The sequence below is a fragment of the Mariniflexile soesokkakense genome, from assembly GCF_039650365.1.
GTDB classification, from domain to species: Bacteria; Bacteroidota; Bacteroidia; order Flavobacteriales; family Flavobacteriaceae; genus Mariniflexile; species Mariniflexile soesokkakense.
Genome location: NZ_JAZHYP010000006.1, coordinates 57,672 through 173,014 on the forward strand (window position 1 = coordinate 57,672; position 115,343 = coordinate 173,014).

Sequence of the window (115,343 nt, forward strand, 5' to 3'; positions counted from 1 at the left end):
AAAAAAATCATTAAAAAACTTAACAGACTAATGCAGTAATAATGATTTAAGTAGGTGGTTTTATCCATGAGTTCGATGTACGTAAAACTCAAGAAAAAGACGGTGATAGCGAGTCTGTATTTTAATCCTAACGCTACTAGAAACGCCGAAATACCACAAATTGTAAAAATAAGATAGGTGTATGCACCTAATGGCTTCACCCATTCGAAACCGTAATACGAAAAATGGAATTTAGGTTTAATGTATAAGGTTTCAATCCAACCATATGCCCAAAACCGAATGAGGCTAAACAGCATCATAACACCAAACAAGATACGGAATACCGCCAAAGGTGCTGCATCGGTTTTTTGAGCTAGATATGTTTTTAAATTGAAATCCATATAAAAACGAAAAGATTCCCTAACACATTAGAGAATCTTTAATTGCTTTATTTTTTATTATTACTAATCGCCATCAGCATCTACATAATCTACACTAATGTTCATAGCTTGTACCATATCAACTTTAAATAACACGACTGCTTTTTGTAATTCATCAAAAGCAATAGTCATTTTAGAATTATCGGTATTTATTTGATTGGTAAAATTAGCATCCAAAACCTCTAACTTCGTACGTGCTAAATTTAATTGATTATTAATTAAAGTGCTTAAATCTTCGCCTCCTTTGGCAATATTCAAATAATCTAAATAAGCATTAAAACTATTGGTAGTTGAAGTTGAATTATAAGCTTTTCCGTTAAAGAAATTTTGAACTGCATTTATCGCTTCTAAAGCCAAAACCTTAGATAACCCTTGATTGTAAAAAGCCTCCACTTTATCAGGTAGCGGACTTGTAGAAAAATTACCAGCAGGAATTCCTATTTTATTGGCTCGTAAGCCTTTTTCGTAATAGTAAATAAAATCGTTTGTTAATTTGTTTGTAGAACTGGTTGCTGTATTTGAAGTGCTATTTACAAACGTGTCTCTATAACCTGAAGTCCAATCGTTTAAAACGGTTTGAGTTTGTGATTTCATTTGATTTACCAAATCAGACACATATTTTTTATAACCAGCAGCATTGTCATTAGCGGTATAAACATTTAAGATGGCTGCATCACCCGAAGCAACACCGTACAACAAATAATCTAAAGCAGGAAAACCTACCGCATCGTTATTATTGGCGTGTGTCAAATCGTAAGTACCACTTGCTATATTGGCTTCAACATCGGCCACCGTCGTTGGGTACACATTCATTTGATACCCATAATTGATAGCTTCAGCTTTACCAATGTTAAACAGTTCGGCATATTGCCATACTTTATAAGCATTTAACCATGCGGTACGTAACGCATCTAAATTGGTTTGGTTTGGTGTTACCACAAAATCATCTTTAGCGGTTACCAAACTTTCCAATTTAGTATTCAAATCTTGATAAACGGGAATGATGATGTTATCTGCCCAATTGATAAGCATGGTTTGTCTATCAAAATTATCGGCTGCTTTTTTATCACCATCAGCTTCTGAACTACTACACGCAGCAATTACCAAAGCTAAAACGACTATCGAAACAATTTTTTTAATCATATTCCTATTACTTTAAATAGTTTGCAAATATAAATAAGCAGATGAACTATTTAATACATCCATCTGCTTTAGTTTAATAAAACTAAAATATAGCTTTATTCAACTGTAGCAGCTTGTGCGGTTGTAAAACCAAACTTAGCAGCTATAGCATTAGATATGTTATCTATAGTGGTTTCTGTGATATCCCAAAAACCGTTTCCAGCCATAAGTTGTGCTAAATAACCATCAACTTCTGCTTTAGTTACATAAGGCTCTATTGAATTTGGTTTTCTTGTGAATTGTAAGCTATAAATAAATCCGTAAGCTTCTGATAACGCATGAAATGCACTAGCTTTATTAGTTTCTAAATTTGCTTTTGAAACTTGTAAATAAAATACACCTCTTACCGCTGGTATTTTTGATATGTTTTCTCTAATAATTTCTGCTTGTTGGTCGCGAATTGTATAATTTTTTGCAACAATGGCAGCTCTTCCTAATTTGAAAGCATTGAAAATATCATCCGCTAAGGCTGAAAAGTCTGAATCGGCAGAAACTCTATCAATATATTCACTTAAAAATTGATCTGCATCCAATACTGGCTCAGCAGGATTAGCTTCACTACCGTATAAATATCCGTAAGCTTCATCCCATTTATGTTCCATAGACGTATAGTTTTTACCAGTTTCCAAAACACCATTATTATTATCTGCAATGTTTGAACCTGCATCTAAAACTGCTGGACTTAGGTAGTTGTTCAATATTTGGTCCATCATTAAAGCACCAATCAATCCTTTAGCTAAGGCTTGGTTATACTCCAATCCTTTTCCATTTATGTAGCGTATGGTTCCCCCACCGGCTTGTTGTAATTGACCTGCATTTCCTGCAGTTGCAACGGTATTCCAATTAGGAAAAACATTTGTTACTTGTGATGTAATCCACCCTTCAAAATCAGCTTTTATGGCGTTTGAAACTGTCGTGTTAGCTGAAAAATAATCGGTTGAAGCAGCTACTTTACTACGAACATTTTTATCTGAAGCATTTAAAGTAGTATTAGCAAAATCATTATCATTTTGCGCATGTGCAAACATTGCTTGTAATGCTACATCTGTTTTTGTGTTATCTTTTAAAGCATTTACCAACTCATCTGCCATTTGTATTCTCGTAGTTTGTCCTTCAAAATTAACTGTTGAAGTATTGCTGCGTGTAAATACGTAAGTTGATGGCGTTTCTATTGGGTTTGAATTATCGTCATCATTTGAACATGATGTGATTAAAGCAGTAGCGACGGCAATTAGTGATAAGATTTTCTTCATTTTATTTAGACTTGATATAAATAATAAATTAATTCTCGTGCAAAAATAAAATACAAAATGAGAATCACAAAGTTTATTTAGATTAAATTTAAATAAAAATTACAAATGTTTAATTATTAGATTTTTAGAACCCGTAAATTTAGTGGTACATACTAAAAATCTTAGTAGCTTCGTTGTGAGCGCTTTCAAAACTAAGCGCATTTAAGCTATTATTTTTTTGAGAAGTGAAGTATGATAATAGTTTTTCGGTAGGCATATTACCCGTAAGTTCGTCCTTTGCCATAGGGCAACCGCCATAACCTTGTATGGCTCCATCAAATCGTTTACAGCCTGCTTTATAAGCGGCATCTATTTTTTCAAACCACGTAGAAGGTGTGGTATGTAAATGGGCTCCAAATTCGATATTCGTGTATTGAGATATTAGATTGGAAAATAAATAATGTATGCTTTCGGGATTAGAACTACCTACGGTATCACTCAAAGACAATATTTTAATCCCCATATTGCTCAATCGCTCAGTCCACTCGCCTACAATATCAACATTCCAAGGGTCACCATACGGATTTCCAAACCCCATAGAAATATAAACCACCACTTCTTTATTGGTTTTATTTGCAATTTCTAGAATTTCAGAAAGCGTTACTATAGATTGTGCAATAGTTTTATGTGTATTTCGCATTTGAAAATTTTCGGATATTGAAAACGGATAGCCTAAATATGCTATTTCGGCGTGTTTACTGGCATCATCAGCGCCACGGGTATTTGCAATAATTGCTAATAACTTACTACTTGTTTTACTTAAATCTAATTGGGCTAATACCTCTGCAGTATCTACCATTTGTGGGATGGCTTTTGGAGACACAAAGCTACCAAAATCAATAGTATCAAAACCAACACGCAATAAAGATTGGATATATTGCACTTTCTTCTCTGTGGGAATAAACTGCCTGATGCCTTGCATAGCGTCTCGTGGGCACTCTATAATCTTTATTTGGCTTGACATTATTTTAATTAAAATACGATGCTAAAAATACTATTATTTTTATAAAAGCTTATTCAAAAAAACAAGTAAAACATTTCAATTTGTAAGCATCTACAAAAGTAGTCGACTTAAATTAAAAAAACAGATTGCGCTATGAAAAACTTTACTTCAATTTTATTTTTCGGACTTATACTTTCAATAAGTGGTTTTTGTCAAAGTACAGCTGATTATAATATATCTCTCACGACTATTTGGAATGAAACCAACCATACTTCGGTTCCCGGAGGTGCACATTGGTCAGCCCTTGTTGGAGCTACTCATAACACCGCTAACGATTTTTTTGAATTAGGTGTAGTTTCACCAATAACTAACGGCATTAAAGATGTAGCCGAATTAGGCAACAACACCAATTTTATGAATGAAGTTAACACCGCCATTTCTGCTAATAAAGCTAACCAATGGATAAATGCTGGTGGTTTAGGTAGTGCTATTGGAACATTTACAATTAATAACCTGCAAGTAACAGAAAACTTTCCTTTAGTAACTTTAGTGTCTATGGTTGCACCAAGTCCAGATTGGTTTATTGCTGTAAACAGCATCAATTTAAGGTCTGGTAATGATGCTTTTAACAACGGCTGGAAAGATACATTCACTCTAGACGTTTTTGCTTATGATGCGGGAACTGATGATGGTGACGATTATACCTCTGCAAACACCATAAGCAACCCACGGGTAGGTGTTTTTAAAATCACAACAGCTCCCATAAATGGTAATAAAATGGGCACTATTACTTTTACTTATAATTCTTCAGTATTAAGTACACCTAGCGCTAACCCTATTGAAAACATAAAAATATTTCCAAATCCAACCACAGGACGTATTACGGTTTCAAACATTCAAAATATTAACTTAAAATCGATTCAACTCTATAATGTCTTAGGTCATTTGGTTAAAGACATTCCGATAGGCAATATCCTCACTAAAACAGACATAAATTTAACTAACTTAAACAAAGGTATGTATATGATAAAATTGAATAGTTTTGATGGAAAAAGTAGAACCAACAAACTTATTGCCGAATAGTCGATAAATCTTACAGTTCAACGTTTTTATTATTGACAACCTCTATTAAGGAATATATTTGAAAAAATGTTTTCCCCAAATGCATATTTTAAAACCTACATTACCTTCTTTTTTATTCTTGATATTTTTATCATTTGGCGTAAATACCTTCGCTCAAAATGAAGCAAATTCATGTGGAAACCTTAGCACAAAAGAATCTTTAGATTATTATAACAGTTTAAAACCGCAACTTAAAAACTTCGAGCAGGTTTTTATGCAAAAAAAGCTGTCTAAAAACGCTTCAAAAACAAATCAAATTAACGCCATTCCTGTTAAAGCGCACGTTATTAGAAATTCTAACGGTACTGGAGGAATGTGTGAAGCAGACCTTAATACAGCTATTGCCAATTTAAACAGTATTTATGCCGACGCCTTTATGGAGTTCTTTTTATGTGAGGGCATCAATTATATAAATGAAGATAGCTTATGCCATTTGAAAAAAGGCGATGAAAGGAACTTAATAGAAACCAACAACGTTCCCGGATTAATCAATATTTATTTTACTGATTATATTGACAATGATTCAGATGAAAGTATTTGCGGTTACACCGACAACCAAGGTAGAAACGATGTTATTGTAATCAAAAACAGTTGTGTTGCCAACGATTCTACATTAGCCCACGAAATGGGACACTTCTTTTCGTTAGTACACACCCACGGTGCAGATGACAACAAAACCACTGAATTAGTAGATGGAAGCAATTGTGACACCGATGGTGATGGTATTTGCGACACACCTGCTGACCCAAAATTAACGACCAAAAACATAAATAATTTTTGCCAATATTTTGGGACAGAAACCGATGTTCATGGCAATAGTTATACGCCTGATGCCTCCAACATCATGTCATATTCTATGAAAGGTTGCCGTTCGCATTTTTCACAACAGCAACTAGCGCGTATGTATGCCTTTTACCTTACTGCTAAAAACTATTTAGCGTGTTCAACTTTCAATGCCAATTTTACTGCAGATGTGAGTCAAACTTGTAATGATAGTTTAACAGTGAATTTTGAAAGCAATTGTGAAAACGTTACTAAATGGGCTTGGGATATAGATAATGATGGTATTGTTGATTATACCATACAAAACCCAATACATACTTTTACAACTGGTGTTTACGATGTAACCTTAACCGTTACAAACAAATCGAAATCCATAAAAAAAACGTATTCAAAATTTATAAAGGTTGGCAATGTAACACCTCTTTTTAATGAAGATTTTGAATCATACCAATTACAAAGTGATGTGAATTGGACAGTAAACGACATTACAAAACATGGGTATAATTGGTTGTTAAACAAAGGAGAAACTGCTTCTGGAAATACGGGACCCATTTTATCTAAAACAACAAATGGTAAAGCAAATACCTATATGTATGCGGAAGCTTCTGGGGCTAAACCTGGTGATGTCGCCGAATTAATTTCAACATGTATAAATGTTAGTAACCCAAATTCTGAATTGGAATTTTCATACCACATGTTTGGAAAAAATATTGGTGAATTGCACGTAGATATTAAAACTGAAGACGGTTATATAAACGATGTGATTCCTGCGCTTATTGGCAGCCAACAAAAACGTCAAGAGGATGCTTTTTTAATTCGAGATATCGATTTATCGGTATACACCAACCAAACTATTCACGTGCGTTTTAGAGCTGTAAGGGGTGTTAGTTGGGATGGTGATATTGCTATTGACAATATCTTTATTAAAACTATTGATGTACCAATTTCTGACCCTACGGTTAAAGTGTACCCAAACCCTATTTCTGGCGACATTCTTTTTGTGGACACACCTAATCCAAAAGACAATGTTAGTTATTATGTTTCAAACTTAACAGGAAATATTGTGATGTCTGGTAATTTGGTAAATAACCAAATACAAGTAGGCAAACTGAATTCGGGCATGTATTTGCTAACCATTAGAAATAATGGTGCGACGATTACAAAAAAGATTGTAAAATAATTTCTTATTTTTTAGCTAGAATCGCTTTGTTAATAGCTTTTATCAAACTGGGACCTTCATAAATAAATCCCGTGTAAACTTGCACCAAATCGGCACCAGCTGCTATCTTTTCCAAAGCATCTTCGGCGGAATGAATACCCCCAACTCCTATTATTGGGAATGTCTTGTTACTTTTATCGGCTAGATATTTAATAACATTTGTGCTTTTATCCTTAATAGGTTGTCCACTTAATCCTCCGTTTCCAATTGCTTTCAATAGTTCGCTAGGCGCTTTTAACCCCGTTCTATCGGTTGATGTGTTGCTGGCAATAACGCCATTTAATTTAGTTGTGGCAACCAGTTCTACAATTTCATCTAATTGGTTGTTATTTAAATCTGGAGCAATTTTTAAAAGAATGGGCTTTTGCTTTTCAAATGTCTTGTTTACTTTTTGCACAGCACCAATTAGCTCTTCTAAATATTCTTTGTCATTTAGTTTGGCATGACTTCCCACATTTGGACAACTTACGTTTAATACAAAATAATCTACATACGGGTGCAGTGCATTAAAACACTCTAGGTAATCTTTAGTATAATCTTCTGGCTTGGTGTTGGTATTTTTACCAATATTTCCACCTATAATCAGTTTACCTTTGTTTTTCTTAAGCGCTTCAATAGCAGCCGTAAGGCCCTCATTATTAAACCCCATACGGTTAATAATGCCTTGATCGTCTTTCAAACGGAACAAACGCTTTTTTGGGTTTCCTACTTGCGCTTTGGGTGTTACAGTGCCTATTTCTATAAAACCAAATCCGAAATTTGCCAATTCATTATACAGCACCGCATTCTTATCAAATCCTGCCGCTAAACCAACTGGGTTTTTAAAAGTAATTCCGAATAGGTTTCGTTCCAACCGTTTATCATTTACAACATATAAACTTCTAAAAAGGGCAGTAAAACCTGGTATTTTAGAAGCTGTTTTTATTAATGAAAATGTAAAATAGTGAATCTTTTCGGGGTCGAACGAGAAAAATAACGGGCGAAGTAATAGTTTGTACATCTGTATTATTTATGCAAAAGTACTCTTAAATATTCTAAATAAAAAATCATCCTTTTCAAAAGCCAAAAAAATTAATAATCGTACTTTTAAACCTTATAAGTTTTTTGTTTATCACAATCAATCTCTTAAATTTTTTACCATAAAACTGTAAAATTCATTTCAAAATGATTTCAAAAGAACACATTATCAAACGTTTTATAAGTTATGTTACTATCGACACCGAATCAGACCCTACATCAAATACTACTCCAAGTACTGATAAACAATGGGATTTAGCAAATAAGTTAGCCGAAGAACTAGAAGCTATTGGCTTGCAAGATGTTAGCATTGACAAAAACGCCTATATTATGGCGACGTTGCCAAGTAATGTAAGCCACAAGACACCAACTATTGGATTTATTTCGCATTTTGACACATCGCCAGATTTTACCGGTGCCAATATAAAACCTCAAATTATTGAGCATTACAATGGAAAGGATATTGTTTTAAATGAAACTGAAAACATAGTATTATCTCCTGATTATTTTGATGATTTACATCAATACAAAGGGCAAACCCTTATTACTACCGATGGCACTACCCTATTGGGTGCCGATGATAAAGCAGGCATTACCGAAATTGTTTCAGCTATGGAATATTTAATTAACCACCCCGAAATTAAGCACGGCACTATACGTATAGGTTTTACACCCGATGAAGAAATTGGCAGAGGTGCTCATAAATTTGATGTTGAGAAATTTGGGGCCGATTGGGCTTACACCATGGACGGTAGCCAAATAGGCGAACTGGAATACGAAAATTTTAATGCCGCTAGTGCTGTTGTAAAAGTAAAGGGTAAAATTGTACACCCAGGATATGCCAAAGGTAAAATGATAAACTCTATGTACATAGCCCAAGAGTTTATAAACTCGTTACCACGCTTGGAAACACCCGAACATACCGATGCGTACCAAGGCTTTTTCCATTTATCTTCCATAAAAGGCGAAGTAGAAGAAACTGTTTTGGAATACATTATTCGTGACCACGATTTCGGGCATTTTGAAGCTCGTAAAGCAGTTATGGAAAAATTAACCGAAGAATTAAACGAGCAATACGGCTGGGAAGTAATAAGTGTTGAAATAAAAGACCAATATTTTAATATGCGCGAAAAGATTGAACCCGTAATGTACATTGTAGATATTGCCGAAGAAGCCATGAAACAACTTCATATTGAACCGCTTATAAAACCCATTCGCGGTGGTACCGATGGTTCGCAATTAAGCTATAAAGGTTTGCCCTGCCCTAATATATTTGCTGGCGGACATAATTTTCATGGGCGCTACGAGTATGTCCCTGTTGAAAGCATGATAAAAGCCACCGAGGTTATTTGTAAAATTGCTGAATTAACGGCTTTAAAAAAAGACTAATTTATTAGTTTAAAAAATAGTGTAAACCATGTAAATACATTTTATTTTTTTTTCATGTGTCCACGCAATGGATAAATATTAGTAAAAAATCTCTTGCAACGTTTCTCAAATTTTAAAAACACCATTTATAGTTGTAAGTGAATATTTAATATATTCCGAAGTTTATATTATTTTTACATACACAGTTACAAAACTCAAATATGACAAAAATAGTTATTGTATCAATTCTTTCCTTTTTTAGTTTGGAAATTTTCGGTCAAGATTTGTTCTTAAAAGATGTTAGTCAAACTCAAGAAACTTCAAAAAAGATAGTTTACTTGTTTATGGATAATAATATTTCTAAAGCATTTGACGAATTAACGCCCTATTGGCCAATGCCTCAAAATGAATTAGAATCAATAGAGGAAAAAACCATTAAATACCTAAACTTAATTAACCAAAGATTTGGTAAATCAATAGGGACACTAAAAGTAAGAAATGAGACCATATCAGATATTGCAATAAGAGAAACTTACATAATCCGATATGCAAATAGTGCAATTCGTCTGATTTTTACTTATTACAAAAATGACAATGGCTGGATTGTGAATGCTTTTAAATGGGACGATTCGTTTGAAGATGAGTTCAACTAAAAACGACATACAACAAAGACTATATCACATATAAATCATCCCTTGTTCTTTCGTCCTTCTGAAAATCCTAACGGATTTCCGGTTTTGTTTTTACTTGCAAAGTTAAACGCTACTCCATACGACTAATCATAGACTAAATGTAAAAGGCACTTCTGACCCCATCCTGAAGAAATCTATACAATTTTAAACATTATGTATAAAAATCACTAAGTAATTAGACGAAATTAGTACTGTAAAACTTAATAAAAACCAATTAGGCAAACTTTATGGCATTACACCCATCACCCATTAAGAATGGATTAGAAAGTAAAACCGTAAAGACCTCATGAGCTCCAGGGAACGAGCAGAAACAAATGGCGGGATAACAGGTGCTTAAAAAAAAATCAAAAATAGACTGACAACTTAAAAGTTATTGCTTAAAAAGGATCTCGATACTATTGTAGTGGAATCTTACCTAGAGTAGCTGCCAAAAAACTAGGCTACAAGACACTTCCAAAACCCTACTTAGGATACTGCTTCTTAATATTCCGTATCAATTCTTCCAGCCCGTTTAATTTTAGTTCGTACACTTGTTTAAGCATATCGCCTAATTTTCCTTTAGGAAACCCTTTTTGGTGGTACCAAACTACGTAATATTCGGGTAAATCTATTAAATAGCGGTCTTTATACTTCCCAAATGGCATTTTGGTATGCGCTAAATCTATTAAGAACTGTTTGTTGAACACCTGGGCTATTTTACCTCGACTATTTCTAAATCTTTATACTTAACTATATAAGTAGCATCGTTATAATAACCTCCCATGAGTTTCTTTTTGTAGGCAAATTTATTTTCAACATATTCAGTAAGTGGCGCACTGTTTACAGACATGTATAAATCTTTAGCTGAGGCCAAACGCAATACTACATCCATAGTTAAATCGAATCCTTTTACGGCACGCTTGCTTGGTGTTGTGCTATAAGTTTGTGTGTAACGCTTCACAAAAGAATTACTTTCGGTATCGCTATACGATTTTGAAGCTGTAGCAAAATGAAGCTGTAGTTTAGATAAATGGTCGTTTGAAACCTGATCGCCCTCAAAAGCCGCATTAAAATTGCTTGTTACCAAAATAATTTCGGTACTGGAGCTATTTAAAGACGCTAAAATACTTACAACGTTTGATGCAAACCCTTCGCTTTGCGTTTCTAAAAACACATAGTTTCTTCCTGGTTTTAAAGTACTTCGTATATCTTCTACATAAAGAAAATTTAAATCGTTACCCGTTTTCCCTTTTCTAGAGTAAACCGATTTTGCATAACTAAACATCGTTTTAATACTATTTGCAACTGCTTCATTTTTTGTATCTGAAACAACAACAATGTTTTTTTCTAACGAATCTGCTTTTATAAAATTTACCATTCTGTCTTTCAACAAATCGTCTGAAGGTCGTGATTGAAACACATTATCATACAATGTTAAATTGGTACCAATTGGCGATATTACGGGTATATTGTATTGGCGCAACTCGGTAGCGACCTTATCAAAGGTTTCAGTTGTTAACGGTCCAATAACCGCATCAACATCTTTAAAATTGTTTTCGTTAATAATTTTAATGACTTCACTTACTTGATATTTTGTATCGTAAACATCAACTTTAAGTGAAACACCTAATATTCTTAGAGAATCTAGTGCAGTTAAAACTCCAGTGTAAAAATCGAGTGATGCATCTAAATACGGATCCTTTTTTATACTACTTTTTATATCTGTAATAGAATCGAAATCTACACGATTTAACCTAAAAGGTAACATAACCGCAATATGCTTGGTATCGAAATTAGTTATTTTAGTTTCTAAATGTGATTTTTTAGAAATGGTTTCACCCGCTACGTTCATATTATTTGTATACGGAATTTTCAAAACCATACCTTCTTTTAAACCAGTGTTTTTTAACTCTGGGTTTAAAGCCTCCAATTCGTCTTGTTCTAAGCCCAATTTAAGTTTCAAACGGTAAAAACCTTCCTTAGGCAAAACGTTGTAATAGCTGTATTTTTCATCAACTTCTTTAACAGCATCACCACCAATATTTGGCACATAAATTTGTTGCCCTTCCTGTAGTGTTTCTCCCATACCTGGGTTTAAATCTTCAAGTTCTTGTACCGTAATGCCAAATTTATAAGCGATGCGCCATTTGCCTTCTTTAGCCTTTACTAAATAAACTTTGGTAGCTGCTTTAGGTTCTTCTTTTGTTATTTTGAAAACAGGTATTTGAAGTTTATCTCCCTTTTGCAAAGTGTTGGCATATAAAAAAATATTGTGCTTTTTTATCTCATCTTCAGTAACATCATAACGTTTTGCTATACTGTATAAGGTCTCCTTTTTACTAGTTCTATGTTCTTTAAAACCTTGTAACTCTTTTGTTGTAGTAACCGTAGGTTTTGTTGCTTTAGAAATAGGAATTATTAAAATAGTATTGGCTTTTAATTCTTTTTTAGCGTCTGGGTTTAAAGCGTATATATCAGATATTCCTACACCATAACGCATAGCAATACCGTTAATAGTTTCTCCTTTTTTAACTTGGTGGGTGCTAAAGTTTTGAGCTGTTACAGCATTTAAGTTGAACACTAATGCGAAACATAAAACGGAAAAGAATTTAATCATGTAAATCTATTTTTTTAAATTGCGTTAAGAACAAAATGGTGTTTTACTATATACATATAACATGCCAAAAATAAAGGCATAGCCAACAAGCATCTAGTCCTACTTAATTATATACGTTTCGTTTATATAACTAAGTCATTTAATACACTAAATATAACTTATAAATATTGTAACGACAACTTTATCAAAATGTTAGGGATTCAATTTTAACAAAACTTACTCCCATTCGATAGTTGCAGGTGGTTTCGAACTGATATCGTAAACTACTCTATTAACGCCCTTAACTTTATTTATTATGTCGTTTGATGTTTTTTGAAGGAACTCGTAAGGTAAATTTACCCAATCGGCTGTCATACCATCAGTACTTTCTACAGCTCTAAGTGCTACACATTTTTCGTAGGTACGCTCATCGCCCATTACCCCAACACTATTTACTGGTAATAACATGGCGCCTGCTTGCCACACTTTATCGTACAGTCCCCACTCTTTTAATCCGTTTATAAAAATAGCATCAACTTCTTGTAGAATACGTACTTTTTCGGCAGTAATATCGCCTAAAATGCGAATCCCCAATCCTGGACCTGGAAATGGATGACGCCCTAAAAGTTCTGGATCAATCCCTAAAGTAGCTCCAACACGTCTTACTTCATCTTTAAAAATAGCGCGTAATGGTTCTACAATTTTAAGTTTCATAAAATCGGGTAACCCACCTACGTTATGGTGACTTTTTATAGTTGCTGAAGGACCACCAGTTGCGGAAACACTTTCAATAACATCTGGATAAATTGTCCCTTGTGCTAACCATTTTACATCGGTAAGTTTGTGCGCTTCATCATCAAAAACCTCAATAAACGCATTACCAATGGCTTTACGTTTTAATTCTGGGTCTTCAATACCTGCTAAAGCATCCATAAAACGTTGTGAAGCATCAACTCCTTTTACGTTAAGTCCCATGCCTTCGTATTGATTTAATACACTTTCAAATTCATTTTTACGAAGCAATCCGTTATTAACGAAAATGCAATATAGGTTTTTGCCAATAGCTTTATTTAATAAAACAGCAGCTACGGTAGAATCTACACCACCTGACAAACCTAAAACCACTTTATCATTCCCTACTTTTTCTTGAATAGCCGCTACTGTTTCTTCAACAAAAGAATCTGGCGTCCAATCTTGATTTAAGCCTGCAATTTCTACTAAAAAGTTTTCTAATAGTTGCTTTCCATCAGTAGAGTGATATACTTCTGGATGAAATTGAATGGCATACGTATCTTCACCTTCAATTCTGTAAGCTGCATTGGTTACATCATGGGTACTAGCAATTAAAACACCGTTTGTTGGCAATGTTTTAATGGTATCACTATGACTCATCCATACTTGACTTCCAACATTTATGTCTTTAAAGAAAGCTTCATTTTCTTTAATAAAAGCTAATTTAGCACGACCATATTCTCTAGTATTAGAAGGAGCGACTTCACCACCCGAAAAATGCGCTAAATACTGCGCACCGTAACAAACCGCTAGTAACGGTTTTTCACCTCTAATATTAGTTAAATCGGGGTGTAAAGCCTGTTCGCCTCTTACTGAAAAAGGGCTACCAGAAAGTATAACGGCTTTATACTCTTGAAAATTAGTTGGAATTTTGTTGAATGGATGTATTTCGGAATAAATGTTGAGTTCTCGAACTCTACGGGCAATAAGCTGAGTGTATTGCGATCCGAAGTCTAAAATAAGTACCTTGTCATGTTGCATGCGCAAAAATAGTAATTGATTTTAGAATGACGAATTACGAATTACAATTTTTTTATTTAATTTTCAACAGAACGAATTCGCACTTTAAAGGTTCTAAATTTTCAATTAATTCCGGTATCAACTGCTTACCATATTCTAAATAAAATTCAGAGAAATTGGTGTTTCGCTCTTGCAAACTTTGGTTGGGAAACAACTCGTTTTGTAAATCGGTCATTCTTAAAACTTGGTCTGACAGTTTTCTTTTTTGGGCTTTAAGCAGTCGTTTTTCTAAAGCATCCAAGCCTTTTAACTGCTTCACTTCTTGTGCTTTTACGGCTCCTAAGAATGACTTGTCGGTTTGTTCTGCAAGTTTATATAAAGTTTCAAATTGTTGCTTTAATTGTTGTTTTTGTTCCGTAAAATCAATATCAACATTCGAAATTTCTCTTACTTTTTTATTGATGAAGGCATGACGCTTTAAAAAAATATCTTCGTTTAAAATGTTTAACTTTTGAAGTTTTTCAGCTTGAATCTCAGATTGAATTAACACCGAATTACGCAAAAGCAATACAGGAAAAGGCACATTTACCTGATTGAAATATTTCTTTAATTGAAACCAATATGCCAACTCTCCACCACCACCTATGTAGCATAAATTGGGTAAAACAACCTCTTGGTACAAAGGACGCATAATTACATTGGGCGAAAACCGTTCGGGGTGCTCTAAAAGCACTTTTTGTATCTCAGCCTTGCTCCATGATATACCAGTATTGATTACTTTGTAAACACCTTCTTCTAAAACAATACGTTCTCTTAAATTATCGATTAAATAGAACAAATTAATCTCTCGTGGGTTTACTTGAATACCATACGGTTGATTCTCTAATTCGTTTATTTGCTTATTTGTTTCGGAAACATTTTTAAAAGACGTTTGGTTAAGCAATTCATCTTCCATAAAAGGAATAAATTGTTTTTTTAATGAGGCATCATTGGCATCAATAATTACCAAACCGTATTCCTTAAACAATTCATTAGCTAAAAAACGAGTGGCATTAGCCAAATTTTGATGCTTTACATAAGTTTCTTTGAAAAGTATTTTTAAATATTGGGCGTTCTTGCTCATTCCTAGCTCTAAAGAAAACAAATCAAACACAGCTTCTAACCCATCGGTAGAAAGTTCTCCAACTGCTCCACTAGCTTCTTTATTCCAATGGACTTTTTTACCTTTAAAATTGAAATAGTTTATTTCTTCAAAATCGTGGTCTTCAGTTGCCATCCAATAAACTGGTACAAAATTATACTCTGGGTATGTATACTTTAATTTGTTTGAAAGATTGATAGCCGACACTATTTTATACAGAAAATAAAGTGGTCCCGTGAACAGGTTTAATTGATGCCCCGTTGCAATGGTAAAAGTGTTTTCAGAATTTAAACTTTCAATGTTTTTTAAGGTAGCTTCGGAAGTTTCAATGTTTTGGTATTGCTTTTTTAAAGTTTCAACTAAAACGGTTCTCGATTGCACTTGGACTGACGATTGCTTCTCTTCAATCTGTTCCTTAAAATTTTCAAGCTTTGGAAATCTATTATAAAAAGGTTGCAATTCTGGGTTTTCATCTAAATAATCACAAATAAGTGAAGAAAAGTATCCTGTTTTTTTAAATGAAATACAATCGGTTGGCATATAAATAGTAAGATTTAAAGTGTAAATATACAGTTATTCTAATTTGAGAAATCTAAAAAATAAGTTAAGAATTCTATTGATTTCTTTAAAATGAAACACCATAGCCTAATTCTGCTCTTATAATTACATTTTCCCAACCTTAATTTTCATATAACATTAGGTACATAAAAGCTACTGCAGGTAATATACAAGTAACCTTCTTTACATTACAATAACCCTAAATTAATTAAACCACAGTGTTGCCTTAACAAACTTAAAACCCTCTAATAATACCTTTGACATCAAAATAACAACCAAAAAAATATTAGATTATGAACAAATTACTAAAACTATTTTTATTCTTATTTGTCGTTACTTCAACAAGCGCTTTACTAATTAGCTGCGAAGGTGAAGATGGCATAAACGGTATTAACGGAAAAGATGGTGCCGATGGGCAAGACGGTTTAGATGGAGAAGATTTTACACCTGCTGAATTTCCTCCTTTAACAGCATCAAAAACTCCAAACTTATTAAAAGTAAGTTCTGCTTTCTCTTCAATTGTAGTAACGCCTTTACTTTCTTCTGAAGATAAAATAGAAGGTACTCCAAACTTTGTTTACGGCTCTATGGCAGATGGTGCTGGTTTACTTGCTGAAAGTAACGGTACTTTTACTTTAATAAACAATATTGAAGCAGATTACTCGATTGCTAGAATTAAATTAAATAAAGATTTAAAGCCTATTCACGGTGAGTATATTGTAAATGCATTTTCTACTGCTTTTACTGCACAATGTTCAGGTACTTTAATTACTCCTCAAGAACACGGTTTTGGTCCACTATACCTTTCTGGTGGCGAATGGGGTGGTTCTTCAAAAGGTGTGTTTGCAACAAACCCTTACAAATCGGCTGATAATGCAGATTCTGCTATGATGCTACCTAAATTAGGACAATGGTCTACCGAAAACGCTGTGCCAATTGGAAAAGATGCTTATCCAAACAAAACAGTGGTTTTTATTGGTGATGATGAATCCAACAACTCTGTTCCTTCTGGTCAATTAGGTATGTATGTTGGTAGTAGAGGTAATTTTGATGATGGAAAGTTATATGGCTTAAAAGTAACTTCGGCCGGTGTTAACTTTGAAATGGATATGGTTGAAGGAACCGAGTATTCAGCCGAATTTGTTCAACTACAAGAAACACAAATCGATTTATTGGATGCTGAAGCTAAAGCCAAAGGCGTTATGGGCTTCTCTAGATTAGAAGATATTGATTGGAGACGTGGTTCTGCAGCAAACCAAAGAGAAATTTACTTTTGTGTTACTGGTCGTAGCAGCAGCGGTTTAGCTGGAAAAGGAAGCTTTTTAGGCAGAATTTATAAAGTAGTTTTAAATGATACAAACCCAACTGGTCCTGCAAAAATAACCTGTGTGTTAGACGGTGATAAAGTAGGTGGAAAAGCAGATGGCTTCCATTCTCCAGACAACATTTTAGTTACTGAAAACTATGCTTACATTCAGGAAGACCCGAACGGATATGCTCATTTAAACACTGCAATTACAGGGTATGCCAAATTATACCAATACAACCTAACAACAGGTGAAATAAAAACTGTTCTAGAATGCGATCAAGATAGAGCAGCAACATTAGGTTACGGTACAACTTCAAATACTTGGGAAATTACTGGTATGATTGATGTTACCGATGTAGTAAAAAATGGCAAAAACACCTTTATATTAATTACACAAAATCATGGTTGGGTACCTGCCGATGGTTCATCATTTACAGATCCAAAAGCAAATTATACCGATAGCTCAAGTAAAGAGGGTTCAATGCTATACGTAATTACAGGTTTAGATAGATAATATAAAATGAATAACACCTTATTGATTATAAGAGCTAAGACATATACTTTTGGTATATGTCTTTTGCTTTTAACAGGATTTTCTTGTGAAAAAGAAAAAAATAACACACAACCTATTTCAACAGACAAAAGAATTGAAACGTTTTACCTTTCAGAATTAAGCAAATGTATAAACACTATAGATTCTTTGTCAACTTTAAAAAATTCACAAGATAAGATAGCGTGTTATAAAATAGCACGCATGCATTTTAAAACTATAGAACCTATTTTGGCTTTTATAGATCAGAACAACTACAAATCATTAAATGCACCTAATATTTTACAGGTTAAGGAAGAAGACTTAACCGATGTAAAAATAAACAATCCTTTTGGTTTTCAGGTTATTGAAGAACTTATCCACGAAACACCTATTGATATTAGCGAGCTGCAAAGCGTGGTGAACATTACAAGTAGCCGACTAAAACTGGTTAAACAAAACACTTTTATAAATTTGAAAGACCATCATATCATTTGGCTGTTACGAAACCAAATAGTTAGGGTAGCTACTACCGGTATTACAGGTTTTGATTCTTCGGTGTTATCACAATCTTTAAAAGAAAGTCAATTTACTTATGAAACCTTAATTAAATTAATTCAAATATTTAAAGACAAGTTCACTTCAAAGCAATTGTATAAAGCTTTATTAGGGCAATTTCAATCTTCTATAAAACAATTAAATGATGATTTTGTTGATTTTGACAGATATACTTTCATCAAAACCAGCACCGATCCCCAATTAAAATTATTGGTTGAAACACAAGACGATTGGGGTGTGGAATTTCCTTTTGAAATGGCGCTTTCAAACACCATGTTGTCCCTTTTTGCTCCAAATGCTTTAAATACTTCCTATTTTACCGATTACAAGAGCGACACTACCCATTTAAAACAAAAAGAACTTTTAGGTAAGCAGTTGTTTAATGATGTTAGACTTTCAAAAAATAACACGATGGCGTGTGCTACCTGCCATATAAAAGACCTAGCTTTTACCGATGGTAGAACCACATTTGACAATAAACAAAAAAGAAACACCCCAACATTAACCTATTCTGGCTATCAACAATTATATTTTCTAGATGCCCGTGCTGGGAGTTTAGAGGGGCAAATAGTAGGTGTTGCCAATAATCATGATGAATTTAACTTGCCAATGGATTCTATTGTAAAACGTGTTAAAAACGATAAACAATACAAAAAATTAATGGATTCATTATATAATAATACCAGAGACGATTTTAATGTAAGGCATGCCATTTCTTCATATATTAGAACACTTAATCTTTTCAATTCTAAATTTGATAACAACATAAATGGTAAAGAAAACTCATTAACAGAATCTGAGAAAAAAGGGTTTAACATTTTTATGGGAAAAGCAGCTTGTGCCACTTGCCATTTTCCACCAGTATTCAATGGCACGGTTCCTCCTAATTTTACCGATACGGAATTAGAAATTATAGGTGTTCCAGACACAAAACAAAATAAAAAACTAGATGACGATTTAGGGCGCTTCTACTTTTTTAATACCAAAGAAAGAAAAGGTGCTTTTAAAACAACAACCGTACGAAACGTTGAAAAAACAGCACCATACATGCACAACGGTGTTTATGAAACTCTAGAAGAAGTAGTAAGTTTTTACAATAAAGGCGGTGGTAACGGCCTAGGTTTTAATATAGAACACCAGACTTTGCCTTTTGATGAATTAAATCTTACTGATGAGGAACAAGCTCATATTGTTGCCTTTATGAAGACACTTACCGATAGCAACGGTAACAAAAAGTAACAAATCGAATATTAAGCGTTTAAAAACAAGAGCTTATAACAAATAAATATTGCGTAAACAATCTAAATAAGCGTTTTTTTTTGTATTTTAATACTAACTAATTTATTGGTTAGCAATATATCATGAAAAAGAAACGCTTACTACTTTTTATACTTACCTGCCTCTTTTTTGTTAATGGCATGAAGGACATTAATGCGCAAACTTCAACATCTTTTATAGAGATAAAAGGAAAAATTTTAGATGATGCTTCTAACGACGCTTTAATATTTGCTGATATCATTATAAAAGATACAAATATTAGTACCATTACAAACTCAGATGGTGAGTTTGCTTTAAAAATACCAGATTCGCTTGCCGCTAAATCTGTTACGTTTTCTCATTTAGGTTATCAAAAAAAAGAAATGAAAATTTCTGAATTAAACACCAATACAAAAATCAAACTGCTACCCGCTATTACTGAATTGAATATAGTAGAGATCAAAACCTTTAAAGATGCTGAAACCCTATTACGAGAAACCTTAAAAAACAGAAGTAATGCCTATAACAACGATAATGCATTAATGACTGCTTTTTATAGAGAAACTATTAAAAAGAGACGAAAAAATGCTTCATTATCTGAAGCCGTCGTGCAAATACACAAACAACCTTATAGCAATTTTAAAAACGATGCTATTGAACTTATAAAGTCTAGAAAAAGTACCGATTACACACGGCTAGACACGCTGGCTGTAAAACTTCAAGGTGGTCCATTTAGTAATTTATATACCGATATTATAAAATACCCAGAATATATATTTACGGATGAAGCTATTGCTTTATATGAGTTCCGCTTTGGTGAATCTACCCAAATTAACAACAAACCTGTTTATGTTATCAATTTTAATCAAAAACCAGGCATTATAGAACCTTTGTACTACGGAAAACTTTATATAGATTCTGAAACTTTAGCATTAACGAATGCTGTTTTTAGATTGAATGTTGAAAACAAAGAATTATCTAGCGAGATGTATATTCGGAAAAAACCAAGAAAAGTAGATGTGTACCCTACCGAAGCAACTTACCGTGTTAACTACCGTACCCAGAATGGAAAATGGCATTATGCATACAGCAATATTTTGCTAACCTTTAAAGTGAATTGGAAAGGTAAATTATTTAACAGCGTATATACCTTAAACAGTGAGATGGCTATTACAGATTGGCGCATTAACAACCCTAAATTAGTTAAAAACAAAGAAAACATGCTAAAACCCACTACTATTTTAGCAGATGAAACATCCGGGTTTAAAGACCCTGCCTTTTGGGGTGAATATAACATTATTGAACCCGAAAAATCTATTGAAGCGGCTATAGAAAAAATTAAAAAACAACTAAAACGCACTTAAAATATTTAGTATAAAATCTTAATCGAGTAGATAAATTTTAATTAATTTTACATACTAAATTTTTACATTGTGATAGATTTTTTGCTTACCAGCGATGCCATTATGGCGCTCTTAACGCTTACCTTTTTAGAGATTATTTTAGGTATTGATAATATTGTTTTTATTTCTATTGCTGCCAATAAATTACCCGAGCACCAACAATCAAAAGCTACAACCATTGGTTTACTTTTAGCCATGGTGCAACGCATTGTATTATTGTTTTTTGTAACGTTTTTAATTGGTTTGAAAGAACCTTTTTATACCCTTGAGCTATCATGGTTACATATAGCAGTTAGTTGGCAAGCTATTATTTTATTTGGAGGTGGCTTGTTTTTAATTTACAAAAGTACTTCTGAAATTCATGAAAAAGTAGAAATGCCATTACATGATGAAAATGAATTAAAAGGCAGAAAAATAAAAAGCCTAACACAAGCTATTATTCAAATAATGCTTATTGATTTTATTTTTTCCATCGATTCAATTTTAACTGCTGTTGGTATGACAAACGGTTTACACCCAAACCATAACTATAATCTCGTTTTAATGATAATTGCAGTCGTTATTTCCATTATCGTGATGATAGGTTTTGCAAACCCCATTCGCCGTTTTATTAATGAACACCCCAGCATGCAATTGCTAGGTTTAGCCTTTTTAATATTAATTGGATTTATGCTAATTACAGAAGCAGCTCATTTATCCCATACCAAATTATTAGGCAATACCGTTGGCGCTATCCCAAAAGGCTATCTATACTTTGCTATAGCATTTTCGCTATTTGTTGAATTTTTAAACTTCAGAATTCAAAGAAAAAAGAAAAATTAAAAATTTCTGTTGCCTTTAAAAATACGATACAAATAGTAAGCAATTATTACTAGCAATACTACTATTATTAGCCTAAAAACCATATGCTTTAGTTTTTAAAATAGTTTGGTTTGTCCTTTATCGTCTAATTTATCCTCATCACTTTTAGAATCAGAATCATCACTTTTTTTGGTATCATCTTCTGTAGTGTCATTGGAAACTGATGTAACATCTTCTTCATCTACAACTTCTAAATCATCGGCATGTACTTCTTCAGGTGCTTCATAAGGCAACGGTTCTAACAAACTAATTTGATTCACTTTATCCTTAGTCAGTTGATTTCCTAGTGCATTAATTCCTTTTACAGCAATAAACTCTTCTAAGTTTACAAGTAAATTGTCTTTTCTATCTACTCCACGCTCTTTAGTAAACTCAATTTCAGCCATAGGAATCCAATCGGTAGAAACAATTTCTAAATGAGATTTATCATGGCTTGAAATAAAACATTCCTCTTTATTCTCATTTTCAATTAAAAAACGTTTTACAAAATAGCGTTCTTTTTCTCCATCAAAATAGATAGCTGATATAGGTTTTTTAGGAATCCACTTTTCCATCACAATCATATCGCTATCAAAATGTGTGGTTACTTCTGGAATTATGGTTTTTGCTATCCCTTTTTGGTTGATAATTAGTATGCGGTCTTCTCCTCTAAATTCGCCTAACAATTCGCCTCTACCATCCACATTCAAGCGCTGTACGGCATCATCAAACCATATTTTACGTGGCTTTAAGGTTGAAATACCTTTCTCTTTTAATTCTACTTTTTTTACAGGATATTTAGTAACTAGGTTTCCTTTGGAATTTCGACCTTTTATCAAAATATCGGCAAAATCGATATCCCATTTTAACTTCTTAATGCTACCAGCTTGACGAAGCAAAATACTAACAACCTCTGCTTCTCCATTTGGGTTTGCAGAAAAATACAATACTGTAGAGCCTTTATTTCCATTGGTTAAATCGTATTCCTTATCACGGGTAATCCCAGTAACCGAAAAACGTTTTATATAAGACGGACCACTTTTACCATCTCGATAAATCATGTTGTAAATAGTACGACTGTCTTTTTTATCAAACACTTCTACATTAATAATATCTTTACCAATAAAGGTTTTAGAATCGACTTTGGTCACCATCATTTTACCTTCTTTGGTAAATACAATAATATCGTCTATATCGCTACAGTCGCAAACATATTCGTCTTTACGTAACGATGTCCCAACAAAGCCCTCTTCCCTATTCACGTAGAGTTTGGTGTTTCTAATAACCACTTTGGTAGCATCTACATCATCAAACGTACGGATTTCCGTTTTACGCTCACGCCCTGCGCCATACTCCTTTTTTAGCCTTGTAAAATAGGCGATGGCATAATCTATAAGATTTGCTAAATGATGCTTTACTTCGGCAATTTGTTCTTCTAAAGCATCAATTTTTTGCTGTGCTTTATCTATATCAAATTTCGAAATACGCTTAATTCTTATTTCTGTTAAACGCTCAATATCTTCTACGGTAATGGCACGTTTTAAATGTTGAATATGAGGTTTCAGTCCTTTATCAATCGCACTTATAACTCCTTCCCAAGTTTCTTCTTCTTCAATATCTCGATAAATTCTGTTTTCAATAAAAATTCGTTCCAAAGAAGCAAAATGCCACTGTTCTTCAAACTCTCCTAGGCGTATTTCCAGTTCTTGTTTTAAAAGTTGAACGGTGTTATCGGTAGAGCGACGCAACATTTCTGTAACGCCAACAAACAACGGTTTATTATCTTCGATAACACAACCTAATGGCGAAATAGATGATTCGCAACTGGTGAATGCATACAGTGCATCGATGGTTTTATCGGGTGATAACCCAGAAGGCAAATGAATTAAAATTTCAACCTCAGCAGCGGTATTGTCTTCAATCTTTTTAATCTTAATTTTCCCTTTATCATTTGCTTTTAAAACAGAATCTATAAGCGATGATGTAGTGGTTCCAAACGGGATTTCGGTAATGGCCAATGTATTTTTATCTAACTGAGATATTTTAGCACGCACACGTACTCGCCCACCTCTTAAACCATCGTTATAATTGGAAAAATCGGCAATACCTGCTGTTGGAAAATCTGGAAAAATGGTGAAACGTTTGCCTTGTAAATGTTTGATGGAAGCATCAATAAGTTCAATAAAATTATGTGGTAATATTTTAGTTGAAAGTCCAACCGCAATACCTTCGCCGCCTTGAGCCAGTAACAACGGAAACATAACGGGTAAGTTAACTGGTTCTTTACGACGACCATCATAGGACGCCTGCCATTCGGTTATTTTAGGATTGTAAACAACATCTAAAGCGAATTTTGATAAGCGTGCTTCTATATAACGTGATGCGGCAGCACTATCGCCAGTTAAAATATTCCCCCAGTTACCTTGTGTATCTATCAGCAAATCTTTCTGGCCTATTTGCACCATGGCATCTGCAATACTAGCATCTCCATGCGGATGGTATTGCATAGTATGCCCCACTATATTGGCTACTTTGTTGTAACGCCCATCATCTAAATCTTTCATAGAGTGCATAATACGGCGTTGCACGGGTTTAAAACCGTCTTCAATAGCGGGAACAGCACGTTCTAATATAACGTACGATGCGTAATCTAAAAACCAATCTTTATACATGCCCGTAACACGGGTAATGGTTTCTTTTGGCTCGTCTTGGTCGTTAATTAAATCGTCACCTTCTTCAATCATTAACTTCTTTTATTTTTAGGGGCGCCGTTCAGTTTAGTTTTGCCTAACTTTCTTGCATTTTTTATTATTGCTATTTTATGATTAACTACGGATAAATAGTCATAATTACGCTTAACTTCTGTTTTTTTATTCTTATTATATAACATAATTATAGTTTAATTCTCTTCTAAAATGTCTAGTTCTACTTTTAAATTATCGATTATAAATTCTTGGCGTGTTGGTGTGTTTTTTCCCATATAAAAAGATAACAAATCTTCAATAGACATATTATCATCAAGCATTACAGGATCTAAACGAATGTTCTCACCAATAAAATGTACAAATTCATCCGGCGATATTTCACCAAGTCCTTTAAATCGGGTTATCTCGGGTTTTGGTTTTAATTTTTCTATAGCACTTCTACGCTCATCTTCAGAATAACAATAAATAGTTTCTTTTTTATTTCTTACACGAAATAAAGGGGTTTGTAAAATGTATAAATGTCCTTCTTTAATAACTTCTGGGAAGAATTGCAAAAAGAAAGTTATTAGCAACAATCGAATATGCATCCCATCCACATCGGCATCAGTGGCAATTACCACATTGTTATAGCGTAAATCCTCTAAAGATTCTTCAATGTTAAGTGCTGCTTGTAACAAATTAAACTCTTCGTTTTCATATACAATTTTTTTAGTTAAACCATAGCAATTCAATGGTTTACCTTTTAAACTGAAAACTGCCTGTGTGTTTACATCCCGCGATTTGGTGATACTTCCTGAAGCCGAATCACCCTCGGTAATAAACAAGGTTGACTCTAAATTGCGTTCGTTTTTAGTATCGCCAAAATGCACTCGGCAATCACGCAATTTTTTATTATGAAGACTGGCAGATTTAGCGCGGTCTTTAGCCAATTTACGAATACCAGAAAGTTCTTTACGTTCCCGTTCTGCTTGCAGAATTTTACGTTGGATTTTATCGGCCGTATCTGGATTTTTGTGTAAATAATTATCTAAATAGGTTTTTAAAAAATCGGTGATATACGTCCGAACTGTTGGTAAATCGCCACCCATATCGGTAGAACCCAATTTGGTTTTGGTTTGACTTTCAAAAACAGGCTCCATGACTTTAATAGCAATGGCACTTACAACAGATTTTCGAATGTCAGATGGATCGAAATTCTTCCCATAAAACTCGCGAATGGTTTTAACCAACCCTTCTCTAAACGCATTTAAATGCGTGCCGCCCTGTGTAGTATTTTGTCCGTTTACAAACGAATGGTACTCTTCGCTATATTGTGTTTTACTATGTGTTAAAGCAACTTCAATATCGTCTCCTCTCAAGTGAATAATAGGATATGCTCTATCGGATTCGTTAATGTTTTCAGACAATAAATCTTTAAGTCCATGTTCGCTAAAATACTTTTCACCATTAAAAACTATGGTTAAACCTGGGTTTAAATACACATAATTTTTAAGCATTTTAACGATGTATTCATTTCTGTACTTATAATTTTTAAAAATGATATCGTCTGGGACAAAAGACACTTTAGTTCCTTTTCGCCGTGTTGTATCGTCTAATAAATCCTGATTTATTAGATTACCCTGTTCAAATTCTGCGGAAGCCGATTTATTATCACGTGTAGATTCAACTCTGAAAAAAGATGATAAAGCATTTACCGCTTTAGTACCTACACCATTTAATCCAACCGATTTTTTAAAGGCTTTCGAATCGTATTTCCCACCAGTATTCATTTTAGAAACCACGTCTACTACTTTTCCTAACGGAATACCACGACCGTAATCCCTAACAGTTACTTTACTACCTTGAATAGAAATTTCAATGGTTTTTCCTGCTCCCATGACATATTCATCAATGGAGTTGTCTAAAACCTCTTTTAAAAGAATGTAAATACCATCATCTGGTGAAGACCCATCACCCAATTTACCAATATACATTCCTGGACGCATACGGATATGCTCTTTCCAGTCTAATGACCGTATATTGTCTTCAGTATAATTGGTTAATTCAGCCATAGAATTGAGTAAAATTTCGTGATTGGACGCTAATATAATACAACCCTATAAAAAATGAAACTGCCATTACACAAAGTAATTAACAATATCATACAGATTTTGTTGAGAACCCCTATTTGCTAGCCTTTTCCTTTTTTAAAGAGACTAATAAGATACCAAAAATAACCACTAAAGCACCAAATAACTGTAATAATGTAAGTATTTCATTTAAAAAAACACCTGCTAATATAATAGTTGAAATGGGACCGAAACCTGCAATAACCGCAAAATTTGAAGAACTGATACGGTTGATTGATTCAGACACCAAATAAGAAGGAATAACGGTAGCAAAAATTGCTATTAAAAACCCTAACAAATACACTTCCCATTGCAGACCAAAAATATCTACTTTAGAAAACAAGCCAAAATGAATAAACACACAAATACACGAAATAATCATGGCGTAGGATGTGAACTTAACCACACCAAACTTTGGTATCAACCAACCGCTACCCACTAAATAAGAGGCGTAAGTTAATGCACAAAGTAATATGAAAAATCCGCCGATATAGGTATCAGTACCCGAAATAGCCACTTCGCCCCAAAAGGTGATAAGAATGCCAATATAGGTTAGAGATATAGCCAGCACTTGTGTTAAATTGATTGGTTTTTTAAGAAACAACTTATTAAAAACAATGATAATGGTTGGATACAAAAACAATATAATACGCTCTAAACTTGCTTTTATAAATACCAATCCCACAAAATCGAAATAACTGGATAAATAGTAGCCTACTATCCCAAAAAAGGCAAGCCAATAATAATCGTTTTTAAAAACAATTGCTGGATTTTCTTTACGGCTATAAATAATAGCAATAATCAAGTAAAAAGGAAATGAAAAAACCATACGCAACAACAAAAGACTCAAGGCATCCACTTGATATTGATACGCCAGTTTTACCATAACGGCTTTTGATGAAAATAGAACGATGCCTAAAATCCCTATTAAAATGCCTGAAATAAATTTGTTTTTAGATTGCATGAAGCGAATATAAACGATGCGGAAATTATAAGATTTTAATGTAAAACGAAATTACGATGTTCAAACACAGCGTCATTGCGCGGAGGCACGACAAAGCAATCTTTTTATTTTTACCTAAAACCATGATTAGGGAAATGACAAACAGATTGCTTCACTGCGTTCGCAATGACGTATTTATACGAGCTTTTTTCTAAAAGCGAAGTATCTAAAAATTAAGGATCTAACTATCTAATAAAACTACACATTAAACAGGAAGTGCATCACATCGCCATCTTTCACAATGTAATTTTTTCCTTCAACGCGCATTTTGCCTGCTTCTTTTACTTTTGCCTCACTTCCAAAAGACACATAATCATCATAACCAATAACTTCGGCTCTAATAAAGCCCTTTTCAAAATCGGTATGGATAACGCCTGCTGCTTGTGGTGCAGAAGCACCAATATCTATAGTCCAAGCACGCACTTCTTTTACACCCGCAGTAAAATACGTTTGCTGTTTTAAAAGCTTATAAGCTGCACGTATTAACTTCGCAGAACCTGCTTCATCCAATCCAATATCCTGTAAGAACATTTGGCGTTCATCATAATCGTCTAACTCGTTAATATCGGCTTCTGTACCTACTGCCAACACCAAAACTTCGGCGTTTTCGTCTTTTACAGCATCTTTTACCAACTCTACATATTTATTACCCGATACTGCCGATCCTTCGTCTACATTACATACATACATCACTGGTTTTTCAGTAATAAATTGCGATGGCTTTACAAAATCTTCATAATCATCTTCAGTAAACTCCAGTGCACGAACCGAAATTCCTGCTTCTAAACCTGCTTTAATTTTTAATAAAACCGCTTCTTCTTTTTGAGCCTCTTTATTACCCGTTTTTGCTGCACGCTTTACTTTTTCAAGTTTTTTATCAACCGTTTCAAGGTCTTTAAGTTGGAGCTCCATATCGATGGTTTCCTTATCGCGAATAGGGTTTACATTGCCATCAACATGTACAATATTATCATTATCAAAACAACGCAAAACGTGTAAAATAGCATCGGTTTCGCGAATGTTTGCCAAAAACTGGTTCCCCAGCCCTTCGCCTTTACTGGCACCTTTTACCAAACCTGCAATATCAACAATCTCTACGGTTGCTGGTTGTACACGCACAGGGTTTACCAATTCAGTTAGTTTTTCTAAACGTTTGTCTGGCACATTTACCACACCTATATTAGGCTCTATGGTACAAAACGGAAAATTTGCACTTTGCGCCTTGGCGTTTGATAAACAATTAAATAAAGTTGATTTCCCTACGTTTGGTAATCCTACAATGCCTGCTTTCATCTGTAATAATGTTAAAATAATAAATACAAAACCAAGACTTTGGTTTTTGCGAGTGCAAATGTAGTTAATTCATTAATTATTTAAAGTATATGCTTTGAGTATTTAACGGCAAATAACAAAGGTGTCATTTAAATATTGCGGAGAAGTGTTTTTAGATTGTAAAGATGTGTTTTTTTAGAGCTCAGTTCTTTGTTGGCTTGCGTTTTTTTTCAGTTCTTCCTTATCAATTAAAATTAATATTCCTCCAATAACAAATCCGCTAATCAGTCCGCCAAAATGAGCTGCATTATCAATTCCGCCAAAAAATCCAAATAATAAACTTATACCGGCATATAGTCCTAAAAGCATCCAAGTCATTCCACGCATATAATTTGGGTAAATTTTAAATACTGTAAAAGCCAAAATCAGTCCATAAAGCCCAAAGATTGCTCCTGATGCTCCTACGCTAATTGTGTTATCGTGCCAATAGATACTCGCAAGACTTGCAAGTATACCACAAATGACATAAATTACTATTAGTTTAACAGAACCAAGAACCTTTTCTAATAAACTACTTCCAAGACCAAGACCAATTAAGTTCATAAATAAATGCAAAACTCCACTATGAATAAATATTGATGTAATTAACCTCCAATATTCTCCGTTTAGTACTTCAAATCTTCTACTACCTCCAATTTCAAGTAATTCTAATGGAGTTGGTGACACTATATTTAGTCCAGAAAAAATCATAGCTATGAACACAATAATATTAAGAAGCAAAAGAATAGCCGTAGCTTTATTTTCACCAAATGGATTTAGAAAACTTAAAACATCTTTTAAATCATCTTCTTTTAAGGGTTTATTTTTCTTAAAATCAGTTAGTTCTTGTTCGTCAATTTTTGGTATTAAAACCATAGCTAATAAAATTATTGCTCCAATTCCAAATGAGCCAAAAATCCAATAAAATGAACTGCCTAATCTATTATTAAAATTATCAGTTCTTGGTATTAGAATAATTTCTTGCTTTTCATTTATTTCCGTAAAACCTCTTTGAACAGCTTCGATAAATCCATCTCGCTTATCTGAATTTCCAAGTTTTTCAAAATATGTTACATCATTAAAATTATAATTATCAAAATCTTTGGTTGATTTTTTGATAAACCGCCTATATTCTGAATTTTTTGTGGCATCAGAAATACGGTTGCTTAAATTTTTCTTAAATTCAATTCCATACCATATAGATTGAGAAAACTTAAAAGGACAAGCGAAATAGCGATAAAAATTTAGATTGTCATTATATCTGCCTGATGTTCTCGATGTAGAAAATGTGAGACTCGAGTTTCGGTCGATTTCAAAATAGTTTATTTTAAAGTATTTTTCTTTTTTTAATTCTTTAATTTCTTCTAATGAATTGATTTGTATTAAATCAAAAGAACTTTTCTCAATATAGTTTTGACTTATAATTATTGGTACTGCAATTGCAGCTGCCACAGCAAATTGATAAATGAAATATCCATTGTCTCTTTTGCTTCTAATATTTAAAATTCGAATTCTTCTTCGTAACCAAATTAAAATTGGTATCCAAGGAATAGTAAAAGGAATCCAGAAATTCAACAAGTCTTCTTTCAAAGGTAAAATCCCATGTTTAATGTCTAAAGCCCAACGAAAAATATTGTAAAAAAGAATAGTTCCTATCGAAACTATTAAAAATGGGATATATACTTCTTGAATTTTTGTCTTATTGTTATTCAATTCTCGATGTTCGTTTTAAATGCAAGCTAACAATTGGATATAAACAATTGCACACTTCTCTTAAAAAAGTACAACAGTCTATATCCACATCATATTACTCACAAATATAATAAAAATCCACCTACAAAAACAAAAGTCACTTTAAATATATAGAGCTAATAAAGCACAAAAAAAATCCCAAGCAAACGCTCAGGATTCATTTTAATTGTTAATTATCAATTGTAAATTGAATTACTCTTCTGGGTGCATAAAGCGTTGTTTTGCTAAAAGCTCCTCTTCGGTTTCAACGTGGTCGTCATCAGGCACACAACAATCTACAGGACATACCGCAGCACATTGTGGCTCATCATGGAAACCTTTACACTCGGTACATTTATCGGGCACAATGTAATAAAGTTCATCGCTTACAGGTTCTTGCGCTTCATCGGCATCAACCTCAGTACCGTTAGTTAATACCACTTTACCTGATAAACTGGTACCGTCTTTATAGCGCCAATCGTCTGCGCCTTCATATATTGCTGTATTTGGGCACTCAGGTTCGCAAGCACCACAATTTATACATTCGTCTGTTATAATAATTGCCATAGTGTATTTTCTTTCTAACTTTGTATTCGCAAAAATAACGCCAAAAGTATTCATAACCAAATTAAGCATGCAATTACAACAAAGAATTTACGCATTTGTGAAATTAGGAGATTTTTTAAGTCAATTTTCTAATGAAATTATTCAAAAAAAAGATAATATTGAACACAACGAAGTATTCTTTGGTGGTTTTAAGCATCAATTAAAATTGGCAGAAGAACATAATGGCTGGTTTACCAAAGAAAATATGGCGTTTGCCATAAACGGTTGGGTTGCTGCTTTAACCCACGATAATTTAACCAAGTGGCTTACCCCATATAATTTAGGTCCTATTACACCCAAACAGGTGGCTATTATAATGGCGGGGAATATTCCGTTGGTGGGCTTTCACGATTTTTTATCGGTACTTATTACGGGGCATGATGTATTGGTAAAACAATCATCTAACGATAAACACCTGTTGCCCTATTTGGCTAAATATTTAGAATTTGTTGAACCTGAATTTAAAGGCAAAATCACTTTTACCGAAGCTAAAATAGACAATTTTGATGCTGTAATTGCCACAGGCAGCAACAATACAGCGCGTTATTTTGAATATTATTTTAAAGGAAAACCATCTATTTTAAGAAACAACAGAAATTCGGTTGCTGTTTTAACAGGGCAGGAAACCGAAGCCGATTTAAAAAACCTTTCAGAAGATATTTTTCGATACTATGGACTGGGGTGCCGAAACGTTTCCAAGCTATTTGTGCCTAAAAACTATAATTTTGATGCCTTTTTTAATGGTATGTACCATTGGCATCCTATTATTGATAAAGCAAAATACGCTAATAATTACGACTACAATAAAGCCGTTTATTTAATGAGCGAATTTGATATGCTAGAAAATGGTTTTTTAATGATTAAAGAAGATGCAAGTTACGCTTCACCTATTGCCACCGTTTTTTACGAATATTATGATGATGTGAATCAATTAAAAGAAAAGTTAAAGGCCGATAAGAGTCAAATTCAGTGCATTGTTTCTAACGGATTTTCAGAAACCGAAATTGCATTTGGGGCTACTCAAAAACCTCAACTTTGGGATTATGCGGATAGTGTCGATTCTATTGAATTTTTGTTAGCAATTTCTTAAAAAAATTATTGAATTTTTAGCATTAAATTTCTAATTAATTAGCAACTTTGCATCTTTAAATTCTACAACAAAATGAAGAAACATAACTTTAGTGCAGGACCAAGTATTTTACCACAAGAAGTAATTCTTAAATCTTCTCAAGCAGTCCTTGATTTTAATAATGAAGGATTATCTATATTAGAAATATCCCATAGAAGTAAAGGTTTTATTGATGTCATGGAACAAGCCAGAGCATTAGTATTAGAACTTATGGGTTTAGAAGGCAAAGGTTACAAAGCGTTGTTTTTACAAGGTGGTGCTAGCACTCAATTTTTAATGGTTGCCATGAATCTTTTAGAAAAAAGGGCTGGTTATTTAAACACGGGCGCTTGGAGTGCAAAAGCCATTAAAGAAGCTAAAAAGTTAGATGATATCTACGAAGTGGCGTCTTCAAAAGAGGCAAACTTTAATTACATCCCTAAAGCTTACGATATCCCTTCAGATTACGATTATTTCCACTGCACATCAAATAATACTATATTTGGAACACAAATGAAATCGTTTCCAAAATCGGACATTCCAATGGTTTGCGATATGAGTAGTGATATTTTTTCACGTCAATTAGATTTTTCTCAATTTGGATTAATCTACGCTGGTGCTCAAAAAAACATGGGACCTGCTGGAACAACACTTGTAGTTGTTAGAGAAGATATCTTAGGAAAAGTATCTCGCAATATTCCATCAATCATGGATTATAAAGTTCATATTGACAATGGCAGTATGTACAATACACCACCTGTGTTTTCGGTTTATACTTCTATGCTAACTTTAGAATGGTTAAAAAACCTTGGTGGACTAAAAGCAATTGAAGAAATGAACGAGTTAAAAGCTCAAGTAATGTATTCTGAAATAGATTTAAACCCATTATTTAAAGGTTTTGCTGCAAAAGAAGATCGATCTTTAATGAATGCTACATTCACTTTAGAAAATGAAAATTTAAAGGAAACTTTTGAAACCATGCTTAAAGAAGCGGGAATTAGCGGTGTAAACGGACACAGAAGTGTTGGTGGATACAGAGCCTCTATGTACAATGCTTTACCTATAGAAAGTGTAAAAGCACTTGTAGAAGTAATGAGCGAATTAGAAAGTAAAGCTTAAAATTAGTTTGCAGTACACAGTAACAGTTTTCAGTACTTACTCAAACTTGAAAAAATAAATTATAAATTATAAATTGAAGTAAAAAGTTAACTGTTATTTCAACTTTAAACTTTTAAACTTTAAACTTTAAACACAACAAATGAAAGTATTAGCAAACGACGGTATTTCACAAACTGGTAAAGAAGCTCTTGAAAAAGGTGGCTTTGAAGTGATTACCACAACAGTAGCACAAGAACAATTAGCAAATTACATAAACGAAAAACAAATTGACGTTATATTAGTGCGTAGTGCAACAACAGTGCGCAAAGACTTAATTGATGCTTGCCCAAGCATTAAAATTATTGGTCGTGGTGGTGTTGGTATGGATAACATTGATGTTGACTATGCAAAAAGTAAAGGCTTACATGTAATTAATACGCCTGCTTCTTCGTCACACTCTGTGGCTGAATTAGTATTTGGTCACTTTTACGGATTAGCACGTTTTTTACATAACTCAAACAGAGAGATGCCTCTTGAAGGTGATGTTAGCTTTGGCAAATTAAAGAAAGCTTACGCTAAAGGTGTTGAACTTAAAGGAAAAACGTTGGGCGTTTTAGGATTTGGAAGAATTGGTCAAGCAACAGCAAAAGTAGCCTTAGGTGCCGGTATGAAAGTAATTGCTTTCGATCCGTTTATTGAAAACGCTAATTTAGAATTAGATTTCTTTGATGGTCAAAAAGTAAACTTCAATATTAAAACCATTTCTAAAGAAGAGGTTTTAAAACAAGCCGATTTTATTACCTTACACGTGCCTGCTCAAAAAGAGTATGTTATCGGTGCTCCTGAATTCGAAATGATGAAAAAAGGGGTGTTTATTGCTAATGCTGCACGTGGTGGTGTGGTTGATGAAGTAGCTCTAGTTGCAGCTATTGAAAGCGGTAAAGTTGCAGGTGCAGCCTTAGATGTTTTTGAAAACGAACCAAAACCAGAAATGCAATTATTAATGAATTCTGGTTTATCATTAACACCTCATACAGGTGCTGCTACAAACGAAGCACAAGATAGAATTGGCACTGAATTAGCAGAACAAATAATAAGTATCTTAAAATAGGAAACAAAAATTGTTACCTAAACCATTTAAAAAGTCCTAACTTAGTAGTTAGGACTTTTTTTGTGCCTTTAACAACCAAATTTAAAAAGTGAAAAGTTTGGAGTTTCAAATTAAAAATATCAAACTTTATGTTTGGTATTTTTTTGTTAAACTAATTAAAAAGCAACTATTTAAAGAATGGTTTTTGTAATTTTAAGTAAAAAGAAAAGACTGTTATACTAACTCAAAAACAGAGTTCACTCATTGTAACTTTTATAAAAGTATATTGGGTAGTAGTTTTGACTTAAGAATCTTAAAACTTAAAAAGATGAAATCAATTATATACATTCTGCTCATTTGTTGTTTTGCAATTGGTTGCAATACTACAAAGCCAACTACCTCTAATAAAAATGAAATATCAGAAAACACCAAGCTTAGTGATACTGTAAGTATTACTAATGATGAACTAGAATACGAAATTATTATTATTGAACCTGGTTTTAATTATTGGTTAGCAAGCTCTGCAAAACCAGAAGGCTTCTATTCTCAACAGTATTTAGAAAACAGAAACTTAATTTATGTAAATGAATGGAACAATCGTGTTATACAACCACAACGTTACAACCCGAATTTATATGAAATGCAAATTGATTATAGGTCTGGTATTGATTATGGTTATGAAGTAAATTACAAGTTATATAATTACTTTATCTATTTTCAACTTAATTACAACCAAAGATTAGGGCCATTTATTCCTAGAATTTAAACTTGTTTAATTACTTTTGCAGCTTAAATAAGATTTGTGGAAAAATTAAAAGAACGTTGGGGTATTGAACAGAATTGGCAAATAATTATAATTTTTATTGTATTTGCTATTACAGGTTCTACGGCATCATTTATAGGGCAACCCATTTTAAATTATTTAAACATTACTTCTGAAAGCTTTGGAACTTTTGGATATTGGTTTATTCGTATTGTTTTGTTATTCGTCATGTACCAATTCATGTTAGTCTTCTTTGGCTGGTTATTTGGTCAATATAAATTTTTCTGGAATTTCGAAAAAAAGATGTTAAAACGCATTGGACTGAAACGTTTTGTAGATTAATGCAAGAAGTAAAGGAACATATCACTTTTAAAATAATAACATTAATGCTTGCATTTTTGTTGTTAGTTCCTGCAGGTGCTAAATTTGCTCATATTTTTGCGCATCATAAACACGATATTTGTAAAGGTGAAAAATCAACGCATTTACACGAAATAAATACAGATTGTGACTTTTATAAATTCAAATTAAGCACTTCTTACACCATTACTTTTTTTAATGTTGAATTAATTTCTCCTAAAGAAAGCACTTTAGAAATTGTTTCCCAATATCAATTTTTAAGTAGGTTTCAACGTTTACAAACAGCACTTCGTGGACCTCCTTTTTTAGTTTAATAGTTTCACATTCACTGAAAACCATTCAGTAAAAAACATTATTAAATTAAAAAATTACTACATGCGAATATTATTAAATATGTTGCTATTCCTAGCAATTACAAACTTATATGCACAAAATTCAATAAAAGGAACCGTTGTTGATGCCAATACTAAACAAGGTTTGGTTTATGCTAATATCTATTTTACAGAAATTGAAAAAGGCACCGCAACCAATGAAAACGGTTTTTTCTCTTTAGAAAGCATTCCTTCTGGTAACTATAAAATTCTGGTTTCCATATTAGGTTACGAAACAAAATCGGTAAACGTAAGCATACCCAACACAACCGACTTAGAAATAAGTTTAACACCTTCAGCCATTGAAATGGAAGCAGTTATAGTTTCTACACCGTTTCATAAACTTCAAAGTGAAAATGTGATGAAGGTAGAACACAAAACCATGCAAAATTTAAAAGCGAAAGGTGCCGTAAATTTATCAGATGGTATTACAAATATTGCTGGTGTTGAAAGTGTTACAACTGGTTTGAGTATTGGAAAACCTGTTATTCGTGGGTTAAGTTCCAATCGGGTATTGGTTTATGCCCAAGGGGTGCGTTTGGAAAATCAACAATTTGGAGATGAGCACGGTTTAGGGCTAAGCGATTCGGGTATTGAAAGTGTTGAAGTTATCAAAGGCCCCGCTTCTCTACTCTATGGTAGTGATGCGCTTGGTGGTGTGCTCTATTTAAATCCTGAAAAGTTTTCTCAAAGCAATACTTCTAGTGCTGATTTTAGTGGTAATTATTTTAGCAATACGCAGGGTTTTAATACCAATGCTGGATACAAATCGTCGGACGAGCATTTTAAATTCCTATTTAGAGGAAGCTTAACCGAACATGCCGATTACAAATCCAATACCTACCGCGTTACCAATACACGTTTTAGAGAGCAAGATTTTAAAGCTGGCTTGGGTTACCAAAAAAATAGCTTTAAAACGGAGTTTCGTTACAATGTAAACAATTCAAAACTAGGTATTCCTGAAGAAATTGGAGAACAATCAACTCTTAAAACACCGATGCTTCCTTATCAAAATATCACAAACCATTTATTTAGTTCAAAATCGACTGTGTTCTTTAATAAATCTCGTTTAGATATTAATTTAGGATATATCTATAATGATAGAAAAGAATTTGAAGAACACCATCACGATGAAGATGAGGAAGAAGATGAGCATGAGGAACATAATGAGGAAGCATTTGAAGCTGCACTTCGTATGAAGTTAAAAACAGCCAATTATGATGTTAAATTCACCCTGCCAAAATTAGGAAAATTTGAAACCATAGTTGGCGTACAAGGCATGAACCAAACAAACTCCAATTACGGAGAAGAACAATTAATTCCCGACGCTACCACAAATGATGTAGGGGTTTTAGCAACATCTCACATTCACTTTGAAAAAGTAGATGTACAATTGGGTGCACGCTTTGATAACCGACACATTGATATTGCCACGGGTTTACAAAAAGATTTCAATAGTTTTAACGGTGCTTTAGGTTTTAAAACCAATATTGCCAACAACGTTACGGCACGTGTAAATTTAGCCTCTGGATTTAGGGCACCCAATTTAGCTGAGTTAACTTCCGATGGTTCTCATGAAGGCACCAACCGTTATGAAATTGGAAATCCTGACTTAGATAATGAACAAAACTTCCAATCGGATATTGCTTTAGAATTTAAGAATGAACACGTTGAGTTTTTTGTAAACGGTTTTTATAACAAAATCAATAACTACATTTATCTATCGCCTGACGGAAGCGAAATTGACAACAAGCCGGTTTTTCTTTATTTACAAAACGATGCCAATTTATATGGAGGTGAAGTTGGGTTACACATCCACCCGCACCCTTTAGATTGGTTGCATATAGAATCGAGTTTTGAAACTGTTACAGGAAAACAGGCTAACAATGATTACTTGCCTTTGATTCCTGCAAATTCGTTAACAAATATTTTAAGGGTTGAGTTTGATAAACCGTGGTTAAATAAAGGTTATTCATTTATAAAATTAACAACCACTTTTAATCAAAATAATATCAGTGCTTTTGAAACCAGTACGAATGGTTATAATTTATTAAGTGCTGGATTGGGTGGAAGCTTTAAACTATTTAAAAACGAAGCTGCTGTTACTTTATCTGGAACTAACTTGACTAACAAGACCTATATCAACCACCTATCGCGTTTAAAACCTGATGGTATTTTCAATATGGGACGAAACATAACTGTTGGATTGACTTATAATTTGTAAAAAGCAAAAATCCCTTTCAAGTTTGAAAGGGATTTTTTTATTGTTCAATTTCAATAATCGTTTTTTCTTCCTTACTAAAAACATAAGTTATAAACCACATAATAGTAAAGGTTGGGATAATGTCTAAACCTGGTATAATCTCTTCTAAAAACGAAATAACTCCAGCTACTTTACCTTTGGTTCCTTTATACATTTTACTTATTAAATACCCCGAAAGTGGAGCCCAAATAATATCTATGATGGTTATAAAACCAATAATATCGAATACGATACTTAATGCTAGTTTTTTGTATTTATTTAATTTTTCTAAATTCATTTATAATGATATTGTATTGTTAATGAACACATTGCAATAAATATACCACAAACTACTTCCCTATTAATTTTAAAAATTCATTTCTGGTTTCAATTTTTTCAAATTGCCCACGAAAACCCGAGGTGGTGGTTACCGAATTTTGCTTTTGCACACCACGCATCATCATACACATGTGCGACGCTTCAATAACAACCGCAACACCTTGAGGTTTTAAAGTGTTGTTAATACAATCTAAAATTTGTTCAGTTAATCGCTCTTGCACTTGCAAACGGCGAGCAAACACATCAACAATTCTGGGTAATTTGCTCAAACCAACAATATGCCCATTTGGTATATAAGCAATATGCGCTTTTCCAAAAAATGGTAAAATATGGTGCTCGCAAAGCGAATACAACTCAATGTCCTTTACAATAACCATTTCGTTATAACTCTCCTTAAACATGGCACTTTTAAGAATTTCAATAGGGTCTTGATGATACCCCTGTGTTAAAAACTGCATAGCTTTGGCAGCACGCTCTGGCGTTTTTAGCAAACCATCGCGCTCGGTATTTTCACCTAAATCTTCAATAATGTTTTTATACCTCTCTTTCACATCATCGGTAACCTGCATGTTATATTCTTCAAAATTTTTATATGGCATTCTTAATGATTTTTGTAATACTTAACGTTCTTAATAATCTGCGTTTTCAATGCAGTTTATTTTGTGTTAGCAAACGTTTTACAGTGACAATTTATTTCTTTTCCGGTATGTGATAATACTACCAATAATAATCAGAATTATTGAAGGATAAAAACTTAGCATTGCTAATATTCCAGGTCCTACACCATTTCCTGCGTCAATTATTCCTAATGTATCAAGTCCTAATAAAATTAATAGAGGTCCAGATCCCAAAACGAATACTATTAGTCCAATCTTTAGCGTTAAATGTAATTTACTCCAAGTTGATTTCATCGTAATTGATTAATTTATTTTGGTGAATGTTTGTTAAATATAATGGATAAATAGAACATAGCAATAAAAACAATTCTTAATTGTACAGCACAGCTTAAAGTAGTATTTTCACGCTATTATTTTACAGTTATGATTCAAGCAAAAAACATTCATAAATTTTATAAGGATTTAGAAGTTCTTAAAGGCGTAGATATTCATGTACAAAAAGGTGAAGTTGTTTCTATTGTAGGTGCTTCGGGTGCAGGAAAAACAACTTTATTACAAATTTTGGGCACTTTAGATAGAGCTTCTTCTAAAGAAGCCTACGAACTTGCCATAAACAATATTAGCATTAATGGACTTAACGATAAAGCCTTAGCGAAGTTTAGAAACGAACATATAGGATTTATTTTTCAGTTTCACCAGTTACTGCCTGAATTCACTGCTCTGGAAAACACCTGCTTGCCTGCTTTTATTAAAGGCACCAAAAAAGCTGATGCTGAAAAACGAGCTAAAGAACTCTTGGATTTTTTAGGATTATCACATCGATACCACCACAAGCCTAACGAACTTTCTGGTGGAGAACAGCAACGTGTTGCTGTTGCTAGAGCACTAATAAATAACCCTGATTTAATTTTTGCCGATGAACCTTCAGGAAATTTAGACAGTGAATCTGCCGAAAATTTACATAGCTTATTTTTTAAATTGCGTGATGAATTTGGACAAACTTTCGTGATTGTAACCCACAACGAAGACCTTGCTAATTTAGCTGATAGAAAACTGGTGATGGTTGATGGGAAAATAACCAATAACTAAAAAAAAAACAGTTTTAAATAAAATAGAAAAGGGTTTGTTGAATATTCAACAAACCCTTTTCTATTTTATTTTGATGCTTTAATTAGTTTCCAAAAGGATATTCTTTACCAAATATGGTAATCATTTTAGTGTTATAATTTAATTTAATATTGTCTATACTTCCAACGCTAACATCTAAAATACCAGACTCAATACCTCTTGGTAATAACACAAAATGTAATGATTCTTCTATAGTTAATGAATACTCAACTCCTTTTGAACTTATTCCAGATTGCATACCGTCTAACATATACTCATCATCCCAAATATTAAATGGTGTATCAGAGCCAGCAACCCAAGTTCTAGTGGAATTTTCGGTATAATTGATGGTTTTACCAGCGTTTGTGGTAATTTTTCCATTTTCAATGATAACACTGTATTGCAAATCACCAGTTCCATTTTTACCTAAATTTTTCACATAATGTGTCCCTTCAACTTTATAATCGTTATGGTAATAGTTGTTAAAAGTTGTAGAATGTTCACTACCTGCTACACCATACCAATTGGTAGAAATAATAGTAGCTATTCCCTTACGTGTTATGCCGTCTTTGCACAACACACCCTCTTGATAATCAATAGTTATGGTTTTAGGAAACGTAGTAAAATCCAAAGGTTCAACAGTTATTATTGGGCCGTCGCTACTCGTTTTACTCATTTTTGAATTAGATGCTGAATTTTCAGAACTTAAAACAGCGTCTCCGCTATTATTACCAGCATCTTGAAAAACCTTATTCACTATTGCATATTCGGTTAAAGCTTCAATAGCAGTGGCAGAATCAACTGTTTTCTGTAATTCTTCTTCACAACTCATAAAAAAGAGTGCAAGAATTGGGACAATCATTTTTTTCATAATACATTATTTATTTTTGCTAAATAACGCTATAAATTCTAATTTTAGTTTATTCAATCTTCAGAATTTTGTATTTAAAAGTTAAATTCTACCGTTCATCGATTGTTTTTACTGGCTTTTCCTTCTTATATTTTCTGCCATACCATAAAAGAATGCCGGTTACTGGCAAGGTTGCCGTAAGTAAACTAACCAAAAAAGCAATAATTTTCCCTGGTAAACCGCCAATGGCTCCTATGTGTATATCGTAATTCATTCGAAGAATTTTTTCGGCTACTTTGGTATCGCTATATTTACCATAAACTCCAGGTGTTTCAAGTTCTTCTAAGGTATTTTGGTCGTAAAAGCGAAAATCGGTATCGTAAAAAACATCTTTACTGTTTGAAACCTCTACATAGACACTCGAAGAATCTGTTTCAGGGTAGTGTAACTCATAACTAACAGCATTTGGTAATTCCTGTTTAAGCTTCACAATTAAATTGTCAATAGCAAAAGTTTCGCTATCCAAACTTGCAGTAGCACTTTCATTTAGTGGAATGATAAATTGGGGTACTTTATCCCCGCCTGCTGCTCTGTAAACCACATACTTCATCCAGTTATATGACATCACAGTGCCTGTAAATGCCAAAATTAATGCCAGTGAACAAATGTAAAAGCCAACAATAGCATGTAAATCGAAGTTTTTTCGTTTCCAACCCGTTGTAGGTTTCCAAATAAATTTTAAGCGTTGCTTTAAGTTTTTACGCTTTTTTGGGAGCCATAAAATGAATCCTGAAATGATGATTAAAATGAATATTAAAATAGAAGCACCCACAATTTGTTCTCCTATATCTTTTGGAAACCATAAACGTATATGTCCTTTTAAAATAAAAGAGAAAAAACCAGAAAAATGATCTTCGATATGCATGACATCTCCTGTGTAAGGATTTAAAAATACACTTTGATAAAATTCAGGATAGGCATCATAAAAAATAATCTCAATAGCTTCATTACTGTTGCTAAAAATACTTCCGTGAATAGTGTTATTTGGAAAAACGGTATTCCCTATGGTTTTAACTTCTGTTGGTGTTAAAATAGGTTTATTCTGAATTTCAACTGTATAATTTTCAGTGTAAAGACTTTCAATTTCTTCTTTAAATGCCCAACAACAGCCCGTAATTGCAACAATAAAAACAACAACACCTGTTACCAATCCTAAAATTTTATGAAGCCAAAGAATGCTTTTTTTATATGCCATATTCAAGTAGAAAAGGGCAATTTTTAATTGCCCTTAGTATTTTTAGTGAATAATATTAAAATCTATAAGTAACATTTGCCAATAAGGTTCGTGGTGCTTGCGGGTTGATGGTTGACCATCCTTTATAATACTCCTTATTGAATGCGTTATTCAATTTAACACCAACAGTATATTTGTCTGCTGCATAAAAAATAGACGCATTGACAATGGTATAACTTGGCAAAACAAACTCACCTGTTGATGCGTAGTTTATAGCAAAACGCTCACTAGAACCATTAAATCCGAAACCTAAACCAAAGCCATCTAAACTTCCTTCTTGAAATTCATAATTTGCCCATAAATTATATAGATTTCTTGGACCAGCTTCAAGCGGTCTTCTGTTTAAAATATTAGCATTATCAGATTTTGTTGTTTCACTATAGTTGTTGCTAAATCCACCACGAACGTTTAACCCATTTACTGGATTCGCGTTAATTTCAACCTCAAAACCTCTACTTACCACTTCTCCACCTTGAATTTTGTTGAATGGAGAATCTGGATCTGTAATAACTCTATCGGTTACTTTAATATCATAATAACTGACAGTAGCATTTAATCTGCTATTGAAAAGATTTGTTTTAACACCAAACTCTAACTGATTTGCTTGCTCTGGACTGAATGTTTTCAGAGTTTGAGGTCCTGCGCCTGGGTCGCCTACCAATGCTGGTGCTACGTTTTTGAAACCATTTTGATAATTGGCAAACAATGATAATTTGTTTAAAATAGGCTGAAATAACAGTCCGAATTTTGGTGAAAATGTAGTTTGGTTATAATCATCATCTGGATTTGCCAAAGAACCTTCATTATTAAACCTATCCAAACGAAGTCCCACCATAGCAGAGAAACTTTGGGTAAAGTTTAAAACGTTAGATGCATAGGCACTATAAATGCTATATTTCGATTTTGAATTTCCAACAGATTGAGAAGCCAAAACAGCATCAACTCCAGCTGTAGATAATGGATAGTTATCCGTTTCAACATCTGTCGTAAAAGGATTATCTCCATTAGATCCACCTTGAGGTGTTACATTACCATAAAACGCATAGCCTGTACTATTGTTAGTTTCAGTAGCATTAAAATAATCCAAACCAATAACCACTCTATTTCTTAAAGAACCAATTTTAAAATCGCCTATAAAATTTTGTTGAATATCGGTGGTTAATGTACTAGCGTTTTGCTTATTTAAAAAACGAGAAAATGTATTACCTTCTAAAATACCATAATCGTATAAATACGTATAATAACCTTTAGTTGAAGTAGAACTTTTTGAAAGCAATGTTTGAGATTGCCAAGTATCAGACAATTTATAATCCATTTGAATTCTATAATTCTGCGTTGGATTTTCAAGCGATAAATCGTTACTTGTAAAAGATAATTTATTGTTATAATTTAATTCCTCAAGATTTGTTGCTACCGAAGGAGCACTTCTGTTTAAGAATAAAAAAGTCGGGTTTGTTTGTTCTGCCTGTGTAATTTCACCATAAAATGAAAACGACAGCTTATTACTCACTTTATATGAAAGTGACGGCGCTACAAAAAACGATTTTCGGAAACCGGCATCTTGAAAACTTTGCTCGGTAGCATATGATGTATTCAACCTGAAATAGATGTTATTGTCTTTATCCAAAGCCGTATTAAAATCGCCTGTAACTTGGTTTAAACCATAAGAGCCCGAAGTAAACGAAAGCTCGCCCCCATTACCCACATATGGTTTTTTAGTGACTACATTTATTAAACCTCCATAAGCAGTAACCGAGTTACCGAATAAGGTAGCAGAAGGGCCTTTCACCACCTCAATACGCTCAATATTTGCTGCATTAATAGTACCATTGGTTAAACCTGGTAAGCCATTAACCAATTCCGGTTGTACCGAAAAACCTCTTAACGAATAATACCCCGCACCATCACCACCTCGACCGGTAGAGGTCCATAAATTTTCTACACCAACAGCATTTTTAAGAGCATCATCAAAATTTGTAACTAATTGTGATTGTAGTAATTCATTTGTAATGGTACTATAAACCTGTGTGTTTTCAATATCTTTTAATGCAAGTTTAGACACATAAGCCGTTTCTTTTCTTGAAAACTTATTGGTTCTATTTCCATTGATAACCACTTCATCTAAAATTTCATCTCCTTCATAAAGAGTGATAATTCCTAAATTGATAGTTTCATTTGAATTTAGTTTAAAAGCGATTTCTTTAGATTTAAAACCTAAATAAGAAATAGCAAGTACATAATTTCCGTTTTTAATTCCAGAAATTTCAAAAATGCCAGTGTCATTAGTTTGTGTTCCTTTTATAGTGTTTTTAACACTCACATTGACCCCGAATAGTGAGGTGTTGTTGTAATCTTTTATAATACCTTTTACGGTTCCACTTTGCGAAAATCCAAAAAGATTTAGCGTTAAAAAGAGAATGATGGTTAGTTGTTTTTTCATTTGTTTTTATTTAGACTTAATATAAATAGTTAATTTTGACGCAAAAATATGTACAGAAATCAGTTTGTGCAAGTTATTTAGAATAAATCTAAATAATATTTTACAAAACCTTGATTTACTATGAATTATAAAGAAGACTTAACTCGTAATTAATAAAAAATAAGGTTATTTTTGAATTTTAAATTTGAAATTTTTGAACAAAAACGAACTAAAAGACTTTCTAGAAAACAAAGTTGAGCAATACAATAACCCCAAATTTATTGAAAGTGACCCCATTCAAATACCGCATCAATTTTCATTGAAAGAAGACATTGAAATTTCGGGTTTTTTAACGGCAACTATTGCTTGGGGAAATAGAAAAAGTATTATTAACAATGCCAAACGGTTGGTTGAATTGCTTGATAATTCACCTTATGATTTTATAATGAATTATAAAGAAACCGATTTAGAAAAGCTACAACCTTTTGTACACAGAACGTTTAATGGAAATGATACTATTCAGTTTATAAAGTGCCTAAAAAACATTTATGTAAACCATAACGGATTGGAAGCTATTTTTACAAAAAACGCTGAAAAACATTCTGTTCAAAATGCCATCTCAAAATTTAAAACCACTTTTTTTGAAGTAGGGCATCTGCAACGCACCCAAAAACATATTAGCGATCCTTTAAAAAATTCGGCAGCAAAACGCATCAATATGTTTTTACGTTGGATGGTTAGAAATGATAAAACCGGCGTTGATTTTGGTATTTGGAACAGCCTCTCTCCTGCTCAACTGTCTTGCCCATTGGATGTGCATTCGGGGAATGTTGCCAGAAAATTAGGTTTGCTTACCAGAAAACAAAATGATGGCAAAGCCTTATTGGAATTAGATACTGCTTTAAGAAAGCTTGATGCCAAAGACCCTGTGAAATATGATTTTGCCTTGTTTGGTTTGGGTGTGTTTGAAGGGTTTTAATATTAAATAACTTATTAACATCAATTGACCTTTCGACTGCGCTCAAGGTGACATTCAAAAAAAAAAAAAAACGATTGACAAACAAAGTTCATCAACCGTTAATCGTAATCCAAAAACAGTAAATTATTTATCCTTTTAACCAAGCATCTCTTAATGTTTTTTGAGCAGGTGTAGCATCTGGTTTTTCCATAATTCCTTCACCCATTGTGTAGCTTGGGGTTGTTTTGGTTTTTATAATTACTTCTTTACCATCTCTCTCTAATTTTACTTCCACGTCTTTACCTGGTTTCCACATAAATACACTTTGCAATACTTGATTTGCATTTTGCATAGATAAATCTGTGCCATCAATAGATTTGATAACATCATTTGGCTGAACACCATTATCTACCCAGAAACTGTTTTGTAAAACCATATCTGTAAAAAATATAGTGCCTGTTTGTGGGTCTCCACTAACTATTGGTGCGCCATTCATTAATATATAATTAGTTTCTACTTTGCCTTCGCCTATTTCTAAACCTACTTTATTAAAAAATTCATTATAATTAATTGGAATATCACCAACAACATGAGCAGTTAAAAAGTCATGAACAGAAGGATAAGTCATGCTTGAAATTTCATCAATAAGCTTATCATCTTCAAACGGCTTGTTTTTACCATATTTATTTGATAGTTCTTTCATTAAGGATAAAATCCCTCTATTTCCATTACTTCCTTCACGCATTAAAATATCTACACACATACCAATTAATGCACCTTTTTGGTACACATTATAATATTCGTCCTTATATGGTGCTTTCAATACATTTTCACTCATAATGGTAAAACTCATGGCATCATTCATTGTTTTGGAACGTTGAATCTTTTCCATGATTTTATTATAGAATTCGTTTTCATCTATCAAATTTTGGTTTACCTGAAATAAATTTGCAAAATATTCGGTTACCCCTTCGTACATCCATAAATGTTTCGAAAACGTTGGATTGTTATAATCGAAATAATGAATGTCCTCAGAATGAATTGATAACGGACTTACAATATGAAAAAATTCGTGAGACACCGTTTCTATCAAGTTATCTTCCAATGCATCTTCTTCCATAGATTCTGGCATAACCACCATGGTAGATGTATGATGTTCGAGAGCTCCAAACCCTTTTGGCGAATCGTCTTTTTCCTCAGATAAATAAAGAAAAATATCATAACGTGGGGTACTATTTATATCTCCTAAAAAGGCTTTTTGTGCTTTCATCATTTTATACATAGCATCTTTTATAGACGTTGCAGAATGTATTTTATTTGGCGAATACACACTTAAAACCACTTTAATATCACCAACCTTAAACTCTTCAACACTAAGTTTACCGTACATCATTGGGTTATCGGTAATATCAAAATATCTAGGTGCCAAATAGCTTGTTGTTATACTAGTACCATCTTCACTTGTTTTTGACGCGGTGTCTGGTAATGCAGATGAACGAACAAAATCGGCAGGAGCAGTTACATCAAGTTTATACTGATTATTTTTTAATGAATCGAAATACCCAATAAAACCGTGAAGATTTAATACGTAATTATCGGGCTCTATATTTGTACCAGCTGGTGAAAAAGGGTTTTCAGATCCAATTCTACCTGAAACTTCAGTATCGTATGTATCATTAACGAAATATGTGATTTTATCTAATTGCTTTGCATTGGAAATCGTCCAAGTATTGGTATCTGTTTTTTTAAAAGGCAATGTATTTCCGTTATAATCCAATGCTTTAAAATCATCTATATATTTACCAAAATCACTAACAGCATAGGTTCCTTGTACCACTTTTGGTATACGATACGTGACTGTTTGCTCCTTAAAACGCCCTGGATTGATAGTTACAGGTGCTTTATCGTTTTCAATTTTTGTTAAGTTTATTGAAGTTTCAATTGGTAGGTTGGTAGCTAAATCGTTACCCGATGTTTTTGTAGCACTACAACTTGCTAAGATGATACAGGCAAATAAAGCGGTTAAAGTTTTGGTATTCATTAATGATTTTTTTTAATTTTTTTAATTGACGCCCAAATTACTATTATGTTACACATCCGCATCTTAAGGTTTTGTTAAAAAGCTTAATTATGTATATTCGCTGCATGCAAAAACCGTTGATAAGTATTTTAACGCCTTTTAAGAATACAGCGCCTTATTTAAGCGAATGTATTGATTCTATTTTAAATCAAACATATACCAATTGGGAATTGCTTATTGTTGATGATGGTTCAACCGATAATAGCTATGATATTGTTAACGCTTTCGCAGATAAAGGCAGCAGGATAAAGCTTTTTAAAAACACAGGAAGTGGTATTATTGATGCATTGCAACTCGCTTTTAAGCAGAGTAAAGGCGACTATATCACCCGAATGGATAGCGATGACATCATGCTACCAAACAAATTGGAAGTTTTACTAAATAACTTAACAACGCATGGCGAAAAACACGTTGCCGTTGGTTTGGTTGAATATTTTAGTGAAACCGGTGTTGGTAAAGGTTATAAAAGTTATGAAACTTGGCTAAATAACTTAACCAAAACAGGTAATAATTATTCTGAAATTTATAAAGAATGCGTAATTCCATCTCCTTGTTGGATGCTGCATAGAAACGATTTAATGGCTTGTGATGCTTTTAATCCGCATTTATATCCTGAAGATTATGATTTAGCCTTTCGGTTTTATAAACACAACTTTAAATGTATTCCTTGTGATGTGGTATTGCACAAATGGCGCGATTACAGCACACGCACTTCTAGAACCCACATCCATTATGCGCAAAATCATTTTACAGAATTAAAACTGCGCCACTTTTTAGAGATTGATTACAACAAAGAAAAAACCTTAACCATTTGGGGCGCTGGCACCAAAGGGAAATTAATGGCAAGTATTTTATTGGAAAAACAAATTCCTTTTGAGTGGATTTGCGATAACCCAAAAAAAATCGGCAAAGCCATTTACGGAAAAACAATGAAAGATTTTAATGCGCTTTCAAATATAAAAAAGCCTCAAAGCATTATCACTGTTGCCAACAAAACAGCACAAAAAGAAATAAGAGGGTATTTAAAAACACTTAATATGCATGCTTTAAAAGATTATATTTTCTTTTGTTAATGTCAACATACAATCAATTATTCATTTTCATTTTTTATATTTGAAAAATATAAAACACAATGCAGTTTAAACACCCCGAACTTCTTTACGCTTTATTTTTACTGCTAATCCCTATTATTGTTCATTTATTTCAGTTGCGTAAGTTTCAAAAAGAAGCGTTTACTAACGTCGCATTTTTAAAAGAAGCCTCCATACAAACCCGAAAAAGTTCTCAAATAAAAAAATGGTTAGTCCTATGTACCAGACTCTTATTGCTTGCTGCCATTATTCTAGCGTTTGCACAACCATTTACTACAAATACCAATACTTTTAATTCTAAAAAAGAAACGGTTATTTATTTAGATAATTCGTTTAGCATGCAAGCTAAAGGTAACCAAGGTGAGCTTTTAAAACGCGCGGTACAAGATATTATTAGTATTGTGCCCGAAAACGAAAAAATAAGCATCATTACAAACGATGAAACCTTTAGAAATACTACAATAAAAGCCGTTAAAAATGATTTATTGCAATTAGATTATTCTGCTAACCGATTAACCCTTGATGCAGCTTTTATAAAAAGCAATACCTTTTTCAGTAAGCAAAAAAACATCTTGAAAAATATTGTGTTTATTTCTGATTTTCAAAAGGATGAGTCTGGTTTCATTCCTAACATCGACTCGTTAACCAATCTACATTTAGTAAAGTTAAAACCTATAAACAACAACAACGTAGCTATCGATTCAGCATATATTACAGCCACTACAGCTTCGTCTGTAGAATTAAAAGTGACTTTAAAAAATAGTGGGAAAACTATTGAAAACTTACCCGTTTCACTATTTAATAATGATGAATTGATTGCTAAAACTTCGGTTGCTATTAAAGACCAGATTGAAACCTCTTTTTCACTTCCAGTTAATGATGTTATTAATGGAAAAATCACTATTGACGATGCCAATTTACAGTTTGATAACAGTTTGTATTTTAATATCAATCAAACTTCTAAAATTAACGTACTTGCTGTTAATGCAGAGGACGATACATTTTTAAAACGTATTTATACTGAAGATGAGTTTAATTTTATTTCAATCCATGAAAATCAATTAAATTATACGCTTATAGACCAACAGCATGTTATAATTTTGAATGAATTAAACAACATCCCTAATGCACTTGTTGATGTCTTAAAATCGTTTACAAATCGTGGCGGTTCGCTTGTTGTTATTCCTTCAACAGCTATTAATATAGAATCTTATAATCAATTACTTATTAATTTTGGAAGTCGTTTTAATAAAATAATTCAAACCGAAAAACGCATCACCACAATTAATTATTCGCATCCTTTATACAATTCTGGTGTGTTTGAAAAACAAGTTGATAATTTTCAATACCCAACAACTGCCAGTTTTTATAATATAGCCTCTAAAAACGCAGCCGCTATTTTAAAATTTGAAGATGGAAAACCTTTTTTAAACCATACTAAAAATACATTTGTATTTACTTCAGCCCTAAACGGTACTAATTCCAGTTTTAAAAATTCACCTTTAATAGTGCCCACACTTTATAATATTGGAAAATTCAGCTTTAAAAATCCTGCTTTATATTATACTATTGGAAAAGAAAACATCTTTGATGTTGAAACTACATTGCAGCAAGATGATATTCTATCATTAGTAAATGCTGAGATTACCATCATACCAAAACAGCAATATTTTAATAACAAAGTGGTGATTAGTACCTCTGAAACGCCTTCAATAGCCCATATTTATGCTATTAAAGATAAAAACGAAACCATTAAAAACGTTAGTTATAATTACAATAGAAACGAAAGTAGTTTGGTTTACAGAAATCTATCAGCTTCAAAAAACGTAACTGTTAGCGATTCGATTACAGAGATTTTCGACACTATAAAAAGTGATGCAAAAATTAACGCCTTATGGAAATGGTTTGTTATTTTTGCACTAGCGTTATTGATTATTGAAATGCTCATATTAAAATACTTTAAATGAACATACTTATAAAATCTGCCACCATCATAGATTCTAAAAGCGAGTTTCACAATACAACTCAGGATTTATTAATAGAAAATGGTGTAATTACAGAGATTGCCAACACTATTAAAAACCCGAAAAACTATCAAGAAATTGCTTTTGAAAACCTTCATATTTCGCAAGGTTGGTTTGATAGTAGTGTGTGTTTTGGAGAACCTGGTTTTGAAGAACGCGATACCATTGCAAACGGATTAAAAACAGCAGCTGCATCAGGTTTTACAGCAGTTGCAATGAATGCACATACTAATCCAGTAATAGATTCAAATTCTGATATTACGTATGTCACTTCAAAAGCAGCTAACAACGCTGTTACTTTATTACCTGTTGGTGCTTTAACAGTATGCAGTAAAGGGGACGATTTAGCAGAGCTTTACGACATGAATACCGCTGGTGCCGTGGCGTTTTACGATTATAAAAAACCAATAGTAAACCCTAACCTGATGAAAATTGCACTACAATATGCCAGTAATTTTAATGGTTTGGTATGTTCGTTTCCGCAAGAAAATAAAATTGCAGGAAACGGTGTGGTTAATGAGCATATTACCAGTACCAAACTTGGTTTAAAAGGCATTCCTGCGTTAGCAGAAGAACTTCAAGTGGCGCGCGATTTGTTTTTGTTGGAGTATACGGGTGGGAAATTGCATATCCCAACCATTTCAACAGTAAAATCGGTGGAATTGATTCGAGAAGCCAAAAAGAAAAAACTGGATATTACCTGTAGCGTTGCCATTCATAACCTATACTTTACCGATGCGGTTTTAACCGATTTTAACACTCACTTTAAAGTATTGCCGCCATTAAGAACGCAAACCGATGTAGATGCTTTGGTAGAAGCTGTGAAAGATGGTACCATTGATATGGTTACCAGCGACCACAACCCTATTGATATTGAACACAAAAAAATAGAGTTTGATTATGCTGCTTATGGAAGCATTGGTTTAGAAAGTGCTTTTGGCGCTTTACAAACTGTTTTTACAACCAAGAAAACCATCGATATTTTAACCAAAGGAAAAACTCGATTTGGTTTAGAAGCAACCCCAATTAACATTGGAAACAAACTGAATATCACACTTTTTAATCCAGATACTAAATACACTTTTTCTATAAAGCATATTATTTCAAAATCTAAAAACGCTATTTTTGAAAATGAAACTTTAAAAGGAAATATATATGGTATTATTGCAAACAATAAAGTGTCTTTAAATTCATAAATATGACAGAACAAGATATTGAAGCAGGAAGAAACAACGCTATTATTAGCTACTTAACCATTTTTGGAACCATAATAGCTTTTTACCTAAATAATGAAAACAAAAGTGCGTTTGCCAGTTTTCACATAAGACAAGCACTTGGTTTATGGCTAACGTTTTTTGCTCTTGGTTATATAGTGGGCATTTTTGATAGTTGGTTTATTACCTTTGGGTTTTATATGTTTTTTGGAGTACTTTTTATATTTGGTTTCGCCAATGCCGTTGCCAGAAAAGCGCAAACGGTACCGCTTGTTGGAGAATTATATCAAAAACTATTTGCAAATCTAGGTAAATAACCATGACAAACACTTCGCTTTCTTTACAACATATTATTAGAAAATCTACTTTAACAGAAAACGCACCTTTACTCATTATGATGCACGGTTATGGTAGCGATGAAAACGATTTATTTTCATTTTCATCTGAATTACCAAAGGAACTTTTCATCATTTCGGTACGCGCACCCTACCCTATGCAACCTTATGGCAATGCGTGGTATGCTATTAATTTTGATGAAGAACAAGGCAAGTGGAACGATAACGAGCAAGCTAAAGAATCACGTGATTTAATTGCTGCTTTTATAGATGAGGCCATTGCTGAATATCCTGTAAACAAAAAGAACATCACGCTTTTAGGCTTTAGCCAAGGCAGTATTTTAAGTTATGCCGTAGCCTTAACCTATCCTGAAAAGGTTAAAAACATTATTGCTTTGAGTGGTTATGTAAATAAAGATATTTTGCCTGGAAACATGGACACAAAAGATTATTCAAATCTTGATTTTTATTGTTCTCACGGAAGTGTCGACCAAGTAATTCCGGTAGATTGGGCACGACAAACCGCACCGTATTTAAATAGCTTAAACATTGCCAACAAATATTCTGAATTTCCGGTTGGACATGGAGTTGCACCTCAAAATTTTTATGAGGTAAAAGATTGGTTAAATAAGCGGATTTAGTGAACCTATAAACCCAATAATAAAAATGTCTTGTCCTGAAATAGCGATGCATAAAAAGCCTTCGTTATGAAAGACAAACAGAATCTCTTTATAAAAAGCGCACTCAAAAAAAAATCTACTTCATATACTTCCCCTTTTTGCTACCTTCATACATCACATATTTAACTAAACGTGCTTCCAGCTTCGCATTAAATAAATGTATTTTACGAGAAGGTCTTAGGCCTACATGTTTTAAAGCATCTAAGTTGCTGGTTATAAACCAAGCATCGGTACCTGGGTAACTTTGTTTTAAGGTATCGCCAATATTTTTATAAAACTCTTGCATATCTATATTTAAACGCTCGCCGTACGGTGGGTTAAATACCATGTGTAGCTTTTCCTCGCCGCCTTTTTGGGTTTTAAAAAAGTCTTCGTGTTTTACTTCTATAAAATCGTCTAATTGGGCATTTTTCACATTCTCAATAGCTTTGTTTACAGCACTTGGCGCTTTATCGTATCCGATGATTTTATGATGAAAATCTCGAGTTTTACCAAGTAGCGATGCTTCAATTTTTTCAAATAAATCTACATCCCAATCGTTCCAACGCTCGAATGCGAATTCTTTTCGCATGAGGTTTGGTGGTATGTTGCAGGCTATCATAGCAGCTTCAATAAGCATGGTGCCCGAACCGCACATGGGGTCCATAAAATCGGTTTGTCCGTCCCAACCCGATAACATAATCAATCCTGCTGCCAACACTTCGTTTATGGGCGCAATATTAGTGGCTAATTTATACCCTCGTTTGTGCAGGGAATCGCCCGAAGAATCTAACGAAATGGTACATTGATGTCTATCTACATGCACATTTACTTTTAGGTCTGGGAATTTTAAATCGACATTAGGCCGTTCGCCTGTGGTATCGCGAAACTTATCGACAATGGCATCTTTGGTTTTTTGTGCAATGTATAGCGAGTTGGTAAACAACTCGGAATGGATAGTAGCATCTACCGCAATGGTTCCTGTAGGTTTTACATACAGCTCCCAAGCCATTTTATATATGTTGTCATATAAATCTTGCTCGTTATTTACCGTAAATGTATGTATGGGCTTTAATATTTTTATAGCGGTACGCAAACCTAAATTGGCTTTGTACATAAAACCTTTATCGCCCGAAAAAAACACACTACGAACGCCCGTTTTAACGTCTTGTGCACCTAGTTGTGTTAGTTCGTTTGCTAGTAATTCTTCAAAACCAAATAGGGTTTTGGCTAACATATTAAAATTTTCTTCCATTTTTTATCTCGAATAGATTGCAAAAATAACGTAATTTTGCGGTTAATTAACCAGCATTTGCTGATAATGGGTTAAGGATTGAAGTGGCATCCTTTTTAAAACTGATTTGCAGTGCACTTTGTTGAGAACTATAATTTGGCAGATAGCTAAGTGCTTCGTACTCGCAATGATGTTTTTAAAAGATATAGCGGAAAGCCTGACCCCGGATATTTCTTCGGGGGTAACCCCAAAATAAAAATATGAATAAAAACACAACTACTTGGTTTACTTCTTGGTTTGACACGCCATTTTACCATATTCTATATAAAGACAGAGACGATACCGAAGCGCAACATTTTATGGATACGCTTACGGGTTATTTGAATATTCCGGAAAATGGAAAAATACTGGATTTGGCTTGTGGCCGTGGGAGACATGCGGTGTACCTAAACTCTTTAGGTTTCGATGTTACAGGTGCCGATTTGAGCGAAAATAGTATAGACTATGCGAAACAGTTTGAAAACGATACGTTGCATTTTGAGGTGCATGATATGTGCAAACCCTTCAACAAACCGTTTGATGCCATTTTTAATTTGTTTACCAGTTTTGGGTATTTTGATAAGGATGAAGACAATTTAAACACCATAAAAGCGATTAAAGCAGATTTAAACGACTTTGGTTTTGGGGTAATTGATTTTATGAATAGTGAATTTATAATTGATAATTTAGTGCCTGAAGAAGTGAAAACGGTTGATGGTATTGATTTTAACTTAAAGCGTTATGTGAAAGACGGTTATATTGTAAAAGATATTAATTTCACTGCCGAAGATAAAAACCACAACTTTCAAGAGCGTGTTAAAGCGTTTACTTTAGCCGATTTTGAAGCGCTTTTTGAACAGGCTGGGGTTTATTTATTAGATGTTTTTGGCGATTATAAATTGCGTAAGTTTAACAAAAAAACATCGGAACGTTTAGTGATGATTTTTAAATAGTATTAATTAAATTTTAAGTAGGTTATATTTTAAATGAACAAATTTCTGTTTCCTATACTGGCTGTTATTCTTGGCTTTATTTTAGCTACCATTACCAAAAATCAAAAATCGTGGAATACCAAGCTACTACTTTCTTTTAGTGGTTCGTTTTTATTAGCATTAACACTTTTTGAATTGTTGCCCGAAGTGTATGAACACTTAGATGCCAAACGTTCTGGGTTGTTTATTATGTGCGGTATTTTGCTACAAATAATACTGGAACTGTTTTCGAAAGGTGCCGAACATGGGCATGTGCACATCCATAAACACGAAACGGCGTTTCCGTGGTCGTTGTTTATTAGTTTGTGTATTCATAGTTTTTTAGAGGGTTTTTCTATTCACGACCACAACGATATGGTTTACGGGGTTTTAGTACATAAAATTCCTATTGCAACTTTAATTACTATGTTTTTATTTCAATCTAAATACAGCAAAACACAAATTGCTGGGTTTTTATTGGTATTTGCATTTATGACACCTTTAGGCACTTTTATAGGTAATACTTGGGAAGCGATTGCCGATTATTCACAAATAATCAATGCCTTTGTTATTGGTATCTTTTTCCATATTTCTACCACTATTTTATTTGAAAGTGGCGACGGACATAAATTTAATTTATCGAAGTTTATATCTATTGTTGTAGGTGTTGGAGTGGCTTATTTGATTTAGTTAAGACGGTAGACGAAATTAAAAACTTTGAAACTATAAAAAATGTTTTCAAAAGAAGAATCTAGATTATTACGACAAGAATTTTGGACGAGTTTTGGGAAATCGTTTCCACGGAAATGGATTTTGTACGACACAAAATTGAAAGGCTTTAGTTTTAAATTTCATTTTGATACTAAATCTGCTTTAGTTGCTCTTGATTTGGAAGACGATTTGGAACTCCGTATTAAATACTGGGAAAAACTACTGGCTTTAAAATCGATTCTTCTAGATGATTTTTTACCTGAAGCTGTTTTTGAGGAAGCACATCTTCTTGAAAACGAAAAAGAAATTTCTAGAATCTACCTGCCTTTAAAGCAAAAAGTATCTATTCACAACAAAAACACTTGGCGCGAGGTGATGGAGTTTTTTAATGAACACATGAGTTTATTTGAAGCTTTCTTTGAAGAATATAAAGATGTGATTGAGGATTAGGTGTTAGGTAAAATATTAATTGTCAATTGTTTTCTCCATTTCATAATCATCCATTATAAAGCCTTTTCCAATATCTGTTACCAAAGAACCCACATTTACAAAGCCCATTTTTTCATAAGCAAGAATAGAATTAGCGTTATATTTATTAACATGAAGCTTAACCTTTGATAAAGCAAATGAGCTTGCTAATTTAATAACATATTGCATAGCTGCTTTTCCTATTTTCTTTCCGCGATACTTGCTCAACACATAAAGTTTACTTAGAAATAAAAAATCGCTTTCCTTTTTAACCCCTACATAACCAACAGGAACATCATTGTAAGTGATATAAAAAAACAAAAATCCTTGATTAACTTGATCTTCTAAAGCCTCAACGGAATTATATTTAACAAGCATATAGTCAATTTGTTCTAAACTGATAATTGAAATATAATGTTCATGCCAAATAATGTGAGCTAATTTTGAAATACAATCAAAATCAGTTACACTTGTTGCTGGTACAATTTTAATCATATTAAATGATATAAAAGAAAATCATAAAAAAATGAAATACAGCACCCGTAAGCACAAACACATGCCAAATTACATGGTTGTATGGAATTTTTTTTATAGCATAAAAGATGATACCAACAGTATATGCTAACCCACCAAAAAACAAAAGCAACACGCCATTACTATCCATTAATTTAGATAGGTTTGTAAAGTCTAACACAATAAGCCAACCCATTACCAAATACAACACGGTTGATAATAGTTCGAACCTCCCTGTGAAAAATAGTTTTAGAATCACACCAAAAGCAGCAATTCCCCAAACCACATAAAATAAAGTCCACCCCAAACTCTGGTGTAACGTAATTAACAATACTGGGGTGTAAGTTCCTGCAATAAGAAAGTAAATACTAATGTGGTCTATAATGCGAAAGTAATGTTTTTTAACCTCGTCATTTACCGAATGGTATAGTGTTGAAGCTGTAAATAAAGTAATTATAGAAATACCGTACACAATAACACTAAATAGACTCCAGTCGGTTTTACCACTGTCAAAAATAATGAGAGAAGTCAATCCTAAAACACCAAAAATAGCACCAATGGCATGTGAAATGGCATTTAGTCGTTCCTGCAATGGTGTTTGTTTATAAAATGACAACTTACTTTTTTTTCTGTTTATCTATCCAGATATCTGTTAAATCATAAAAGCTATATTCTTCTGCGGGTTTTTGTCGAACCAACAAACCGTTTTTAAAACTTCGTTGTAAAATATCTTCAATAAGGTAATCTTCATACACATTTTTGGGGTCGAAAGGTTTCTTTAAGGAAATATCAAACATACTAGCTGTGGTATTATACCAAAACGCACGCCACCCACTACGGAGTTCTTTAACCAATCCAAAGGTTGTTTTCCCAGTTTGGCGGTGTATCAATTTCACTAAAATCTGTCCTTCGGTTCGTGATAATTTTTTTAATTCATCCGAAAACTCACCTTCAATATATTTTTGAATCATTTTAGTATAACGGCGCTTATCACTTTCTTTTTTCATTGATTCTAATCGTGAATTTAATGAATCTAACCTTTCGGAAGCTAATTTAGCATATGGATATACTTTAAGGGTTTTTCTGCGCAAAATTAAATACTTAATACGGTCTTCTTTACTGGGAAATTTTAAATCGCCAAGTATGTAAATAGGATTTAAGTTTACTACGGATTGAGGCACTGAATCACCTTCAATAAACATATACTCGTATTCCGAAGTATCTTCTTCTTCATCTTTAACTTGAGCAAAGAAAAAAATAGGACAAAGTAAAAATAGATATATTATAAAATTCTTCATAAAACTATTGGAGCAATAATCTTTCAAAATTAACAATTTACAATCTTTAAAACATTTTTTTTCTATTTATATTATTAATTTAGTGCAAAACTTTAACACAATACGATGAAGAGCATTTTAAACAAAAAGTCGATGGACTTTTTAGAGTCATATTTAAACAACGCAGCTCCTACTGGGTACGAATGGACAGGACAAAAGCTGTGGATGGATTATTTAAAACCTTATGTTGATGAATTTATTACCGACACCTATGGTACTGCTGTAGGCGTTATAAACCCAAAAGCAAAATACAAAGTAGTTATTGAAGGGCATGCCGATGAAATTTCTTGGTATGTAAATTATATTTCGGATGACGGATTGATTTATGTGATTAGAAATGGCGGAAGCGACCACCAAATAGCACCAAGTAAAGTAGTAAATATCCATACAAAAAATGGCATAGTAAAGGGTGTTTTTGGCTGGCCTGCAATCCATACCCGTGATAAATCAAAGGAAGAAGCTCCAAAACCAGATAATATTTTTATTGATTGTGGTTGCAAAACCAAAGCCGATGTTGAAAAATTAGGTGTTCATGTTGGATGCGTTATCACCTATCCAGATGAATTCCATATTTTAAATGGCGATAAATTTGTGTGTCGTGCACTAGATAACCGCATGGGTGGCTTTATGATTGCCGAAGTAGCCCGATTATTAAAAGAAAACAAAAAAACTTTGCCGTTTGGATTGTACGTTGTCAATGCTGTACAAGAAGAAATTGGTTTACGTGGTGCCGAAATGATTACGCAAACCATTAAACCCAATGTAGCCATTGTTACCGACGTAACTCACGATACAACAACCCCAATGATTGAAAAGAAAACACAAGGCGATTTAGAGTTGGGTAAAGGGCCCGTTATTGCTTACGCTCCTGCAGTACAACAAAAATTGCGCGATTTAATTACAGATACGGCCGATGCTAAAAAAATACCATTTCAGCGCAACGCTTTATCACGTGCCACAGGTACCGATACCGATGCTTTTGCATATAGTAATGGTGGTGTTGCATCGGCACTTATTTCATTACCACTTCGTTACATGCACACCACCGTAGAAATGGTACACAAAGAGGATGTGGAAAATGTTATAAAACTTATTTACGAAAGTTTACTTAACATAAAAGAAGGTGAAACTTTTAGTTATTTTAAATAATATTTAATTTACTCGTCATTGCGAAGAGACACGACGAAGCGATCTGTTTATTGATTGCTTCAGAATAAACTTTAGAGCAAGTATTATGAGATTACTTCGCTTTTTCTATTAAAAGCTCGCAATGACGTTTTATAATTTCTTATGGACGAATATATAGACATTGTAGATAAACACGGTAACCCAACTGGAACGTCTGATTTAAAGTCAGTAATTCACCAAAAAGGCTATTTCCACCATACGGCTCATGTTTGGTTTTATAACAAACAAGGAGAAGTGTTACTATCACAACGTTCTGCAAAAAAAACTATTTGTCCGCTTATGTGGGACGTCTCAGTTGCAGGTCATATAGATGCTGGAGAAACTCCAGAACAAGGTGCTATTAGAGAAGTGCAAGAAGAAATTGGCATCACAGTTTTAGAAAGTTCTTTACAGCCCATTGGTATTTTTGAATGTTTTCAATCCTATGAAAATGGCATTATAGATAATGAATTTCACAACACCTTTATTGCCGAAATCACAGTACCGCTTTCAAAATTAAAACTACAAGAAGAAGAAGTTGAAGCTTTAAAATTTGTTACCCTAGAAACCTTTAAAAGACTTATAGAAAATATTGGTGAAGACAATCACTTTGTGCCTTTAAATAAAGCTTATTACGAATTAGTGTGGCAAAATATCATGAAAAAACTAGATTAACCGAACCCCTTCTAAGCAAAAAAGCAAACCAAATGGTTCGCTTTTTGTTTATATTGAGATTCCTGCCTTTACTGGAATTAATTAAATATGCAATGCTCTATCATCAGTTGCCGCTAAAGCAGCCTCTTTAATAGCTTCTGTAAATGTTGGATGCGCATGAGACATACGCGATACATCTTCAGCAGAAGCCCTAAATTCCATAGCTACAACAGCTTCTGCAATCATATCTGCTGCACGAGCACCTATCATGTGAACTCCTAAAATTTCATCTGTTTTCTTATCTGCTAGAATTTTAACAAAACCATCTAAATCCATACTGGCTCTACTTCTACCTAAAGCACGCATTGGGAAAGACCCCGTTTTATATTCTACGCCAGCTTCTTTAAGTTGTTCTTCTGTTTTACCAACAGCAGCAACTTCTGGCCATGTATAAACCACGCCTGGAATTAAATTATAATCAATATGTGGTTTTTGTCCTGCTAACGTTTCAGCTACAAATACGCCTTCTTCCTCAGCTTTATGCGCTAACATGGCTCCTTTTACCACATCTCCAATAGCATAAATGTTTTTAGCACTTGTTTGCAAATGGTCGTTTACTTCAATTTGACCTCTATCAGTCAATTTTACTCCAGCTGCTTCAGCATTCAATCCATCGGTATATGGACGACGCCCTACAGATACTAAACAGTAATCGCCTTTAAACTCGATTTCTTCACCTTTTTTGTTGTCTGCTTTTACAATAACCTCATCACCTACACGCTCTACAGATTTTACTTTATGAGATATGTTGATATTAAATTTTTGTTTCTTCAATACCTTGTTAAGTTCTTTTGAAAGTCCTCCATCCATAGTTGGTATGATACGATCCATAAACTCAACCACAGAAACTTCTGAACCTAAACGTTTGTAAACTTGACCTAATTCTAAACCAATGACGCCTCCACCAATAACAATTAAATGTTTTGGTATTTCTTTAAGTTTTAAAGCCTCAGTAGACGTTATGATGCGTTCTTTATCAATATTGATAAAAGGTAAACTTGAAGGTTTACTTCCTGTTGCTATAATGGTGTTTTTTGCTTCAATTTCAATAGTTTCATCACCTGAAATTGTAATATGCGTAGCATCTTTAAAACTCCCTAAACCTTGATACACATCAATGTTATTCTTCTTCATTAAAAAATCGATGCCTCCTGTAGTTTGATCTACCACCGCTTGTTTACGGGCAATCATTTTTTCAAGGTTCACCTTAATGTCACCCGGAATTTCAATACCGTGTTCTTCAAAATGCTTGATGGCATCTTCATAATGGTGTGAAGAATCTAAAAGCGCTTTACTTGGTATACAACCAACGTTTAAACACGTTCCGCCAAGTGTGTTGTATTTTTCTATAATGGCAGTTTTCATGCCTAATTGTGCGCAACGAATGGCTGCTACATAACCTCCAGGACCCGAGCCTATAATGGCTACATCGTATGAATTCATATTATATTATTGAAGTATGTTTATAAAAAATCGAAAACAAAAATACAAATGTTTTATGGTAAGACAATAAAAAAGAAATCTTAAATAATCTGAATTGTTATTTCTATTACATTGAAAATAAAACACGTTATAGTTAAGAATCTTTTAAACCAACTTGTTTTATTCCACTAATTTTTCATTCGTATTAGTGCCATTTAGTATCCAATCTAGTTCGGGGTCTCTGTGCTGTTTTCTGTCTTCAATAGATGGAACAATTTCAACATCGGGTTTAATGCCATAACCATCTGGAGTTTGTTTTTGAGGTGCCTCAATTTGCATCAATCCCATTCTAATTTTAAGTTTGGATGTTGGCATTTCATAAACTTTATAAATACCCGCTACGCAACCATTGTAAGCACCACCTGTTTCTTCTCCCACAAAAACAGCACGTTTATTCGCTTTTAAATGTGTTGAAAGTAGCGATGACGCCGAAAAAGAACTCCCATTAATTATGACATACAATTGCCCTTTGTAGTTTAAAGGATGTGGTTCTTTTTCTTTTGAAAACCTTAGTTTGTAGTATATTTTATCGTCCTTCCTTTTTGTCTTTATTAAATTCTGAACAATGATTATGGGAGATACAATAACTGTTGAAACTTTCACAACAAAAGGCATAGTGTTACTCATTAAATATTTGAAATATGGCAAGCGAGTGTTTACCTCGCTTTCTTCAACCAAATTGTAATTTTGGTTTGTTAAATAGGCATAGAGATAATCAATCTCGGCTATTCTGCCACCTCCATTATCTCGCAAATCTAAAACGAGGCTCTTGGTTTTAAGTGAATCCAACATCTCAAAACTTTCCTTATAGAACTTCTTATAATTACCATTGGAGAACGATTTTATGTTCATGTAAGCCACCATACTATCTGCTTCCAAAAATTTGAAATTCCGTGTATAGCCTTCTGCTTTATTAATAAAACCGTGTTTTCTTTTAAACTGTCGTTTTACTTTAGCTGCTTTTCTAAGTTCCTTTTTTTCTAATGGAGTAAGTTTTACAATTTCAGCAGGTTTTAAGCTATCTAAGGCAATGGAATCTTTTTTCTTCTCTTTTTCAACACGTTTGAATGTTTTATTGAATAGTGAATCATTCAACTTAAAAGTAACGCTTAAACTGTCTTTAAAACCTTTATCTTTATAGTACAATGCCGAAAATCCTTTGCCAACGTATTTATTGTAAAGTGTTTTATTATACCCATCAGATGAAAATCGTGTTTTGTAAATATTCAGTAAATCATCAGCTTTTTCATTGTCTATTTTTACTACTTCGCTTCCAATTAGCGTGGAATATTCCCCTTTTGTATTGGAAACCCAAAGTTTATCATTTAAATATTCAAAATCTAAATCGTAAAATTCAAACTTTTCCTTTTTTAATTTCTTGCGTTCCTTTTTTGTGAAATGCATATTAGCCAAACCCACCGATATATGCCCCTGTTTTACTTGGGCAACAACGGGCGCCAACTTTTTATAAAACTCTCGGGAATTTATTGGGGTAGTTATTGATGTTTTTAAACTATCGAACTTATAATCCAGCACCTCTTTAGGTGTGTACTGATACAGTTTTGGGTGGTTCTTTTTTAACTGCCGGTACACTTTATCTACATCGGTTTTCAAGTCTTCAACGGCGTGTAAACGTGTTATTTGCTCGTTGTACTTTTTAACGCTGGCGCAAGACCAGAAGCACATTAAAACAAATACAATTATTTTATTCATATAAATAGTAAATTGTTCAAAATAACAACAAGCGAATTTACTCGTATTTATTTCGTTATGAAATGTATTAAATTTTATTTAACTTTTAAATATTAGTAATCTGCTACTAAAAATAAATTTATGTAGTTTTGTTGTCGATGCAAAAAAACATAAACATACAAAACAAAAAAGCACGCTTTCTATTTGAAATTTTAGACAAGTACACGGCTGGTATTGTGCTAACGGGTACCGAAATAAAATCGATAAGAAGTAGTAAAGCTTCTATTACCGAAAGTTTTTGTGAGTTTAACGAAAAATGTGAGCTTTTTGTAATTAATGCTACCATTGAAGAATACGCTTTTGGTAATTATTACAACCACCGCCCTAAAGCGGAACGAAAATTGCTTTTAAACAAACGTGAACTTAAAAAATTACATAAAGAAGTTCAAAGTTCGGGACTTACTATTATACCATTACGGTTGTTTATAAACGAAAATGGCTATGCTAAAATGGAGATTGCTTTAGCCAAAGGTAAAAAGTTATTTGACAAACGCGAAACAATAAAAGACCGTGATAATAAACGTGATTTAGACCGTGTTAAGAAAAACTTTAAATAAAATTACTGATAATAATTTGGTGAAAAAATGATAAAAAAAAGTCTACTTCTGTTTTCAATTTGTTTTATATCCTTAACGGCACAATCGCAAGAAAAAGGCAAGGATGCACCTAAAGATTATTCTAAAAATGTATTAACCATTGATAGTACCATCAATTCTCTATATGAAGTTATATCTGGTGAAAAAGGTAAAAAAAGAGATTGGTCACTTTTTAAATTTTTATTTCACCCAGATGGAAAACTAATTACCTCGGGTAAAAATAATGAAAGTAAGTTTCAAATACGCTATATGAAACCAGATGATTATATTAAAAGTTCTGGAAAATGGCTAGTTGAAAATGGTTTTATTGAAAAAGAAATACACAGAACCGTTGATGCTTTTGGTAACATGGCACATGTATTTAGTACCTTCGAATCGTTTCACAGCAAAACCGATGATGAGCCGTTTATGCGCGGCATTAACAGCATTCAATTACTTAACGATGGTACCCGTTGGTGGATTGTGAACGTTTTTTGGGATAACGAAAACAGAAGAAATCCTATCCCTAATTCTTATTTACCGGATAGTAAATAGGTTTTGGGTTTTGGAAAAAACTAATTCTTATCTTCCAACAAAGGCACGAAACGGAATTCGCCAAACTCGTGTTGTTCAAATTCTTTAGTGTCTTTTCTAATAAAAAGAGTCATAATTTGCACATCGTCGCCCACCGGAATTACCAACCTCCCTCCTATTTTTAACTGACTTAATAAGGGTTTTGGTACAAAAGGAGCGCCAGCAGTTACAATTATACTATCAAAAGGGGCTTCTTCTTTCAAACCTTTGTAGCCATCACCAAAAATAAGTTTCTTGGGGCGATAGCCCAATTTTGGCAAAAATTTACTTGTTTTTTTAAACAGCTCTTGTTGGCGTTCTATACTATACACTTTTGCCCCTAACTCACATAAAACAGCTGTTTGGTAACCACTACCTGTCCCAATTTCTAGAATTTTATCTTCTTTTTTTACTTGTAATAATTCGGTTTGAAATGCCACAGTGTAGGGTTGCGAAATAGTTTGGTCTGCCGCAATAGGAAAAGCCATGTCCTTGTATGCATAATCTAAAAAACCAGAATCCATGAACAAATGCCGGGGTACTTTACCAATAGCTCCTAAAACAGCTTCATTTGTTATTCCTTTGTTTTTTACAACGTTAACTAACTGTTGTCTCAATCCTTTATGCTTAAAAGTGTCTTTCAATGATTGTATGGTTTATAAGGTAAAATTAGTTAAACATTTTTAGCTTATAAAGTTTAAACAGGAATTAATTTTATGTTTTTTAATGTACTGATTACAACTTTTGATTAAACAATTTTAATAAACAAACCAAAAAACACAGACCGAGTAAAGCATCTAACAAAGAAACCCGCGTTAGGGGTTGAAGCAAGCTACCATGTAGCGCGGAAAACCCGACCCGAAGGGGAACGCCCTGATAATTTTTCACTAAAATTTCACGAGTAATAGTTAAATTCATGTGTTAAATATCTTATTTTTGTTGAAAACGTAAAAATATGATGCTAAAAGCTGGTGTACTTGGTGCTGGCCACCTTGGAAAAATTCATTTAAGACTTCTTAAACAATCTGATAAATACGAGCTTGTTGGTTTTTATGATGCCGATGAAGCCAATGGCAAAAAAGTAGAGGCGGAATTTGGGTATAAATTTTTCAATTCAATTGATGCGCTTATTGATGCTGTAGATATGGTGGATATTGTTACACCTACGTTATCACATTACGACTGTGCTAAAAAAGCGATTGCTAATGGAAAACATATTTTTATTGAGAAACCGATTACTAATACTGTTGAAGAGGCTGAACACATTAGAGAACTTTTGGCGGAACATAATTTACGTGGACAAGTTGGGCATGTAGAGCGTTTTAACCCTGCTTATTTGGCAGTAAAAGACGAAATTAAGAGCCCGATGTTTATAGAATCGCATCGATTGGCAGAGTTTAACCCACGTGGTACTGATGTGCCTGTGGTGTTGGATTTAATGATTCATGATATTGATATTATTTTAAGTGTTGTAAAATCGAAAGTAAAAAATATTAGTGCTAGTGGTGTAGCGGTAATTAGTAGCTCGCCCGATATTGCTAATGCACGTATTGAGTTTGAAAATGGTTGTGTAGCCAACTTGACTGCTAGCAGAATTTCGCTTAAAAAAATGCGTAAAGCACGATTCTTCCAAAAAGACGCCTATATTTCTGTAGACTTTTTAGATAAAAAGTGTGAGGTAGTAAAAATGAAAGACGCTCCTGAAAGTCCGGGAGATTTTGATATGGTACTCCAAAATGCTGAAGGTGAAAAAAAACAAATTTATTTTGATAACCCACATGTGGCAAACAACAACTCCATTCTTGATGAGTTGGAAGCTTTTGCACATGCTATTAATACAAATTCATCGCCCGTAGTAACGCTTCATGATGGTACCGAGGCTTTGCGTGTTGCTACTCAAATTATTAATTGTTTTTAAGTTATTAGTGTCATTGCGAGGTACGAAGCAATCTTATTATAAATTGACAGATTACTTCACTTCGTTCGTAATGACGAAAACAATAAACATTCTAGTTCCATGAAAAATATTGCTGTAATTGGTGCGGGTACAATGGGAAATGGTATAGCACATACCTTTGCTCAAAACAGATTTAAGGTTAACCTTATTGATATTAGCGAAGCTTCGCTTAAAAATGGCATGGGTAATATTGCGAGAAATCTGGATAGAATGCTTGCAAAAGAAATCATTACAGAGACTCAAAAAGAAAATACGCTTAAAAACATCAGCACTTTTACTAGTATTGCTGAAGGTGTTAAAAATGTAAGTTTAGTAGTTGAAGCAGCTACCGAAAATGTCGATTTAAAACTGAATATCTTCAAACAATTAGACCAAGCTTGTAATGAAGACTGCATTTTAGCTACAAACACATCTTCAATTTCCATAACACAAATAGCAGCGGCAACTTCAAGACCAGACAAAGTAATTGGGATGCATTTTATGAACCCTGTGCCTATAATGCCATTGGTTGAAATTATTCGTGGATACAATACCAGTGACGCTATAACTAAAACCATCATGGAGTTATCTAAAGGTTTAGGCAAAACCCCTGTTGAAGTAAATGATTTTCCTGGGTTTGTTGCCAATCGTATTTTAATGCCTATGATTAACGAATCTATTGAAACTTTATACAATGGAGTTGCTGGTGTGCATGAGATTGATACCGTTATGAAATTAGGGATGGCACACCCCATGGGGCCACTACAATTAGCCGATTTTATTGGATTAGACGTTTGTTTATCAATACTAAACGTGATGTACGATGGTTTTAAAAACCCAAAATATGCCCCCTGCCCGTTATTGGTAAACATGGTGAGAGCTGGTAAATTAGGTGTGAAATCTGGTGAAGGTTTCTATAATTATTCTAAAAGTAGAAAAGCAGAAAAAATTGCGTCGCAGTTTTTAAAGTAAATAATCGTAGTTCCTGCTTTAAGCATTGAAACTTGATAGCTAAGACTGAAAACTAGCAAACTAATGGCGAAAATACTCCCTTTTAAAGCAGTAAGACCCACTCGAGATAAAGTTGGACTTGTTGCATCACGCTCGTACCAAAGCTACTCTAAAGCAGAACTAAAAGCACGATTGGAATACAATCCGTTTTCATTCTTACATGTTGTAAACCCGGGATATAAATACAATAAAAACATTCGTGGAAAAGAACGCTTTATTTTGGTGAAAAATCGCTATTTAGAATTCAAAGAGGCTACCATTTTTATTCAAGATAAAACACCTTGCTATTATATTTATAAAATTGTTAATCGTGATGGTAATACCTTTTCTGGCATCATTGCAGCTGCAAGTACCGAAGACTATAAAAACGATGTTATAAAAAAACACGAAGACACCATTGAATACCGTGAAAACATTTTTAAAGACTATTTAAAAACCGTAGGGTTTAATGCAGAGCCTGTACTCCTTACCTATCCTGATAACGACGTTATTAAATATGCCATTTCTGAAGTACAAAAATATCGGGCCGAGTATGAGTTTACAACACATCTTAGAGACACACATTATTTATGGCCTGTAGATGACATACAACTAATTGAAAAAATAAAGCAAGCCTTTTATACTATTGATACCATTTATATTGCCGATGGGCACCACCGTTCTGCATCTTCCAATTTACTTTCAGAAGAACTAAAATTAGAAAACAAGCAACATACAGGTAAAGAAGCTTATAATTTTTTTATGAGCTATTTAATTCCTGAATCTGAATTAAAAATTCACGAGTTTAACCGACTTGTAAAAGACCTAAATGGGTTAACAAAAAAAGCGTTTTTAATTCAACTCGATGCGGTATTTCGCATTGAAAAACGAGGTACAGAATTATATCAACCTACAAAAAAACACCATTTTAGCATGTATATAGATGGGCATTTTTATTCGCTTTTTTTACGAAAGACCTATCACCAATTCCACACAGCACTCGATGCTTTAGATACTCAAATTTTGCATAAAACCGTTTTAGGACCTATTTTAGGAATTACCGACGTGCGCAACAATACCCGCATAAGTTATTCGCATGGTAAAAACGACTTAGTAAACATAAAAAGCAAAGTAGATTCAGGCGAATTTACAGTAGGTTTTGGACTAGTACCTATTACGATTGACGAACTAAAGGCCATTGCTGATAACCACTTAACGATGCCTCCAAAAAGCACTTTTATAGAACCAAAACTACGAAGTGGCGTTACTATTTATGAATTCTGAAAAAATGTTGATTTGTTGATTTGCAGATTTGTATATTAGTTAAATATATAGCGTATAAACAATTAAACCTATTAATGAGTATAAAGCAAAACCTTAATCATATAAAATCCACTTTACCAAAGCATGTTACTTTGGTTGCTGTTTCGAAAACAAAACCCGTTAACTATTTAATGGAAGCCTATAATGCGGGTCAGCGTGTTTTTGGTGAAAACAAAATTCAGGAAATGGCAGAAAAACACGACGTTATGCCAAAGGATATTGAGTGGCACATGATTGGGCATGTACAGAGTAACAAAGTAAAATACATGGCTTCATTTGTGAAGTTAATTCATGGGGTTGATAATTTCAAATTGCTGGAAGAAATAAACAAACAAGCGAAAAAGCATGATAGAGTTATTGATTGTTTGCTTCAAATAAAAATAGCTGAGGAAGATTCAAAATTTGGAATGACCACTATGGAAGCATTCAATATATTAAAATCTGAAGCGTTTTCACAATTAAAAAACATACAAGTTGTGGGTGTTATGGGAATGGCGACATTTACTGAAGATGAAAATCAGATTAAAAAAGAATTCACGTTGTTAAAAACCACTTTTGATGATTTAAAATCACATGAATCTTTTAATTTTAAACCTGAAACCATTAGCATGGGAATGAGTGGTGATTATGCCTTAGCTATTGATTGTGGAAGTACCATGATTCGCGTTGGAAGTAGTATATTTGGAGAACGGAAATAAATTAACAATTGATAATTAACAATGAAAAATGAATTGTGGATGGTGTAAGTAAATAAAAATTACACACTTAAAACCATACTTTTTTCCTTTTAAACTTTTAAAACAAATTTACGCAATATTAGACATAGAAACCACTGGTGGCAAGTACAATGAAGAAGGCATAACCGAAATAGCTATCTATAAATTTGATGGCCACCAAGTTGTAGATCAATTTATAAGTCTTGTTAATCCAGAGCGCGATATACAACCGTTTGTGGTAAATCTTACAGGTATAAACAACAGTATGTTACGCCATGCACCTAAATTTTATGAGGTTGCAAAACGCATTGTTGAAATTACAGAAGATTGTATTTTAGTAGCCCACAATGCACAGTTCGATTACCGTATTTTATGCACAGAATTTAGCCGTTTAGGTTTTGAGTATGTACGACCGTCTCTTTGTACCGTAGAACTTGCTAAAGATTTAATTCCAGACCAAGCATCGTACAGTTTAGGGAAATTAGTGCGCTCCCTTGGAATACCTGTTGCCGATAGGCATCGGGCATCGGGCGATGCGTTAGCCACGGTTAAATTATTCCAAATGCTTTTAGATAAAGACACAACTAAAAGCATCATCCAACAATCCATCCGATTAAACCCAAAGCTTCAACTTGAACCAAGACATTTAGATATTATTAATGACTTACCTTCAATAACCGGTGTCTATTACATTCACAAAGCCGATGGAGAAATTATTTATATTGGAAAAAGTAATAATATAAAAAAACGCATTAACCAACACTTTACAAATACCAATCAAAAATCTAAAAAAATACAAGCTCAGGTTACTGCTGTAACCTATGAAGCAACTGGTAGTGAACTTGTAGCACTTTTAAAGGAAAGTGAAGAAATAAAACGTGTTAAACCTATTTATAATAGGTCTTTACGGCGTACCGTTTTTACACATGCGCTTTATAGCTTTGTAGACGATAAGAGCTATATAAACCTAAAAATTGATGTGGTAGATGGTCGTAAAAATCCCATAACAACTTTTAGTAACAAACAGAGTGGAAAAAGCTTTATATCCAAAGCAGTCGAAGATTACAAGTTGTGCCAAAAACTAACTGGCTTATACAAAACCAAAACCAGTTGTTTTAACTACGACATTAAAACTTGTGATGGTGCCTGCATTGAAAAAGAACCTGCTGAATCTTATAACAAACGCGTTGAAGCGTTAATCAATAAAAACAGTTATAAAAACAAAAACATGGTTGTTATTGATAAAGGCCGTGATATTGATGAGCGTAGTGCCATATTAATAGAAAATGGCGTTTTTAAAGGCTTGGGTTTTTTCAATTTAAACTATCAAATTAACAATATTGAGGTTTTAGAATCTATTATTACGCCAATGAAAAATAATAGAGACACCCAACATATTATTCAAACGTATCTTCGAAAAAACAATAGAGTAAAAATAATTTTGTTTGGTTAAAATTTTTTAAGAAATTTAGGACAAATCTTTTAAATAAACGCCAACGAAATCATGAAAAAAAATCTTACACCCCTAATTGCTCTTTTTAGCCTATTAAGTTTTGCACAAGAAAATTACAATTCAGAAAATCATAATGTATCGTTTGATGATATTAAATCTTCAACCTTTGCAAAAGACAGTACAGCCAACGCCCTCGTTATATACGATTTTGGCAATAGCTATGTAGATCAAGATGATTTCAAACTTAAAACCGAGGTAAAACGAAAAGTAAAAATTTTAAATAGAGAAGGTTTCGACAAAGCAAACATTACTATTTATTTGTATAATAATAGCAAAGGTGCCGAAACAGCAAAAAACATTATTGCAACAACTTACAACCTTAATGACAACAACATAGTTACAACGAAACTAGACAGGAAAGATATTTTTGAGGAAAAATATGATGAGAACCACACATTAATAAAATTTACACTACCAAATATTAAAGAAGGGTCTGTAATAAGCTATAGCTATACTCTTAGTTCTCCATTTATGTTTAACTATAAAGGTTGGAGTTTTCAAGAAGACATCCCCAAATTATATAGTGAATACAGAGCAAGCATTCCTGGTAATTATGAATACAACATAAAATTGATTGGTGGCAGAAAACTAAAAACCAATACTACAGCGGTAGAAAAAGAATGTTTACGAGCCTTTAATGGTGGTGTAGCACATTGTGGCAAATACATTTATGCTATGCAAAATATTCCTGCTTTTATTGAAGAAGATCACATGACAAGTAAATCGAACTATTTAGCTCGAGTTGAATATGAACTAAAAATATTTAGAGGTTTTGATGGCATTGTAGATAACTATACAAAAACTTGGGAAACAGTTGATGATGAGCTAAGAAAAGATGCTAATATTGGAAAACAACTTGTAAAATCGGTTGATACCGAAGCATTATTAAGCAATGATATACTAAGTGAAGTCGATACTTTAAGAAAAGCAGAAAGCGTTTATAATTATGTACAGGAAAACTACACTTGGAACGATGAATATAGAATATTTCATGAGGTTTCTGTTAAAGACCTTATTAAAAATAAATCCGGTAATATTTCTTCAATAAACATTTTACTTCACAATCTATTGCAAGATGCAGGAATAGATGTAAAACCCATATTACTTTCTACAAGAAACAATGGGTTTGCAACAAAAATATTCCCAGTCATTTCAGAATTTAATTATTTAATAGTACAGGCCACAATTAATGATAAAACATATTTATTAGATGCAACTGATAAATACTTAAGCTTTGGAGACATTCCTTTTAAGTGTTTAAATGGATATGGACGTATTTTAGATTTTAAAAAAGAAAGTAATTGGATTGATATTGAGCCTGAAAAAGCATCTACTATACAGTATAAAGTTGAATTAAACTTAGACACCAAAGAAAACATGTCTGGTAATGTGTACGCAAAAAACACGGGCTACCACGCATTAAACTCAAGAAAGGCATATTACCCAAATAGGGATGTATATATTAATAAAATTCAAGATAAATATCCAAATATTGAAATATCAAATCACAAAGTATTAAGTGAAGGCAAAACAAGTCCAGAATTTATAGAAACTTATGATATTGAATATGAAGATAACGTATCAGGAAACAACATTTATTTAAACCCTTTTATAATGAAGTTTTTTAATGAAAACCCTTTTAAGCTTCAAGAAAGAACTTATCCCATAGATTTTGGGTATAAAGACACATATTATTATACGTTTAAACTAAATTTTGATGATGCCTACACTATTTTAGAAAAACCGAAAGATCTTGCTTTAAATTTACCAGATGGTAAAGGACAAATAATTTTTTCAAACACTTTAGCCAACAATTCAATTAGCCTCATATTTAGAATTAAGTTTAATGAAGTGGTTTTCGAACCTGAATATTACCCTTATTTAAAAGAATTTTTTAATAAGATAGTAGACATTCAAACCAATTCTCTTATTTTAATAAAAAAGAAGTAATAAATCTTTATTACTTTTGAATCTATGAGTATACCGCAAAAAAAAAACTGGAAAACAAAACTCCATGAAATAATTTATGAAGCAGACACTCCTGCTGGTAGGCTGTTTGATCTCGTTTTAATGGTAACCATTATTACCAGTATTTTATTGGTAATGCTAGAAAGCGTAAAAAGTATCGATGCTAAGTTTCATAATATTCTTAATGTTTCAGAATGGATGATAACCATTCTATTCACTTTCGAATATATTGCAAGAATTATTTCAGTAAAAAAGCCATTTCAATACATTTTTAGTTTTTATGGTATTGTTGATTTACTATCTACCATACCCAAATACATCTCATTAATTTTTGGTGGTGTACATGCTTTGGCAGCGTTACGTGCGCTACGATTATTGCGTATTTTTAGAATTTTAAAACTAGCGCGTTATTTAGGAGCTTCCAACAATTTAGTAAGAGCTTTAAAGGCAAGTCGTGCTAAAATATCGGTGTTTTTATTTACGGTTGTAATAGTCGCTATTATTTTAGGCACTATTATGTATTTAGTTGAGGGTGAAGAAAACGGCTTTACAAATATCCCAAAAAGTGTATATTGGTGTATAGTAACGCTAACTACGGTTGGTTTTGGTGATATTGCACCGCAAACACCTTTGGGCCAATTTATTGCATCTTTAGTTATGATTTTGGGTTATGGTATTATTGCTGTACCAACTGGTATTGTATCGGCTGAATATACCGCGCAAAACAAACCAAAGCAAGAACTAGAAAAAGGCGAATTACACCTTAATACGCAATCATGCCCTAGTTGTTCTGCTGAAAAACATAAAGATAACGCCGAGTTTTGCTATAATTGTGGACATAAATTACAACATGCCTAAATATTTAATTTCCATAGTTGGACCTACAGCCATAGGTAAAACATCTTTAAGTATTAAACTGGCTAATTATTTTAATACTGAAATTGTTTCGGTAGACTCTCGACAGTTTTTTAAAGAAATGAGTATTGGCACTGCTGCGCCTTCAAAAGAAGAATTAGCCGCGATAAAACACCATTTTATTCATCATAAATCCATTCAAGACAATTACAACGTTGGGGCTTTTGAAAAAGATGCTTTAAATACGATTGACAATTTGTTTAAAAACCACAATGTGGTAATTATGGTTGGCGGCTCTGGTTTGTATGTAGACGCCATAACCAAGGGATTGGATGATTTTCCTGAAGTTGATGCCAACATTAGACAAACTTTAAATTCCGATTTAGAAACCAAAGGATTGCCATTTCTACAAAATCAACTTAAAGAATTAGATATTGCTTCTTACAATAGTATAGCTATTGATAATCCGCATCGGGTTATTCGTGCTTTAGAAATTTGTATTGGCACAGGAAAACCATATTCATCTTTTCTAAACAAAAAAGACATCAACAGAAACTTTAAAACCATCACCATTGGTTTAACAGCCGAAAGAGAAACCATATACAACCGTATCAATCAACGTGTTGATATTATGGTACAACAAGGTCTTTTGGATGAAGTTAAAAGTCTAGTTCCTTACAAAAAACTGAACGCTTTAAATACCGTAGGCTACAAAGAATTGTTCAACTATTTGGAAGGTGAATGGACACTCGATTTTGCTATTTCTGAAATAAAAAAGAATTCCAGACGCTTTGCAAAACGACAACTTACTTGGTTTAAAAGGGATGAAAACACATTGTGGTTTGATTATTTAGCAGATACCACAACTATTATCGAAGAAATCAAAAAGATTGTTTAAAGATGGAAAAAGCAATTTTTGAAATTAAGAAAATGGATTGTCCTTCAGAAGAAAATTTAATTCGAATGAAGTTGGAAAATCTATCAAGTATAAAGCACCTTGATTTCGATATTCCAAACCGAAAACTAACCGTTTATCATTTAGGACAAATTGACGAGATAGAACAATCACTTATAGAACTAAATCTGGGGTGTAAAAAGCTTTTAAATCAGCAAAGTAACCAAACAGAATTTTCCGAAGATATAAATCAAAGAAAATTACTTTGCACAGTACTTTTAATAAATTTTTCTTTCTTTCTAATTGAGTTAAGTACAGGCATCATTTCAAAATCAATGGGATTGATTGCTGATAGTTTAGATATGCTAGCAGATGCTTTTGTTTATGGACTTAGCCTTATAGCTGTGGGTGGATCTATAATTAAAAAAAAGAAAATTGCAAAACTTGCTGGTTATTTTCAAATAGCATTGGCTTTTATGGGTTTTGTTGAAGTTGTAAGACGTTTTTTAGGGGCAGAAAAATTACCCGATTTTTCAACAATGATTGTCATTTCAATTTTTGCGCTTATAGCTAACGGTATTTGTTTATACCTGCTACAAAAATCAAAAAGCAAAGACGAAGCTCACATGAAAGCAAGTATGATATTCACTTCAAATGATGTTATTATTAATTTAGGGGTTATAACCGCAGGGGTAATGGTCAATCTATTAAATTCCAATAAACCGGATTTAATAATTGGCTCTGTTGTATTTGTTTTTGTAATTCAAGGAGCCTTTAGAATTTTAAAGCTTAGCAACTAATTACTTCATCGTAACATTACTATATTTAGCATTTATAACAATGCTTTTCCCACTATTTATATTCCCTGTAGAAAATATTTCTGAGGTATCTTTTGAAGATTTTTTTGGATGGCTAAAACGGGTATGGTTCCCAATATGCTGCAAATTATAAGCTACTTTAGGAAGTGAAATGGTTGCGTTACTATTTTGAAGAACAATCTTTAAATTAGTAAACGCATCATCAATTTTTAAAATTTTTAAATCACCTATATTTCCATTAACAACAGCATTTCCTAATAAATTGTTAATGGTAACATTTGAAGAGTTTGAATTTAAAACCAACTGTTTTACGTTATTCAATTTTACGTTTTCAGCATAATTAAGGTTCAACTGCCCTAAATTCCAATAGGTTACATATATAGGTGAGTAAGAAGCATTAATGGAAGTAGAACTCCCATTAATGCCTTGTGCAGTAAGCTTGGTATACGCTAAATTAGCTTTCAAATTATCAATATTAGCAGCAAACTCTATTTCTCCATGCCTTACATCTACTTTTAACTTAGCCTCTTTTGGCATTTTAATTTTAATGGTTTTCTTAACATTAACATTAGACTTCTCGCCTACCATTTTTTCAATTAAAACACGTCTTTCATCTGCTAACTTTTTACGTTCTTGTGATAGATTTTCTCTTATTTGCATATGCTTTTCATGTTCAACCGCTATACGTTTTTGCTGTTGTGCTAGTCTTTCTGTCTGCTGTTCCATGCGCTTAGCAAATTGTTCACCCCAAACCTCCATTTGTTTTCCATATTGTGCTTCCCATTTACCATTAAATTTTTTAGCCCATTCCTCCATTTCCTTGCCATACTTTTCTCCCCATTCCTTACCAAATTTTTCGCCCCAAGCTTCCATTTTTTTGGCATAATTTTTACCGTAATCAGATTCAAACTTCTTTGAGTACTCTTTTAAATACTTCTCACCATCTTTTTGGTAAGCATCATAATCAAACTGCATTTTGCTTATCCCTTCTGGTAAATTTGGTAATTCTGGCATTTCAGGCATCATGGGTAATTCTGGTACCGGTGGCAGTTCGGGCAATTCAGGTAAATCTGCCAATTCAAACTTTAACTCTTTTAAAACGGCATGTACGGCATCGTCATCATGACCAGTAAAACTATGCGACCATGAATTGGAATCGCCGCTTTTTGTTGAAATAGTAACAACACTTTTTGAAGCATCAACAGTTATTTGCCAATCTTTTAATGCCTTTTTAAGGGCTTCTCCACTTAACATTTCACCTTCAATATAGGCTTCAATCTCTATTGTATTTTTATTCCAAGTATCAAAAACAATGTTTGTATAACTCGTGTTTAGGTTGATAGTAACATCTTTATTTACATCAATAGATTGTGCTGTTTTAGTTAGTTTTTGTTGTGAAAACAGAGTCCCAACAACAAAAAAACTTAAAACAAAAAGCTTTATTTTTATAATTGATTTGTTCATTTTTTGATTTTTTAGATGATTTTATTTACTTCTTCAACTCCTGGTTCAGAAGTGCTTAATTCTTTTAATTGTGCTCTTAAACGATGCAATAGATTTAAACGAATTTTCAAATTATCAATTAATGCATTTACTGTTAACTCCCTGGGACCAAATTGGGTTAACTCAACCGATAAGCGCTTATACTCCTTATCAAGATTTTCTAATTCAACAACATAACCATCAAAAACCTCTTTAGTTTCTGGCGTGTATTCTATTTTGGATAACTCAAAGTTTATACTTGCTAAATAATAGTCTTCAACCTTTTTTAATCCAGGTGATATATCACCCAAGGTTTTAGTTTCAACAGTATTTGTAGCAACATTATTTGGCAATGGTATTTCTTGCTTTAAAACCTTAAAAGCACCTAAACCTAAACCTAAAAACACTACAACACTAGCAGCTACTTTTAACCAACCAAATTTATATTCGTTTTCCATTGGTAATGCACCTTCTAACCTTTTAAGAAATCGTTCTTGATGGTTTTCTGGCATCGTTTCGTGCGTCTGTATATCCTTTTTGAATAATTCTTTAATATCTTGTGCCATTTCTTTTAAGTGCTAACAGTTCTTGCAATTTTGTTTTACCTCTAGATAGTTGTGTACGTGATGCGACTTCAGAAATATTTAAAATCTCTGAAATTTCTTGGTGGTCGTAACCATCAATTAAATAAAGCATGACAACATACTGATACTTTTCGGGTAAATTATTAATTGCCTTTTTTACATCGTTTAATGTAATTGCGTCTTCTACCAACCATTTGTCTTCTTCAACAGTATCTACAACTTTGAGGTGCACCTCTTCTAATTCAACAAGTCGTTGTTTTTTAGATTTTAAGAAGTCTATACTTTTGTTTATAACAATACGTTTTAACCAAGCTCCAAAAGTGACTTCTGCTTTGTATTGATGAAGTTTTGAAAAGGCTTTTATAAAGGCCTCTTGCACAACATCTTCAGCATCATCAGCATCTTTCAAAAATCGTTTGGCAACACTATACATACCATCGCAGTACTGGTTATATAACTGCAATTGTGCTTTCCGATTGTTTTGTTTACATTGTTCTATAATGTCAACCTGAAACATGCTAATTTTACTTTTAGTTCTAGTTAGTTCATTTTAAAGACGACAAAAAAAGTGCAGTGTTGCAAAAAAAATATTTTTTTTCGCGAATAAAACAAAACTAAAGAATTCTACGTTTGCATTTTAGAAATCATTACTTTTTAAAGTATCTTTATACCAAATAAATCCCAGTTTATGAATACCTTTTTAAAACGCATTTTAATACTTTTAACCATAGTAGCCGTTGGCTTATTTTTATATTCTTGTTTTGTTGAAAATATTTTCGAAAAACGTTTGAGTCCGAAAGACACCGTCAAGTTTGAATTGAACGACCTGAAACTTAAAGTATTCTACAACAGACCTTACAAGAAAGAAAGAGAGGTTTTTGGTGCTTTAGTGCCTTTCAATCAGGTTTGGAGAACAGGTGCCAATGAAGCAACTACTTTTGAAACCAATCAAAACCTCTCTATAAAAGGTATGACTTTACCTGCTGGAAAGTATACGCTATGGACGGTTCCTAGAGACAGTAGCTGGACGGTTCTTTTTAATTCTAAACAATACTCTTGGGGTGTAAATTCTGAAATGAAACCCATGTGGGACCCTAATTATGATGTTGTAGATATTGAAGTTCCTGTTAAAAAATTAAATTCGCCCGTAGAACAATTTACCATAGCTTTCGATAATTCTACTGATAGCCTATCATTAACTATGGCTTGGGACGATGTTAAAATAGCCGTTCCTCTTAAAGAATAATTTTATTCTTAATTAAAAACGACAAACCCAACCAAATAATATGTGGAATAAAGTTTTCCCAAAACGTTTTGAATTACTAAAAGCATACATCTTAATATTTATATCACTTGCATTTATATTAAGGTTTTGTTTAACATTTTGGTACTATCCACAAATAGATGCTTCCCTATTTGTTTTAATTAAAACCTTTTTAATTGGTTTTCTATTTGATGTTGGTACCGTATCTTTCTTTGCGTTACCATATGCTATTTATTTATTAATCATTCCTAAAAAACTACACGGATCTGTTTTCGATCGCATAATTACTTATATTGGATATTCTCTAGGGCTTCTCATTTTTTTATTCTCTTTTTTTGCTGAAATTACCTTTTGGGAAGAGTTTGAACGTCGCTTTAATTTTATAGCGGTAGATTATTTAATTTACACCTATGAGGTTGTTAAAAACATTAATGAATCTTACCCAATCCCATTGCTATTAGGTGCTATTTTTTTTGTGCTCTTTATAGTTATGCTCATCACTAAAAAAGCAAACATATTCAAAAAAACCTTTAATAACGAGACTGTATTTAAACAAAAATTAATCCCAACAATATTAATTATTCTTACATCTGCCATATTCGCGCTTTTTATAAAAAATGAAGATGCGGAACAATTTAACAATAGATACAACAACGAATTGGCAAAAACAGGTATCTATTCCTTTTTTGCTGCTTTTAGAAGCAACGAATTATCATACACCGAGTTTTATAATACTATTGATGAAGATAAGGCTTTCGCTAAAGTAAAACAAAAATTAACAGCTCCCAATAGCGAATTTCTACAACCAAATGAAAGACAAATTTTTAGAACGATAACGCATAGTGACAGCTTACAGCCTGCTCAAAAACCCAATGTTATTTTTATTTGTATTGAAAGTTTAAGTGCTTCATATCTTAATTCATTAGGAAGCGAATTAAAAATAACACCAACCCTCGATTCCCTATCAAACAAAAGTTTATTTTTCACCAACCTATATGCTACTGGCACACGTACCGTAAGAGGTATGGAAGCCATTACTTTATCAATTCCACCAACACCTGGAAGAAGCATTGTTAAACGTGATAATAACACCAATTTATTCACTATTGGAGAAGTCTTTAATCAACAAGGGTACGAGCGTAATTTCTTTTATGGTGGTGATGGCTATTTTGATAATATGAACACCTATTTTGGAGGAAACGGTTTTAATATAATTGATAGAGGAAGAGGTTTTTTGTTAGACTCAGATATAAAAACAAAGAGAACCAATATTGATGATGATGAAGTCTCTTTTGAAAATGCTTGGGGCGTTTGCGATGAAGATATTTACAGTAAAGTTATTAAGGAAGCCGATGAGGCATATCTTACCGAAACACCTTTCTTTAATTTTGTAATGACCACCTCCAATCACCGTCCATTTACTTATCCTGAAAATAAAATTGATATTCCTTCGGGTACTAGTAGAGAAGGGGCCATAAAATATACCGATTACGCCATCGGCAACTTTTTAAAACAAGCCCAAAAAAAACCTTGGTTTAATAATACCGTGTTTGTAATTATGGCAGACCATTGTGCTAGTAGTGCAGGACGCTGGAACTTAAATATAGATAAGTACCGCATTCCTGCCATGATTTTCAACCTAGAAAATGCAGCCCCTCAAAAAATAGAAAAATTAAGTTCGCAAATTGATATGTTCCCTACCCTATTTGCGCTTTTAAATTGGGATTATTCTTCTAATTTATTCGGATTGGATATTATGAAAATGAAAAAAGCCGATGAACGTGCCTTTATAGGTAATTACCGCAATTTAGGACTTCTAAAAGACCAAAAGTTAATGATTTTAAGCGATCAACATGTTGTTAATTATTATGAATGGGAAACAGATAACGATAATTTAATACCTAAGCCTATTGATACTAACTTGTTGGAAGAAACCATTTCATTTTATCAAGTGGCAGATTACCTGTATCGCAATAACGGCCTCAAATTAATAAAATAGTAGTGAGACATATACACTTTATTCTAAACCCAAAAGCAGGAAGGGGGAATAACACTATTGATTTAGCACTTCTTAATAAACATTTTGACAAAAAAGACTTTACTATAGTTATAAAACCTACAAGTTATAAAAAACATGCAATTAAATTAGCCCAAGACTCCATTACCGAAAATGCAGATATTATTGTAGCATGTGGTGGCGATGGTACCATTAATGAAGTCGCATCTTGCTTAATTAATTCCAATATTGCTTTAGGGATTATACCTATTGGCTCTGGAAATGGCTTAGCCTCTAATCTAAACATTCCAAAGAACATTAATAATGCACTTGCATTAATTAAAAAACAGTCTACAAAGAAAATTGATGTTGGGCAGTTAAATAACCATTACTTTTTTAGCAATACCGGAATTGGTTTTGATGCGCAAGTAATAAAAAATTACGAAGCATCTAATGAAAGAACCCTGTCTAGCTACATTAAGGCCACTTTAAAATCATTAAAAAAAGTTAATAAGTTAGTCGAAGTTGAAACCTCTATAAACGGTAAAACCATTCAGCATAAGCCTTTTTTAATTTTTATTTCAAATTCAAATCAAATGGGTTACAATGTAAGTTTAACCCCAAAGGCATCTTTAGAAGATGGCAAGTTAGACATACTTATTGTAAAAAAAATTGGAGCATTTAAAATATTCTTATTTAGTATATTAATGTTTTTAAAGCTTCATCATATTTTAAAAGAAGTCGATTGTTATCAAACAAAACAATTAAAAATAGCACAAAAAGATAAACCATTATTTCAAACACAAATTGATGGTGAATTTATAATGGTAAAAAATCCAGTTATTAATATTTCAATACTTGAGAAAGCTTTAAAAGTAATCGCTTAAGGTATTATATTGCTTTAAACCTAACTAAAAGATAGTTCGCCAATTTATAAAATAAGAAACCAGCTATTGCTCCAAAAGTTAAGCCACAAAAAATATCTAAAGGGTAATGTACCCCTACATAAATTCTGCTATAAGCCACAACAGCACTCCAAAAAAGTAAAATAAATATTAAATTTTTATAATATGGGCGCAGCATCAACCCAGCAAAAACGGCTGCCGCCATAGAGTTTGATGAATGCCCCGAAAAGAACCCATACTTTCCACAACGCACAGCAATAAAACGTATGTGGTCTATTAAATCTACTTCGCCACAAGGTCGAGGTCTTTGAAAACCACGCTTAAACACGTTCGTAATTTGGTCGGTAAACGTTATCATTAAAGCCACAAGCACTACAAAAACCAATAGGGCTTTAAGTCCGAATTTTTTATATAAAAGAAACAATAAAATGGCATATAAGGGTACAAAAGTAGCTTCATGTGTTATAACTAGCCACAAATTATCCCAAGTTGGAGAACCTAATTTATTTAAAAACAAAAATAGTTTGGTATCGTATTCTAAAAGCTGTTCTATCATTTTAAAGTTATTTTGGCGTTCCCTATCGGGTCAGGCTATCCGTTATAAGTCCTCGCTCCCCCGATACTTTGGGGTCGCTGTGGGCTTTCCACTTCTATCCTTAACGCAACTACTCTTCGTATTTTAAAATTTCATTATCATAAAACTCGGTAGCCAATTTCACCATATTTTCAGTTTCGGCTAGTAATTCCTTTTCATCTTCATCATCAAAATCTTCAAACCATTCAATTTCATCATCTTCAAGATTGATAATAAATCTAGGAAATTCAGTATGAATCACATAAATAGCATTTGGATAATCGGTATTATCACCAAGTATAAATTTTGGAAGGCTCATTTTAATTTGTTAGTTACAAGTACCAAAAATAGCACTTAAGTTATTTAATTAATCAAAGTTATAATTTATTAGCTATTGAAATAAAAACAGTCAATAATTTATTAATCATATTTATTCATTGGTATTGATTTCTTTTTATAATTAAGAAATATCTTTTCAAATTTTCGTTCTAAAACCATTTTCTTATCATCATCATTTATCACAAAACTTATTTTAGTTAACCATCTCTTAGAAACATTCGAATAATCTGACTCAATCTCCTTAGTATCAGAAAAATAAGTTATTTTATCATTCCCGTTTATAAAAACAAGGGTACTGCCATCAAAGGTTTTTATATTACTTCCGCTTAAAACAGTAATATTTAAAAACTCGTAGTCTGCCAAATTCTGAAAAGACACAAAAAGTTTTCCATATTCAGATTCAGCGATTAATTCTCCTTCAATTTTAGAAATTAAGCCTTCGGTATATGTATCTATGTGCGTTCGCTCCATGGCTCTAATATTGCCAAAACCAGCTAAAATCTTATCAAACGCTTTTAATAACTTCATCTACAATTAATATTTTACCGAATGTCTTTAATAAACTTTTTAGTTAAAAAGTTAAATCGAATGTATAATAAAATAGCCGCAGTTGTTAACCCTGCCAGTAAACCTAACCAAATACCAAAACTACCATAAGCTTCTTCCTTTCCTAAAAACCAGCTAATAGGAAAACCAATAAGCCAATACGAAATAAAGGTGATAATGGTTGGTATTTTAACATCTTGCAAACCACGTAATGCACCTAAAAAAATAACTTGAATACTATCACTTATTTGAAAAACCGCAGCGACTATTAAAAGTTTGGAGGCTATTTTTACAACTTCGGAATTATCTACAAAATTCTTGGCATCATCAAAATCCACATACAATTTTGGTAATTGGTTGTGCAATAAAAAGAACATGGCAGCAAAACAAAACGCTAAGAAAATACCCAATAAGAATATAGAAAAGGCTATACGGCGTAAATCGACATAATTTTGCAGTCCTTTTTGGTTGCCTACTCGTATCATAGCCGCTACACTTAAGCCCATGGCTACCATAAAAGTCATAGAACTTAAATTTAATGCAATTTGATTTGCCGCTTGTGGATTTTTTCCCAGCAAACCACTTAACCAAATAGCAGCGGTAAAAATCCCTACCTCAAAAAACATTTGCATCGCACTGGGCATTCCTAAATCAAGTAGCTTTCTAAGCATTAATTTATCCAACACAAAAAACTTTAGGTTCAATACATATGCTTTCGATTTATCTTTTAATTTCAATAAAAGCCACAAATACCAAACCATGATGATTCTAGATATAAGTGTACCGTAAGCAGCGCCTACTATACCCATTTCAGGAAAACCAAATTTCCCAAATATGAGTAAATAGTTTAAAACTACATTCAAAACATTTGCTAAAATAGTCGCATACATGGGATAACGTGTCAATGACAAGCCTTCACTAAACTGTTTAAACCCCTGAAAAACAATTAACGGTATCAATGAAATAGCTACCAAATCTAAATATGGAATTGCCAACTCTACAACCTCTACGGGCTGTTTCATTAAATGCATAAGTGGCTTTGCTAAAAGTACCATTAGAAAAAGTGCAATACTTAGCATAGTGCATAAAAACAACCCATGTTTAAATATCGATTTCCCCTTTTCAAAGTCCTTTTCAGCATCTGCTTCGGCAATTAAGGGCGTAATAGCCGTTGAAAAACCTATACCCAAAGACATGGCTATAAACATAAAACTATTGCCTAGCGATACGGCAGCTAGTTCTGCCGTTCCCAATTGTCCAACCATTACATTATCAACAAAACCAACAAAGGTATGCCCTAGCATCCCTAACATAACTGGGGCTGCTAATTGCCAATTGTATTTAAACTCTTTGGTGTAGTTTTTTAATTGCATTCTGCAAAAATAGTCTTTAGGAATAGCTTAGAGCCATTTTTAAAAAAAATCATTCAAATGATAAAAAATTAACAAATGTTAGTAACTTATGATAAACTTAAAAAAACACCCAAATGAATTTTCATAAATTCGTTAAGCCTAAAAAGTGATTCTCATATAAGAATTTATAGCACTTAAGAAACTCCAAGCTTTTATTTTATAGGGATTTAAAATATTAGGGCTAATTCGTTTCTATATTAAAAAAAGGGAATTAATTTTCCCTTTTTTATTTGTTTTATTTTATAAGTGTACAACTTGTTCTTTGGATAAATTAAATTCATACAACAAATCTTCAACTATTTGAGCCACTGGTTTTATATCGTGTATTAACCCCGCAATTTGCCCTATTTCAAGTTCACCATTGTCTAAATCACCTTCAAACATACCCTTTTTGGCACGTGCTCTACCTAATAATTCTTTTAACTGAGTAAGTGTAGGCGCTGTTTTATATAGTTCCTGTACCTCGTTATAAAACTTATTCTTTATTAAACGTACTGGTGCTAATTCTTTTAATGTTAATTGGGTATCACCTTCTTTGGCATTTACTACAACTTGTTTAAAAGCTTCGTGTGCCGAACTTTCTGTACTGGCAACAAATCGACTTCCAACCTGAACACCATCGGCACCCAAAACCATTGCTGCTAACATGGCGCGACCAGTGGCAATACCTCCAGCTGCTATCAAAGGAATTAGGAGTTGTTCTTTAACCATTGGAATTAATGTGAACGTTGTGGTTTCATCGTGTCCATTATGCCCACCGGCTTCAAAACCTTCAGCAACCACAGCATCAACACCTGCTTCTTGTGCTTTTAAAGCAAACTTGACGCTACTTACCACATGCACAACTGTAATCCCGCGTTCTTTTAACCACAACGTCCAAGTTTTTGGGTTTCCTGCTGAAGTGAACACTATTTTAACATCTTCGTCTACAATAATATCCATGATTTCTTGAATATTAGGATACAACATAGGCACGTTTACACCAAACGGTTTGTTGGTTGCCCTTTTGCACTTTTGAATGTGATCTCGCAATACTTCAGGGTACATAGAACCTGCTCCAATTAATCCTAAAATACCAGAATTACTTGCTGCCGATGCCAGGCGCCAACCACTATTCCAAACCATACCGGCTTGAATAATGGGGTGCTCTATATGAAACAATTGGGTAATTCTGTTTGCCATTTATTGCTTGATAATTTTTATAGTTTTTGATGTATTTGAAGACTCCAATTGTAAAAAATACATCCCTTTTGAAAATGATGACATTTCAATTTGACTATTAGTAGGTGTAATGACTTTACTTAGCAAGTGTTTACCTAACATACTGAAAATATTTACAAAAATAAGGTTTTCATTGGTAGGCAACTTAAAATAAACAAGGTCTCTCACTGGGTTTGGAAAAATGTGTATCTCTTGGTCACGAAACTCATCTTCAACAGATAACACCGTATTTAAAGCCACCTGAAAATTAGGAATACCATAACCTAAAAAATAATCTGGCGAATTAAATTGTGAAGCTGATTCGCGAATTAACTGCATAATTTCGGCATTCGTTTTATTTGGTAAGGCTTGCCATAAACACACAATGCCTCCTGCCATAATTGGTGAACTAAACGATGTTCCGTTAACATTAGCCATAACATCAGTTTCGGTAATTACCGCACTGGCCTGCCCTTGCGCTACAACATCTGGTTTGTGAGTAGGTTGAGTGTTATTTCCACGTGAACTAAAAGTAGCATAATTGCCATCAAAATTTACTGCTCCAATTGAAAAAACTCCGGGAGCATCGGCTGGTGCTCCAACAATACCCCAACTATTATTTCCTGAGTTTCCTGCAGAATTAACTACCAAAATTCCTTTTTCAAAAGCTATATTTGCACCTCTAGTAATAAAAGCGGTATTCCCATTCATATCACCAGTAGTATAACTATAATTAGGATTATCATAAGTGGTATACCCTAAAGACGAGTTTATAACATCTACTCCTAAACTATCGGCGCGTTCAGCAGCTTCTACCCAATAACTTTCTTCAACGGGGTTTTCATTAGGACCATCTTCTGTAACAAATAAATAATAAGACGCGTCTGGAGCTGTACCTACATATTGATTTTCAACATAACCAGCCATGGTACTTAATACTAAAGTTCCGTGATTACTTGTTGTATTAGTATAAACAATGGTATCTCGATCTACAAAATCGTAAGTTCCTAAAATATTATTGGCATTTCTTAACCGCTGAAAAGCAATCATTGTATTTACATTTTTGAAGCCTCCATCTAAAATAGCCACCGTCATTCCTATTCCTGTATAGTTTGCTAAATGCAATTGGTCGCCTTTAATCATTTGAATTTGATTTGTAGCGTTACCATAATTAAAAGTAGTTAACGTTTCAGTGAATTTTGATTGTTGCTTTTGCTGTACTTTCTTTGAATTGTTCAAGCTTCTATCGGCAAACTCTATATGGTCTACAAAAGAAAAACTAGTTACTAAATTATTAATATCGGTTTCGCTACCTCTAACATGCACCGCATTAAACCATTTAGATTTTGCCATAACAATAATACCTAGCGCTGCTTTAAGTTGGGAAATGTAGGTTTCGTTTACAGGTACATCTCGGGCATCAATAACTACATTGTGCCTGGCCTTTCTGTCGATGGATTTTTGAGTTAAAATAGTGTTGGGGTTTGCTATCCTATTTGAGACATCTTGTTTGTCTTTAAAATATACCCAAGCATCTTGTTGTGCAAGAAAAAAGATAGGAGTGCACAACAATATTAGAAAAAACAGTTTTTTTTTCATTGCAAATAGAATTAAGTTATTGCAAGTTAAGAAATAACCCCCGAACCAACTAACTCATCTTCTAAATACCACGCCACAAACTGCCCCTCGGTTATTGCCGATTGAAACTCCTCAAATTCCACATACAAACCACCGTCTACTTTATGAAGCGTCGCAGTTTGCAAAGGTTGTCTGTATCTAATTCTAGCTTGAACTTGTATGGTTTCATCAACTTGTAAAGCCAAATCTTCTCGAATCCAATGCAGTTCTTCGTTACTAACAAAAAGTGCTTTTTTCAACAATCCAGGATGTTCCTTACCTTGCCCAGTGTAAATAACGTTTTCTTCAACATCGGTATCTATTACAAATAAAGGTTCCAAAGTACCTCCAACAGCCAATCCTTTACGTTGGCCTTTTGTGAAATAATGTGCCCCTTGGTGCTTGCCAACTACTTTTCCGTAATCAACTTTATAACTGATTTTGCGTGATAAATACTCTAATTTTTCTTCTTCTGAATGAAATTTGGGTACTTCTACACTAAAAATTTCTTGATTATAGGGGATTTCAACAATAATACCTTCTTTTGGTTTTAGTTGCTGTTGAAGAAAATCGGGTAATTTCACTTTACCAATAAAACAAAGCCCTTGAGAATCTTTTTTATCTGCCGTTACCAAATCCAATTCCATAGCTATTTCACGGACTTGTGGTTTGGTTAATTCACCTATGGGAAACAATGATTTTGCTAATTGTGCTTGTGATAATTGGCATAAAAAATACGACTGGTCTTTATTATCATCTTTACCTGCTAATAACTGATATATTTCTTTACCACTTTTTTGAATGGTTCCTTTTCTGCAATAATGCCCTGTCGCGACATAATCGGCACCAAGTTCTAAGGCTATATTCATAAACACATCAAACTTTATCTCTCTGTTACAAAGCACATCGGGATTTGGTGTTCTTCCTCTTTCATATTCGTGGAACATATAATCTACAATACGTTCTTTGTACTGCTCACTTAAATCGACTGTTTGAAAAGGAATACCCAATTTTTCAGCCACTAACATAGCATCGTTACTATCGTCTAACCAAGGGCATTCGTTTGAAATCGTTACCGAATCATCATGCCAATTCTTCATAAACAACCCAATAACCTCATACCCTTGCTGCTTTAACAAATAAGCTGCAACGCTAGAATCTACACCACCAGAAAGTCCAATTATAACTCGTTTCATTTTACAAATTTATGAATAAAAAAAGGTAACATAAAGATGCTACCATGATTTATATTTATAGCTATAATAAGTTTTTCTTATTGCTTTTTAACGTACTTAGGAACGTAAGTAAAATCTTTTTCTTCTGTTAGTTTGCCGTCTTCATAATATTTCCAAACACCCACTTTCTTATCATTTTTATATAGACCCTCTGCAACCAATTCGTTTTTAGGCGAATAATATTTGGAATACCCGTGCAATTCACCATTCACATAAACCAATTCACTTAACAACACATTTTTATCGGAATACACCACAGAAACTCCATCTAGCTTACTGTCTTTATAGTGTTGTTTTTCAGCCAATTGCCCATTTGGGTAATATACAGTGCGCTCTCCATGTAAATTGCCTAAGTCGTTATAATACTCTAAAGTTAAAAGCTTATTGTTGGTTTTTTGATAATATTTCCACTCACCAATATACTTTTTACCATCCATTTGCCCTTCACTAACAACTTTTCCTGTTGAAGCAAAAAACTTAACATTGACTTTAGAATCGTTTTCATTAAACTCTTTAGTGGCCGTCAAAACCGCCTTATTCTTTATATTTTTATAAAACTTAAACGTCCCTATTTCCTTTCCGTGAAAAAATTCGCCTTCATATCTAGCTATGTTTGTACCTTCAAAATTCTTCTTCCATATACCATGGTATTTTCCATTAGCATCCAATTGATTGATTTCTTGGGCTGAAATAAGGGTCGCTATTAATAAAAGTAAGGTTAAAAAAACTGTTTTCATAAAAACTTATACTTATTCTATTCATTAAACGGAACATTGCTTGTCAAATTGTATCTAACAAAAAAGCTGCCAAATTGATTTAATGGCAGCTTTTTAAACTTTGCTTAATACCTACAAGGTTAAAAAAACCTTGCAGGATACTTATTTTTTGCGTTTTTGTTGTATTTGTTTTTGCTGCTCTGCCTGCTCCATCATTTCCTTCATTTTCTTCTGGAAACGACTTTCTTTTTTAGGTTTCTTTTTATTTTCTTGAATTTGAGCATGTATTTTATCTTCATCAAGAATGTAATTTTTAATTACTAAAATGATACCAATACTAATAACGTTTGAAATAAAATAGTACAAACTCAATCCTGATGCGTAATTGTTGAAGAAAAACAACATCATAATTGGAGAAAAGTACATCATATACTTCATCATTTTAGCCATATCTGGCATGCCTTCTTGTGTTGGTTGGGACGCCATTTGGTCGCCCGTTGTTAATCGCATATAGAAGAAAATAGCAATAGAGGCTAATATTGGGAACAAACTAACGTGATCGCCATAAAACGGAATATTAAAAGGCAATTCCGCAATGGTATCATAAGATGATAAATCTTCTGCCCAAAGGAAGCTTTTCTGTCTTAAATCAAACGCCGATGGAAAAAATTGAAACAGTGCATAAAACACAGGCAACTGCACCAAAGCTGGTATACAACCTGCCATAGGACTTGCTCCTGCCTTGTTTTGTAGCGCTAAGGTTTCTTGTTGCGCTTTCATTTTATTGTCTTTATGCTTCGCACGAATAGCATCTAATTCTGGTTTTAGAATTTTCATTTTCGCTTGCGATAAAAACTGTTTGTATTGAACAAACGACAATATCAATTTAATTAAAATCGTCATCACGATAATAGCAATACCATATGGTAAAAACTTACCAAGCAAAGCAAATAAAGGAATAAAAACGTATTTGTTAATCCATCCAAAAATACCCCAACCTAATGGTACTATTTCATCTAAATTTCTATCGTATTTATTTAAAATTTTAAAATCACTTGGGCCATAGTACAAATCCATCGATTTATTAATTTCACCACCAGCAAATTCCAAAGGCAGTTTTGCCGAAAAAGCTTTAGTATAAACCGTATCGATATCTTCGTTTTGAACTAAGTTTCTAGATTCAAAAGCACCAGTTTTAAAAGGTGTATCTGCCAATAAAATAGAGGTAAAGAAATGTTGTTTGAAGGCTACGTAGGTTACATCTTCAGCAGTATCATCAGATAATTCACTTTGACCTAAATAATCATCTTTTCCATCTTCGTATTCGAAAACCACCTCGGTGTATCTATTTTCATAAGAAATACTTTTAGCATGACGGTAGGTTTTTATATTCCAATCTAAATTAACAGGTTGCAAACTGTTTACTACATCGCTCAAGCCTTGTGAACGGATGGTGAAATCTAACATATAATCACCTTCTTTTAGCTCGTACCTATATTCTAAAAACTTAGTTTCAGACACCTTTAGCTTCATGGAAATGACTGTGGCTTTCCCATTTTTTGTAACCGTTGGCTGAAAATATAAATCTTTAGTATTTAGAATTCTACTATCGGTAGTACCAAAATTAATATTTAAAGAAGCATTATTGTCTTTAATGATATAGATAGGTCTATCCTTAAAATCGGTATGCTTTTTAAGCTTTACTTCAGAAAGGTACCCTCCTTTATTATGGAATTTTAAAGCTAATAAATCGCTTTCTACAACGGTTTCTTCTTTTGATGCTGTGGCAGCAGAATAAGCAAAAACACCTAGTTTGCTTTTTAAATTCACTAATTGAAGTGAATCGGTTGTACCAACTTTAAAATCTTCGGCAGAAGTTACTTTAGTTTGGTTTTGTGTTTTAGCTTTGTTTTCGGCTTCAACTTGCTCTTGTTTTGCTTTCTCTTGTGCTTTAATTTCTTCTGGCGTTGGTTGATTTTGCCAAAGCATATACATTAATATTCCGAAAATAAGTAAAAATCCTATTATCGAATTAACATCTAATTTTTTTTCTTCCATGTTTTATCTATATAAGACCTCACAAGTTTTATACCAGTGAGGTCTGAGCATTGTTAATAATCAAAAAACTGACCAATATTAATTTTGTGCCATTCTGACACTTGACTTCTTCTTTTTATAATTTAAAGCCGCTTTAACAAATGCCACAAATAATGGATGTGGATTGGCAACGGTACTCTTGTATTCTGGATGGTACTGCACCCCAACAAACCACGGATGGCTTGGTAATTCTACAATTTCCACTAATCCTGTTTCAGGATTTAGACCAGTGGCTATCAAACCTGCAGCTTCCATTTGTTGCTTATATTTACTGTTAAATTCGTAACGGTGCCTGTGACGCTCTTTAATGCTTTCTGCTTTATAAATATCACGCACAGCACTACCCATTTTTAAATCACAATCCCAAGCGCCTAAACGCATGGTACCTCCCTTATCGGTAATGGTTTTTTGGTCTTCCATTAAACCTATAACCGGATTTTTAGTATCCGGACTCATTTCGGTAGAATCTGCATCTTTAAGATTCAATACGTTTCTAGCAAATTCTATAACTGCCATTTGCATCCCCAAACAAATACCAAAAAATGGCACATTATTTTCGCGGACAAATCGTACCGCATCAATTTTACCTTCAATACCACGTTCACCAAAACCTGGCGCTACTAAAACTCCATCTAAATGAGCTAGTTTTAGTTTGATATTATCTTCATTTAAATATTCAGAATGTACTGACTCTATATTTACTTTCACTTCGTTTTCTGCACCTGCATGAATAAACGCTTCTAGAATCGATTTATATGAATCTTGTAACTCAACATACTTCCCAATTAAACCAATAGTAATTTCGGTTTTTGGATTTTTATGACGGGTTAAAAATTGATTCCATTTGGTAATATCGGGTACAGAACTTTTTAAACCTAATTTTTTAAGCACCACTTTATCCAAACCTTCATCTAACATTAAATTTGGTACATCGTAAATGGTCGAAGCATCGATAGATTGTATCACCGCTTCTTCTCTAACATTACAGAACAAGGCTAATTTTTTACGTAAATCGTATGGTAAATCATGCTCTGTTCTACAAACCAAAATATCGGCTTGTACACCGCTCTCCATCAGGGTTTTAACACTATGTTGTGTCGGTTTCGTTTTTAACTCGCCAGCGGCAGCTAAAAATGGCACTAAAGTTAAGTGGATAACAATACCGTTATTGTCACCTAAATCCCAACGTAATTGACGCACGGCTTCTATATATGGCAACGATTCTATATCGCCAACCGTTCCTCCAATTTCAGTAATGATAATATCGTAATCGCCCGATTTTCCTAAAAGCTGAATACGTTCTTTAATTTCATCGGTAATATGAGGTACCACTTGAACCGTTTTACCTAAAAACTCTCCGCGACGCTCTTTTTGTATAACACTTTGGTAAATTCGCCCTGTAGTTACGTTGTTTGCTTGACTGGTTGGTACGTTTAAAAAACGCTCGTAGTGTCCTAAATCTAAATCGGTTTCGGCACCATCTTCTGTTACATAGCATTCACCATGTTCATATGGGTTTAAGGTTCCTGGATCTACATTAATATACGGATCTAGTTTTTGAATAGTTACCCGATATCCTTGGGCTTGAAGTAGTTTGGCAAGTGATGCTGCAATGATGCCCTTTCCTAATGATGATGTAACCCCTCCGGTTACAAAAATGTATTTTGCTGTAGTTGTCATGTTGCGCTTATAAACGCAGGCAAATTTACAAAATTTAAATAGTTATTATCTAATAAGTTTTTAGTTATTTAATGATTGTTTTTAACAAGGGTATTGATAAGAAAATTAGGTTTTTTTTTACAGATGAAAAATTTTAGTTTTTAAAATCGATTGAATTTGTTTAGCGCTAGAGGTTAAACATTAAAATTATTTTATACCAAGTCGTTAGCGGTCATTATAAATTTTAGCATATAGCCATATTTCAGGACAAGACATTCCTAAAAACCACATTCCTAAAATTCATTAATTCAATTATATTTGCAGTTCTTAATACAGAACGATGCGCATTGATATTATTACCGTTTTACCAGAATTGCTTAAAAGTCCTTTTGAAGCCTCTATTTTAAAACGTGCTATTGAAGCTAATTTAGTTGAAGTCCATTTTCATAATTTACGTGATTATGCTTCTGACAGGTACAAATCTATTGACGATACCCAATTTGGTGGTGGTGCTGGTATGGTAATGATGATTGAGCCTATTGATAAATGTATTTCAGCATTAAAGGCTCAACGTGATTATGACGAGGTTATTTACATGACACCAGATGGTGAGACTTTAAAACAGGGTATTGCCAACCAAATATCCTTAAAAGAGAACATTATTATTTTATGCGGACACTATAAAGGTGTTGACCAACGGGTACGTGACCTTTTTATAACACGAGAAATCTCAATTGGCGATTATGTACTGTCTGGTGGCGAGTTGGCTGCCGCAGTACTTTGTGATGCCATTATAAGATTAATACCTGGGGTATTAGGCAATGAGACTTCTGCCCTAACCGATTCATTTCAAGACAATTTATTAGCCCCCCCCATTTACACCAAACCCAGAGAATATAAAGGATCAAAAGTACCAGAACTTTTATTTAGTGGCAACTTCCCCAAAATTGAAAAATGGCGTGAGGAGCAAGCTTATTTACGCACTAAAGAACGCAGACCTGATTTATTGAATGAGTAATGCCATTCTATGCTTGTAAAAGCATAGAATTTACAATTATTACTTTGATTGTCGATTCATCCTTTCGCGGTAATCACAAATAAACAAAAGATATAGCGGACAACCTGACTTTTTGCTTACCTTAAACATTCAATTTTAGCCTATTATTCAAAGCAAAAAGAAACACCATAAAAATTATAATTATTAATTGTAGATTGTTAATTATTAATTATATTTGCACCCAATTTCGGGTTAACCTCTGGCGAAAATCGTGAATGTTGTTCTGAATTAATCATTATTAAAATTTAAAGATATGGAATCTTTAGTAAAATTTGTACAAGACGAATTTGTAGCAAAAAAAGACTTTCCAGAGTTTGGAGCTGGAGACACAATTACTGTATATTATGAAATTAGAGAGGGCGAAAAAGTTCGTACTCAGTTTTTTAGAGGTGTAGTAATTCAAAGAAGAGGATCTGGTTCATCAGAAACTTTTACCATTAGAAAAATGTCTGGTACTATTGGTGTGGAACGTATTTTTCCTGTTAATTTACCTGCATTACAAAAAATTGAAGTTAATAAACGCGGTAAAGTGCGTAGAGCTAGAATCTACTACTTTAGAGGTCTTACTGGTAAAAAAGCCAGAATTAAAGAGCGCAGACGTTAATAAAGTATTATTACAAAAGCAAATAAAATAAGCCCTAGAAATTTTTCAGGGCTTTTTTTTATTAACAAAAGTTAATAACTTCGGTTTATAAGTAGTTGATATATAAAATGTTAAATGTCTTGGTTTTTCGGTATTTGTGTATTATCTTAGCAAATAAGGAACAAAAAATACAGTGCAAACTGGTTTCATTTGAAAAGTGAATTTGAATTAGTTTCTTATAAGGTAACGTTCTTTAATTTATTTTAATTGTTTTTTGAGGTTTTAATGCAGCATGTGTAAGTGTGAGGTAGCAAAAAAACCAAGATATTATAAAAAGTTCTGCATATCGATATAGGCAGAAACTAGTATAATTGAAAGCTTAAAAAAATAACACTGCCGAAAGGATTGTTATTACAATTAAAGCAATGTCTTAAAAAAACTTGACGTTAAAACGAAAAGTAAGATTAATGGCATCAAGAAAAACAATTATTAGAAGCATTTTTAGTAATAGGTCAATACATTTTGAAAATTACAGAAATGTTTCCTTGAAATAATAGCACTTAAATTGAAAAAATTTAGATTAAGAACTAAATTGATTTGGTAAAATACCAATTAGATTAAGTTATGTTATTTCAAAGAAAGCCATGTCAAAGTAGATTAAATTCTGCAGGGATATGGCTTTTGTTTTTTATAAACTTCTCTCTTATTTAATTAATGAATTCTTATTAGTTAGTATCTTTTTTAAAATTCTGTGAAATATTAATCATATTCACATTTTTGATTAATCGTTTAAGCATTTATAAAAGCCATTTTTTGTATATTCGCGTCGCGAAAACGTTATTGTATATCGCATTTTACTTTATAGCTAAATACTAACATAAAAAACCGTTACATTAATGTCTAAAATTATTTATACAAAAACTGATGAGGCTCCAGCACTAGCAACCCGTTCATTTTTACCAATTGTTAAAGCTTTTGTTAAGTCTTCTGGTATTAATATTGAAACTAGAGACATCTCTTTAGCTGCAAGAATTTTAGCCGTTTTTCCAGATTTTATTAATGAAGACCAACGTGTTTCAGATGATTTGGCTATACTTGGTGAGTTAGCCAAAAGCCCTGAAGCTAATATTATTAAACTACCAAATATTAGTGCTTCTGTTCCGCAGTTAAAAGCTGCAATAAAAGAATTACAATCTCAAGGATTTACAATTCCTAATTATCCAGATGAAGCTACTAACGATGTTGAAAAAGATATCAAATCCCGTTACGATAAAATTAAAGGAAGTGCTGTAAACCCTGTGTTACGTGAAGGAAACTCTGACAGACGCGCACCAAAAGCCGTTAAAAATTACGCTAAAAAGAACCCACACTCGATGGGTGCTTGGAGCAGCGATTCTAAAACGCATGTAGCAACTATGGAGGCTGGCGATTTTGCACACAACGAAAAATCGGTGACATTACCAGAAGCGACCAGTATTAAAATTGTACATACAAACAGTGCAGGAACTGCAACTGTATTAAAAGATAGTTTCAAATTATTACAAGGCGAAATCATTGATAGCACTGTTTTAAGCAAAACGGCATTAGTAAGCTTTTTAGAAGCTCAAATAGCAGATGCAAAAGCGAACGGTGTATTGTTTTCATTGCATATGAAAGCGACCATGATGAAAGTGAGTGATCCTATTATTTTTGGATATGCTGTTAAAGTGTTTTTTAAAAATGTATTCGAAAAGCATGCTGAAACTTTAGAAAAAGTTGGAGTAGATGTGAATAATGGTTTTGGAAATTTAGTTGAAAAATTACCGAGTTTACCAGAAGCTAAACGTAACGAAATTCAAGCAGATATTGATTTAGCGTTCAAAAACGGTCCTGCTGTAGCTATGGTAAATAGCGATAAAGGTATTACCAATTTACACGTACCTAGTGACGTTATTATAGATGCTTCTATGCCTGCCATGATTCGTACATCTGGACAAATGTGGAATGCAGAAGGAAAACTTCAAGACACCAAAGCAGTTATTCCAGATAGCAGTTATGCTGGCATTTATGCTGCGACTATAGATTTTTGTAAAAAACATGGTGCATTCGACCCTACTACAATGGGTACTGTACCTAATGTAGGCTTAATGGCTCAAAAAGCTGAGGAATACGGCTCCCATGATAAAACATTCGAAATTCCATCTAAAGGAACGGTAAGCGTTATTGATGCTTCTGGAAATACTTTATTACAGCACACTGTAGAAGCTGGGGATATTTGGAGAATGTGCCAAACTAAAGATGCACCTGTTCAAGATTGGGTTAAATTGGCCGTTACACGTGCTAAAGCTTCGGAAACACCTGCTGTATTCTGGTTAGATGAAAATAGAGCGCACGATGTAGAATTAATCAAAAAAGTAAACACCTATTTAAAAGATTATGATACTACTGGTTTAGATTTAAAAATCTTATCGCCAATAGATGCAACCTTATTTACTTGCGAAAGACTTAAAGAAGGTAAAGACACAATATCGGTTTCAGGAAATGTATTACGTGATTATTTAACTGATTTATTCCCTATTTTAGAAGTTGGTACTAGTGCAAAAATGTTATCAATTGTACCTTTAATGAACGGTGGCGGCTTGTTTGAAACGGGTGCAGGTGGTTCTGCTCCAAAACACGTTGAACAGTTTATTACTGAAAACCATTTACGTTGGGATTCTTTAGGTGAATTTTTAGCTCTTGCAGTTTCTTTAGAACATTTATCAATTGCAAACAATAATCCTAGGGCACAAATTTTAGCCGACACTTTAGATGCTGCTACAGGTCAATTACTTGACAACGGAAAATCACCTTCTCGTAAAGCAGGTGAATTAGATAATAGAGGAAGTCACTTTTATTTAGCCATGTATTGGGCACAGGCTTTAGCAAACCAAACAAAAGATGCTGCTCTAAAAGCAGAATTTGAACCAATCGCTAAGCAATTGACTGAAAATGAAACTGCTATTGTTAACGAGCTTAACCAAATTCAAGGAAACCCAGTAGATATTGGTGGTTATTACGAACCAAATGACGCTTTAATTAATAAGGCTATGCGTCCAAGTAAAACACTTAACAGCATCTTAAGCTAAGATAAAAAATAAATACTATTTTAAAAAGCTCCTTTTAAGGAGCTTTTTTTTATACTTTTATAAAAAAAGCATTTTAATGAAAAACATAATATTATGTTTTCTTTTTATATTTTGTTTTAGCAATATATCTACAAACGCTCAAAATAAATTCACTTTAAAAGGCGTTATTTCTGAAAATAAAAACAATGAAACCCTTATAGGTGTTAGTATTATTTTTCCTGAATTAAAAACCGGCACCACTACCAATGAGTATGGGTTCTATTCTATTACCTTACCACAAGGTACTTATAAAGTTATTATAAGCTATTTGGGTTTTGCTTCACAAAGTGACACCATTACGCTATCAAACAACCTTACTAAAAATTTTAGCTTATCGGATTCATTAGAAAATTTAAATGAAATAGTTGTCACCCAAAACGTTGAAAAATTAAACATTCAAACGCCACAAATGAGTGTAAATCGCTTAACAGCGAGCAGTATAAAAGAAATCCCTGTTGTGTTGGGGGAAGCAGATATTATTAAAGCCATTACCTTATTACCTGGTGTAACCAATGCGGGTGAAGGTGCTTCGGGGTTTAATGTGCGTGGTGGTTCTGTAGACCAAAATTTAATTCTGCTAGATGAAGCAACTATTTTTAACTCGTCACATTTATTCGGATTCTTTTCGGTTTTCAACCCAGATGCCATCAAAGATTTAAAACTATATAAAGGAGGTATTCCTGCTAGGTATGGTGGCCGCGTGTCATCTGTTTTAGATATCTATCAAAAAGATGGAAATAGCAACGAATTTCATGCCAATGGCGGTATAGGATTAGTATCTAGCAGATTGCTTATTGAAGGGCCTTTAAAAAAATCGGAAGGATCATTCCTGTTTGGCGGTAGGTCTAGTTATGCCCACCTATTTTTACCCCTTTTTGATAATAATAACATTGCATATTTCTACGATTTAAACACCAAATTAAGCTATAAACTAAACGATAAAAACAGCATTTATTTGTCAGGCTATTTTGGACGTGATGTTTTCAGAATTAGTGAAAGTTTTAGTAATACTTACGGTAATACTGTTTTAAATTTTAGATGGAATCATTTACTTTCAGACAGACTCTTTTCAAATGTTTCGATAATCTATTCTGATTATTATTATGGTTTGAATTTAAGTTTCGTGGAGTTCGATTGGGTTTCGGGTATTAAAAACTTCAACTTAAAATACGATTTTAAGCATTATATTTCAGATAAGTTTAAATTACAATATGGTCTAAACAGTATCTATTATAAGTTCAACCCGGGCGATATAAACCCAACATCGGAAACTTCGGGAGTAAATCCTTTTAAACTTATTGATAAATTTGCTTTAGAAAACGCCGTTTATGTAGATGCTGAACATAAAGTGTCGGATAAATTGGCCGTGTCTTATGGGTTTCGGTTGAGTTCCTTCCTTCGTTTAGGTCAAGATGAATTGAATATTTATGAAAACAATAAAGCTGTTCTTTTTAATGAAGATTTTCAAATTTATGAAAAAGCAGATCCTATAGGAACAGAGTCTTTTAATCGAAGTAATGTTATCTCCAGTTTTTTCAACATAGAACCCCGTTTGTCTTTGGCCTATCAAATTAATTTAAACAACTCCATTAAAATGAGTTATAATAAAATGAGTCAATATTTGCATTTGTTATCGAACACAAGTTCTCCTACACCGTTGGATATTTGGACACCAAGTGGCAAATATGTTAAACCACAATTGCTCAATCAATTTGCATTAGGATATTTTAATAATTTTAAAAACAATAGGTATTCTTTAGAACTTGAAAGCTATTACAAAACAGTAAAAAACAGAATAGATTATATAGACGGCTCCAATTTAATTGCTAATAATGCCATAGAACAGGTTATCTTAAATGGTGAAGCTAAAGCGTATGGTTTAGAATTCCTTTTAAGAAAAAACGAAGGTAAGTTTAAAGGTTGGCTAGCCTATACCCTATCAAAATCTGAGCAACAAACAAAAGGTAGAACCAACACTGAAACAGGTATAAACAATGGTGAATGGTATAACACGCCTTACGACAAAACACACGATATTTCCTTTACAGGTAGCTACGATTTAAATAAAAAAATAAAAATTAACACCAATTTTTTATTTCAAACAGGACAACCAAGTACGTTTCCAAATGGACAATATACTTACAATGGTATAACCGTCCCCAATTATAACAACAGGAATTCTGATAGATTACCAGTATATCATAGATTAGATGCTTCGGTAACTTACACCCCAAAACCAAAAAAAACCAAAGGTTGGCAATCTTATTGGGTTTTTGGCATTTATAATATTTACAATAGGAAAAATGCCGCTTCCATATCTTTTGGACAAAATGAAGATACAAGTGTAAACGAAGCCTACAGATTATCTATTTTTGGTATTGTGCCATCTATATCATACAATTTTAAGTTTTAAAAAATGAAAAAAATAAGATATATAGTATGCTGCCTTTTTTTAATATCATGCGAAGATGTTATTCAATTAAATTTAAAAACAACAGAACCTAGACTTGTTATAGATGCATCTTTAACTTGGTACAAGAATACTAGCGGAAATAACCAACTAATAAAACTAACACAAACAGTTCCCTACTACAGCACTAATGTTTTACCAGCTACAGGAGCTACAGTAACCGTAACCGACACCAACAATAACACCTTTAATTTTATTGAAGAAAACGATACGGGCATCTATAGAAATCAATCATTTATTGCTGTAATTAATGGGGTTTACAGCCTTAAAATAGTTTACGAAAACGAGATTTATACTGCTTCAGAAACCCTCATGCCTGTTGTTTCTATCGACAAAGTAGAACAAAAAAATAATGCAGGTTTTTCGGGTAATGAAACCGAAATAAAAGCTTTTTATACAGACCCGAAAAATATTAAAAACTATTATTTTTTTGAGTTTGTCAATTCAGATTTAAGTAGAGTAAGTTTGGATGTTTATGATGATGAATTTACCGATGGAAATCAAATTTTTGCATTTCATACCAATGAAAACCTTAAAACAGGAAGTAAATTATTTATACAAAACCATGGAATCTCACAACGTTTTTACGAATATATGAACATTTTATTACAGCAAAGCAAAGACGAATCGGGTGGCCCTTTCGAAGTTCAACCAGCAACATTAAGAGGTAACTGCAAAAACGAAACCAACCCTAACAACTATCCATTAGGATATTTTAGAGCTTCGGAAGTTTCTATTTACAACTATGAAGTCAAATAATAAATCACTCAATAACAGCTTGTTATTCAATTAAATCCTTATTGGTCAAAAAAAAATAATTAACTTTATGAGAATTTTAACTATAAAAAATCCTACAAAAGTTATTTTTAGCTAAATTAAAGTTTTCTTCAATCAAAAATCATTTATTATGAATAAAAAAAGGTTAGCCTTCATTTTTAGCGGAATCGTTGTTTTAATTCTTATTTATTCATTTTTCGGTTCCACTAGTGACGAAGACGTTTTATTAACAACAAAAGTTGTAAAAGGTACTTACATAAACGAAGTTATCATTTCTGGAGAAGCACAATCTACAAGCTCAAAAGAAATCAATGGTCCTATTAATGCGAGACGTTTCAATATCTATCAGCTAAAAATACAAGATTTAGTCCCTGAAGGCACCATAGTAAAAAAAGGTGATTATATTGGTAAAATTGATGCTTCAGAAGTAAACAGTAAAATGAATGATGCCCAACTAAGTTTAGAGAGTGCCGAATCAAAATACACATTACAGCAACTTGACACTACCCTAACTTTAAAACAAGAGCGAACCGCTATAAAAGACCTTCTATTCAATATTGAAGAAAATCAATTAGAACTAAAACGTTCCATATATGAACCGCCAGCAACGATTCGACAATTAGAAATTAAAATTGAAAAGTTTGAACGTGAATTAAAAGAGAAAAAGGAAGATTACTCTATTAAAAAAAGGCAAGCCAATGCGAAAATGATTGAAGTAGGTACAGAAGTCTCTAAAATAAAACAACGCATTGAAGAATTAATTGATTTACAAAAGGAGTTCACGGTATACTCTGAAGATGATGGCATGGTAACCTATGTTAAAGACTGGAATGGTAATAAAAAGAAAGTGGGCACCACGATATCTCCTTGGGAACCCGCACTGGCTAGTTTACCTGATTTAACTAAAATGGAATCTAAAACCTATAGTAATGAAATTGATATACGAAAGATAAAAAAGGATTTAAAAGTAAAAATTGGTTTTGATGCGTTTCCTGATATTGAAATAGACGGTGTTGTAACAGAGGTGGCCAATGTTGGTGAAAACAAAAGAGGATCTGACATTAAACTATTTCAAGTATTAATTAAGCTTAATTCAACAAATAAAAATATTAGACCAGGTATGACTACGTCCAATAGAATTTTAACGCATCAAGAAGACAATGTGTTAATGGTTCCATTAGAAGCTATTTTTTCAAAAAATTCCATTAGCTATGTCTACGTAAAATCTGGTTATTCTATTGAAAAAAAACAGGTAGAGTTAGGTTTGTCCAACAATGAAGTTGTTATTATAAAAAAAGGATTGAATGAAAATGATGTTGTTTACTTAAATGCACCTACCGATATGGAAGAAAAAAGTATAACACTATTAAAGTAAGACATGATAGACAAAATACTTTTAGAAAAACTTAAATCTAATTTTAATGAAGCATATTGGTTTATTAAAACTAATAAAGTAAGAACGTTTTTAACGGCTTTGGGTATTATTTTTGGAGTGGCATCGGTAATTACCATGCTTGCCATTGGAAATGGTGCCGAAAAAGAAATTTTATCTCAACTTGAATTGGTTGGCGTTAATAATATTGTTGTAACCCCTTTACCAGATATTGAAGATGAAACTGAAAGCGAAAGTGATGAGGAAACTACAAATAATGAGTCTCAAAAATTTTCCAAGGGTTTAGACATGTTAGATGCCTTAAGTGTTACTAAAACAATACCCAGTGTAAAAGTTGTAAGCCCAGAAATAATTTTAGATACTTACGTTATTAATGATGGCAAGCAAAATTCTGTTAAGCTTATTGGTGTCTCACCCACATTCTTTAAAGTGTCTAATGTTCATATAGAAAAAGGCAAGATTTTTACAAGGCATCAAATAAACAACGCACTTCCAGTTTGCGTTATTGGTAAAAAAGTAGAAAAAAAACTGTTTACTGGCGAAAGTGCTTTAGGCAAACAAATTAAAGTTAAAGATGTTTGGTTGCAAGTTGTTGGTGTTATTGAAGAAAAATTAATATCTGATAAGGCGCAAGAAGATTTAGGTATCAGAGATTTAAACCAGGATATTTACATTCCCTTAAAAACATTTTTAGTTCGTTATAGAGATAGAAAAATAATAACCGATGACTTAGATGTTAATAATAACAATCAAAATGGTCCTAAAAAGCGAATTGCAAGAGGTAATTATCATCAAATTGATAAACTAACCATTCAAGTTCATAACTCAAACGAATTAAAAGCAACGGCAGAGGTTTTAAGTAAGTTACTTAAACGACGACATAATGATGTTTTGGATTTTGAAATTGCCATCCCCATTCAGTTACTTCAACAACAACAAAAAACAAAACAAATATTCAATATTGTATTAAGTATTATTGCTGGTATTTCATTACTTATTGGAGGTATTGGTATAATGAATATTATGCTTGCTTCCGTTTTGGAAAGAACCAAGGAAATAGGCATTATACGTGCAATAGGTGCTACCGAAGAAGATGTAATTTTACAATTCTTATCAGAATCCGTTTTAATTAGTGTTGGTGGTGGTATTATTGGTATAATTGTCGGCATAATCGGCGCTTATGTTATTGAAATAGTTTCAGGAATAGAAACCGTATTATCGCTAAACTCCATATTAATTTCCTTTTTTATTGCTGTTATTGTAGGGCTCGTTTTCGGCATATTTCCTGCAAAAGCAGCAGCCAATAAAAAGCCTATTCAAGCACTGAGATCTGAATGATGCACAATACCATTAACGCAAAGCCAAAGAGATGAAAAAAACATTGCTCATATTAATAGTGATTTTACCTTGTATTACGTTTTCACAATCACAAAAAATCACTTTAAAGGAAGCCATTAATTTAGCTCAAAAACAATCACCAGATTATAAAACTACTTTAAATAGAAATCAATCAAACTATTGGCGCTTTAGAAATTACAAAGCAAGTTTTTTACCTCAGTTAAGATTTAATGCAACCCTACCCGAATACAATAAAGCGGTTCGTAGAATAACGAATGATGAAGGTCAAGATGTTTTTGTAAATCAGGATCAATTACTTTTAGAAGGCGGGTTATCTATAGCCCAAAACATCCCCTATACAGGAGGAACGCTCTCTTTAAATTCTAATTTAGAACGCATTGAATTGTTTGGACTTGATGATAACATTGGATACTCTGTAGTTCCTTTTTCCATAAGATATTATCAAAATTCACTGTTTTACAACCCTTTCAAATGGGACAAAAAAATTGAACCTTTAATTTATGAAGAATCAAGAAGGGATTTTATTGAAAAAATGGAGGATATATCTGTAACAACCTGCCAAAGGTATTTTCAATTACTTAAAGCACAAATGCAGTTGGAAATAGCTAGAGTAAATCTATCTAATCAAGATACACTGTATCAAATTTCACAAGGACGATTCAAAATTGGAAAAATTGCAGAAAACGAATTGTTACAAGTAGAACTTACTTTACTAAACTCTCGAAATATTGTGACTACCAATACCATAGAACTAAAAAGAACTTCTCAAAATTTAGCCAGATATTTAGAGTTAGATACCGAAAATATACTATTAGATATTCCCGATAAACTACCTCTTTTTGACGTAAATATCGATAAAGCTTTAGAAGAAGCTCAATCGAACAGAAAAGCGGTTATAGAATTTAGAAGAAAGCGGTTAGAAGCAGAAAAAGAACTCGCTTTTCAAAAAGGCAATAATCGGGTAAGACTTGGTGTTGCAGCTAATTTTGGTATTTCTCAAAATGGAAATGACTTTGACAACCTTTTTAACAACTATAATAAGCAACAAAATGTTTCTGTTACTGTTAGTATACCGGTTTTTGATTGGGGTGTTTCAAAATCGAAACGTAAAATGGCTGAAGCAGACTTAGACTTAACCAACAATAATATAGATCAAGAAAAACAGGCTTTTGAACAAGAAATTTATTTGCACGTACTAAATTGGTCTAACCAAAGAGACTTTTTAGCAACAGCAGAAAAAGCAAAAGAAATTGCCATTAAACGTTATGACATCTCACAAAAAAGATATGTTTTAGACAAAATAACCATTACCGACTTAAATATTGCTTTACAGGAAAAAGATAAAGCGGTTTTACAATATTTAAACTCCCTCGAAAAATTTTGGCAAGATTATTACATTTTAAGACAGTTAACACTATATGATTTTATCAATAATAAAAAATTAGAGGTTGAGAATATTCTTTTTGACTAAAATCGAGCAATAATTCATACTTTTGAATTATGGATTTTACAAAAACAACCGAGCAAGATTCAAACTACAATCATCTTGAAAAGATGAGCATTTCAGAATTATTAAGTAACATTAATAATGAGGATAAAAATGTACCCCTAGCAGTTGAAAAAGCTCTTTCACAAGTAGAGGCTTTAGTTAGCATTATTGTTTCAAAATTAAAAGAAGGCGGTCGCCTATTTTATATGGGAGCTGGCACCAGTGGGCGATTAGGTATTTTAGATGCCTCTGAATGTCCGCCTACTTTTGGTGTTTCCCACGAATTGGTAATTGGCTTAATTGCAGGAGGCGATTCGGCTATTAGAAAAGCTGTTGAGTTTGCCGAAGATTCTACCACACAAGGTTGGGAAGATTTAAAAGCATATCAAATTTCCAATAAAGATGTTGTTGTTGGTATTGCAGCTTCTGGCACTACTCCTTATGTTATTGCTGCCTTAAAAACATGTAACGATAACAACATTATTACGGGTTGTATTACTTGTAATAAAAACAGTCCGCTTTCGCTAACTGCTCAATATCCTATTGAAGTTATTGTTGGTCCTGAATTTGTAACTGGAAGTTCTAGAATGAAAGCCGGAACTGCTCAAAAACTAGTTCTTAATATGATTACTACAACCACAATGGTTCAGCTTGGTCATGTTAAAGGCAACAAAATGGTTGATATGCAGTTAAGCAATAATAAACTAGTAGACAGAGGGACTAAAATGATAATGGCTGAACTTAATATTCCAGAAGAAGAAGCAAAAAATCTTTTAAACACACACAAAAACGTACGTACAGCAATTAAAAATTATAAAAATGGAAACTAAAAGAACTGATAAAACAATACTTATAAAAGGCATAAAAACATTAGTTTTCGCTTTATTAAGCTTATTTATTGGACCAATTTTAATGACAATGGCACTTTCTGATAAAGAAAACTCCCTTTATATTCCCTTATTAATTATAGCTAGTTTAATTTGTGCTATGGCTGTATTTTTAATTTTTAAGGGCTTACGCATTATAATGAGCAGTATGTTTAAAAAATAACTATTAGTTTAAAGCTGTTTGTTTGGGAGTTGTAGGGTTCAGTCCAAAATCTGAATCTTTTATCGAAATACTTAAACCTTCCAATATATAATTTATGATGGCGTAATGGTGTATGGTGTGGCTATTAGCCTGCGAAAACAACGCTCCGTAACTATACGTGATTTCAACTTTACCTAAACCTAAATCGTCTGTAACTAAAATAAAATCTTTCATTTCTAATTCAAAATTCAATAGTTTTTCCATAGTTGAATCTAGATACATTTTAGCTTTACAACATAATGTTTCTGCTTCTTTACTTCTACTTCTTGCTGTTAAATCTATCTTATTTTCTAAATTGATACTGAATATACAATCGTAAAAATCTAAAATATGCCTGATATGGGTTCCTATACTGGAGTAATATGGTGATACTGATTTGTTACACAGAGTATCGTCTGTCAAATTTTCTAATAAAGCCTTAGCTTTTTTTAATGTATGTAGCGAAGATTTTATAATAACGTCCATAGGTTTACTAATGTAGTTAAATAATTTGAACTTAGGCATTAGTCTTTTTCAATCAATTTCCTTACATATATAAAAAACATATTATTTTTTGTGAATTATATTTAATGCTAGATGTTCTAAAACCAACCTTAATTCGCCATAACTGTATTTATCATCCAATTGATTTTTTAAATCTGATAGATTCTCAAAAGTTTTCTTAGGAATTAATTCTAACAATTCATCATAATGCTCCTTTGTCATTAAATCTGAAACCAAGACTTCTCCCGAAGCTACAAAACTCGCCAAATGTCCGAAAATGGTGTTTTCATTAAGTTCACGCTCATTCGCAATTTCCTCAATATTTTTACCAGATTTAAACAAATCTAAAGATACTTTTTTGGTGTCTACTTTCTTTTTTTTAGGTTTTTCAGTTTCAAAAATATCTGCATCGGTAGAAGTTTCTATACCATTTTCATCGCAATAAGCTCTAATCACTTTTAAAATAGCATCGCCATATTTTTTAATACGCACATCGCCCATACCATTCACTTTTTTCAATTCTTGTTTGGTAAGTGGCAACGTTTCACATATTTCATATAATGCCTTTTGTGCAAAAACTTGGTAGTGAATTAAATCATTTTCTTGGGCTATATCATTTCTAAGAATTCTTAAGCGTTCAAACAATTCTACATTTGTGGCACCATCAACAACTGCTTTTTTAGGTCTTTTAGGAACTTCTTTAGAAAGAAATACAGCTTTGACTCTGAGTTCTAAAAATTTACTTGTAGAAAATCCTTGGTACAAATTATTAAAATACAATATTTTAGATTGCAATAACTCTTCAAAACTATCGATACTTTTTGTAATGTCGCTCCCTACAGCCTTATTATCGGTGGTAAAATTAAAAATCTTTAAAGATGAAACTAAATGTGTTTCAGTTTCTGTTTTAAAATAACTAATAGCTTTTTTAAAACGTTCTTGAATATCAGTCCTTAACTCGGGAAGTCCGTCGTCTTTTGAAAGTTGTTTCAACTGCGTATTAAAACCCGTACTCACTTTTAAAAGATTTGTTACCGTATTTTTGATAGTTAATAGTGGTGCTTCAATTTGCCCTTGAATAATCGTTCTATTCTTATAAAAAATATCTAAAACTCGGTTTACGGGATATAAAAACTCATAAAAATCAAACACTTCAAAAATCAAATCTAATTGAAAGTTTTTCTGTGAAAGTTCTAAAACAGACGCGTCAGGTTCATTTTGTTCTGCTTTTTTATTAAATGAAATAACATGGCTATCGCTAATTATTTGGTTTGAATTAATTTCACTTTTCAAAACCAATCCTTCTAAAGATTTACATCTACTTAACGCCACATAAGTTTGTCCGTGGGCAAAAGCGCCTTGGGCATCAATAATAGCTTTTTCAAAGGTTAAACCCTGGCTTTTATGTATAGTAATAGCCCAAGCCAAACGTAAAGGCATTTGGGTAAAAGCACCAATTCTTTCTTCTGAAATGGCTTTGGTTTCGGCATCTACAGAATAATTAATATTCTCCCAAATTTCTGGGGTGGTTACAATATTAAAATCATCATCAGGACAATGTACCACTACTTCATCTTTATCTAAATGAATAACCTTCCCGATTTTTCCATTAAAATAACGTTTGTCCGGTGCGCTATCATTTTTTACAAACATAACCTGTGCTCCTACTTTTAGCTCAAGCTTATCGCTATTTGGGTAAGAATACTCAGGAAACTTACCTTCAATTTCAGCATTATAAGTAAAAGTCTTTGTTTTTAATTTAGCCAGTTCAGCACTATTAGTAGCCTCCGCTTTGTTGTTATGTGTTGTTAATGATATATAACCAGCGTCCGGCTCTGGTGTAAAATCAGGAATATAGCGTTTATTTAATTCTTTAGCTGAAGCATCAGAAAGGATATTGTTTCTAATTTCATTAAGTATTTCTATAAATTTGGGATTCTCTTGTCTGTAAATATGTTTCAATTCAATAGATATTGCATTACATGATTGATAGGCATGACTACTGAAAAAAAATACGTTTTTATAATAGGGCTTTAACAACTCCCATTCATTATCTCTAATAACTGGTGATAACTGTTGCAAATCGCCAATCATTAATACCTGTACGCCACCAAAAACCTTATTTCCATTTCTAAAACGGCGCAACGTCCTGTCAATACCGTCTAATAAATCGGCTCTAACCATACTAATCTCATCAATAACCAATAAATCCATAGATTTAATAATATCGATTTTAGTTTTGCTGAATTTCCTATTAAAACCTTTAGAAGCATTCAAATCCGTATCAGGCAAAATAGGGCCAAAAGGCATCTGAAAAAAAGAATGTATAGTAACCCCTTTTGCATTAATAGCAGCCACACCAGTTGGAGCAACCACCACCAAACGCTTCAAACTATCCATTCTCAAACGGTGCAAAAACGTGGTTTTTCCAGTACCCGCTTTACCCGTTAAAAAAATAGAACGATTTGTTTTATTTACAAATTCCCAAGCTAACTCCAGTTCTTTGTTGATGCTCATTAAGTAGATTTAAAATAGATGTTGAATATACAAATTTAGGTTTTTCCTAATGTCAAGTTTTTACAAAAAAGTAAAAATCGTGCCATCCGCTGCGAATAGTATACTATGTCCGTTTTTTACAGTTAGTTTAATTCAAGGTATGAATTCAATAGCATAGAAATCCTTTTTAAGAATAGACTTTTAACTTGTTATATCTCTTTTAAAGCATATTGATATATTCTATTTCATCGTTTGTTTCAAGTTATACTATTGTTTTCAAAAGACCACCATGTTATGATAGTGTCAATGCCATTCAATTTAATTAATTGATTCTTGTTAAGTTTACCAGTTTTGATTTTGTCCAAAACTTTCATCTTAAAAATTCTGAATACAGTCAAATTACTTTGTGATTCTATACATGATATTAACTTGTTTCAAGATGGCAACTAAATTCATTGATGTTATAAACGAATTTATTCGATACAAAAATATTTACCTTCATCACATTTCACTATTCAGTTAATTACAAATCGTCTCAATTTTGCGTTAATAAATTAATCAATCATGAATCAGATAATCAAATTGTTTGTATTTGGAATTACATTCATATTTTTTACAAATAGTACTGCTCAAGAATGGGAATTAGCCAAAGGGCTACCTCAAATTGAATTTTCATCCATTATAAGTTCACAGAACAAAATTTATGCAGCAAGTCAAAATAATTTATATATCAGCAGTGATGAAATTAATTGGCAAATACAACAAATTCATCCTATTTCAATTTTACCAACATGTATGACTGTTGTTGATAATGTGCTGTATATAGGAACCATGTCTGATGGCGTGTATTACAAAACACTGGCCGCTGATTCTTCTTGGAGGCATGCTTTATTAGGACTACAAATAAACTCATTTGAAATGCACGATGGACTTCTACATATTTCGAGTTTGGGATCAGGCGTATGGAAGAATGTATCGGGAACGTGGAACAATATAACTTATAACTTAGCTTCTTATTCTTATAATGTAAGCAAAATTAAATCCCTAAACGGTACCCTTTTTGCTTTTGCAGGTTCAAATGGAACATTTTACAAGTTTAATCCTAATACAAGCAATTGGGAAGAAAGCTTTTATGGCACAACATACGCCCCCGGATTATCAATTAATGATGCAATAATTACTAACAGTTCAATCCTATTATCTAACGGCAATCGTTTACTACGTTCAGACGACAGTGGTGCAAGTTGGCACAATGATAACAGTCAATTAACAAATGGTGTACATCGTTTCTTGTATAATGGGGTTAATTTTAATTATGTCGCGACCATCCTAGGAGATTATAATTCAACGCAACTTCAAAGTAGAAGCAACAATGCAAATCCGCAAACTAGCTGGGGAGATTATACTGAAACCTTACCTTTTCTCTTTTATGCAATGACGGAGCTCAATCAAAAAACATATATAGCTTCTAATCTTGGTGTATATGCTAAATTAAATAATGTACTTAGTCATGAAGACCCACCCAATATGCCTCTCAAAATTATTATATTTCCTTCACCTTCAAGAAGCGGAACATTCACAATTTTATGTGAGGAAAAAATCGATACTTTAGACATATTTGATTTGAATGGAAGAACAATTATGTCAAAAAAGGAGTGCAATAGTAAACGAGAAACCATTACCATCTCAGTAAAAGGAATTTATATTGTAAAAATAAATAGCCAAGAAAAATCGGCCATTAAAAAGGTGATAATACCATGAATAGATTAAAACCGTTCTTGTAAAACATCCAAAAGAAAGCATATACTACAAACAAGTAATTCTCTTTTATGACTTAATGTATCACATTCATTACAATGGCTTCTTATACATATTTAAACAACCCATATTTTTATTAGCATTTGAAATTATAGATGTAAAACAAAAATTTAAAGAATTACAAATGGTCAATCTTAGCTTTTATTTTTCCGTGTTTTTAGCAATATTATTAGGAAGTTGCGAATCACATTCAGACTATTATTTTGAAGAAAGCCAATCAAGAGTAATCGATTCACTAAGGCATTTAGGGCACTATGAATATAGCTCTCGACTGAATGATTCTTTAACGATTATCTTAAAAGGTTCAAATAATAATCTTGTATCCCAAACAACTTACAATACAATAGAATCTCTTACTAAAAAGCTAACAGAGTCAAAAGATTATGGTTGTTATGTAATTAACTGGCAGACACCAGAAACTACACAAAAATACACCGATGTCATTTTACTGGAGCGGAACCCAAACACGGGCATTATCATTAGAATGTTTACACGCAATAAATACTTAATTGAAAAACTTCCGGAACACTCTTATTAATCCGCCTAAAAAAGTAAAATCATGATAACATTTAATACACTTGAAAGAACGGACTTAAATACTATATTAGATACTTTTAATTCTGCCTTTTCAGATTATATTATTCCTTTAAAATTTACGAATGAAAGTTTTAAAAATAAATTAGAAAATGATAGAATTAACCTCAATTTTTCAATTGGTGCATTTGAAAATGGTAAATTGATTGCTTTCATTCTTCATGGTTTTGATATTATTAAAGGAAAAAAAACATTTTTCAACGCGGGTACGGGTGTTGTCCCCAATAAAAGAGGTTACCAATTAACCACACAGTTGTACAATTACATCCTTCCTAAATTTAGAGAAGAAAACATATCACATATTATACTAGAAGTTATTACTAGCAATATTAGAGCTTTTAAAATTTATGGAACTATTGGTTTCAAAACCAACCGAATACTTCATTCTTACAAAGGCACCGTAAAAAAATATCCACAGGAATCAAAGTATCTTATAAAACAGTTTGAGATTGACGACTGGAAAAAAATAAGGTCCTTTTGGGATTTTAGCCCATCGTGGCAAAACAACATTCAAGCTATTAATAATGTTACAAAAACACATATATCCATAGGTGTTTTTGAAAACGATTGTCTTTTAGGATATCTATGCTTCAACCCAAAAAACAAGCTAATAAAACAATTTGCGGTAGAAAGCACAAAGCGACGTAATAGTATTGCTTCCCTCCTTTTTGACCACATGAGTCACAATTATTTTTCAGATTTTTATATAATAAACATTGAAAGTTCCGATTCAGCAACCATAAAATTTCTTGAAAACTATGGGCTTAGTAAAGTATTTTCTCAATATGAAATGATTTTAGAAATATAAAGTCTTATATAACTAAATAAAAAATCATCAAAGATAATCTGTCTATTCAACCAACTCGCCTCTCCCATTATTGATTAAACAACTATAAATTTTAGTCAATAATTTGAATTGCCCATTCATGTATCAAATAATCATGTTCAATACTTTTTTCCGTGCTTTCATACATTTCAATTATAAAATAGCAAATGTTACCAAGTATTTTTGATTTGTTAGATTTTGGGCCAATACCAATTAAAAAATTGCTTTTAATTATACTATTTTAAAAATGAATAAAAAAATATACTTTTTAACCTCTTTAATACTTTTATTATACACCAATTTAAAAGCTCAAACCTTTAATTGGGCTGGAACTTATGGCGGCCAATCTCATGATGTTGTTTACAAAATACATGTAGATCATGAAGGAAATATCTATTCAACAGGTTTTTACAATGATAATTGTGACTTCGACCCTACTGAAGGTTCTTACATCTTAGAACATAGCTTTGATGCTGATATTTTTGTTTCTAAAATAAACAAGAATGGTGAATTGGTATGGGCAAAAAGCATTGGTGGGTTAGCTAATGACAGCGGAAAGTATATAACTACAGATACAGAAGGCAATGTCTACATTACTGGAACATTTGAAGAAACTGTAGATTTTGATTCTGGTGCAGGCACATTTCTTCTTACTTCTTCGGGACAAACAGATGTATTTATACTAAAACTTGACAAAAATGGAAACTTTATTTGGGCTAAAAGCTTTGAGGGAGAAGATATAGAACAAACCGCTGGTATAGGTCTTGACCACTTTGGAAACATATATATTGCTGGAGATTTCCATGGCACAGTAGATTTTGACCCAAGTACCTCCATTTTCTCTCTAACACCCAAAAAAGACGGCGAAGGTTACTTAGCTAAGTTAAGTACAAATGGTGATTTTATTTGGGCTAAACAATTTGGCGGACCTGGAATTGTTACCACTATGAAAGTATTAAATGATGGTAGCACATATATTTCTGGATTGTTTGACGAAACAGCCGATTTTAATCCTGATAACCATGTTGATTTCTTCCTGACCGTACCTGACAATTATCATGGGTTGTACCTATTACAATTGAATAGTGACGGAAACTTCATCAAAGCCAATACTATTGCTACAACCGATTTTCAATGTTTTACAATGGATTTGGATTTGGATAGTGAAGGAGCTGTTATAATGACAGGATATTTTAGTGGAAAAATACAATTTGAAGTTCCTGACAGTTCAATTTCTTCTGATATATTAAGAATGTATTACAACTCATTCGTGGTAAAAGTAAATCCAAATGGACAAAATGAATGGGCTAAACTATTAAGCAGTGACCTGGGATTTAATACAGCTATGGCACTGGCGATAAACAAACAAGATGAAGCACTAATTTACGGCTATTATGCTGGAAGTTTTAGCAGTAACCAAATAACACTTACAAAATTCCCTTCAGATAATAGTGCCGAGAATTACGTGCTAAAAATTTCAAATAATGGAGTTACCACAAGCGGATTAAAATTTGGAGGTGCTATGAGTGTTTATAGTTGTGCTATTAAGATTGATCAGGCTGAAAACATCTATTTATCCTCAGGATTTCAAAACACAATAGATATAAATCCTATACTTAAACAAACCCTACAAAAAACAGCTATTAACATGGTGGACAGCTATATAATAAAATTAAATGATAATGCTTTATCTATTCCAGACACTTATAATGAAACATTGATTTTTTATCCCAACCCAACTACAAATAAAATAATGATTACTAGTAAAATACCTTTAAATGAAAAAGAATATAATCTTTTTGATGCAACTGGTAAATCTGTTATTTCAGGTATGCTTGACAATTCACAAAGTATTGATCTTTCTCAACTAACTAAGGGTATGTATTATATAAAAATTGAAAATACTACTTATAAAGTTATGAAGAAATAAAATCAATAGTATAAGCCAGTTGCAACCAATGCACAAACGAAACTCTAAATGAGTATTATTAATAAATGTTTAATTTAAATTAAAAAAGAATGATTAAAAATTCAATGAAAACGATTGCAATATTATTTGCTTTATCAATGTTATTATCTTCTTGCTACTCTTATACAAGTGTTGTAGGAGAAGGAGCCAAAGGAAATTCACAAATAACTAAATGG

The 115,343-nt window shown here is 32.9% G+C and carries 100 protein-coding genes (2 of these 100 cut by a window edge); 56 read left to right on the plus strand and 44 right to left on the minus strand.

Going from position 1 to position 115,343, the window contains the following annotated elements; genetic code table 11:
* From VP395_RS12330 to VP395_RS12345, 4 genes are all read right to left on the minus strand, one after another.
* Positions 1–380, minus strand: the 5' end (the start) of a protein-coding gene (locus tag VP395_RS12330; protein ID WP_346242320.1) for an HTTM domain-containing protein. Its footprint begins 985 nt before the window's first position; the window shows 380 of its 1,365 coding nt (coding positions 1–380); the start codon lies at positions 378–380; the stop codon falls past the left edge of the window.
* 63 nt (positions 381–443) lie between these two features.
* Positions 444–1,562, minus strand: a complete 1,119-nt coding sequence (locus tag VP395_RS12335) for an imelysin family protein (RefSeq protein WP_346242321.1) — start codon at positions 1,560–1,562, stop codon at positions 444–446.
* Positions 1,563–1,657: 95 nt separating this feature from the next.
* Entirely contained in the window at positions 1,658–2,854 is a 1,197-nt protein-coding gene (locus VP395_RS12340) for a DUF4856 domain-containing protein (protein WP_346242322.1), read from the minus strand.
* A 139-nt stretch (positions 2,855–2,993) separates the two neighbouring features.
* Positions 2,994–3,857 carry a hydroxymethylglutaryl-CoA lyase gene (locus VP395_RS12345; protein WP_346242323.1) on the minus strand — a complete coding sequence of 288 codons (864 nt, stop codon included), beginning with the start codon at positions 3,855–3,857 and terminating at the stop codon, positions 2,994–2,996.
* Between the two features lie 132 nt (positions 3,858–3,989).
* Here VP395_RS12345 and VP395_RS12350 point away from each other — a divergent pair, with 132 nt between their 5' ends.
* Together VP395_RS12350 and VP395_RS12355 are read left to right on the plus strand one after the other, a co-directional pair.
* Entirely contained in the window at positions 3,990–4,919 is a 930-nt protein-coding gene (locus VP395_RS12350; protein ID WP_346242324.1) for a T9SS type A sorting domain-containing protein, read from the plus strand.
* Positions 4,920–4,998: 79 nt separating this feature from the next.
* Positions 4,999–6,921 (plus strand): T9SS type A sorting domain-containing protein, encoded by a 1,923-nt coding sequence (locus tag VP395_RS12355; protein ID WP_346242325.1) that lies wholly within the window; start codon positions 4,999–5,001, stop codon positions 6,919–6,921.
* Positions 6,922–6,925: 4 nt separating this feature from the next.
* Here VP395_RS12355 and VP395_RS12360 read toward each other — a convergent pair whose 3' ends face one another.
* A complete protein-coding gene (locus VP395_RS12360) occupies positions 6,926–7,960 on the minus strand; it encodes a quinone-dependent dihydroorotate dehydrogenase (protein ID WP_346242326.1) in 1,035 nt (344 codons plus the stop codon).
* A 164-nt stretch (positions 7,961–8,124) separates the two neighbouring features.
* On the opposite strand from VP395_RS12360, the gene pepT reads away from it, so the two are divergent.
* Positions 8,125–9,366: a peptidase T gene (pepT, locus tag VP395_RS12365; protein ID WP_346242327.1), complete on the plus strand. Its 1,242-nt coding sequence runs from the start codon at positions 8,125–8,127 to the stop codon at positions 9,364–9,366.
* A gap of 200 nt (positions 9,367–9,566) precedes the next feature.
* Positions 9,567–9,998 carry a hypothetical protein gene (locus VP395_RS12370; RefSeq protein WP_346242328.1) on the plus strand — a complete coding sequence of 144 codons (432 nt, stop codon included), beginning with the start codon at positions 9,567–9,569 and terminating at the stop codon, positions 9,996–9,998.
* A 500-nt stretch (positions 9,999–10,498) separates the two neighbouring features.
* On the opposite strand, the gene VP395_RS12375 is transcribed toward VP395_RS12370, so the two are convergent.
* From VP395_RS12375 to bshC, 4 genes are all read right to left on the minus strand, one after another.
* Entirely contained in the window at positions 10,499–10,723 is a 225-nt protein-coding gene (locus VP395_RS12375; protein ID WP_346242329.1) for a DUF3820 family protein, read from the minus strand.
* A 5-nt stretch (positions 10,724–10,728) separates the two neighbouring features.
* Positions 10,729–12,633 carry an amino acid ABC transporter substrate-binding protein gene (locus tag VP395_RS12380; RefSeq protein ID WP_346242330.1) on the minus strand — a complete coding sequence of 635 codons (1,905 nt, stop codon included), beginning with the start codon at positions 12,631–12,633 and terminating at the stop codon, positions 10,729–10,731.
* Positions 12,634–12,849: 216 nt separating this feature from the next.
* Positions 12,850–14,385 carry a glutamine-hydrolyzing GMP synthase gene (guaA, locus tag VP395_RS12385; protein WP_346242331.1) on the minus strand — a complete coding sequence of 512 codons (1,536 nt, stop codon included), beginning with the start codon at positions 14,383–14,385 and terminating at the stop codon, positions 12,850–12,852.
* Between the two features lie 52 nt (positions 14,386–14,437).
* Complete coding sequence (gene bshC / locus VP395_RS12390) at positions 14,438–16,045, minus strand: bacillithiol biosynthesis cysteine-adding enzyme BshC (protein WP_346242332.1); 1,608 nt, start codon at positions 16,043–16,045, stop codon at positions 14,438–14,440.
* 311 nt (positions 16,046–16,356) lie between these two features.
* Between bshC and VP395_RS12395 the strand changes: the two genes are divergently transcribed.
* The 4 genes from VP395_RS12395 (at position 16,357) to VP395_RS12410 (ending at position 21,941) form a co-directional block, all read left to right on the plus strand.
* Entirely contained in the window at positions 16,357–17,886 is a 1,530-nt protein-coding gene (locus VP395_RS12395; protein ID WP_346242333.1) for an alkaline phosphatase PhoX, read from the plus strand.
* A 6-nt stretch (positions 17,887–17,892) separates the two neighbouring features.
* On the plus strand, positions 17,893–19,698 hold the full coding sequence (locus tag VP395_RS12400) for a cytochrome-c peroxidase (protein ID WP_346242334.1): 1,806 nt from the start codon (positions 17,893–17,895) through the stop codon (positions 19,696–19,698).
* Positions 19,699–19,820: 122 nt separating this feature from the next.
* Entirely contained in the window at positions 19,821–21,080 is a 1,260-nt protein-coding gene (locus tag VP395_RS12405; RefSeq protein WP_346242335.1) for a carboxypeptidase-like regulatory domain-containing protein, read from the plus strand.
* Between the two features lie 69 nt (positions 21,081–21,149).
* Entirely contained in the window at positions 21,150–21,941 is a 792-nt protein-coding gene (locus tag VP395_RS12410; RefSeq protein ID WP_346242336.1) for a TerC family protein, read from the plus strand.
* A gap of 95 nt (positions 21,942–22,036) precedes the next feature.
* On the opposite strand, the gene VP395_RS12415 is transcribed toward VP395_RS12410, so the two are convergent.
* From VP395_RS12415 to VP395_RS12440, 6 genes are all read right to left on the minus strand, one after another.
* A complete protein-coding gene (locus VP395_RS12415) occupies positions 22,037–24,703 on the minus strand; it encodes a DNA gyrase/topoisomerase IV subunit A (RefSeq protein ID WP_346242337.1) in 2,667 nt (888 codons plus the stop codon).
* Positions 24,704–24,858: 155 nt separating this feature from the next.
* Positions 24,859–26,715 (minus strand): DNA topoisomerase IV subunit B, encoded by a 1,857-nt coding sequence (locus VP395_RS12420; RefSeq protein ID WP_346242338.1) that lies wholly within the window; start codon positions 26,713–26,715, stop codon positions 24,859–24,861.
* Positions 26,716–26,827: 112 nt separating this feature from the next.
* Positions 26,828–27,736 carry a DMT family transporter gene (locus VP395_RS12425; RefSeq protein ID WP_346242339.1) on the minus strand — a complete coding sequence of 303 codons (909 nt, stop codon included), beginning with the start codon at positions 27,734–27,736 and terminating at the stop codon, positions 26,828–26,830.
* Between the two features lie 237 nt (positions 27,737–27,973).
* Positions 27,974–29,068, minus strand: coding sequence for a redox-regulated ATPase YchF (gene ychF, locus VP395_RS12430; RefSeq protein ID WP_346242340.1), 1,095 nt, complete (start codon positions 29,066–29,068; stop codon positions 27,974–27,976).
* A gap of 174 nt (positions 29,069–29,242) precedes the next feature.
* Positions 29,243–30,799, minus strand: coding sequence for a rhomboid family intramembrane serine protease (locus VP395_RS12435; protein ID WP_346242341.1), 1,557 nt, complete (start codon positions 30,797–30,799; stop codon positions 29,243–29,245).
* Positions 30,800–31,030: 231 nt separating this feature from the next.
* Positions 31,031–31,384 (minus strand): 4Fe-4S dicluster domain-containing protein, encoded by a 354-nt coding sequence (locus tag VP395_RS12440; RefSeq protein WP_346242342.1) that lies wholly within the window; start codon positions 31,382–31,384, stop codon positions 31,031–31,033.
* 67 nt (positions 31,385–31,451) lie between these two features.
* On the opposite strand from VP395_RS12440, the gene VP395_RS12445 reads away from it, so the two are divergent.
* The 7 genes from VP395_RS12445 (at position 31,452) to VP395_RS12475 (ending at position 38,437) form a co-directional block, all read left to right on the plus strand.
* The gene (locus tag VP395_RS12445) at positions 31,452–32,513 is read left to right on the plus strand and encodes an acyl-CoA reductase (protein WP_346242343.1); all 1,062 of its coding nucleotides are present in this window, start codon (positions 31,452–31,454) and stop codon (positions 32,511–32,513) included.
* 72 nt (positions 32,514–32,585) lie between these two features.
* Positions 32,586–33,650, plus strand: a complete 1,065-nt coding sequence (gene serC / locus VP395_RS12450) for a 3-phosphoserine/phosphohydroxythreonine transaminase (protein WP_346242344.1) — start codon at positions 32,586–32,588, stop codon at positions 33,648–33,650.
* A 139-nt stretch (positions 33,651–33,789) separates the two neighbouring features.
* The gene (locus VP395_RS12455; RefSeq protein WP_346242345.1) at positions 33,790–34,740 is read left to right on the plus strand and encodes a D-2-hydroxyacid dehydrogenase; all 951 of its coding nucleotides are present in this window, start codon (positions 33,790–33,792) and stop codon (positions 34,738–34,740) included.
* 307 nt (positions 34,741–35,047) lie between these two features.
* A complete protein-coding gene (locus VP395_RS12460; protein ID WP_346242346.1) occupies positions 35,048–35,485 on the plus strand; it encodes a DUF6146 family protein in 438 nt (145 codons plus the stop codon).
* Positions 35,486–35,521: 36 nt separating this feature from the next.
* A complete protein-coding gene (locus VP395_RS12465) occupies positions 35,522–35,824 on the plus strand; it encodes a DUF6787 family protein (protein WP_346242347.1) in 303 nt (100 codons plus the stop codon).
* Positions 35,824–36,156, plus strand: coding sequence for a hypothetical protein (locus tag VP395_RS12470; protein ID WP_346242348.1), 333 nt, complete (start codon positions 35,824–35,826; stop codon positions 36,154–36,156). The genes VP395_RS12465 and VP395_RS12470 overlap by 1 nt, the downstream gene beginning before the upstream one ends.
* Positions 36,157–36,217: 61 nt before the next feature.
* Positions 36,218–38,437, plus strand: coding sequence for a TonB-dependent receptor (locus VP395_RS12475; RefSeq protein ID WP_346242349.1), 2,220 nt, complete (start codon positions 36,218–36,220; stop codon positions 38,435–38,437).
* Between the two features lie 37 nt (positions 38,438–38,474).
* Here the strand turns inward: VP395_RS12475 and VP395_RS12480 are convergent, their stop codons facing one another.
* From VP395_RS12480 to VP395_RS12490, 3 genes are all read right to left on the minus strand, one after another.
* A complete protein-coding gene (locus tag VP395_RS12480) occupies positions 38,475–38,753 on the minus strand; it encodes a hypothetical protein (RefSeq protein ID WP_346242350.1) in 279 nt (92 codons plus the stop codon).
* Positions 38,754–38,805: 52 nt separating this feature from the next.
* Positions 38,806–39,393, minus strand: coding sequence for a GTP cyclohydrolase I FolE (gene folE, locus VP395_RS12485; protein WP_346242351.1), 588 nt, complete (start codon positions 39,391–39,393; stop codon positions 38,806–38,808).
* Positions 39,394–39,471: 78 nt separating this feature from the next.
* Complete coding sequence (locus VP395_RS12490; protein ID WP_346242352.1) at positions 39,472–39,705, minus strand: hypothetical protein; 234 nt, start codon at positions 39,703–39,705, stop codon at positions 39,472–39,474.
* 129 nt (positions 39,706–39,834) lie between these two features.
* Between VP395_RS12490 and VP395_RS12495 the strand changes: the two genes are divergently transcribed.
* Positions 39,835–40,500: an ABC transporter ATP-binding protein gene (locus VP395_RS12495; RefSeq protein WP_346242353.1), complete on the plus strand. Its 666-nt coding sequence runs from the start codon at positions 39,835–39,837 to the stop codon at positions 40,498–40,500.
* An 82-nt stretch (positions 40,501–40,582) separates the two neighbouring features.
* Here VP395_RS12495 and VP395_RS12500 read toward each other — a convergent pair whose 3' ends face one another.
* From VP395_RS12500 to VP395_RS12510, 3 genes are all read right to left on the minus strand, one after another.
* The gene (locus tag VP395_RS12500; protein ID WP_346242354.1) at positions 40,583–41,389 is read right to left on the minus strand and encodes a hypothetical protein; all 807 of its coding nucleotides are present in this window, start codon (positions 41,387–41,389) and stop codon (positions 40,583–40,585) included.
* An 88-nt stretch (positions 41,390–41,477) separates the two neighbouring features.
* Positions 41,478–42,623, minus strand: coding sequence for a PepSY-associated TM helix domain-containing protein (locus VP395_RS12505; RefSeq protein WP_346242355.1), 1,146 nt, complete (start codon positions 42,621–42,623; stop codon positions 41,478–41,480).
* A gap of 55 nt (positions 42,624–42,678) precedes the next feature.
* Complete coding sequence (locus tag VP395_RS12510; RefSeq protein WP_346242356.1) at positions 42,679–45,102, minus strand: TonB-dependent siderophore receptor; 2,424 nt, start codon at positions 45,100–45,102, stop codon at positions 42,679–42,681.
* 193 nt (positions 45,103–45,295) lie between these two features.
* On the opposite strand from VP395_RS12510, the gene VP395_RS12515 reads away from it, so the two are divergent.
* Positions 45,296–46,060 carry a TIGR02757 family protein gene (locus VP395_RS12515; protein WP_346242357.1) on the plus strand — a complete coding sequence of 255 codons (765 nt, stop codon included), beginning with the start codon at positions 45,296–45,298 and terminating at the stop codon, positions 46,058–46,060.
* Positions 46,061–46,187: 127 nt separating this feature from the next.
* Here VP395_RS12515 and VP395_RS12520 read toward each other — a convergent pair whose 3' ends face one another.
* The gene (locus VP395_RS12520) at positions 46,188–48,080 is read right to left on the minus strand and encodes a M61 family metallopeptidase (RefSeq protein WP_346242358.1); all 1,893 of its coding nucleotides are present in this window, start codon (positions 48,078–48,080) and stop codon (positions 46,188–46,190) included.
* 104 nt (positions 48,081–48,184) lie between these two features.
* On the opposite strand from VP395_RS12520, the gene VP395_RS12525 reads away from it, so the two are divergent.
* Genes VP395_RS12525 through VP395_RS12545 form a run of 5 tightly spaced genes read left to right on the plus strand, consistent with a single transcriptional unit; the run spans position 48,185 to position 53,424 of the window.
* Positions 48,185–49,192 (plus strand): glycosyltransferase family 2 protein, encoded by a 1,008-nt coding sequence (locus tag VP395_RS12525; protein ID WP_346242424.1) that lies wholly within the window; start codon positions 48,185–48,187, stop codon positions 49,190–49,192.
* 59 nt (positions 49,193–49,251) lie between these two features.
* Complete coding sequence (locus tag VP395_RS12530; protein WP_346242359.1) at positions 49,252–51,177, plus strand: BatA domain-containing protein; 1,926 nt, start codon at positions 49,252–49,254, stop codon at positions 51,175–51,177.
* Positions 51,174–52,430, plus strand: coding sequence for a dihydroorotase (locus VP395_RS12535; protein WP_346242360.1), 1,257 nt, complete (start codon positions 51,174–51,176; stop codon positions 52,428–52,430). The genes VP395_RS12530 and VP395_RS12535 overlap by 4 nt, the downstream gene beginning before the upstream one ends.
* A gap of 2 nt (positions 52,431–52,432) precedes the next feature.
* Positions 52,433–52,765: a hypothetical protein gene (locus tag VP395_RS12540; RefSeq protein ID WP_346242361.1), complete on the plus strand. Its 333-nt coding sequence runs from the start codon at positions 52,433–52,435 to the stop codon at positions 52,763–52,765.
* Between the two features lie 2 nt (positions 52,766–52,767).
* Positions 52,768–53,424, plus strand: a complete 657-nt coding sequence (locus tag VP395_RS12545; RefSeq protein WP_346242362.1) for an alpha/beta hydrolase — start codon at positions 52,768–52,770, stop codon at positions 53,422–53,424.
* A gap of 115 nt (positions 53,425–53,539) precedes the next feature.
* Here VP395_RS12545 and VP395_RS12550 read toward each other — a convergent pair whose 3' ends face one another.
* The gene (locus VP395_RS12550; protein ID WP_346242363.1) at positions 53,540–54,697 is read right to left on the minus strand and encodes a THUMP domain-containing class I SAM-dependent RNA methyltransferase; all 1,158 of its coding nucleotides are present in this window, start codon (positions 54,695–54,697) and stop codon (positions 53,540–53,542) included.
* A 239-nt stretch (positions 54,698–54,936) separates the two neighbouring features.
* Between VP395_RS12550 and VP395_RS12555 the strand changes: the two genes are divergently transcribed.
* From VP395_RS12555 to VP395_RS12565, 3 genes are read left to right on the plus strand one after another with little or no spacing between them, the layout of a single operon-like run.
* Positions 54,937–55,668 carry an SAM-dependent methyltransferase gene (locus VP395_RS12555; protein ID WP_346242364.1) on the plus strand — a complete coding sequence of 244 codons (732 nt, stop codon included), beginning with the start codon at positions 54,937–54,939 and terminating at the stop codon, positions 55,666–55,668.
* A gap of 33 nt (positions 55,669–55,701) precedes the next feature.
* Complete coding sequence (locus tag VP395_RS12560) at positions 55,702–56,376, plus strand: ZIP family metal transporter (RefSeq protein WP_346242365.1); 675 nt, start codon at positions 55,702–55,704, stop codon at positions 56,374–56,376.
* 42 nt (positions 56,377–56,418) lie between these two features.
* Positions 56,419–56,847 carry a DUF4268 domain-containing protein gene (locus VP395_RS12565; protein ID WP_346242366.1) on the plus strand — a complete coding sequence of 143 codons (429 nt, stop codon included), beginning with the start codon at positions 56,419–56,421 and terminating at the stop codon, positions 56,845–56,847.
* Positions 56,848–56,862: 15 nt separating this feature from the next.
* Here the strand turns inward: VP395_RS12565 and VP395_RS12570 are convergent, their stop codons facing one another.
* The 3 genes from VP395_RS12570 to VP395_RS12580 are packed head-to-tail and all read right to left on the minus strand — an operon-like array spanning position 56,863 to position 58,676.
* Entirely contained in the window at positions 56,863–57,360 is a 498-nt protein-coding gene (locus tag VP395_RS12570) for a GNAT family N-acetyltransferase (RefSeq protein ID WP_346242367.1), read from the minus strand.
* Between the two features lies 1 nt (position 57,361).
* A complete protein-coding gene (gene trhA, locus VP395_RS12575; protein WP_346242368.1) occupies positions 57,362–57,994 on the minus strand; it encodes a PAQR family membrane homeostasis protein TrhA in 633 nt (210 codons plus the stop codon).
* Position 57,995: 1 nt separating this feature from the next.
* Positions 57,996–58,676: a DUF4294 domain-containing protein gene (locus tag VP395_RS12580; RefSeq protein WP_346242369.1), complete on the minus strand. Its 681-nt coding sequence runs from the start codon at positions 58,674–58,676 to the stop codon at positions 57,996–57,998.
* 105 nt (positions 58,677–58,781) lie between these two features.
* On the opposite strand from VP395_RS12580, the gene VP395_RS12585 reads away from it, so the two are divergent.
* Together VP395_RS12585 and VP395_RS12590 are read left to right on the plus strand one after the other, a co-directional pair.
* Positions 58,782–59,864 carry a M42 family metallopeptidase gene (locus VP395_RS12585; protein ID WP_452299631.1) on the plus strand — a complete coding sequence of 361 codons (1,083 nt, stop codon included), beginning with the start codon at positions 58,782–58,784 and terminating at the stop codon, positions 59,862–59,864.
* Positions 59,865–60,005: 141 nt separating this feature from the next.
* Entirely contained in the window at positions 60,006–60,557 is a 552-nt protein-coding gene (locus VP395_RS12590; protein WP_346242371.1) for an NUDIX hydrolase, read from the plus strand.
* 81 nt (positions 60,558–60,638) lie between these two features.
* Here VP395_RS12590 and lpdA read toward each other — a convergent pair whose 3' ends face one another.
* Both lpdA and VP395_RS12600 read right to left on the minus strand, forming a co-directional pair.
* Positions 60,639–62,039 (minus strand): dihydrolipoyl dehydrogenase, encoded by a 1,401-nt coding sequence (gene lpdA, locus VP395_RS12595; RefSeq protein ID WP_346242372.1) that lies wholly within the window; start codon positions 62,037–62,039, stop codon positions 60,639–60,641.
* 159 nt (positions 62,040–62,198) lie between these two features.
* Positions 62,199–63,791: a S41 family peptidase gene (locus tag VP395_RS12600; RefSeq protein WP_346242373.1), complete on the minus strand. Its 1,593-nt coding sequence runs from the start codon at positions 63,789–63,791 to the stop codon at positions 62,199–62,201.
* Between the two features lie 137 nt (positions 63,792–63,928).
* Between VP395_RS12600 and smpB the strand changes: the two genes are divergently transcribed.
* Positions 63,929–64,387: an SsrA-binding protein SmpB gene (gene smpB / locus VP395_RS12605; RefSeq protein WP_346242374.1), complete on the plus strand. Its 459-nt coding sequence runs from the start codon at positions 63,929–63,931 to the stop codon at positions 64,385–64,387.
* 27 nt (positions 64,388–64,414) lie between these two features.
* Positions 64,415–64,960: a hypothetical protein gene (locus VP395_RS12610; protein ID WP_346242375.1), complete on the plus strand. Its 546-nt coding sequence runs from the start codon at positions 64,415–64,417 to the stop codon at positions 64,958–64,960.
* 20 nt (positions 64,961–64,980) lie between these two features.
* Here VP395_RS12610 and VP395_RS12615 read toward each other — a convergent pair whose 3' ends face one another.
* A complete protein-coding gene (locus VP395_RS12615; RefSeq protein ID WP_346242376.1) occupies positions 64,981–65,622 on the minus strand; it encodes a protein-L-isoaspartate(D-aspartate) O-methyltransferase in 642 nt (213 codons plus the stop codon).
* A 314-nt stretch (positions 65,623–65,936) separates the two neighbouring features.
* On the opposite strand from VP395_RS12615, the gene VP395_RS12620 reads away from it, so the two are divergent.
* The 9 genes from VP395_RS12620 (at position 65,937) to VP395_RS12660 (ending at position 75,974) form a co-directional block, all read left to right on the plus strand.
* Positions 65,937–66,896, plus strand: a complete 960-nt coding sequence (locus tag VP395_RS12620; RefSeq protein ID WP_346242425.1) for a Gfo/Idh/MocA family protein — start codon at positions 65,937–65,939, stop codon at positions 66,894–66,896.
* Between the two features lie 99 nt (positions 66,897–66,995).
* Complete coding sequence (locus VP395_RS12625) at positions 66,996–67,886, plus strand: 3-hydroxyacyl-CoA dehydrogenase family protein (RefSeq protein WP_346242377.1); 891 nt, start codon at positions 66,996–66,998, stop codon at positions 67,884–67,886.
* A 63-nt stretch (positions 67,887–67,949) separates the two neighbouring features.
* Entirely contained in the window at positions 67,950–69,188 is a 1,239-nt protein-coding gene (locus VP395_RS12630) for a DUF1015 domain-containing protein (RefSeq protein ID WP_346242378.1), read from the plus strand.
* Between the two features lie 74 nt (positions 69,189–69,262).
* Complete coding sequence (locus VP395_RS12635; protein ID WP_346242379.1) at positions 69,263–69,925, plus strand: YggS family pyridoxal phosphate-dependent enzyme; 663 nt, start codon at positions 69,263–69,265, stop codon at positions 69,923–69,925.
* Between the two features lie 106 nt (positions 69,926–70,031).
* Positions 70,032–71,396, plus strand: coding sequence for an exonuclease domain-containing protein (locus tag VP395_RS12640; protein ID WP_346242426.1), 1,365 nt, complete (start codon positions 70,032–70,034; stop codon positions 71,394–71,396).
* A 51-nt stretch (positions 71,397–71,447) separates the two neighbouring features.
* Positions 71,448–73,406 (plus strand): DUF3857 domain-containing protein, encoded by a 1,959-nt coding sequence (locus VP395_RS12645; RefSeq protein WP_346242380.1) that lies wholly within the window; start codon positions 71,448–71,450, stop codon positions 73,404–73,406.
* Between the two features lie 24 nt (positions 73,407–73,430).
* Positions 73,431–74,282, plus strand: coding sequence for an ion transporter (locus VP395_RS12650; protein ID WP_346242381.1), 852 nt, complete (start codon positions 73,431–73,433; stop codon positions 74,280–74,282).
* Positions 74,275–75,177, plus strand: a complete 903-nt coding sequence (miaA, locus tag VP395_RS12655) for a tRNA (adenosine(37)-N6)-dimethylallyltransferase MiaA (RefSeq protein ID WP_346242382.1) — start codon at positions 74,275–74,277, stop codon at positions 75,175–75,177. Before VP395_RS12650 ends, miaA begins: the two co-directional genes overlap by 8 nt.
* Before the next feature lie 2 nt (positions 75,178–75,179).
* Positions 75,180–75,974: a cation efflux transmembrane domain-containing protein gene (locus VP395_RS12660; RefSeq protein WP_346242383.1), complete on the plus strand. Its 795-nt coding sequence runs from the start codon at positions 75,180–75,182 to the stop codon at positions 75,972–75,974.
* Here the strand turns inward: VP395_RS12660 and VP395_RS12665 are convergent, their stop codons facing one another.
* The 3 genes from VP395_RS12665 to VP395_RS12675 are packed head-to-tail and all read right to left on the minus strand — an operon-like array spanning position 75,975 to position 78,575.
* Positions 75,975–77,456 carry a hypothetical protein gene (locus VP395_RS12665; protein ID WP_346242384.1) on the minus strand — a complete coding sequence of 494 codons (1,482 nt, stop codon included), beginning with the start codon at positions 77,454–77,456 and terminating at the stop codon, positions 75,975–75,977. It lies immediately after the preceding gene.
* Between the two features lie 11 nt (positions 77,457–77,467).
* Positions 77,468–78,040, minus strand: a complete 573-nt coding sequence (locus tag VP395_RS12670; RefSeq protein ID WP_346242385.1) for a hypothetical protein — start codon at positions 78,038–78,040, stop codon at positions 77,468–77,470.
* On the minus strand, positions 78,024–78,575 hold the full coding sequence (locus VP395_RS12675; RefSeq protein ID WP_346242386.1) for an RNA polymerase sigma factor: 552 nt from the start codon (positions 78,573–78,575) through the stop codon (positions 78,024–78,026). The genes VP395_RS12670 and VP395_RS12675 overlap by 17 nt, the downstream gene beginning before the upstream one ends.
* 171 nt (positions 78,576–78,746) lie before the next feature.
* Here VP395_RS12675 and VP395_RS12680 point away from each other — a divergent pair, with 171 nt between their 5' ends.
* The 3 genes from VP395_RS12680 to VP395_RS12690 are packed head-to-tail and all read left to right on the plus strand — an operon-like array spanning position 78,747 to position 82,205.
* The gene (locus VP395_RS12680; RefSeq protein ID WP_346242387.1) at positions 78,747–79,304 is read left to right on the plus strand and encodes a DUF2911 domain-containing protein; all 558 of its coding nucleotides are present in this window, start codon (positions 78,747–78,749) and stop codon (positions 79,302–79,304) included.
* A gap of 40 nt (positions 79,305–79,344) precedes the next feature.
* Positions 79,345–81,321 (plus strand): LTA synthase family protein, encoded by a 1,977-nt coding sequence (locus VP395_RS12685; RefSeq protein WP_346242388.1) that lies wholly within the window; start codon positions 79,345–79,347, stop codon positions 81,319–81,321.
* A 2-nt stretch (positions 81,322–81,323) separates the two neighbouring features.
* On the plus strand, positions 81,324–82,205 hold the full coding sequence (locus tag VP395_RS12690) for a diacylglycerol/lipid kinase family protein (RefSeq protein ID WP_346242389.1): 882 nt from the start codon (positions 81,324–81,326) through the stop codon (positions 82,203–82,205).
* 4 nt (positions 82,206–82,209) lie between these two features.
* On the opposite strand, the gene VP395_RS12695 is transcribed toward VP395_RS12690, so the two are convergent.
* The 10 genes from VP395_RS12695 to pyrG all read right to left on the minus strand — a co-directional run bounded on the left by VP395_RS12695 (position 82,210) and on the right by pyrG (position 93,639).
* Positions 82,210–82,779 (minus strand): phosphatase PAP2 family protein, encoded by a 570-nt coding sequence (locus VP395_RS12695; protein ID WP_346242390.1) that lies wholly within the window; start codon positions 82,777–82,779, stop codon positions 82,210–82,212.
* 109 nt (positions 82,780–82,888) lie between these two features.
* Entirely contained in the window at positions 82,889–83,116 is a 228-nt protein-coding gene (locus tag VP395_RS12700) for a hypothetical protein (RefSeq protein WP_132216296.1), read from the minus strand.
* 101 nt (positions 83,117–83,217) lie between these two features.
* On the minus strand, positions 83,218–83,664 hold the full coding sequence (locus VP395_RS12705) for a hypothetical protein (RefSeq protein ID WP_346242391.1): 447 nt from the start codon (positions 83,662–83,664) through the stop codon (positions 83,218–83,220).
* Between the two features lie 14 nt (positions 83,665–83,678).
* The gene (locus VP395_RS12710; protein ID WP_346242392.1) at positions 83,679–85,055 is read right to left on the minus strand and encodes an MATE family efflux transporter; all 1,377 of its coding nucleotides are present in this window, start codon (positions 85,053–85,055) and stop codon (positions 83,679–83,681) included.
* Between the two features lie 279 nt (positions 85,056–85,334).
* Positions 85,335–86,276 carry an NAD(P)H-dependent flavin oxidoreductase gene (locus tag VP395_RS12715; protein WP_346242393.1) on the minus strand — a complete coding sequence of 314 codons (942 nt, stop codon included), beginning with the start codon at positions 86,274–86,276 and terminating at the stop codon, positions 85,335–85,337.
* Positions 86,277–87,893: a S8 family serine peptidase gene (locus VP395_RS12720; protein WP_346242394.1), complete on the minus strand. Its 1,617-nt coding sequence runs from the start codon at positions 87,891–87,893 to the stop codon at positions 86,277–86,279.
* 26 nt (positions 87,894–87,919) lie between these two features.
* Entirely contained in the window at positions 87,920–89,107 is a 1,188-nt protein-coding gene (gene mnmA / locus VP395_RS12725) for a tRNA 2-thiouridine(34) synthase MnmA (RefSeq protein WP_346242395.1), read from the minus strand.
* A gap of 77 nt (positions 89,108–89,184) precedes the next feature.
* Entirely contained in the window at positions 89,185–89,883 is a 699-nt protein-coding gene (locus tag VP395_RS12730; RefSeq protein WP_346242396.1) for a toxin-antitoxin system YwqK family antitoxin, read from the minus strand.
* Between the two features lie 141 nt (positions 89,884–90,024).
* Entirely contained in the window at positions 90,025–91,920 is a 1,896-nt protein-coding gene (yidC, locus tag VP395_RS12735) for a membrane protein insertase YidC (protein ID WP_346242397.1), read from the minus strand.
* Between the two features lie 78 nt (positions 91,921–91,998).
* Positions 91,999–93,639, minus strand: a complete 1,641-nt coding sequence (gene pyrG, locus VP395_RS12740; protein WP_346242398.1) for a CTP synthase — start codon at positions 93,637–93,639, stop codon at positions 91,999–92,001.
* 319 nt (positions 93,640–93,958) lie between these two features.
* Between pyrG and trmD the strand changes: the two genes are divergently transcribed.
* The 10 genes from trmD (at position 93,959) to VP395_RS12790 (ending at position 106,942) form a co-directional block, all read left to right on the plus strand.
* A complete protein-coding gene (gene trmD, locus VP395_RS12745; protein WP_346242399.1) occupies positions 93,959–94,636 on the plus strand; it encodes a tRNA (guanosine(37)-N1)-methyltransferase TrmD in 678 nt (225 codons plus the stop codon).
* A gap of 292 nt (positions 94,637–94,928) precedes the next feature.
* Positions 94,929–95,279, plus strand: coding sequence for a 50S ribosomal protein L19 (gene rplS, locus VP395_RS12750; protein WP_117178635.1), 351 nt, complete (start codon positions 94,929–94,931; stop codon positions 95,277–95,279).
* Between the two features lie 875 nt (positions 95,280–96,154).
* On the plus strand, positions 96,155–98,365 hold the full coding sequence (locus VP395_RS12755; protein WP_346242400.1) for an NADP-dependent isocitrate dehydrogenase: 2,211 nt from the start codon (positions 96,155–96,157) through the stop codon (positions 98,363–98,365).
* Positions 98,366–98,441: 76 nt separating this feature from the next.
* Positions 98,442–100,817 (plus strand): TonB-dependent receptor, encoded by a 2,376-nt coding sequence (locus VP395_RS12760; protein ID WP_346242401.1) that lies wholly within the window; start codon positions 98,442–98,444, stop codon positions 100,815–100,817.
* Between the two features lie 3 nt (positions 100,818–100,820).
* Positions 100,821–101,633: a DUF4249 family protein gene (locus VP395_RS12765; RefSeq protein WP_346242402.1), complete on the plus strand. Its 813-nt coding sequence runs from the start codon at positions 100,821–100,823 to the stop codon at positions 101,631–101,633.
* Positions 101,634–101,781: 148 nt separating this feature from the next.
* A complete protein-coding gene (locus VP395_RS12770) occupies positions 101,782–103,026 on the plus strand; it encodes an efflux RND transporter periplasmic adaptor subunit (protein WP_346242403.1) in 1,245 nt (414 codons plus the stop codon).
* Between the two features lie 3 nt (positions 103,027–103,029).
* Entirely contained in the window at positions 103,030–104,382 is a 1,353-nt protein-coding gene (locus tag VP395_RS12775) for an ABC transporter permease (protein WP_346242404.1), read from the plus strand.
* 31 nt (positions 104,383–104,413) lie between these two features.
* Positions 104,414–105,874, plus strand: coding sequence for a TolC family protein (locus VP395_RS12780; RefSeq protein WP_346242405.1), 1,461 nt, complete (start codon positions 104,414–104,416; stop codon positions 105,872–105,874).
* A gap of 29 nt (positions 105,875–105,903) precedes the next feature.
* Positions 105,904–106,722 (plus strand): N-acetylmuramic acid 6-phosphate etherase, encoded by an 819-nt coding sequence (murQ, locus tag VP395_RS12785; protein ID WP_346242406.1) that lies wholly within the window; start codon positions 105,904–105,906, stop codon positions 106,720–106,722.
* The gene (locus tag VP395_RS12790) at positions 106,712–106,942 is read left to right on the plus strand and encodes a DUF6095 family protein (RefSeq protein WP_346242407.1); all 231 of its coding nucleotides are present in this window, start codon (positions 106,712–106,714) and stop codon (positions 106,940–106,942) included. Before murQ ends, VP395_RS12790 begins: the two co-directional genes overlap by 11 nt.
* 3 nt (positions 106,943–106,945) lie before the next feature.
* Here VP395_RS12790 and VP395_RS12795 read toward each other — a convergent pair whose 3' ends face one another.
* Positions 106,946–107,446, minus strand: a complete 501-nt coding sequence (locus VP395_RS12795) for a hypothetical protein (RefSeq protein WP_346242408.1) — start codon at positions 107,444–107,446, stop codon at positions 106,946–106,948.
* Positions 107,447–107,527: 81 nt separating this feature from the next.
* Positions 107,528–109,981 (minus strand): helix-turn-helix domain-containing protein, encoded by a 2,454-nt coding sequence (locus VP395_RS12800; RefSeq protein ID WP_346242409.1) that lies wholly within the window; start codon positions 109,979–109,981, stop codon positions 107,528–107,530.
* A gap of 543 nt (positions 109,982–110,524) precedes the next feature.
* Here VP395_RS12800 and VP395_RS12805 point away from each other — a divergent pair.
* The 5 genes from VP395_RS12805 to VP395_RS12825 all read left to right on the plus strand — a co-directional run.
* A complete protein-coding gene (locus VP395_RS12805; protein WP_346242410.1) occupies positions 110,525–111,721 on the plus strand; it encodes a T9SS type A sorting domain-containing protein in 1,197 nt (398 codons plus the stop codon).
* Positions 111,722–111,902: 181 nt separating this feature from the next.
* Positions 111,903–112,316, plus strand: coding sequence for a hypothetical protein (locus VP395_RS12810; protein ID WP_346242411.1), 414 nt, complete (start codon positions 111,903–111,905; stop codon positions 112,314–112,316).
* Between the two features lie 21 nt (positions 112,317–112,337).
* Positions 112,338–113,180, plus strand: coding sequence for a GNAT family N-acetyltransferase (locus tag VP395_RS12815; RefSeq protein WP_346242412.1), 843 nt, complete (start codon positions 112,338–112,340; stop codon positions 113,178–113,180).
* 265 nt (positions 113,181–113,445) lie between these two features.
* A complete protein-coding gene (locus tag VP395_RS12820) occupies positions 113,446–115,128 on the plus strand; it encodes a T9SS type A sorting domain-containing protein (RefSeq protein ID WP_346242413.1) in 1,683 nt (560 codons plus the stop codon).
* Positions 115,129–115,232: 104 nt separating this feature from the next.
* Positions 115,233–115,343 carry the 5' end (the start) of a Bor family protein gene (locus VP395_RS12825; RefSeq protein ID WP_346242414.1) on the plus strand. The gene runs 171 nt beyond the window's last position, so 111 of the gene's 282 nt are visible here — the first part of the coding sequence; it begins with the start codon at positions 115,233–115,235; its stop codon lies beyond the right edge, outside the window.

Bases quoted from the DNA above. Each gene is read 5' to 3' on its own strand.
- VP395_RS12335 (WP_346242321.1), bottom strand. From the start codon at position 1,562: ATGATTAAAAAAATTGTTTCGATAGTCGTTTTAGCTTTGGTAATTGCT.
- VP395_RS12340 (WP_346242322.1), bottom strand. From the start codon at position 2,854: ATGAAGAAAATCTTATCACTAATTGCCGTCGCTACTGCTTTAATCACA.
- VP395_RS12345 (WP_346242323.1), bottom strand. From the start codon at position 3,857: ATGTCAAGCCAAATAAAGATTATAGAGTGCCCACGAGACGCTATGCAA.
- VP395_RS12350 (WP_346242324.1), top strand. From the start codon at position 3,990: ATGAAAAACTTTACTTCAATTTTATTTTTCGGACTTATACTTTCAATA.
- VP395_RS12355 (WP_346242325.1), top strand. From the start codon at position 4,999: ATGCATATTTTAAAACCTACATTACCTTCTTTTTTATTCTTGATATTT.
- VP395_RS12360 (WP_346242326.1), bottom strand. From the start codon at position 7,960: ATGTACAAACTATTACTTCGCCCGTTATTTTTCTCGTTCGACCCCGAA.
- pepT (WP_346242327.1), top strand. From the start codon at position 8,125: ATGATTTCAAAAGAACACATTATCAAACGTTTTATAAGTTATGTTACT.
- VP395_RS12370 (WP_346242328.1), top strand. From the start codon at position 9,567: ATGACAAAAATAGTTATTGTATCAATTCTTTCCTTTTTTAGTTTGGAA.
- VP395_RS12380 (WP_346242330.1), bottom strand. From the start codon at position 12,633: ATGATTAAATTCTTTTCCGTTTTATGTTTCGCATTAGTGTTCAACTTA.
- guaA (WP_346242331.1), bottom strand. From the start codon at position 14,385: ATGCAACATGACAAGGTACTTATTTTAGACTTCGGATCGCAATACACT.
- bshC (WP_346242332.1), bottom strand. From the start codon at position 16,045: ATGCCAACCGATTGTATTTCATTTAAAAAAACAGGATACTTTTCTTCA.
- VP395_RS12395 (WP_346242333.1), top strand. From the start codon at position 16,357: ATGAACAAATTACTAAAACTATTTTTATTCTTATTTGTCGTTACTTCA.
- VP395_RS12400 (WP_346242334.1), top strand. From the start codon at position 17,893: ATGAATAACACCTTATTGATTATAAGAGCTAAGACATATACTTTTGGT.
- VP395_RS12405 (WP_346242335.1), top strand. From the start codon at position 19,821: ATGAAAAAGAAACGCTTACTACTTTTTATACTTACCTGCCTCTTTTTT.
- VP395_RS12415 (WP_346242337.1), bottom strand. From the start codon at position 24,703: ATGATTGAAGAAGGTGACGATTTAATTAACGACCAAGACGAGCCAAAA.
- VP395_RS12420 (WP_346242338.1), bottom strand. From the start codon at position 26,715: ATGGCTGAATTAACCAATTATACTGAAGACAATATACGGTCATTAGAC.
- VP395_RS12425 (WP_346242339.1), bottom strand. From the start codon at position 27,736: ATGCAATCTAAAAACAAATTTATTTCAGGCATTTTAATAGGGATTTTA.
- ychF (WP_346242340.1), bottom strand. From the start codon at position 29,068: ATGAAAGCAGGCATTGTAGGATTACCAAACGTAGGGAAATCAACTTTA.
- VP395_RS12440 (WP_346242342.1), bottom strand. From the start codon at position 31,384: ATGGCAATTATTATAACAGACGAATGTATAAATTGTGGTGCTTGCGAA.
- VP395_RS12445 (WP_346242343.1), top strand. From the start codon at position 31,452: ATGCAATTACAACAAAGAATTTACGCATTTGTGAAATTAGGAGATTTT.
- serC (WP_346242344.1), top strand. From the start codon at position 32,586: ATGAAGAAACATAACTTTAGTGCAGGACCAAGTATTTTACCACAAGAA.
- VP395_RS12455 (WP_346242345.1), top strand. From the start codon at position 33,790: ATGAAAGTATTAGCAAACGACGGTATTTCACAAACTGGTAAAGAAGCT.
- VP395_RS12460 (WP_346242346.1), top strand. From the start codon at position 35,048: ATGAAATCAATTATATACATTCTGCTCATTTGTTGTTTTGCAATTGGT.
- VP395_RS12470 (WP_346242348.1), top strand. From the start codon at position 35,824: ATGCAAGAAGTAAAGGAACATATCACTTTTAAAATAATAACATTAATG.
- VP395_RS12475 (WP_346242349.1), top strand. From the start codon at position 36,218: ATGCGAATATTATTAAATATGTTGCTATTCCTAGCAATTACAAACTTA.
- VP395_RS12480 (WP_346242350.1), bottom strand. From the start codon at position 38,753: ATGAATTTAGAAAAATTAAATAAATACAAAAAACTAGCATTAAGTATC.
- folE (WP_346242351.1), bottom strand. From the start codon at position 39,393: ATGCCATATAAAAATTTTGAAGAATATAACATGCAGGTTACCGATGAT.
- VP395_RS12490 (WP_346242352.1), bottom strand. From the start codon at position 39,705: ATGAAATCAACTTGGAGTAAATTACATTTAACGCTAAAGATTGGACTA.
- VP395_RS12495 (WP_346242353.1), top strand. From the start codon at position 39,835: ATGATTCAAGCAAAAAACATTCATAAATTTTATAAGGATTTAGAAGTT.
- VP395_RS12500 (WP_346242354.1), bottom strand. From the start codon at position 41,389: ATGAAAAAAATGATTGTCCCAATTCTTGCACTCTTTTTTATGAGTTGT.
- VP395_RS12505 (WP_346242355.1), bottom strand. From the start codon at position 42,623: ATGGCATATAAAAAAAGCATTCTTTGGCTTCATAAAATTTTAGGATTG.
- VP395_RS12510 (WP_346242356.1), bottom strand. From the start codon at position 45,102: ATGAAAAAACAACTAACCATCATTCTCTTTTTAACGCTAAATCTTTTT.
- VP395_RS12520 (WP_346242358.1), bottom strand. From the start codon at position 48,080: ATGAATACCAAAACTTTAACCGCTTTATTTGCCTGTATCATCTTAGCA.
- VP395_RS12525 (WP_346242424.1), top strand. From the start codon at position 48,185: ATGCAAAAACCGTTGATAAGTATTTTAACGCCTTTTAAGAATACAGCG.
- VP395_RS12530 (WP_346242359.1), top strand. From the start codon at position 49,252: ATGCAGTTTAAACACCCCGAACTTCTTTACGCTTTATTTTTACTGCTA.
- VP395_RS12535 (WP_346242360.1), top strand. From the start codon at position 51,174: ATGAACATACTTATAAAATCTGCCACCATCATAGATTCTAAAAGCGAG.
- VP395_RS12540 (WP_346242361.1), top strand. From the start codon at position 52,433: ATGACAGAACAAGATATTGAAGCAGGAAGAAACAACGCTATTATTAGC.
- VP395_RS12545 (WP_346242362.1), top strand. From the start codon at position 52,768: ATGACAAACACTTCGCTTTCTTTACAACATATTATTAGAAAATCTACT.
- VP395_RS12550 (WP_346242363.1), bottom strand. From the start codon at position 54,697: ATGGAAGAAAATTTTAATATGTTAGCCAAAACCCTATTTGGTTTTGAA.
- VP395_RS12555 (WP_346242364.1), top strand. From the start codon at position 54,937: ATGAATAAAAACACAACTACTTGGTTTACTTCTTGGTTTGACACGCCA.
- VP395_RS12560 (WP_346242365.1), top strand. From the start codon at position 55,702: ATGAACAAATTTCTGTTTCCTATACTGGCTGTTATTCTTGGCTTTATT.
- VP395_RS12565 (WP_346242366.1), top strand. From the start codon at position 56,419: ATGTTTTCAAAAGAAGAATCTAGATTATTACGACAAGAATTTTGGACG.
- VP395_RS12570 (WP_346242367.1), bottom strand. From the start codon at position 57,360: ATGATTAAAATTGTACCAGCAACAAGTGTAACTGATTTTGATTGTATT.
- VP395_RS12580 (WP_346242369.1), bottom strand. From the start codon at position 58,676: ATGAAGAATTTTATAATATATCTATTTTTACTTTGTCCTATTTTTTTC.
- VP395_RS12585 (WP_452299631.1), top strand. From the start codon at position 58,782: ATGAAGAGCATTTTAAACAAAAAGTCGATGGACTTTTTAGAGTCATAT.
- VP395_RS12590 (WP_346242371.1), top strand. From the start codon at position 60,006: ATGGACGAATATATAGACATTGTAGATAAACACGGTAACCCAACTGGA.
- lpdA (WP_346242372.1), bottom strand. From the start codon at position 62,039: ATGAATTCATACGATGTAGCCATTATAGGCTCGGGTCCTGGAGGTTAT.
- VP395_RS12600 (WP_346242373.1), bottom strand. From the start codon at position 63,791: ATGAATAAAATAATTGTATTTGTTTTAATGTGCTTCTGGTCTTGCGCC.
- smpB (WP_346242374.1), top strand. From the start codon at position 63,929: ATGCAAAAAAACATAAACATACAAAACAAAAAAGCACGCTTTCTATTT.
- VP395_RS12610 (WP_346242375.1), top strand. From the start codon at position 64,415: ATGATAAAAAAAAGTCTACTTCTGTTTTCAATTTGTTTTATATCCTTA.
- VP395_RS12620 (WP_346242425.1), top strand. From the start codon at position 65,937: ATGCTAAAAGCTGGTGTACTTGGTGCTGGCCACCTTGGAAAAATTCAT.
- VP395_RS12625 (WP_346242377.1), top strand. From the start codon at position 66,996: ATGAAAAATATTGCTGTAATTGGTGCGGGTACAATGGGAAATGGTATA.
- VP395_RS12630 (WP_346242378.1), top strand. From the start codon at position 67,950: ATGGCGAAAATACTCCCTTTTAAAGCAGTAAGACCCACTCGAGATAAA.
- VP395_RS12635 (WP_346242379.1), top strand. From the start codon at position 69,263: ATGAGTATAAAGCAAAACCTTAATCATATAAAATCCACTTTACCAAAG.
- VP395_RS12645 (WP_346242380.1), top strand. From the start codon at position 71,448: ATGAAAAAAAATCTTACACCCCTAATTGCTCTTTTTAGCCTATTAAGT.
- VP395_RS12650 (WP_346242381.1), top strand. From the start codon at position 73,431: ATGAGTATACCGCAAAAAAAAAACTGGAAAACAAAACTCCATGAAATA.
- miaA (WP_346242382.1), top strand. From the start codon at position 74,275: ATGCCTAAATATTTAATTTCCATAGTTGGACCTACAGCCATAGGTAAA.
- VP395_RS12660 (WP_346242383.1), top strand. From the start codon at position 75,180: ATGGAAAAAGCAATTTTTGAAATTAAGAAAATGGATTGTCCTTCAGAA.
- VP395_RS12665 (WP_346242384.1), bottom strand. From the start codon at position 77,456: ATGAACAAATCAATTATAAAAATAAAGCTTTTTGTTTTAAGTTTTTTT.
- VP395_RS12670 (WP_346242385.1), bottom strand. From the start codon at position 78,040: ATGGCACAAGATATTAAAGAATTATTCAAAAAGGATATACAGACGCAC.
- VP395_RS12675 (WP_346242386.1), bottom strand. From the start codon at position 78,575: ATGTTTCAGGTTGACATTATAGAACAATGTAAACAAAACAATCGGAAA.
- VP395_RS12680 (WP_346242387.1), top strand. From the start codon at position 78,747: ATGAATACCTTTTTAAAACGCATTTTAATACTTTTAACCATAGTAGCC.
- VP395_RS12685 (WP_346242388.1), top strand. From the start codon at position 79,345: ATGTGGAATAAAGTTTTCCCAAAACGTTTTGAATTACTAAAAGCATAC.
- VP395_RS12695 (WP_346242390.1), bottom strand. From the start codon at position 82,779: ATGATAGAACAGCTTTTAGAATACGATACCAAACTATTTTTGTTTTTA.
- VP395_RS12700 (WP_132216296.1), bottom strand. From the start codon at position 83,116: ATGAGCCTTCCAAAATTTATACTTGGTGATAATACCGATTATCCAAAT.
- VP395_RS12705 (WP_346242391.1), bottom strand. From the start codon at position 83,664: ATGAAGTTATTAAAAGCGTTTGATAAGATTTTAGCTGGTTTTGGCAAT.
- VP395_RS12710 (WP_346242392.1), bottom strand. From the start codon at position 85,055: ATGCAATTAAAAAACTACACCAAAGAGTTTAAATACAATTGGCAATTA.
- VP395_RS12715 (WP_346242393.1), bottom strand. From the start codon at position 86,276: ATGGCAAACAGAATTACCCAATTGTTTCATATAGAGCACCCCATTATT.
- VP395_RS12720 (WP_346242394.1), bottom strand. From the start codon at position 87,893: ATGAAAAAAAAACTGTTTTTTCTAATATTGTTGTGCACTCCTATCTTT.
- mnmA (WP_346242395.1), bottom strand. From the start codon at position 89,107: ATGAAACGAGTTATAATTGGACTTTCTGGTGGTGTAGATTCTAGCGTT.
- VP395_RS12730 (WP_346242396.1), bottom strand. From the start codon at position 89,883: ATGAAAACAGTTTTTTTAACCTTACTTTTATTAATAGCGACCCTTATT.
- yidC (WP_346242397.1), bottom strand. From the start codon at position 91,920: ATGGAAGAAAAAAAATTAGATGTTAATTCGATAATAGGATTTTTACTT.
- pyrG (WP_346242398.1), bottom strand. From the start codon at position 93,639: ATGACAACTACAGCAAAATACATTTTTGTAACCGGAGGGGTTACATCA.
- trmD (WP_346242399.1), top strand. From the start codon at position 93,959: ATGCGCATTGATATTATTACCGTTTTACCAGAATTGCTTAAAAGTCCT.
- rplS (WP_117178635.1), top strand. From the start codon at position 94,929: ATGGAATCTTTAGTAAAATTTGTACAAGACGAATTTGTAGCAAAAAAA.
- VP395_RS12755 (WP_346242400.1), top strand. From the start codon at position 96,155: ATGTCTAAAATTATTTATACAAAAACTGATGAGGCTCCAGCACTAGCA.
- VP395_RS12760 (WP_346242401.1), top strand. From the start codon at position 98,442: ATGAAAAACATAATATTATGTTTTCTTTTTATATTTTGTTTTAGCAAT.
- VP395_RS12765 (WP_346242402.1), top strand. From the start codon at position 100,821: ATGAAAAAAATAAGATATATAGTATGCTGCCTTTTTTTAATATCATGC.
- VP395_RS12770 (WP_346242403.1), top strand. From the start codon at position 101,782: ATGAATAAAAAAAGGTTAGCCTTCATTTTTAGCGGAATCGTTGTTTTA.
- VP395_RS12775 (WP_346242404.1), top strand. From the start codon at position 103,030: ATGATAGACAAAATACTTTTAGAAAAACTTAAATCTAATTTTAATGAA.
- VP395_RS12780 (WP_346242405.1), top strand. From the start codon at position 104,414: ATGAAAAAAACATTGCTCATATTAATAGTGATTTTACCTTGTATTACG.
- murQ (WP_346242406.1), top strand. From the start codon at position 105,904: ATGGATTTTACAAAAACAACCGAGCAAGATTCAAACTACAATCATCTT.
- VP395_RS12790 (WP_346242407.1), top strand. From the start codon at position 106,712: ATGGAAACTAAAAGAACTGATAAAACAATACTTATAAAAGGCATAAAA.
- VP395_RS12795 (WP_346242408.1), bottom strand. From the start codon at position 107,446: ATGGACGTTATTATAAAATCTTCGCTACATACATTAAAAAAAGCTAAG.
- VP395_RS12800 (WP_346242409.1), bottom strand. From the start codon at position 109,981: ATGAGCATCAACAAAGAACTGGAGTTAGCTTGGGAATTTGTAAATAAA.
- VP395_RS12805 (WP_346242410.1), top strand. From the start codon at position 110,525: ATGAATCAGATAATCAAATTGTTTGTATTTGGAATTACATTCATATTT.
- VP395_RS12810 (WP_346242411.1), top strand. From the start codon at position 111,903: ATGGTCAATCTTAGCTTTTATTTTTCCGTGTTTTTAGCAATATTATTA.
- VP395_RS12815 (WP_346242412.1), top strand. From the start codon at position 112,338: ATGATAACATTTAATACACTTGAAAGAACGGACTTAAATACTATATTA.
- VP395_RS12820 (WP_346242413.1), top strand. From the start codon at position 113,446: ATGAATAAAAAAATATACTTTTTAACCTCTTTAATACTTTTATTATAC.